The sequence below is a fragment of the Bradyrhizobium sp. 153 genome (assembly GCF_023073835.1).
Classification (GTDB): domain Bacteria; phylum Pseudomonadota; class Alphaproteobacteria; order Rhizobiales; family Xanthobacteraceae; genus Bradyrhizobium.
The window spans coordinates 1-111,323 of record NZ_JADPKH010000152.1 but is presented as its reverse complement, the minus strand read 5'-3'; the positions used below and the strand labels follow the sequence as shown (position 1 = coordinate 111,323).

The following is a 111,323-nucleotide window of genomic DNA, read 5'->3' as shown; positions in this document are numbered from 1 at the left end:
AATGTGCCGGCCACCGCACGGCTGCCGAGCAGGGTCGAGGCGAAACGTACCCCCTCTTCATCGGCAAAGCCGACGACCTCGATCGCGAACGGCAAGCGCCTGCCGCGGCGGTTGAGATCTGCGACACAGGCGATCGCGGTGACCACGCCGAGCGGCCCGTCCCATTTGCCGGCATCGCGCACGGTGTCGTAGTGAGAGCCGAGCATCAGGCAGGGCGCACCCGGCCGCACGCCTTCGTAGCGGCCACAGACATTGCCGATCGCATCGAGATGCGCGCTCATGCCGGCCTCGCGCATCCAGCCCAGGATGAGGTCCGCGGCTTCGCGCAACTCCTCGCTCAGATAGATGCGGGTGAGCTTGCCGGCCTCTTCCGAGATCGCACCGAGCACGTTGATGCGACGCACGATTTCTTCGCCGAGCGATGTCCTCTGAACGGCGTTCCCAGCAACCATCTCGGCGGGGCTTTCCATCTTTCGGGGCCGCAGCAGCGGCGGTCCTGATGACAATCGATACAAGTTGGATGCGAGCGAAAATCGCGCACTGGCGATGTCCCGATCCGGGTATCGTTAGCATGAACGCGAGCAGCTCGCCGACGGTCTCCCGGCATGCACACGCACGGACAGGTTAAAGCTGCTTAACTCCATTGCATACAATTGGAAGTTACTGCCCATAAATTAATCTGTCGATTTCCTGATCAGGATTCGGGCAGCATAGAGAATCCCATATTTTCAAGACCTTATCTCCAATTGAACGCTCCGCAGTCTGTGGCATGAAGCTTGCGACACTTGTCCCGAGCTCCGCCAGACCGGCGGCAGCCGCGAGATTGAGGCGGGGCATCCGCCAAGGGGAGCAGGCAATGGATTTTGGCAGGATTTCACGACGGCATTTGTTGCAAGGCGGTACGGCCCTGACCCTCGGCGCCGCGGCCGGCCTCCGCCCGGCCTTCGCAGCCGAGACGACCATCGGCTTCATCTATGTCGGCTCGCGTGACGACTACGGCTATAACCAGGCGCACGCGCAGGGGGCAGCGGCGCTGAAGAAGATTCCCGGACTCAAGGTCGTCGAGGAAGAGAAGGTGCCGGAGACCGATGCGGTCGAGAAGACGATCGAGTCCATGATCAATCTCGACGGCGCCAGCCTGCTCTTCCCGACCTCGTTCGGCTACTACAATCCGCACATGATCAAGATGGCCAACAAGTACCCGAAGCTCCGCTTCGAGCATTGCGGCGGCCTGTGGAGCGACAAGGATCCGAAGAACGCCGGCAGCTATTTCGGCTATATCGACGAAGCTCAATACATCTGCGGAATCGTCGCCGGCTACACCTCGAAGAGCGGAAAGCTCGGCTTCGTTGCGGCCAAGCCCATCCCGCAGGTGCTGCGCAATATCAACGCTTTCACGCTCGGGGCCAGGCTCGCCAATTCGAAGGCGACCACGCAGGTCATCTTCACCGGTGACTGGTCGATGCCGGTCAAGGAAGCCGAAGCCACCAACAGCCTGATCGACCAGGGCGTTGACGTGCTCACCTGCCATGTCGACGGTCCCAAGACCATGGTCGAAAACGCGGCACGACGCGGCGCCTTCGTCTGCGGCTATCACACCAACCAGTCGCCGCTCGCGCCGAAGGCGTATCTCACCGGCGCGGAGTGGAATTGGGAAGCGCTCTATCCGAAGTTCGTGAAGATGATTGCCGCCGGCGAGAGTATCCCGAACTTCTACCGCGGCGGCCTGAAGGAAGAGATTGTCAAGACATCGCCCTATGGCGAAGCGGTTTCCGCAGAGGCCCGCAAGCACGCCGACGACGTAAAAGCCAAATTCCTGTCGCCTGAAGGCTACGCCATCTTCAAGGCAGGGCTGGTCGACAACAGGGGCAAGACCGTGATCGCGGCCGGCACCGATCGCGGTCAAAAGGATCCCGAGCTCGAGAAGATGGACTATCTCGTCGAGGGTGTGATCGGAGCAACTTCGTGACAACGGAAGCTGCGGATCCCCTTGACGCGGCCGGGACGATTGCCCCGGCCGCCGATCCCGGCTTTCTCCAGCGCCACGGCGCAACAATTGAATACATCCTCATCCCGGGCGCGGCGCTCGTCGGCGCGCTCGCGGTCTTCGGCATCTTCGTCGCGATGTTCGGCAAGAATCCGCTCGACCTCTATTTCTACATGTACTACGGCGCGTTCGGCACCTGGTTTTCCTGGCAGAACACGCTCACGCGCGCTGCTCCCTTGATCCTAACAGCACTCTGCACGGCGCTGCCCGCGCAGCTCGGCATGGTTATCATCGGCGGCGAAGGCGCGCTCCTGATCGGCGCATTGTCGGCAACCAGCGCCGCATTGGCGCTCCAGGGCCTGCCGCCGCTTGTCGTCCAGATCGCCATGGTCATCGCCGGCGTGATCGGCGGAGGCTCGTGGATCATGCTGTCGGGCGGCTTGCGACAGTATCGCGGCGTCAACGAGACCATATCGAGCCTCTTGCTCGTCTACATCGCGCTCGCAATCCTCAACCATCTCGTCGAAGGCGCGATGCGCGATCCCGCAAGCCTCAACAAGCCCTCGACGCGCGAGATCGGCGCCGCCACCATGATCGGCACCATTCCCGGCACGGATGTGCATTGGGGCCTGGTGTTCGGCCTCATCGCCGCGATCGCCGCCTACATCCTGGTCTATCACACGGTGTTCGGCTTCGCCGCGCGGATTGCCGGCGGCAACATCCGCGCCGCGAAGATCGTCGGCCTCGGCGTCGACAAGCTGATACTGACCGTTTGCTTCCTTGCCGGCGGCGCCGCTGGCCTTGCCGGCATGGTCGAGGTGGCCGCCGTGCAGGGACGCACCAATGCCAACCTCGCGGCCGGCTACGGCTTCACCGGCATTCTCGTCGCCTTCCTAGCGCGGCAAAATCCGCTCGCCATCATCCCCGTGGCCGTCCTGCTCGGCGGCATCAGCGCCAGCGGCGGCCTGCTGCAACGGCGCCTGGGACTGCCGGATGCGTCCGTGCTGGTGCTCCAGGGCATCATCTTCGTCTTCGTGCTGGCCAGCGATGCGCTCTACGGCCGCATCGGGTTCCTGAGGGGAAAATCCTGAGATGGCAGACGGATCGATCGGACTCTGGACCGTCCCGCTCGCCGTGCTCGGCGGCGCCATTCGCGTCTCCACGCCGTTCCTGTTCGTGAGCTTAGGGGAATGCATCACCGAGCGCTCCGGCCGCATCAATCTCGGCCTCGAAGGCACGCTGGTGATGGGCGCGATGAGCGCCTATGGCATCTCCTATGTCACGGGCTCACCGTGGCTTGGCGTGCTTGCCGCCGGCATCACCGGCGCGCTTTTGGGCGCGCTGCACGCCGGCATGTGCTCGCTGCCGCGCGTCAACGACGTTGCGGTCGGCATTGCGCTGATGCTGTTCGGCACCGGGCTTGCCTTCTACCTTGGAAAGCCGCTCATCGAGCCCACCGCGCCGCGGCTGCCCGCGATCGATTTCGGCTGGTGGAGCGACGTCCCGCAGGTCCGCGCTGCGCTGCGGGTCAACGTCCTTTTCCTGATCGGCCTCGCGCTTGCGCCGATCCTGTACTGGGCCTTCCGCACCACGCGCTGGGGCTTGCTCATCCGCACCGCCGGCGAGAGTTCGGACGCCGCCCGCGCGATGGGCCACTCCGTGCAGCTGATCCGCCTGCGCGCCACCATGGTCGGCGGCTTCCTCGCCGGCATCGGCGGCTCGTTCCTCTCGCTGTTCTATCCCGGCAGCTGGAACGAGGGTCTCTCCTCGGGCCAGGGCATCACAGCGGTCGCGCTCGTGATCTTCGCACGCTGGGATCCCCTGCTGTGCCTATGGGCCTCGCTCGCCTTCGGCGGCGCCGCGGCGCTGGGACCGGCGCTGCAATCTGTCGGCGTCACCTCCGGCTATCACCTCTTCAATGCCGCGCCCTACATCCTGACGCTGGCGATCATGATCGTCACCTGCTCGCCCAAACGCACACTGACCGGCGCCCCGGCCGAATTGTCGATCACCCGCTAGAGAGCAAGATCATGCCCGATCGCCACATCAAATCCGAACCCTATGCCTGGCCCTACAACGGCGATCTTCGTCCCGAGAACACGGCGCTCATCATCATCGACATGCAGACCGATTTCTGCGGCGTCGGCGGCTATGTCGACAAGATGGGCTACGACCTCTCGCTGACGCGGGCACCGATCGAGCCGATCAGGAAGCTGCTCGCAGTGATGCGCAGCCAAGGCTTCCATATCATCCACACCCGTGAAGGCCACCGCCCCGATCTCTCCGATCTTCCCGCTAACAAGCGCTGGCGCTCGCGCCAGATCGGCGCCGGCATCGGCGATCCCGGCCCCTGCGGCCGCATCCTGGTGCGTGGCGAGCCCGGCTGGGACATTATCCCGGAGTTGGCACCGCTGCCGGGCGAGCCGATCATCGACAAGCCGGGCAAGGGCTCGTTCTGCGCCACCGACTTGGAGCTGATCCTGCGCGTGCGCGGCATCGATAATATCGTGCTGACCGGGATCACGACTGACGTCTGCGTTCACACTACGATGCGCGAGGCCAACGATCGCGGCTTCGAATGCGTGCTGCTGCACGATTGTTGCGGCGCGACCGACAAGAGCAACCATGACCACGCGCTGAAGATGATCAAGATGCAGGGCGGCGTGTTCGGCGCGGTCTCAACCTCCGACGCCGTCATCGGAGCGATTTCGTGATCATCGGCGAAACGCCACCGCCGTCAGGCGCCTTCGGCGTCGACGCCGTCGCCATGACGATGCGCTTCGGCGATTTCCTGGCGCTGGACAATGTCGAGCTGAAAGTGCGGCCGGGCTCCTTCCACGCGCTGCTCGGCGAGAACGGCGCTGGCAAGTCGACCCTGGTCAAATGCATCATGGGCTATTACCACGCGACCGAAGGCGACATCCTCGTCGGCGGGCGCGAGCAGGCGATCGGCAATCCGAAGGACGCCCACGCGCTCGGGCTCGGCATGGTCTATCAGCATTTTACACTGGTGCCCGCGATGACGGTCGCGGAAAACCTCGTGCTGGCCCGCGACGACGTGCCGGCCGTGGTGAACTGGCCGAAGGAGATGAAGGAGCTCGAAGCGTTCTTGAGCCGCATGCCCTTCAAGGTGCCGCTCGGCGCGAAAGTCGCGGACATCTCTGCCGGCGAACGGCAGAAGTGCGAGATCCTCAAGCAGCTCTGCCTCAAGCGTCGCTTCTTGATCCTGGACGAGCCGACCTCGGTGCTAACGCCGGCAGAAGCCGACGAGGTGCTCGGCATGCTCCGCGATATGGTCGTCAGGGGCGAGCTGACCATCCTGATGATCACGCACAAGTTCCGCGAGGTCATGGCCTTCGCCGATGACGTCACGATCCTGCGCCGCGGAAAGCTCGCCGGAGCCGGCAAGGTCGCCGAGCTCACGCCGGACGCGATGGCACGCACCATGATCGGCGCCGAGCAATTGACGGTGCAGCCGCCGCGCACCGGCGCGGCTGGCCAAGCCAGGCTCGAGCTGCAAAAGCTTCGCGCACTCGACGATGCCGGCGCAGTCGCCGTGCATGACGTCTCGCTCACCGTCCGCGCCGGCGAGATCGTCGGCATTGCAGGTGTTTCTGGCAACGGCCAACGCCAACTGGTCGAGGTGCTGGCGGGCCAGCGCGAGGCCGAAAGCGGCGAGATCCGTGTTGCCGGCGATCCCTACCGCGCCAGCCGTGAGGAAATGCGGCGGCACAAGATGTCGCTTCTGCCCGAGGAGCCGCTGAAGAACGCCTGCGTCGGCGGCATGAGCGTCGCCGACAACATCGCCTTCCGCGAATTCGACCGTGCGCCCTTCGCCCGTGGCGGCTGGTGGCTCAATCGCGGCGCCTTTCGCGACGACGCCAGGACGAAGATCGCGCAGTACAAGATCAAGACCCGCACGCCGGACACGCCGATCTCGGCCCTGTCGGGCGGCAACGTGCAACGCGCCGTGCTCGCCCGTGAGCTAGGCGGCGATGTCGAGGTTCTGATCGCGGCCAATCCCTGTTTCGGCCTCGACTTCGCCGCGGTGGCGCAGATCCACGCCGAGATCATGGCCGCGCGCAACCGCGGCGCCGCCGTGCTGCTCGCCAGCGAGGACCTTGATGAGCTGCTCGAACTGTCCGACCGGCTGGTGGTGATGTTCCACGGCGAATTCGTGTATGAAGCACGGACCAGCGAGGCCGATCTCACCGTGATCGGCCGGCACATGGCGGGACACTGACCAGGCAGTAGCGATGAGCGGCGCATCCGAGCGGGACGAGCACTTTCTGCGTCTAGCCTTCGCGGTCGCCCGCCGTTCCCTCACCCATGGCAATCATCCCTTCGGCTGCATCGTCGTCGATGCCGACGGCAACGTGCTGATCGAGGCCGAGAACGGCTACCTACCGGATCATGACGGCACCGCGCATGCCGAGCGCCTGGCGGCGACGCAGGCCTGCCGCACGCTCAGTCGCGAGGTGTTGGCGATGGCGACGCTCTATTCCTCCGCAGAACCCTGCGCGATGTGTTCAGGCGCGATCTACTGGGCCGGCATCGGCCGCGTGGTCTACGGTCTCAGCGAGCACCGCCTGCGCGGCCTTACCGGCAACCATCCGGAGAATCCGACGCTCGACCTGCCCTGCCGCGAGGTCTTTGCCAGCGGTCAGCGCCCGACCGAGGTGGTCGGGCCTTTGCTGGAGGATGAGGCCGAGGCGCTGCACGAGGGCGTGTGGACGAAGTAGCAGCACATCCAAAAGGGAATGACGCCGCGGAGGTTTGACGCGGCGCCATCGTTTTTCACCTGGAGAGCGTCAGATGACTAGAACTTTACGGTGATACCGGAGTAGAGCGAGGACTCGGTGCAGGAGCCGGTGCTCACCGTCCGGCCACCGACGGCCGTGGTACAGCCGACGGCAAGATTGTGATCGAGGCCGAATTTGTTCTGCCAATAGCGGTAGGCCACCCAGACATCCACGAAGTGGGAGTACTTGTCACCCCAGGCTGCCTTCGAGGCATCGAAGGTTAGACGGATCGGTTCCGAGTTAAGCTCAACAGCGGTGTTGTAGACGCCATTCGCTGGGCTGTAGGGCAGCGGCTCGGTGTCGGTGCCCTTCTTGCCGTACCAGCCGGCACGGCCGCTGATCGAGAAGTACTGCATGTTCGGCGGCAGGAAGCCGAGGTCCATGTAGTAATTGACTTCGACAGCCCAGGTTGGCTTGAACGACGTGTTGCCGTCCGCCAGACACGTGATTCCGGGAACGCCCGGGCCGAACAGGCCACACTGGCTGAAGGAATTGTGGTTGGCGAACTCCCAATAGACCAGCGGCGCGACGTTGATGTAGCCCTTGTAGGGCAGGTCGAACGCGAACTGCAGACCGCCGACGACGTCGCGCTTGGCAGCGCCGAAATACCTGTTCTCGGTATTGGCGTCCATGCCGACTTCGAACGAGATGTTGTGCAGCGGCCCCGCGCTGAAAGCCTTGGTGTCGAAGAGCTCGTTCCAGCCGAAGGTCGAACGGAACAGGCCATAGATTTCGGTCGCCCTGGCGCAGGATGCCGGCGTGCCGAAGATCGTGCCGGCATTGGTGCAGGGCCCCGCCGGGTCATTGTGATCCGACTTGTACATCGAGATGGTGAAGAAGTTCGTGCCGTACGCCCAGGCGTCGAAATGGGTGAACGAGTAGACCTGCTTTGTGGTCTTGCTGTTGATCGACCCATCCGGCCGGAACGACCACGCGCCCGGCTGCGAAGCGTTGAAGATGTACGAGAAGGTGACGCGGTTATCGATGACCAGGAAGAATGGAAGGTCCGGCGCCTTCTTGGCCGCCTTCACTGGCAGATCCGCCGCCTGAGCTAGGCCACCGGTGGCCAGCGTAGCAAGTGACAGCGCCGCTGCTGCCATTGCCGTGTAACGAAACGACATCCTGAATACCCCAAGTTTGGACGTTTAAAAATGAACGTCCCTGGGTGCGACACTTGCGCCGATCTCCCGGAGTGCGAAGCCTCAACTTTTCACATGACGTGCCGCTTGTTGCGGCAGCACGCGACGAATCAAGGAGGAGATTGCAGAGTGCCCGGACGCGGTGAGCACGAGAGGCGGGGATCGCTATTGCCGAACATTCCCGATTGTTCTTATTCGGTTTTCTGATCGCGCCCCGATGCGAAGCCGAGTTGAAGCAGCCGTCGCGACCGCTGCGCTCTGAGCGATGGATGGACGGCCCTGCGATTGCTCAACATGGCGTCAAGCCTGCCCACAGCGTTCCGATTTGGCTTGAACCGTCACAAATTTGCAACAGGCACCGCAGCGATCGTCACTCGAAACCATGGATCGGCACACCGGCACTGCCACCCCTGCCGCGGCGTTGAGCGAGGCATGACGCTTTTTCGCATCTTACGCGGCGGGTCAAACTAGCTCAGTATTGAGGCACTTCATCCATGCCGATGCATCAGCGAATGTTCGATCCGACGCCTCAAGGCCTGCACTCCAGCGAGCCCCCGCTGCTTCAAACGGTGGGGCTCACCAAACGCTATGGGGACTTCATCGCCAACGATTCCATCGATATCGAGATCCGGCCGAGGGAAATCCACGCGCTGCTCGGCGAGAACGGCGCCGGCAAGTCGACGCTGGTCAAGGCAATCTACGGATTGATCCAGCCCAGCGCGGGCGAGATCCGCTGGCACGGCGAACCAATCGTTCTCTCCGGTCCCTCCGACGCGCGCAGCCGCGGCATCGGCATGGTGTTCCAGCATTTCTCGCTGTTCGACAATCTCACCGTCGCCGAGAACGTCGCGCTCGGCCTCGATGGCAAGGAACCTTTCAAGGACATGTCGGCGCGGCTGGATCAGGTGTCGAAGACCTACGGACTGCCGCTCGATCCCCGGCGCGAGGTCTGGCAATTGTCCGTCGGCGAGCGCCAACGTATCGAGATCGTCCGCGCGCTGATGCAGGATCCGAAATTCCTGATCCTGGACGAGCCCACCGCGGTGCTGACGCCGCAGGAGGGCGACCAACTCTTCATCGTTCTGGAGCGGCTCAAGGCCGAAGGCCGCGCCATCCTCTACATCAGCCACAAGTTAGACGAAGTGAAGCGGCTGTGCGACACCGCAACGATCCTGCGCGGCGGCAGGAAGATCGAGACCTGCAATCCCCAGCGCGAGACCGCCGCCTCGCTCGCGCGCATGATGGTCGGCGGCGAGATCAAGCAAGTGAGGGCCGCATCCGGTCGCAAGACCACTGTGCGGCGGCTCGTCGTCAACGATCTCTCGCTGGCCCCTGCCGAGGCGCATGGCGTGCGGCTCGAGCACATTTCCTTCGAGTTGAAGGGCGGCGAGATCCTGGGCATCGCCGGCGTCGCCGGCAACGGCCAGGATGAGCTGTTCGCCGCACTCTCCGGCGAGCGCCTGTCGAAGCACTCCGGCACCGTCGTGATCGAGGGTATCGCCGCCGGCCACCTCTCGATCACGCAGCGGCGCAAGCTTGGCGCCGCTTTCGTTCCCGAGGAGCGGCTCGGTCACGGCACTGCACCGCGCATGAAGCTGTCCGAGAATGCGCTGCTCACCGGACATGCCGCCAGCGGCATGGTTCGTCACGGCTTCATCGATACCGCCGCCACCCTCAAGACCGTCGACCGCGCGACCGAAACGTTTGACGTGCGCAAGGCCAAGCGCGATCCGGAAGCAGCATCGCTTTCCGGCGGCAATCTGCAGAAATTCATCGTCGGACGCGAGATCCTGCGCAACCCCGCGGTGCTGGTGGTGAGCCAGCCGACCTGGGGCGTCGACGCCGGCGCCGCCGCGATCATCCGGCAGGCGCTGCTTGATCTCGCAACCGCAGGCGCCGCGGTGCTCGTAACCAGCCAGGACCTCGACGAGCTCGCGGAGATCGCCGACCGCATCGCCGTGATGTTTCACGGCCGGCTGACGGCTCCACTCGCCGCCAGCGAGGCGAGCCGCGAAAAGCTCGGCCTTTTGATGGGCGGCAGCAGCCTGGAGCCGAAGGAAGCCACGCATGCAGTTGGTGCTTGAGAAGCGCGCCGAGCGCTCCAACACGATCGCGCTGATCTCGCCGCTGATCGCGATCGGCCTGACGATCGTGACGATGGTCATCCTGTTCGCGATCCTCGGCAAGAATCCGCTGCTCGCTTTGCATGCCTATTTTATCGCGCCCCTGACCGACGGCTATTCGCTCCAGGAGATCGCCGTGAAGGCGACACCGTTGGTGATGATCGCGATCGGGCTCTCGCTCTGCTATCTCGCCAATGCCTGGAATATCGGCGCCGAGGGACAATTCCTGATCGGCGCCGTCGCCGGAAGCTGGATCGCGGTGAAGACGCAAGGTACTGACGTCGGCCCTTGGGTTTTGCCGGCCATGCTCGTGCTCGCCGCCGCCGCGGGCGCGCTCTATGCGCTGATTCCGGCGATCTGCAAGGTGAAGTTCGGCGCCAGCGAAATCCTGACCAGCCTGATGCTGGTCTATGTCGCCGACCTCTTCCTCGACTATCTCGTGCGCGGGCCCTGGCGCGATCCGCACGGCTTCAACTTCCCGACCACGGCCGAGTTCGATCCGGTAGCGACGGTGCCGCTGCTGATCGAAGGCGGCAGGCTGCATCTCGGCGCCATGATCGCCCTACTCGTCGTCGCAGCCGTTGCGATCCTGCTCGGGCGCACCATCAAGGGCTTTGAGATCCGCGTGGTTGGCGCAGCGCCGCGTGCCGCGCGGTTCGGCGGCTTCAATGCCGACCAGCTCGTCATCCTCACCTTTGCCATCTCCGGTGCGCTCGCGGGCCTCGCCGGCATCATCGAGGTCGCGGGCCCCGTCGGGCATCTTCAGCCCGGCATTTCGCCTGGTTACGGCTTTACTGCGATCATCGTGGCTTTCCTCGGCCGACTGAACCCGCTTGGAATATTAATTGCAGGCCTGTTCCTCGCATTGACCTTTATCGGTGGCGAGCAGGCGCAGATCGCGATGAAGATTCCGTTGGATGTCACCAAGGTTTTCCAGGGCATTCTGCTGTTCTACGTGCTCGCCTGCGATTCCCTCATTCTCTACCGTTTCAAGCTGGTCTTCCCAAACCGACAGGTGGCCCGTGGAGCTGGTTGAGGCCATCATCCTCGCGGTGCTCGCGGCGTCGACGCCGCTGCTGATTGCTGCGACCGGTGAGCTCGTGACCGAGCGCTCCGGCGTGCTCAATCTCGGTGTTGAGGGCATGATGATCGTCGGTGCGGCCTGCGGCTTTGCCGGCGCGTGGCTCACCGGGTCCACCTTCATTGGTGCGCTGTTCGGCATCGTCGCGGGCACGTTGATGTCACTGATCTTCGCGCTGATGACGCTCGGGCTCGCCGTCAACCAAGTTGCAACGGGTCTCGCGCTGACTATCCTCGGCATCGGGCTCTCCGGCCTGATCGGCGCCGGCTTCGTCGGAGAGCGCATCACGCCGGCAGTGCACCTCGCCATTCCCGGCGTCACCGAGATCCCGCTGGTCGGGCGCGTGCTGTTCGGCGAGGACGGTTTTGTCTACTTCTCGGTCGCACTGATCGTCGGCGTCTGGTGGTTCCTGCACCGCACGCGTGCGGGATTGGTCCTGCGCGCCTGTGGCGACAATCATGTCTCCGCGCATGCGCTCGGCTATCGCGTGCTGCGCATCCGCACCTTTGCTGTCATGTTCGGTGGCGCCTGCGCAGGGCTTGCGGGCGCTTATCTGCCGCTGGCCTATACTCCGTTCTTCATTCCCGGCATGACAGCAGGCCGCGGCTGGATCGCACTGGCGCTCGTCGTATTCTCGTCCTGGCGGCCGGGCCGGCTCGTCGTTGGTGCTTATCTCTTCGGCGCCGTGACGATCCTGCAATTGCACGCCCAAGGCTGGGGCGTCGGCATTCCCTCGCAGTTCATGTCCGCGCTGCCCTACCTCGCAACCGTTATCGTCCTCGTCCTGCTCTCCCGCGCGCGCACCGGCGGCTCGACCGCGCCGGCCGCGCTCGGCACCGTGTTCGTGCCTGACCGCTGAGTTTTCATTTCCGCAGCGTGCGCGATGGGGCGCGCGCGTTTCGGATCGTGGCTTTCCCCTGATGTTTGGAGACTGATGATGAGGAAATCACTTCTTGCGCTGGCTGCCGGGCTCTTGGTTGCCGGGAGCGTCGGTGCAGCCTCTGCCGACAAGCTGAAGGTAGGCTTCATTTATCTCGGTCCGATCGGAGACCTCGGCTGGACCTATCAGCATGATCTCGCCCGCCAGGCGCTGGTGAAGGAATTGGGCGACAAGATCGAGACCACCTATCTCGAGAACGTGCCCGAAGGCCCGGACGCCGAGCGCTCCATCGAGCAGCTCGTCCGCGCCGGCAACAAGCTGATCTTCACGACGTCGTTCGGCTACATGGACCCGACGCTGAAGGTCGCCAAGAAATACCCGAATGTGCATTTCGAGCACGCCACCGGCTACAAGCGCAACCCGAACATGTCGACCTATTCGGCCAAATGGTATCAGGGCCGCTACATTCAAGGCCTAATCGCGGCCAAGATGTCGAAGTCCGGCGTGCTGGGCTATATCGGCTCGTTCCCGATTCCGGAGGTCGTCTCCGGCATCAACGCGACGATGCTGGCGGCGCAGACCATCAACCCGAACATCAAGGTCAAGATCATCTGGGCCAACACCTGGTTCGATCCGGGCAAGGAGGCCGACGCCGCCAAGGCGTTGATCGATCAGGGCGCCGACGTCATCATGCAGCACACGGATTCCCCGGCCGCGATGCAGATCGCGAGCGAGCGCGGCAAGCTCGCCTTCGGCCAGGATTCCGAGATGATCAAGTTCGGACCCAAGACTCAGCTGACCTCAATCCTCGACACCTGGGGCCCCTACTACATCGAGCGTGTCAAGGCCGAGCTCGCCGGCACCTGGAAATCCGAGGACACCTGGGGCGGCCTCGACAGCCACATGTTCGCGATGGCGCCCTATACCAACATGCCTGATGACGTGAAGAAAATGGCCGAGGATGCCCAGGCCGCGATCACAGCCGGCAAGCTGCACCCGTTCAAATGCCCGATCGTGGGGCAGGACGGCAAGCCGGTCGAGTGCAAGGGCGGCGATCACCTCGATGACGGCCAGATTCTCGGCATGAATTTCTACGTGAAGGGCATCGACGACAAGCTTCCGGGCAAGTAGCACGCTTCTTGCTTTGACCAGATCACCTGCTCCTCCCGGAGGAGGTTCGGAGGGGGTGGCCAGAAGCACCCGGCACTTGTGGTCGCCCCCTCTTTTATCCCACCCGCATGCTCCGCGCCGCCGAACTGTGGCGGCGGATGAGGTCCGCCACATCGAAGCCCGGGATGGCGCCATCGACCACGGCCCATTGTCCCGCGACCATCACCCGATCGGCCCGGTACGCCCCGCACAGCACCAATGCCGCCAGCGGATCGCCATGGCCGGAGAATCGCAGCTCGTCGAGCTTGAACAGCGCTAGATCGGCGGCCTTGCCGACCGCGATCTCGCCGAGTTCCGGACGGCCCACGCAAGCCGCCGAGCCCCTGGTGGCCCAGCGCAGCGCGTCCTTGTGGCTGACCTTTGTCACGCCGTAGCGGGCCCGTTGCAGCAGGAATGCGGCGCGCACTTCCTGCATCAGGTTCGACCCGTCGTTGGAGGCTGAGCCGTCGACGCCGATGCCGATGCCGACGCCGGCCTCCTCCATCTCGCAGACGGGACAGCAGCCGGACGCCAGCAGTTGGTTGCTGCACGCGCAGTGGCTAATGGTCGTCCTGGCCTTACCGAGCCGCTTGATCTCGTCGGCGTTGAAGAAGATTCCGTGAGCGAGCCAGGTCCGCGCCTGCAGCCAGCCGCATTGTTCTAGATAGTCAAGCGGGCGGCAGCCATACATCTGCTCGCAGAACTTGTTCTCGTCCTCGGTCTCGGCGAGATGGGTGTGCAGGCGCACATCGAGCTTGTCGGCAAGCTCGGCAGTGGCACGCATCAAGGATGTCGTCACGGAGAATGGCGAGCACGGCGCGAGCGCGATCTGCACCATCGCATCCGCGCCGCGCTGGTGATGCTTGGCGACCACGCGCGCGCTGTCGGCGAGGATGGTGTCCTCGTCCTGCACGACGCTGTCGGGCGGCAGGCCGCCGTCGCGTTGCGACAGGTTCATCGAGCCGCGCGTGAGCGAGACGCGCACACCGAGCCGCTTCGCCACCGCCACCTCGATATCGACAGCGTCTTCGAGTCCTGCCGGGAATACGTAATGGTGATCGGTCGTCGTCGTGCAGCCCGACAACAGCAGTTCCGACATCGCGACGGTGACGCCGAGCTCCAGCGCCTCCGGCGTCAGCTTCGCCCACACGGGATAGAGCGCCTGGAGCCAGGGAAACAGCTCGCGATCCATCGCCGCCGGCAGCGCCCGCGTCAGCGTCTGGTAGAAATGGTGATGGGTGTTGATGAGACCGGGCAGCACGACGTGTTCACCGGCATCGAACACCGCGACATCCGCGGTCGCAGGCGTCCCGCCAGCCGGCACCAGTTCGACAATCCGGCCATCCTTCACGACGATCCCGCGCTCCGCCCCGTCGGCGAAGACGGCCAGGGGGTCCCTGATCCAGATCGCACTTGCGTCGGTCATGATTGCCGCTTCTCCTCACATCCGCTGATGGCAGGCCTGCAAGGCAGAGGCCAGCCCGATTGCGTTCCGGCTGCGACTTGTTGTTGCGACTTGGCTCCGGTCTTGCAAGACTTTCTCTTGTCCGATTCACCCGGCGGAAGCGTTGGCGCAACCATGGATTTGAATACCATCACAGCCGTCGTCCATCCGCAAACGCGGGCGCAGCTGCCCGTTTGGACGGCGGGCGACGCGTGGCTCGCAGGCGGCACCTGGCTGTTCTCGGAGCCGCAGGTCCACCTGACGCGGCTGATCGATCTCACCGACCTGAAATGGCCGGCGCTGACGATCACCGAGAGCCATCTCAGCATCGCCGCCACCTGCACCATCGCAGAGCTCGATGGTCTCGCCTGCCCGTCCGACTGGCTCGCGGCGCCGCTGATCGGCCAGTGCTGTCGGGCCTTTCTTGCTTCGTTCAAGATCTGGAAGACGGCAACGGTCGGCGGCAATCTCTGCATGTCGCTGCCTGCGGGACCGATGATCTCGCTCACATCAGCGCTCGAGGGCGTCTGCACCATCTGGAAGGCCGACGGCGGTGAACAGAGGATCTCCGTCGCCGACTTCGTCACCGGCAACCAGCGCAACCGCCTGACGTCAGGCGACCTGGTCCGGCAGATCGATATCCCGATTGCCGCGTTCAGGCGCCGTACCGCCTTTCGCCAGATCTCGCTGGCGCCTGTCGGCCGCTCGGCGGCGCTTCTGATCGGTAGCCTCGATCCGGATGGCACACTGACTTTGACGGTTACCGCATCGACGGTGCGGCCGATCCAGCTCACCTTTCGCAAGAGCCCGGACCCGAGTGCGCTTCGCGATGTGATCGCGCAGCAGATCACGGACGACATGTACCATACCGACATCCATGGCAAGCCGCTCTGGCGCAAGCACATGACGCTGCGGCTCGCAGAGGAGATCCGCGGCGAGCTCCTGGGGGGATCGCCATCATGAGCTTCGAAGTCAACGGCAAGGCGTTTGCGCAGGAGCCGCGCGCCGGCCAGTGCCTGCGCACGTTCCTGCGCGAGCTCGGCCATTTCGGCGTGAAAAAGGGCTGCGATGCCGGTGATTGCGGGGCCTGCACGGTGCTGCTGGATGGCGAGCCGGTACATAGCTGCTTGATCCCGGCGTTCCGCGTCCAGGGGCGCACCGTCACCACGATCGAAGGTCTTGGCGGGGACCACGGCGTCCATCCGATGCAGCAGGCGTTCCTCGATGCGCAAGGCTTTCAATGCGGCTTCTGCACCGCCGGCATGATCCTGACCTGCGCCTCGCTGAACCAGGCGCAGCGCACCGATCTCGGCATAGCGTTGAAGGGCAATATCTGCCGCTGCACCGGTTATCGTTCGATCGAGGATGCGATCCTCGGCAAGACCAATGTCGAGGCGAGCGTCGAGGCCGGCGCCGCATTCGGCCGCAGCCTGCCGGCCCCTGCAGGTCCCGACATCGTGCGCGGCAAGGCGCGCTACACCTTCGACACCGCCATCGACGGACTGCTGCACATCAAGCTGCTGCGTTCGCCTCATGCCCACGCCAGGATCGTTGCGATCGACAAGTCGGGCGCCCTTGGCGTCCCCGGGGTCCACGCCGTGCTAACGCATGAGGATGCGCCGCCTGTCCTGATTTCGACCGCGCGGCATGAGAAGGAGTGGATGGATCCCGAGGACACCCGCATCCTCGACGACGTCGTCCGCTTCGTCGGTCAGAAGGTTGCCGCCGTCGTTGCCGAGAGCGAAGCGGCCGCCGAGGAGGCGTGCCGTCGGCTGAAGGTCGATTACGAGATCCTGCCCGCGCTGATTGATCCGGAGCAGGCGATGGCGCCGGGCGCGCCCGTCGTTCATCCTGCCCGCACCATCGCGAACCGCGTCGCTGACGCCCAGCGCAATCTCGTCGCGGAGACGCATGGCGAATTCGGCGACGTCGCCGCTGCGCTCGCGACCTCCGCCGTCACCTTCGAGGGCACCTTTCACAGTCATCGTGTGCAGCACGCCGCATTGGAGACCCATGGCGGCCTGGCCTGGCTCGACGACGCGGGCGTGCTCAACGTCCGCACCTCGACGCAGGTCCCGTTCCTGACCCGGCGCGCGTTGTCCGATATCTTCAAGCTTCCCATGGACAACGTCCGCGTGTTTTGCGAGCGCGTCGGCGGCGGCTTTGGCGGCAAGCAGGAGATGTTCGTCGAGGACGTCCTGGCGCTCGCTACGCTCAAGACCGGGCGGCCGGTGAAACTCGAGCTGACCCGCGAGGAGCAGTTCATCGCGACCTCGACGCGCCACCCGATGCGGGTCCACATCAAGGCCGGCGCCGATGCCGCAGGCAAGCTCACCGCGCTCCAGCTCGACGTGCTCTCCAACACGGGCGCCTATGGCAATCACGCCGGCCCCGTGATGTTCCACGCGCTGGCGGAATCCATCAGCGTCTATAATTGTCCGAACAAGCGCGTCGACGGCGCCGCCGTCTACACCAACACGGTGCCGGCGGGTGCGTTTCGTGGCTACGGCCTGCCGCAGGCATTGATCGCGGTGGAGGCCGCGATCGACGAGCTGGCGAAGCAGCTCGGCATCAGTCCCTACGAAATGCGCCGGCGCAACATCGTCAGGCCCGGCGACCCCATGCTGTCGCCGCCGCCGTCCGAATATCACGACGTCGTCTATGGCTCCTACGGGCTCGACCAGTGCCTCGACCTCGTCGAGCGCGCGATGCAGGCCGATGGCCCGCAACCGGACCTGTTGCCGGAATGGCTGATCGGCGACGGCATCGCGCTGACCATGATCGACACGGTGCCGCCGGCAGGCCATATCGCCGACGCCATGATCGCGCTCAACGACGACGGCGCTTTCGACCTGACCGTCGGCACTGCTGAGTTCGGCAACGGCACCAGCACCGTGCACCGGCAGATCGCTGCAACGACGCTTGCGACCACCGTCGACAGGATCCGCCTGCGCCAATCCGACACCGCCCATGGCGGGCACGACACCGGCGCCTATGGCAGCGCGGGCATGTTCGTTGCCGGTAAGGCGACGCATGCGGCGGCCATACAGCTTGCGACCGAGCTGAAGGCGGCGGCCGCAGACGCCTGGCTGTGCGATGCCGGGAGCTGCGCGCTTGAAGCTGACGCCGTCGTTAGCGGCGTCCGGCGCATGCCTTTTACGGAGCTGGCGAAGCTCGCGCGCGAACGGGGACAGCCATTGGCAGGCATCGGCAATTCGGACGGCACGCCCCGCTCAGTCGGCTTCAACGTGCAGGGCTTTCGCGTTGCCGTGAACAAGGGCACCGGCGAGCTCAAGATTCTCAGGAGCGTGCACGCGGCCGACGCAGGCGTCGTCGCCAATCCCATGCAATGCCGCGGGCAGCTCGAAGGCGGTGTCGCGCAGGCGCTCGGCGCCGCGCTCTACGAGGAGATGGTGATCGACGCAGACGGCCGGGTCACCAACCCGAAGTTCCGCGACTACCACCTGCCCTCCTTCGCCGACGTGCCCCGAACCGAGGTGTTCTTCGCCGAGACGTCCGACACGATCGGACCGCTGGGCGCGAAATCGATGAGCGAGAGTCCGTACAATCCGGTCGCGGCCGCGCTCGGCAACGCGATTGCCGATGCCACCGGCATCCGCTTCACCGCGCCGCCCTTCAAGCCGGACCGGCTGTTTCCGGCGCTGCTCGAGAAGTTTGGCGGCTAGAGCGGGATGGTTCGCTTCACCTCTCCCGTAGGGAGAGGTCGGAACGCATCGAAGATGCGATCCGGGTGAGGGGTTTGGGTCTCACTGAGTCCCACCGCCCCTCACCCGGATTGCTGCGCAATCCGACCTCTCCCCGTCGGGGAGAGGTGAACCAACGACAGCCCATCGAACTTACATGCTTTAGCTGCCGCGATAGGTCGAATAGCTCCACGGCGTGACCAGGAGCGGCACGTGATAGTGCCCCTCCGGCTCGCTGACCGCAAAGCGCAGCGGAATCTCGTCGAGGAACGGCGGGTCGGACAACGGCACGTTACGCTCGGCGTAATATCTGGCAACGCTGAACCTGAGCTCGTAGCGGCCGATCGGCATGGGGCGACCGCCGATCAGCGGCTGATCCGTGCGGCCGTCCGAGTTGGTCACTGTGCGCGCAATGACACGGTTCTCGCCGAGATTCGCAAGCTCGACCAGCTCGACCGGGATGCCGGGCGCGGGCTTGCCCGTGTGATTGTCGAGCACATGCGTCGACATCCGGCCGTGCACCTTCAGCTTGTCGCCGGCGACGATGAGCTGATCCAGCCGCAGCGCGGAGATGCGGCCGATCTCCTCGATCGCACGCCTTGTCTCGGTCTTGACGATGTTGAGCAGCCTCGTCTCGAAGTCACGCAGGATGGAATCCCTGGTGTGACGGCGGACGCAGACGATATAGGGGAAGCCGAACTTGTCCCGATAGGCATTGTTGACGCGCTCGAACGCCGCGAATTCGGCGTCCGACAGCCGGTCGAGGCCGGCGCTGTTTTGCTCGTCCGTCGATTCCGCCGTGAGACCGGCGGCGCGCTGCGTCTTGTTGGCAAGATCGGGATGCGCACGGATCAATGCCAATTGCACGTCCGGTTCAGCGCTCTGGATCGCCGCCATCAGCGCGGCGTGCAACTGGTTGATGCCCGCGAACGGCCGCTTGCCGGCGAGCTGCTCGGCGATCCATGGCGAATATTCGACGACGTTGGCGAGTGCCGCGACGAAATCGGCTTTGCTTGCGGCGTTGAGGTCGGCCAGCGAGATCTGCGACATCATCCTCTCACTCGATCTCGAATGCGTCGGCCGCAAGGTGCGCGTGCTTGTCGTGCCAGTGCTGCGCGATCTGCAATCGCGTCGGCACCCAGACGCGCTCGTGCCTGCCGATATAATCCAGGAAGCGCATCAGCCCCGCAGCGCGGCCAGGCCGGCCGGCAAGGCGGCAGTGCAGGCCGACCGACATCATCTTCGGCGCGGTCAGCCCTTCCGCATAGAGCACGTCGAAGGCATCCTTCAGATAGGTGAAGAACTGCTCGCCGTCGGCAAACCCTTGCGGGTTGATGAAGCGCATGTCGTTGGCATCTAACGTGTAGGGAATGATGAGTTGCTTGCCGCCTGCGCCCCTGACCCAATACGGCAGATCGTCGGCATAGGAGTCGCAGAGATAGAGGAAGCCGCCCTCCTCCATCAGGAGACGGTTGGTATTGATGGAGGAGCGCCCGGTGTACCAGCCGAGCGGCCGCGATCCGGTCGCCTCGATGTGGAGGCGGATGGCTTCGGCGATCTCGGCGCGCTCCTGCGCCTCGGTCATGTCCTTGTGCTCGATCCACTTCAGGCTGTGGCTGGCGATGTCCCAGCCCGCCTCCTTCATGGCAGCTACGATTTCCGGATTGCGTTTCAGCGCGGTCGCGACTCCGAACACGGTGGCCGGCCAGTTGCGTTCGCCGAACATCCGCCACAGCCGCCAGAAGCCTGCGCGCGAGCCATATTCGAACATCGATTCGATGTTGGCGTGGCGCTGGCCCGGCCAGGGCTGCGCCCCGAGCACGTCGGACAGAAAGGCTTCCGAGGCGCGGTCGCCGTGCAGAATATTGTTCTCGCCGCCTTCCTCGAAATTGACGACGAACTGCACCGCAATCCGCGCGTTGCCGGGCCACTCGGGATGCGGCGGATTGCGGCCGTAACCGCGAAGATCGCGCGGGTAGCTTGCGTCGGTCACTCAGACTTCCTCGAAGCGGATCGGTAGAGCGCCCTTCCACAGCACGCTCTTGCCGAGCGTCGCCAGATTCTCCAGGCCCGAAGTCATCGTGATGAAATGGTTGCCGGCGAGCTGGCCCATCTTGCTCGCGAAATGCACGCCACCATAGGCGAGCAGGATCTCGGTCTCGCTGATGCCGCCGGGATAGAGGATGATCTGGCCGGGCGCGGGATAGCTCGTGTGGTTCTCGTAGCCGACGCCGAAATCGAAATCGCCGAGCGGCATCCACACCCCTTCGCCACTCCAGCGCACATGGATGATGTGACTTTCGAACGGCAGCGCCTTGCGGAAGGCGGCGACAGTCTTGGGTGCCAGCTGCTCCTCGAAGCGGGCATCGAAGGTGAAATCGCCGGCGCGGATAACGAGTTTGCTCATCTCATCTCTCTGGGTCGGGGGCGTAGCCCACCGTGGACTCCTCGGCAAAGAGCATTCCGTCGGGCTTCGCGCAAGGGGCGTAGCCGCATCCCCGGCGGTCGTAGGACCAGCCGAAAATGCCGCTCCGCCGGACCTCCGGCTCCGCGGCAGGCAGCGGCGCCTCCTTCAGTTCCGTGTGCGGCGACGGGGGCGGCGCCGGCAGGGTCTCGCATGTCATGGAGTAGACCAACTTGCCATCCGCCGTACGCCCGATCGGGGCACAGGGGTCCGGATGCGCCGCCGTGGTCTGCGGCTTCATCTTGACTTGCGCAGCCGCCGGCGAGGCGATCAGCAGCAGAACCAGCAGATATCTGGACATCGTTGTCGCTCTGAAAACTCAACGCGACCATTGAACCGGATTGCGGCGGGCAAGTCCACCGGCGCCGCGGGTGCGATTGCGGAATATTTAGCCGAATGCGCAGACACGCCTTCGCATCCTCGCGGCGGATTTCGCCCGAGCTTTGCTTCGTCGCTCCACCCTTAAAGCCGGGAGGGCGGAAGGCCGGGTGCTGACCTAGCACCCACGGTCCGCTGTGCGAAAGGCACACGCAGAAAACTGCACAGCGGCATACAGGTGCGCAAGAAGCCCCGCAACGTCATCCTCTCTGATCAGGAAGTCCGGGAATTCGTCGCGGCCGCATATGCCCTCGATGACAAGCTGGGCATACTAGTTGAAACGCTGGCAGTTACTGGTGCGCGGCCGAGCCAAACGACTTCGTCGGGATGGAATGAAACAGGACTTATGACTTAGCGGATTGCGGTGGTGGGCAGTCTGCTGATTACGCTTCCGCCTTCCGCCGTAATCCGCAACGGTCCATCGCGCATTTCAAAAGTGTATTCAAAGCTGCTTGAGCCGCTGCCTTGCGCATTCCGTGCAGGACTACGAACCATCCAATCCACTATGCCACTTGCTTTACACGAGCCGACCGCCTCGTTGCATTCTACAGTAAGTGAACCTTCACGCATCTTGTACAGGCGCTGAGGCCACCGATTTATCGATTTCATCTTATCCGCGACGACCTCGTTATCCGAGAGATCGCGACCGTAAAAGAGGACATGTGCGCCGTACAGACGCGGAAGAACTGCCGCGACTTTATCGTTAGGGCCGGACCATACAGTAAACAAGAGCCTTACGAATTCACTGACCTTCGCGCGGAGCGAGGAAGGTGAATGTGACGGGTCTGCCTGCGAGGGGGCTAGGGCTGAACTCGTTTTGGATGGTTCAAGGAGTTTCACCTCAATATCGTTCTTCTTGGCATCTTCTGCGCTCAACCAAGTCATCGATGCAGGCGATGCTTGCGTTATGTATATTACTGCGGAGTACGACAGGCCAAGTTTGTTGACGTAAGCTCCCAAGATGGCATTTCCCACGCCGGTCTCATTGCCCGATGAGCTATCATAGGCTGCATGAAACCCAACTTGAGCACTCGCCGCCATAAATCGTGGGGTCCCGCCAAGCCAAGCAAGAGCGCAAGCCGATGCACAACGGCTATTTGCAGGCACTAGCGTCGCGAAGCCCCTTGAGCGGATTGTTTCACCGATACTGATCCCGGCTAAAAGGCTTCCACCATCGCTTCGTAGCGCTACAATGGCTTTTGGTACATTCGCCGTCCTTTCCGCGAACAGACTAGCATCACCCTTCTCGAAGTCTCCTGACACGTCTATGAAGGTGAATTCGCCTAGCGGGTGGATGGCTAGTTCGGCGGCATGGCACGGAAGCCAACTTCCAACCACAATCGCGACAGCCGTCGAAATAAGACGAGCGCCTGCGAGCTTGGCAATTGACCTTCCAAGCTCAACCCAGTCCAGCGACGTCAGGTTACTGCGCATTCTGAACTACGACCGACAACACAAGCTCACGCGGGCCAAGGCTCAGCAAATCCGGAAACGCGCCCCGGTATGCCGATTGGTCCGCCAACAAGGTTCGCCGCGATGTTTGTATGAATGTTTATGATAGCTCCGTCGCCCCCACGCAGCGGCATCCGAAGCGGAAATCACTGAAATGGCAGGGGTTGAAAGCGCGATCAAAAGCGCGAGCACCATTGAAGTTAGTTTCAAAGTCGAGTTCCTTTTTCTTTTTTAGCGAGCAGCTTTGCGCCAACCCGCTGTTTCGGCCTCCGCTTCAGTGCAGAACCAGCGTTCACCGAGGCCCTTGTCCATGGCGATCTTTGAGTAGTTCAACTGACCGGGCGAGTGAAAGATGTGTTCTCCCTTACGGTTTACGTTTCCCTTAATGACGCAATTTGGATCGGGAGCGGCAGCAGCCGAAACTGCGCCCAGCAATATTGATTGAGCATTCACCGGGACCGATGCGGCGCCTAAGACCTCGGTTTTTTTGTTTCGATGCCGCCAGTCCCAAGGCGCGATGAACGCTCCTTGCCATAAGCCTAAGCGCGCCTCGCGAGCCGTCATCTCATTGGAGTCATAGGAATGTGAGTACTTCGTAAATGAGAGAGCCCAGCCTTGGCGCACCATCCAGCCAGCAACGTCCTCGCCTTCAATGAAGCACGTTGCAAGAGAGCGGCCGTAGCGGTCTTGGCCGTTCAGATCGCAGTCCCATTCTCGTCCTGCTGAGTAAGCAACGAGTAGATCACGAGCCACAATTCCACAGGCCCACGTCTTACCATGTGCGTCGAGACACAATTGATCTGTCTCGGGCGCGTCAATGCCTTGCAACCGCATTTTGCTCTGCTCAATCTGAACGGTATCGCCATCGACAATCAATGGCGCACCTGAGAGAGTTTTCGTGGCGAGCGCCTCTGGGCAGGACAGGATCGTCGTTGCGAGTCCTAATCCAAGCAGGAATGCGTGCATCTTGTGCATAGGCAACCGTACGCCTTCAGGCTCCAGCCGGTCCTTGCGCGATATCGATCACGTGCCGATCAGTGCCAACAGTAATGACGATGGTGTAAGTCTTCGGTCCTCCGCCCTCAGTGGCAACTGGGGGCGCGAGATGCAATTGCCCGCCGTACCACTCACCGGGCATGAGCGTGTTGTCCTTGATGACCGACTGCTCAAGGACGGCCATATTGCGTTGCCCGGCTTCGACTGTGGAAGCGATCATCGCCTCATTCTGCGCGCTCGCATTGCCCTGCGCGATTGCCGCTGCGGTCGGGCTGTAGAAAGTACCTGTCCTGCCGCTGGGGGTCGTGTAGTGGCCGTATCCGGCCTGCGAAGCGCTGTAGGCGTTCCCAGCGGCGGCTAACCCTGTGAAGATTGCCGCTGCGACCTGTCGGTTCTTTTCCTCTTGGAGCAGCATCTCGTAGGTTACGACCTGCATTCCGTAGTCGGACCCGCCCGCATGCTGAGTGGCTTCCACTTGGGATACCCGGAAATCTACGGGGCCCTTGCCCAAGTTGTTTATTGCAACAACGAAGACCGGCCGACCATTTGCGTGCACCTGTCGCGAGGCCGGACCGACTAGGACGAGAGAACTCTTCTGGCGCGACACAAGGGCCGCCTTCCCATCCCGCACGAGCGCCTGTTGCTGTGGATTTGATGGCCGAAACTGAACCGTCTCGGCGTTGGTGACGCAGCCACCTAGTACAGCGCACAGCGCCACAATGCCCGATTTACGCATGACTTGCCCCCAGACCCGAGCGCGATACAAACATCAACCACTGCGCGAAATCAATAGTTCGAAGGTGCTATTAAGACGCTCAGTCGCAAGCTGCATTCGGGCAATCCCGGGGTTTGCCAAAGTCGCATTGCCATATCGATGCAACTCAGGAAGAGATCGGATGTCAACTTCAGGGGAAGACTATGTTGAAAAATGTTGCGCTGCTTTCGTTTGTTCTCCTTTGCTCAATTTCCATTGCTCATGCCCGAGGTGGACACGGAGGCGGCGGGCGCGTCTCCTATGGTGGTGGCTATCATACATCGAGCCATGGGGGACACTATTCAGGGGGTCTCGGGTCGTCTCATAGAGGCGGCAGCTATCGTAACGTGAACACTGGCAACCGCTACGGCACGCACCAGTAAGAACACATTGGTGCTCAAAGAAAGACGGAACAAGCGCGGGGCGACCCGCGCGTGTCGTTAGTCGGAGACTTGTTCATGCAGACTTGGATCTTTCAAGACAATCCAGACGAGTACGATATTGAAGCCTATCTAGCATCACGACCTGCGCAAGTCATTTGGCTGGTCACCCGCTACGCAGCCGAGATTGCTGTTGGGGACCGCGTCTTCTTATGGCGCAACCAAGGTTCGCAGAATGCCATACCGGGCATTATCGCTGAGGCGATTGTCACATCCTCTCTAGAACTGCGAGAGGAAGACCCTGAAGGCGTGCAGTTCTGGCGAGAACAAGGTCCCCGCGCAAACGCCCCTCAGGTGCGCGCAGCCATGCGGCTGGTGAAAGTTGCCACTAAGAGGGAAGTCTTAAGGCGCGATTGGTGCCTGGAAGATCCTGTGCTTCGAGACCTTCCGAACCTGAAGATGCAGGCCGGTACGAATTATCGTATTACACCGGAGCAGGCTGCTCGATTAGACGCATTGTGGACCAGAACCGGGCGCGATTGGACTCGTAATGAGTCGCTTGCTGGCCTCTGGGCATATGCGCGAACATTTAGTCAGCCCGTATCGCGCCTTGCGGGCTCCCCAGTGGCTACGGTCGCCTTGACAATCGGTCGGGCAGTCAGCGGTGTTTATGCGAAGGTGATGAACTTTCGGTCGCTTGATCCCCGTGGAGCGGGCGAAGGAATGTCCGGTGCCGGCGAAGCCGACAGGACGGTATGGGACGAGTTCTATGATGCCGCCACGAAGTCAATCCGAACGGCCGAGTTGGAGAGCGAATTCGTCCGGGTATGGGGCACTATTCAAAACGAGGGGCACCGGCCGGCAGACGCAAGTGCGAGGGCGAGCATCACTGCGGACGAGGCGGACAGACTTGAGGAGCTGACGCTTGATCAGCTTCTCGCGAAGTATGAAGCCCAGAACTTGGTTGAACCGCGACGGCCCGCCACTCGCGTTCTCAGCTCCCGCACGTATGAACGCAATCCACTCGTTATTGCCATCGCCAGATTGCGTGCGTCTCACCGTTGCGAGATCGCGAATTGCTCGCATCCGACTTTCGAGACAGCTGAGCGAGTAAATTACACCGAGGTTCACCACGTCGTTCCATTGGCGGATGGTGGCCCAGACACTATCGACAACGTGGCTGTAACGAACCATCGCTGAAGCTACGAGGCAAGCGGCGAGTTACTCTATCCAACACCGGATCCGTGTCGTACTTGTCGCACGCCGCTAGCGTCCTATTGATCTTGGCGTCTTCCTTGGCGGAAAGGACTTGGTAGACGGCAAAACCGAGGAGACCAGCCGTAAGGCCACAATAAACGACGTTTGCCATCGCACCTATTGCCGTCCACGCCGTACCGTCCAATCCCCAAAAGGTAAGCTGACTGCCGGATGGCGATTGCGAATATATTATAGGCAGCGCCACGAAAATCCACAGCGCCAGCCCCACTAGACCGGCAATTGCGATTTTCTCATCCGAAAGTTTCATCCTGAGTCTTCGCTTCCGTCGTCAAAGTTGATGCCATCGCTCGCACCTATCTTGCCACTCCGCGAACGAATGCTCCAAACAATTGCATCATTTGTTGCTGGTTCACCTGATTGATGCGGTCCTGATTGGCTTTCTGTAGTTCGGTCTCGTACCCTCGTTGCGCTCCCGCATGCCCGAGTTCACCGGCGCGATGTAGCAACGCCAATTTTGTCTGCGCCGGATCGGGTGTTGGGAGCATTCCTTTATCGATCAAATCGACAAGGCTCACCATTGAGTCGGCATCGTCCAGTGCGCTGCCTCGTTTGAACAAGGAGATAGCCGTTGCGGCATCCTTGCGCTCCCACAGGTACATCCCACCAAGATTGTCGAAGGCCGCCGGGTAACTTGCTTGAACTAACCGGGAGAATATCTCGAAGGCTTGCCTCTTGTCTTTAAACTGAGCGGCGCGACCGAGCTGGTATTGATAGCGAAGCTCCGAAGGGAACGTCGCAACCGCCCGCGCGCAAGCGCCGTAAGCCTGATCGGCTTGGTGCTTCAAGAGATCGAACGAAACACCTTCTGCCGTCCTTCTGCGGTCGGTTGGGTTTGCTGCAAGCCGGTCGCATTCATTTCCGCTCTGCTGCTGTTCTCGCACGGCTTCGGCCGCAGCCTCGCGCGCTTGGCGCTCACGTTCAGCGGCTTCTCGCGCCTGTTGAGCCTCGCGTTCCGCGCGCTCGCGCGCCTCTTTTTCTCGCTGTTCCTGCTCCAGCTTTTTCCGCGTCGCAATGGCTTCCTGCTGTTGACGCCATTCGGAGATGATGTCCCGCGTAATGACCTTGAACTCATCACCGGATCGGGGGTGAAAGCCCGGACCATCATAAAACTCGTAGTCTCCATTCTCCCCGCGCCAGTACCAAACCTTTGCTGCTCCTGTCGTCGGATCGAAGAAGCCGAATTTCTCAGGATCATTGACGCGCACAGGGACGCGCCGAACGACTTTTGCGGACTGAGTCTTCCATGCTTCAACGACCTGACGTGTGATCGGGCTCAGTTCTTCTCCGGTTTTAGGATGAAAGCCCATCAGATCGAACAATTCGATCTGGTCGCTGCCGGTCTTGGAGTACCAAACGACCGGCTCACCAGTAGTTGGATCAAAGAACGTTGGATCGTTCGATGTGATCTGCTTTGGCCGATGGCCGTTTCTGTATTCCGTGATCTTTTCGGCAATCTGCGGTGTGAGAGGGCGACATTCGCGCCCGGTCTCTGGATCGATCCCAACGCGGTTCAGTGTTTTGATGCTGGTGCGAGTCATCACGTAGCATTTCTCGGCTACCCCGTTCTTCCGAAAGTTCGCATCGATACGTCCAAGCAGCAGCGAGTGTCCGATCACAAGCACGAGGAAACCCGTGTACCCCACCCTCCGCTTTTTCTTAGAGAGCGAGAAGCTGTAGCCCGCAAGGACCACGATAGCCGCAAAGCTAGCCCAGAGAATTGCCCGAGTCGTTCCGGCGTTTAAATCATACGCATCGGCAAGTTCCTCGGCATAGCTGCGCGCGACGAGGTAGTAGACCAGCTCATTGCAGACCCAAAAAACCAGACCGCCGACGAGAATACAGACGAGCGCAATGACGGCGATTTGTGCCGCTATATTGAGCCGCCCCAGCGTTTGCGTGACGACACCGCGCGCTTTTTCGATTGCTTTCACTTGACAGCCCCCGCACCGTATTTCTACGGGTGCAAATTCATGTTCAACCCAAGATTACGATAGGAGCCAAGCCACTGGATTGTCAAAATCCCGCTGATTTGTCTTCCTAAGATGAAAGGCTAATCTCTCGGAAAACGACGGGCCGAGACGAGAGAGCTTCGTTAATCTAACGGTCGAAGGGCTGCCATCCGGTTTAGTCCGGTCTCGCCCTCAGCCGCGTCCACGGAACGTCGCCTGCTCGAATTCTCATCCATGTTCGCGCACATCGGGATTACGCGGGCGCTGACCGAGCCAACGCAACGTTGGTCGTCCAGGCGCAAATGTGTGAGGACCGAAAAATTTATCAGGCGACGGGGCCCAAACGGATTGGGACACAAATGAGGACACGACGGCTAGACCTCATTGATTTATATGATTTTTTGTGACCGTCATCTCCCTGCGCAGTGGTTTGACGGCTTATGCCGCGCTCTCCTGGGAGCCGAATTCCTTCTGGCCTCCCTCGCCCTCGTGGAAGTCAGGGACACCGCGCCGGTTGACGCCAATGCCGCATCCGCAAGAGCTTGACCGTAGCAACGACGGCCAGGACCACACGGTTTTGCCGTACGCGCGGCTCGCCTGCGCCGCAGGGTTCGACGGCGTTGTGCACTTTGCCATCGACATGCTGGCGCGACGAACCTGACAGCGCCGTCCGTCTGCGCGAAGCTTAAGGGCTCACGGAGAGCAATCCGCCCTGCCCTTGGCCTCTCGCGCCCGACGCTGCCGCGTCCACCGCAAGCCCGGCTCCGCGATCATCACGACACATGATCGCCCCTCTCGGATGAGCCGGGATGGCCGATACATACGTCATTTCCGAATTTCGGTAAAGCGGAATATTTTCGCGCGAGGGGATTGACAGGCAGGCGACACATGAGACGGCCGGGAGAGCCGAAACTGGAAACAACAAAGGGGCGGTGCAAAGCACCGCCCCTTCTTCGCGCGTTCCAGAAGCTTGCCGCAGATTTGACCGATGACGTGCCGATCGCACCCGCGGCCTATGGCGAAAACGATCGCTTAATATGGCTGGGAATAGTAGCGCGGACCGTAATAAGGACCGCCGCCGTAATAGCCCGGGCCGCCGTAGTAAGGACCCGGGCCATAATAATAGCGGTTCTCATAGTATTCGCGGCGCTGGCTCTCGGCGATTGCTCCTCCGATCAGGCCTGCCGCCGCGCCCATGAAGGCGAGGCCCGCTGCGTTCGGGCCGCGCCGGTAATAGCGATGACGGCGAGCGGCGCTGAAATCGGTGGCGCCCGATACGGCCTGGCCAGCGACGTCTGCCCTGGCGGGCGGTGCCCCGGCCGAAGCGGCCACGGATGGCGAGGCGGAGACTGCGATCAGGGCGAGACTTGCGAACGCGGCGACGAGCGTACTGCGGCCGGCTGCGGGAATCATGGGTCTAATGCTCATTTTGACCTTCCTCTGTTCTCGCCCAAAGAGCCATAAGCAACGACACGTAACGCGCAAACCACTGAGATGGTTTCCTGATCGCGGCGATCTGCCACGCTTTGAACGATTGTAAACCGAACGACTACGTCCAGCTTGAACCATCAAACCTGAGCGGATAATGAACAGCCGCGCCGTTTTTCGGTCGCCGTAAGCGTTTGACGTGAACCAACGCATCAACCGACGCCGTCGGAATCGATGCCATTTAAGGGTTCAACGTGATCGACGCGTCCTTTTCCTCGAAAGAAATCAGATGATTGCGGTTCGCAAACTGCCGGCGCGCTATGCGCCGATCGTAGTGCCCTTTGTGCTGTCCGTCCTCATGACCGCGGTGGTGTCGGTCATTTCGACGCTGCGGAGCCTCGGCGCAACGCCGGCGTTCCTGGCAACCTGGCCCGGCGCCTGGGCGCTGTCATGGCTCGTCGCGTTTCCGACGCTGCTCGTGGTGCTGCCACTGGTCCGCCGGATCGTAGCCTGCCTCGTCGCCTCGCCACCTCGACAAGGCCAATAGACTACGACAGCGCCCCCAAAACCCCGCGCGTCGCCTTGTCGATTTCCTCGACATAGCGGCGGCGGGCAAAGGTCTCGGTGAGGAAGCCGACCACCTTGCGGCTGTCGGTGGAATCAACCACCGCCAGCATCTCGGCTTCCGCCTCGTCGAACACCGCCATCGCCGACTTCACGTTCATTTCCGGGATCAGCACGATATCAGTCAGGCGCGCCAGCTCGACCACCTGGATGTCGTCGGCGATGGTGTCGAGGTCGTTGGAGAACAGGTCGGGCAGCATGACGAGGCCGACATATTCGTCGGCATTGTTGACGACGACGATTCCGGGCCGTGACCCCAGCGCGAATTCGCGGCGCACGGCCGCGATCGTCGTGGTCGACGGAACCTTGCCGACGTCTGAACGCATCAAGCGCTCGACGGTGAGGTTGCGCAGCCAGCCGACGTCGTTGGCGCTGCGGATGGTCTCGCCACGCAGATGCAGGCGCCAGGTCGAGAAGGAATGGCCGAACATGAAGCGGACGCAGATTGAGGTGACGATGCAGCCGGCCAGCACCACGGCGGTGACGTCGACATTGCGGGTCATCTCCAGCACCAGGAACGACATCGTCAAGGGACCGCCGACGATGGCGACGCCGAGCGTCGCCATGCCGGTCAGCATCGCGACCAGCGGATCGATCACGAAGTTCGGGCTGATCAAGAGGAGCACCGCGGCAAAGAACTTGCCGATCAGGCTGCCGACGAACAGCGAGGCGAAGAACAGGCCGCCCCGGAAGCCCGAGGCGAGCGAGATCAGGCAGGCTGTCACCTTCAGGGCGATGATCAGTGCGATCAGGCCGATCGTCATGTCATGAAAGAGATCGAGCACCATGGCGCCGTGGCCGGCTGCGAGCACCTGCGGCGTGACAATCGCGAAGCCGCCGACGATGAGGCCGCCGATCACCGGACGCAGCCAGACCGGCATCCAGGCGAACAGGCGCTCGAACGTCGGCGAGGAGCGCATCACGGCGATGCCGACGCCGCTGGTGACGAGCGCAAGTCCGATCAGGGCGAGGTACTGCTCGACGCCGACGGCGCTGACCTTCGGTATTTCCAGCGAGTACGGCGCGCCGCCGAGCCATTGCGCGGTCAGGGCGCCGGCGAGCGAGGCCGCCAGGATCGGAGCAGCGCTACCGACCGAATAGACGCCGACGATGAGCTCGCAGGCGTAGAAGGCGCCGGTGATCGGCGCGCCGAACGCCGCCGCGATTGCAGCGGCAGCGCCGCAACCGACCATCAGGCGCAGATCGTTGCGGCGGAGATTGAAGAACTTGCCGAGCAGCGAGGCGATGCCGGAGCCGATCTGGGTATAGCCGGCTTCGAGGCCGACCGAGGCGCCGCAGCCGTTGGAGATCAGGGTCTGGCTCGACACCACCAAGCTGTCCCGCATCGACAGATTACCGCCGCGCAGTGCGTTTGCCTCGATCGGGTCGACCGCATTCGAGATCTTCATGCGCCGCCGCGACCATTCCATGATGCCGAGCGCGAGCCCGCCGAGTGCAGGCGCGATCAGCGCCGCCCAGGGACTGACGCTCGCATTGGACGAGAGGCGGACATCGACAGGGATGCCGTAGATCACGACGTGCGCGATCTGGGCGATCTCGGCCATCAGCGTCACGATCGCGCCCGCGAGCGTGCCGATCACCAGCGCGAGCGGGATCAGGTAGAACTCGTTGCTGCGCAGCAGGGCACGCAGCCGAACCATGGTACGGTTCGTCCCCTTGCGATCGACGAGATGTCTGATCCGCACGAACACTTTCTGCCCGCCCTACCCTTCCGACAGGCCGTAGCCTGCCATGCGCTGGCGGACCCGTTCGATCTCGGCGCTCGGCAGCAGCGGCGGTTGTCCGATCTGGAGACAGCCGTGATATTGCCGCGCCAGTGTCTCGACCTCGACGGCGAGCCACATCGCCTTGTCCAGCGTCTTGCCGATCGCGATCATTCCGTGATGGTCGAGCAGGCAGGCAAGCCGGCCCTCCAGCGCCCGCACCGCATGTTCGGACAGCTCCACGGTGCCGAAAGTGGCATAGGGCGCGCAGCGGATGCTGTCGCCACCGGCGGCCGCGATCATGTAGTGCACCGGCGGGATCTCCATGCCCATGATCGCCAGGATGGTGCAATAGGTCGGATGGGCGTGCACGACGGCGTTGACGTCGGGCCGGGACTTCAGGATGTCGCGATGGAAGCGCCACTCGCTGGACGGCTTTTGACCGGGGGCATGCGAGCCGTCCATCGCCATGAACACAATCTGGTCCGGCGTCATAGCGTCATAGGGCACGCTGGTCGGGGTGACCAGAAGCCCATCCACATGCCGGATGCTGATATTACCCGAGGTGCCCTGGTTGATACCGAGCGCATTCATGCGGCGGCAGGCGTCGATGATGGCCTGTCTCTTGGCGAGCTCGTCCGCTGTCATCGACATCTCGATTTCTTCTCGGCTTCTTGGCGGTTTGTCGGCGCTGGGCGTTTGCTAGACCGGAAGTACGTCAAAGCAATAAGGCAGCGCAAGAGAAAGCGACCCGGACCGGCCCATGTCTTGCCGGCACGGCCGCAACGTCTGGAAATACATCGCAAAATCAAAGAATTACCAGATTGTCGCAGCCTCGCCGAACGCCCGGCTGGGCTGCCGCAATCCCGTTGTCGCGAATGGAGCCGAGCGGCCTGCGAGCAGCATGCCGAGCATGCGCGAGCGCACGGCATCTCCGGTGCGCTCGAGGATGCTGGGTATCAGATGAGCGGAGGCGAAGCACAGCAGCAGAAGCAGGCCCGAGAGCACGACCACGATGATGATCGCGAGCTTCGCAGCATCACGAAGGCGGACAGGGAGATGTCAATCGCTGCCGTCTCTTCCGGCCTGGCTTCTTCAAGTGCAGCGCCATAACAAAAGTTAACCCGCGTGCTTTATAAAACGATCGGGCAGCTCGATCGGACAGCAACCATTCTGCACGATTGCCGTTTCACTCAGCATCGACACACGAATAGAAGCAGCCGCGACAATTGCACGAGCACCGTTCCACAATTGACCCGCACGATCCCGTTGCCTGCAGTCACTGGGCGCTTCGATTAGGGACAAACGTCAGAGAGCTCAAGGCTGCCATTCATCAATTCGGTAGCGCTGCGGATGCAGTGGCCTATGGTCTTCAGCAATGGAGGCACAGCGCATCGCGTGGCCAGTGGCAGGCCCGCAGCGGCGCGCCGCAGGTCGGTATTCTCTCCGATTCCATGGTCGCACGCGGCGAACAACTCGCCTCGGTCGCCTTGATCTGCGTCAACGCCGTCGGGCTCGTCGCGGGCGCGGTGCCACGGATCCTTCCGGCAGCGCCCGAAGCAGACATCGATGCTTACCTCGACGGCCTCGACGGCATTTTCATCGGCGGCGGACAAACCAACGTCCATCCCTCCCGGTATGGGCAAATGGCCGACGAGGCGCGCGACGGTCCGTTCGATGAATTCCGCGACGAGATTGCGCTTCGCCTGATCCCGCGTGCATTGGCGCGGGGCATCCCCGCTCTTTTCATCTGCCGCGGAATGCAGGAGCTGAACGTTGCTCTCGGCGGCACGCTGGCAAAGGAGCCGGACGATATGCCCGAGGACCAGCGTCATGGCACGCCCGAGGCGGACAATGAGGATGCGCGCTATCGGTTGCGGCAGAAGGTGACGCTGCGTAAGGGTGGCGTCCTGCAGCAGATCTGTAGCGCAGAGGCCATTCCGGTGAATTCGCTGCATAGTTTCTTGATCGCCGATCTGGCCCCGGGCCTCGTCGCGGAAGCGGTGGCCGAGGACGGCTCGATCGAGGCCGTCAGCGTCAAGGGCGCGAGCGCGTTTGCGCTCGGCACACTCTTTCATCCGGACTATTGGGCCAGCACGGATCATGCCTCGGCCCGCATCCTCTCGGCGTTCGGAGACGCGGTTCGCAAGCATGCCAAGCCGCAAGGGGCAGCGTAGGCCATGCACCGTTACCGCTTCGGCATCGAGGAAGAGTATTTTCTGGTCAATCGGCAATCGGCGGCGCCTAGATCCGAGCTGCCCAAGCCCTATATGGCGGCGGCCCAGAAGCGCCTCGGCGAACGGCTGACCACCGAAATCCTGCAATCGCAGATCGAGGTGGCGACGCCGCCGCTGGCGTCTTCGGCCGATGCGATCGCCGAGCTCACGCGCTACCGCTCGGTTCTCGCCGAGGTCGGCAAGGACCACGGGGTCGGCATCATTGCCGCGGGGACGCATCCACTGGCTCAACCGCAGCAGCAGCGCATGACGCGCAAGCGCCGCTACAGCAAGGTCATCAACGATCTCGGAATGGTCGGCCTCGGCAATCCTATCAGCGGCCTGCACGTTCACGTCGAGGTGCCTGAGCCGGACCAGCGCGTCGAGATCATGCACCGCCTGGTGCCGTTCCTGCCGCTGCTGCTGGCGCTCTCGACCTCGTCGCCGTTCTGGTGCGGCTGTCCAACGGGACTGCTGGGCTACCGCAATGCCGCAAACGACGCCCTGCCCCGGACCGGTTTCCCGGAGATGTTTCGCAACCTCGCCGAATACGAGACCTATGTGAAGACATTGGTCGACGCGGGCATCGTCCCCAATGCCACCTATGTCTGGTGGGCGCTGCGGCCGTCGCTTCAGCATCCGACCCTGGAGCTGCGCATCACCGACTGTTGCACGGCAATTGCAGACTCGGTAGCAATCGCAGCCCTGTTTCGCGCGCTGGTCCGGCGTGTCGTGCACCATCCCGATCTGAATGCCACCTATTCGCCTGTGCACCGCGCGCTGATCGAGGAAAACCGCTGGCGAGCCCAGCGCTATGGAACCGACGGCACATATATCGATCTGGCGTCCTTTGAGCCGATCTCATTCAGGAGCTGGCTCGAGGCGGTGATTGCCATGCTGGCGCCCGACATCGCGCATCTCGGCATCGAAGGCGATATCCAGCATTTGAAGATGATCCCGAAGCGCGGCACTTCGGCGCATCTTCAGCTCGAATATTTCCGTAGTTTGCGGAAATTCGGTCGCTCGCCGCGGGAGGCCATTGCCGACGTGACGAAATGGCTGCGGACTTCGACCGAGGCCGGCGACTTCACGGCGCGCGGCAGTGAGCCGAAGGGCACGCCGGTGCGGCAGCCTCTGGCGCATCTCGTCTGACATCCCCCGAGCGCGGCCGCATGGAACGACGTTTCGGCAGCCGACTTAGCTCAGCATAACCGCAATGGACATCGGTGGAGACTAACTATGAGCGACAGCGGAGTTAGCATGCTGCTGGGTCACGCCTCGGCCCAGATGCTTTGGCTCTGGTTCATCGGCGCGTTCGTGCTCGGCGGCGTCCTCGTCTACGGAGTGATGAAGGCCGGCCGCCTGCGCCGCAGCGAGCGTGCGCGGCTCGATCGCGCGACCGAAGAGCGACAGCGCCAGGAAGACCCCTATAAGCGCCCGACCTGAGCGATCGCCACGAACCCCGGTTGCCAGTTTGGAACTTTCGTTCTCGAAAGGGTTTTGATCGCCTGAGGATTGAGGAAGGCGACGCCTTCCCGTGTCACCTCAAGAGGAGGACGTATGGCTAAACGAGCGAAGAAACGCACAACCAAGAAGACCGCGGCGCGGCGACCGCGTCAGGCGCCGAAGATGCTCAGCGACCTGTTCCTGGAGACGCTGAAGGACATCTATTTCGCCGAGAACAAGATCATCAAGACGCTGCCCAAAATGGCAAAGGCCGCAAACTCGAAGGAGCTTGCGGCGGCGTTCAACAAGCATCTGCGCGAGACCCAGGGCCAGGTCAAACGTCTCGACCAAGTCTTCAAAATGCTGGGCAAGCCGGCGCGCGGCAAGCCCTGCGAGGCCATCAACGGCATCGCGGACGAGGGCGCCGAAATCATGAAAGAGTTCAAGAACGCCCCCGCCCTCGATGCGGGCCTGCTCGCCTCGGCACAGGCGGTCGAACATTACGAAATCTCCCGCTACGGCACGCTGCGGACCTGGGCCGAGGAGCTCGGCATGCAGGATGCGGCAAGGCTGCTTCAGGAGACCTTGGACGAGGAAGAGGCGACCGACCGCGCGCTGACCGAGCTCGCCACCTCCGTGATCAACCTCGAAGCGGAAGAGGAGTACCGCGCAGCGGCCTGACGCCGTGCGTGGCCGATAACGGAACGCCGCGGTGCGAGCCGCGGCGTTTTCCTTTTCTGGATCGCAGGATCCGCATGGCACGTCCGCGCCGGCGGGCTGGAATTCTGGGGAACCAGTCCCATATGCAGCCTTTCCCATCGCCGAGTCCGCATCATGCAACCCAAAAATCCCCTCGACTGGATGCTGTCCGAAGCCCTGGACTCGCTGACCCGCGCCGAACGGCTGCGGCAGCAGTTCGGCCGCCAGGAAGTTTGCTGGGAGCCACCGATCGACGTGCTCGAAACCGAGCATGAGCTCCTGATCCTGATCGCGCTTCCCGGCGTCAATCCGAGCAATGTCGAGACGGCGATCCATGACGGCGTGCTCGTGATCTCCGGCCAGCGCACCCTTCCCCCGGAGCTTCGCAACGCCCGCATCCACCGGCTCGAGCTGCCGCAGGGCCGCTTCGAGCGGCGCATCGCGCTTCCGCTTGGCCGCTATGCCATCAGCCGCTTCGTGATGGACGGCTGCGTCGCGCTGCGCCTCGCCAAATCCTGAGATTGATCATGGCTCCCGAACAGATGAATACCCAGCAAAACGGTTCCGACGTGAAGATTCCCGAGGACGCATTGATCATCATCCCCGTGCGCGAGATGGTGCTGTTTCCCGGTGCCATCGCGCCGATTTCGATCGGCCGCGCAAAGTCCATCGCCGCCGCGCAGCAGGCGCTGCGCGAGCAGCGGCCGGTCGGCATCGTCCTGCAACGCAGCCCCGAGATCGACGAGCCCGGCCCGGACGACCTCTACCGGGTCGCGACCATCGCCAATATCGTGCGCTACATCACCGCGCCCGACGGCAGCCACCACATCGTCTGCCAGGGCGTGCAGCGCGCCCGCATCCTCGACTTCCTGCCGGGCACACCTTTCCTGGCTGCGCGCATCCAGCAGATCCCCGAGCCGACCACGACCTCGCCTGAGATCGAGGCGCGCGCGCTCAACCTGCAGCGCCAGGCCATCGAGGCGATCGAGCTGCTGCCGCAGGCCCCGCCCGAGCTGGCCGCGATGTTCCAGGGCACCAGCGCGCCCGGCGCGCTGGCGGACCTCGCGACCTCGTTCATGGACATCAAGCCGCAGGACAAGCAGGAGGTGCTGGAGACCATTGACCTCGCCTTGCGGGTCGAGAAGGTGTCGAAGCACCTCGCCGAGCGGCTGGAGGTGCTGCGCATCAGCAACGAGATCGGCCAGAAGACCCGGGCCAGCTTCGACGAGCGGCAGCGCGAGGCGATCCTGCGCGAGCAGATGGCGACCATCCAGCGCCAGCTCGGCGAAGGCGACGGCAAGCAGGCTGAGGTCGCCGAGCTGACGGCTGCCATCGCCAAGGCTAACATGCCGCCCGAGGCGGACGCGCACGCCAAGAAGGAGCTGCGCCGCTACGAGCGCATGCCGGAGGCCGCCGGCGAAGCCGGCATGGTCCGCACCTATCTCGACTGGCTGATCGAGCTGCCCTGGGCCCTGCCCGCGGAGAAGCCGATCGACATCAAGGAGGCGCGCCGCATCCTCGATGCCGATCATTTCGGCCTGGAGAAGATCAAGAGCCGGATCATCGAATATCTGGCGGTGCGCAAGCTCGCCCCGCAGGGCAAGGCCCCGATCCTGTGCTTCGTCGGCCCGCCCGGCGTCGGCAAGACCTCGCTCGGCCAATCCATCGCACGCGCGATGGATCGCCCCTTCGTGCGCGTCAGCTTAGGCGGCGTGCATGACGAGGCGGAGATCCGCGGCCACCGGCGCACCTATATCGGCGCGCTGCCCGGCAACATCATCCAGGGCATCAAGAAGGCGGGCGCCCGCAACTGCGTGATGATGCTCGACGAGATCGACAAGATGGGCCGCGGTGTGCAGGGCGATCCTTCCGCCGCCATGCTGGAGGTGCTCGACCCCGAGCAGAACGGGACGTTCCGGGACAATTACCTGGGCGTGCCCTTCGACCTGTCGCGCGTGGTGTTCATCGCGACCGCCAACATGCTGGATCAGATCCCGGGTCCGCTCCTGGACCGCATGGAGTTGATCAGCCTCGCCGGCTACACCGAGGACGAGAAGCTGGAGATCGCGCGGCGCTACCTGGTGCGGCGACAGCTGGAGGCCAACGGCCTCTCGGCCGAACAGGCCGAGATCGAGCCGGAGGCGCTGAAGCTGATCGTCAAGGGCTACACCCGCGAGGCCGGCGTGCGTAACCTCGAGCGCGAGATCGGCAAGGTGTTCCGGCATGCCGCGGTGCAGGTCGCCGAGGGCACGGCCGCAAAGGTCGTGGTGGGCCCGAAGGACATCGCCATCGTACTCGGCCAGCCGCGCTTCGAAGGCGAGATCGCGCTGCGCACCAGCGTTCCGGGCGTCGCCACCGGCCTTGCGTGGACGCCGGTCGGCGGTGACATCCTGTTCATCGAGGCGACGCGCGTGCCCGGCAAGGGCGGCCTGATCCTGACCGGTCAGCTCGGCGACGTCATGCGCGAGAGCGTGCAGGCTGCGCTGACGCTGGTGAAGAGCAAAGCCACCCAGCTCGGCATCGATCCGCAGCTGTTCGAGAAGAGCGACATCCATGTTCACGTTCCCGCGGGCGCGACCCCGAAGGACGGACCGAGCGCGGGCGTTGCGATGTTCACGGCGCTAACGTCCCTGCTCACCAATCGCACGGTGCGCAGCGACACCGCGATGACCGGCGAGATCTCGCTGCGCGGCCTGGTGCTGCCTGTCGGCGGCATCAAGGAGAAGGTGGTGGCCGCCGCCGCTGCCGGATTGAAGCTGGTGATGCTACCGGCGCGCAACAAACGGGACTACGACGAGATCCCAAAGAGCGCGCGGGACAACCTCGAATTCATCTGGCTGGAGCGCGTGGACGAAGCCATCGCCGCGGCGCTCGAGCCGGCTGACGCCAAGGTCGAAGCTGCGGAGTAACGGTGATGAGCGGATTGCTGGAAAGAGCGAAGCGATCGCAGAAAACGCAGCGGCTGCGCCAGCTGCTCGATCGCGCCATCGACCGGGTGCGCGATGCGCTGGTGGCGCCAGGACCGCGGCTTGAGCCAGTCCCGGTACGGGTGAAGCGCCGCAAGGGTTGAGCCCTCCGTCTCAAGCCCTCGCGGCAGCCCCAAATAAAAGGCCCCCTCCGATCGAGGGGGCCTTTGCGTTGTCAGGCCACGGCGTCCTTGGCAGCCTTGACCGGGCGGGCGCGGACGATCTTTCGGGCCGGCTTGGCCTTGAACATCATCTCTTCACCCGTGAACGGGTTGGTACCCTTGCGCGCCTTGGTCGCGGGCTTCTTGATGACCACGAACTTGGCGAAGCCCGGCACCAGGAACAGGCCGTTCTTTTTGAGCTCCTTGTGACCGACGTCGGTCAGCGTCTCCATCACGCTCTTGACGTCACGCTTGGAAAGCTCGGTGGCGGTCGCAATCTTTTCGATCAGCTGCGATTTCGACATTTGGGTTGGCATCGTGTCTCCTCTGATTCGTTGCCGGTTGCATATTAGACCAACCGGCGAAGGCCTATAGCCTTCTGCACAGTTTTGTCGCGGTTTTTACGGGCTTTTTTGGCCCTCTGTGACAAAAAACCCTGCATTTTAGCTGCTTCCGGAGCGAAAGGAGCCTCAGGCAGCGCTTTTTGCCTTGTTTCAAAGGCCCGCAAGCCACCTTGCTAAAGCTGATTCGATGCTTTCGACAAGCGACGACCGGCCTCTTTGCCGGAGGCCGGTCGCGATTCACCCTGAAATATAAGGGCTAGACGCGCTCGATGATGACCGCGGGCGCCATGCCGCCGGCGGCGCACATGGTGACGAGACCGCGCTTCAGGTCGCGCCGTTCGAGCTCGTCGAGTACGGTGCCGATCAGGATGGAGCCCGTCGCGCCGATGGGATGGCCGAGCGCGATCGCGCCGCCATTGACGTTGACCTTGGCGCGATCGAGCCTGAGATCGCGGATGTATTTTTCCGCAACCACCGCAAAGGCCTCGTTGATCTCGAACAGGTCAATGTCATCAACGGTCAGCCCCGCCTTCGCCAGCACCTTGCGCGTCGCCGGGACCGGCGCGTTCAGCATCAGGGTCGGCGAGTCCCCCATGTTGGCCATCGCCACGACGCGGGCGCGCGGTTTGAGGCCATGTGCCTTGGCGTAGGCCGGCGAGGCCAGCAGGATTGCGGCGGCGCCGTCGACGACGCCAGACGAGTTGCCGGCGTGGTGCACGAAGTCGATCTCGAGGTCGGGATACTTTTGCAGGATCAAGCCGCGATAGGTCGTGCCCTTATCGTCGAGCGCATAGTCGGCGACGGCGGAGAACGCGGGCTTCAGGCTGCTCAGCCCCTCCATCGTGGTCTGCGGGCGCGGATATTCTTCATGGTCGAGCGCAAGGCTGCCGTCCTCGCGGTGGACGGGCACGAGGCTCTTCTTGAAGTGGCCGTTCGCGATCGCATGCGCTGCCCGTTTCTGGCTCTCCAGCCCGAGCGCGTCGACGTCCTGCCGCGTGATACCCTCCAGCGTCGCGATGGCATCGGCGCAGACGCCCTGGTGCGACTGCGGGTGCCGCGCGCGCAGGCGAAGATTGCCGCTGTCCATCATCATCGGACCAGAGCCGCGCCGCCCCTCCATCGACATCATCTCGCAGCCGCCGGCGATGACGAGGTCTTCGGCGCCCGCCATGATCGAACTGGCGGCCATGTTGACGCTGGTGATGCCGGAGCCGCAGAAGCGGTCGAGCGTCACCGCGCTCGCGCGCACGTCATAGCCGGCATCCAGCGCCGACATCCGCCCGAGATCGCCGCCTTGCGTCGCGACCTGCGCGCTGCAGCCCCAGACGATGTCGTCGACATCGGCGGTATCGATGCCGGTGCGGTCGGCAAGCGCGCGCAGCACGGTTGCACCCAGTTGCTGCGGATGAATGCCCGAGAGTGCTCCCTTGCCGGCCTTGCCGACGCCCCGCGGGGTGCGGCAGGCATCGATGATGAGCGCGTCAACCATTGGCGTTGTCCTCTTGTTTATGGGTGTTGAGAGGCGTTGTGAATTAGGGAGACAGGTGAGTCAATGCGTGGCGTGTGCACCCCTCACCCGGATTTTCCGCTACGCGTAAAATCGGGCTAGGGGCATGCGATCTGAGCGATCGGGCGCGAAAGCCTCAGCGACGTCATGGATCTACACGGGAAGAAGGCGCTCACACACCCGCCGCGTTGTTCGCGATCACGTTGCGGTAGAAGCTGGCGCTGAGCTTTGGGGTGCGGACCTGGGTGTCGAAATTGACGTGGTAGAGGCCGAAGCGCTTGTTCAGCCCGTACACCCATTCGAAATTATCCATCAGGCTCCAGAGGAAGTAGCCGCGCACCGGCACACCCTCAGTGGTGGCGCGCTGGAGCTGGGCGAGATAGTTGCGCAGATACATGATGCGATCGGTGTCGTAGATCTTGCCGTCGGCCGTGACGACGTCATCGCTGGAGGTGCCGTTCTCGCTGATATAGATCGCGTCGGTCTTCCAGATCTTCGCAGCCAGCTTCGGGACCCAGTAGATCGTCTCGGGACCGACGCGCAACCAGTCCGAGTTCATGTGCGGGAACGATTTCGGGATCGGCAGCGGCATGAAGCCGGCACCCTGGTCGGAAGCCACCACATAGTTCTGCGGCGCGTAGATGTTGAGGCCGAGGAAATCGACCGGCGAGGAGATGATCTTCAGCTCCGCATCGGTATATTTCGGCGCGTTGGGCCCGGCGAATTTCAGGAAGGCGTCGGTATACTTGCCCGTCATGATGACGTTGAGATAGCCGGCATTCATCTCGCGCAGCGCGATTCCCGCGGCGCGGACGTTCTCCGGCGTGTCGATCGCGGGCGCACAGGCGTCGATGTTCTCGGCCGGCCCTACGCGGGTGCCGCGGCGGCCATGGGCGCGCACCGCCTGCACGGCGAGCCCGTGCGCGAGCGCACTGTTGTGCCTGATCTGGTTGACCTCGGCCTGCGGCAGCGTCAAGCCCGGCGCGTCGATGCCGATGCCATAGCCAAAATAGACGAAGCGGCCGCTCTCGTTCAGCGTGAACACGTTCTTGACCCGGTCGGTCAGATGCTTGGCGACATAGGCCGCATAGTCGCCGAAGATCTTGCAAGTCTCGGTCGAGCGCCAGCCGCCAAAACGGTCCTGGAGCGATTGCGGCAGGTCCCAATGATACAGTGTCAGCCACGGCTCGATGCCGTTCTTGAGGAGCTCGTCGATCAGGCGGTTGTAGAAGTCGAGCCCCTTCAGATTGGGCTTGCCGTCGCCGTCCGGAAACACCCGCGGCCAGGCCACCGAGAAGCGATAGGCCTTGCAGCCGAGCTCCTTGATGAGCGCGACATCCTCCTTGTAGCGTTGATAATGCTCGTTGGCGCGGTCGCCATTGGTGCCGTCCTCAATCTTGCCGGGGATGCGGACAAACTTGTCCCAGATCGAGGCCCCTCGCCCATCCTCGTTGACCGCACCCTCGACCTGATAGGACGAGGTCGCCGTGCCCCAGAGGAAGCCTGCGGGGAAGCCGTTTCCGCTGCGCGGCGGCGATACCGGCTTGACCTCGAGGGCTTGAAGCGGACTCGCAACTCCGGCTGCGGACAATCCCGCCAGCTTGGCAAACTGGCGACGCGAGACGGGGTCCGACATTGATGCTGCTCCGCTTTCTTCATTTGGGCCCGGCACAATGAACAGTTCCGGGCCGTTTGAGAAGCGCATGCAGGAGGACCCAGATCCGGCAAGCGTTGGTGACGCAGCAGGCACGATGTCGTCCATTTTCCTGCGTCGGCTGAACACCTCTCGTGTTTTCAGGGCCGGCGATCTTAGGGCCGGGTTGTTCCGACTGAACCGACCACAACCTGCATCAGCCAGGCGATGCCGGCGTCTCTCATCGCTGCCTTGGTTGCGATGGCCCGGATCGTATCCGGTTTGCGGGCGAAAGGCAGCTCGACAAACACCAAGCCGAAGCGGCCGGCATGGTGCTCCACCAGTCGGCGCGGCAACGCTGCGATCAGATCAGACCCAGAAAGCTGGACAAGCGCCATCATGAAATTCGGGACCGTTAGGGCGATGCGGCGTTCGAGGCCACGCTTTGCCAACATCTCGTCGACGAAACCACGCGGTTCACCGCTGAGAGACACCAGCAGGTGCTGTGATTGCGAGAATGCAGCACGGGGTGGCGCTGTTGCCAAGGGATGTCCCCTGCGCATGGCCAGCACGAACTCCTCCTCATAGAGCCTGCGTGCCTCGAAACGCGATGATACCGCCGGCAGCGGCAGCATTGCGATATCGAGCTCGCGTGTTTCGAGCATGTCGAGACTTTGGTGCCAGGGCTCTCCGATCGCGCCGCCGCGCGGCGCAGGCATCAGATGGATCAGCCCGATGTCAATGTGAGGTGCCGCAGTCGCGATCGAACGCAAGAGCGGAACGGTTGTGGAGACCAGGACGGCGTCGGGGGCGCCAATCGTGAACCGACGGCTGCTTTTCACAGGGTCGAACGGCGCAGCCGACCCGATCAGCTGTTCGACACGCGCGATGATCTCGGCCACCGGCTCCCCAAGCTCCAACGCCCGCGCCGTTGGAACGACGCCCTTCGGTGTCCGCAGGAACAGCGGATCGTTCAGCAGAAGCCGGAGCCGGCCAAGCGCATGGCTGACAGCCGACGGCGTCAGGCTCAGCCGAGCGGCTGCGCGCGCGACATGACGTTCTTCCAGAACGACGCGGAAGAGCACGAGCAGATTCAGATCAATCCTGGATAGATCAATTTTCTTCAGCATATTGCTGAAATCATATCGCTGGATTCATCAAGATCAAGGCCGCATGGATCGGGCTCGCTCGCCGTTTGATCAGGAGTCCTGAAATGACCAAGAGACCGCCCGGGGTGAACAAATCGCCAGGCTCGCCGGAGGCGATGTCGCGGCGCTCGATGATTGCCGCTACGGCTGCGCTTCCTCTGTCCGCCCAGCTTTCGGCCGATGCGGCCGCCGGGAACGACGTGATAGCCAGCCTCATCGAACGCGCCCGCGAGAAGAATGCCGCCTTCATGCGTGGCGACATGGATCGCTGGTTCCAGCTTGTCCGCATTGCGCCGGATTTCACGCTGATGCAGCCCTTCGGCGGTCCTGCAAGTCGCGGATTCGACGCCAGCCCGAAGCGCTTGGCTGACCTATCGCGATATTTCAGGGAAGGCGAAACCGAACTCGAGGTTTTGCAAACCTATGCATCGAGCGAGCTCGTCGTTCTCGTTATGGTCGAACACCAGCGGGCCGAGGTGGGCGGGTTGGCGGCTCAAGACTGGTCGCTGCGCGTGACTGAAGTCTACCGCAAGGATGGCACGGATTGGCAACTCGTGCACCGTCATGCGGATCCGCTGGTCCGAAGCATCACCTTGCAACAAGCGGCGATACTCGCCCGGGGTTGGAGGGAGGAAAAATGATCTCCCTCGCCTCGCTGGAGCAGCCAACTGACTCAGAACGTCGCCGTATTCCGCGTGAAACGTCCCCCTGCTGGTTGGCGCGCGCGGGGGGATTCTGCGTCGCCATGCCTGAAGTTTGCAGGGCGTTAGGTGGCAAGGCTTCGACGAGCGGTTTCGTCGCGATGGCGCACGCGCTCAGCGCGAGCGCTTCGGCAACTTCGGCAGCTTGTCGGGATTGAACTCCGGCATCTGCCCGGCTCGTTCAGGTGCCGGTGGCTGCTGTTCAGTCAGGATGAGCGTGCCCTGGAGGATCATTCCCGGGACTTGTATCGCTGTCGCCGTGTAACTCGCGATCTTGCCGGGGCAGCTTCCTTCGATGTGCAGCGTGAGCTCATCGTCGTTGCCGAACACCGTTGCGCGGCCGTCGGTATGGCGCTTGGTCGATACCGTGGCGGTGAAGCGATCGCCATCGACGTGACAGGAGCCATGATACGTCATCAGGCTGTCGCGGCCCCAGATTTGTCCGTCTGCGACATGGACGATCCCGGTGCCCTGGTCGAGCGGCGTCTTGTACCAAGCCGCGTAGGTGCCGTCCTTCAGCATGGGAGCCATCTCCGCCTGGTACTCCTGAGCGGATAGTCCGCAGCATCAGTGCTAAGAAAGCGTTAATCGCGCGGCCCGTGCCAATCCGGTTGGTCCCTCCGCAGCTCGGCCTCGAGCTCCTCGATGATGCTGTGAAGCAGACATGCGGCGAGCGGATCTGTCACTTCCCGCTCCAGGCGCCGATAGCGTGCGATCTTGAATTCCTGCTCTCGCAACTGGTGCTCTGTCATCAGCCGGGCCCTCCGACAAACCGACGCAGAACCGGCCGGGGAGTTTCGTTAAAATTTTCGGATCATTCGCGATGGTTTCTGTTTGGTTAAAGACAATACGCGGCGAGGAATTCAGGGTGCCGATCTTGTTCAAGCCAGGTCGCTTGGGAAAAGCGGACATGGGAACCCCGACGCGCCGCCCGCTACGGACGAACAGGCGACATCAGAAGTTGCGAGTTAATTAGGAGAGTCAATTCGAGCGGCGCCTCGAGCTCGCCCGTCCCTTCGGCCTCGTTCCTCGCTACTTCTTTTTCACCGTCCCGAAATCCGGCTGCCAAGCGGCTTCCTTGCGGTTCGGCGCCGCAGCGATCACCTTGGCCTTTTCCTTCTTCGGCTTCTTGGCTTCGCGATTGCCGCGTTGCTGGCCCTTCGCCATGTCGCTCTCCTTTGGTGGTTTGAGTTCGTCGAGTTCGTTCGACTGCAGCACCCGTCCGCGCGGAGTGCAGACCCTAACGTCCATGTAGCCTTCGCGCAGCAGTCTTCGCGCAAGCCGCAGCGCGACCGTTGCACTGCCGCGGCCGAGATTGGAGCTGCCGTATTCGTTGGTTCCGCTGACCAGATATGGCACGCGGGTTGTCCTAGCCATTGAGGACGGGGGCTCCGCATACGAGAAGCAGCAAAAACAACGGAACGATCACCGGCGGCACGATCCATTCCGAGATGCGAACACGCGACATCGAATGCTCCTGCGAGGCCTTCGGCGGGAGCACACGTGACCCTCAGTCACCGGTCGAAGCCGTTGAGATGTGCGGTGATGGTGGCGAGGCTACGCCCGCGCCGAGCCAATAGCGAGCGTTAAATGCCGCGCGGGCGACGGCTCCGCCGCGACATCTTCATTTGCCGGCTAGTCACGATAATGCTGGCTATTGCCATGCGAAGGGCGCATGGTCGCGACAGCCTTCACTTGCGAAAGGCAGGCGTGCATGACCATCCGTTCGCGGCGAGAAACCGTCAAGTTCAAGCATCCGTTCCGCATCCGCGGCATCGAGCGAACCTTGCCGGCCGGCGCCTATGAGGTCGTCACAGACGAGGAGACGATCGAGGGCCTGACCTTCTCGGCCTATCGCCGCATTGCCACAATGATCACGGTGCCCGCCGAAGGCGCTTGCGGCGCCACGGAGATGCTGTCGATCGGCTCGATCGATCTTGCGAACGCACAAGCCGCGGACGCGAGCATCACCAATGACTGACCGGCCGGTCGATCTCGACAAGCGTCGCGGCATGGCCGCGCAGAAGGCAACCGACCTGCGCCGTGCGTTGGCTGACGTGGAGGCGCATCTCCGCGAGCTCCGCGAGCGTGAAGCCGATCTCGAAAACCGCATGATGACGGTGCCAGCCGCGTCCTGGCCGGAGGCGGCAGTGAAGGCGCGCCATCTGCTCAACCTCTATGCTGCGAGTCTGCCTTCCGAGGATACGCGCCATCGCGCGCTAGTGGCAGCACTGTTCGACGATTTCGCCCGGCTGTCGGGCGAGGTCTGAGGCGAACGACGGCCGCCCCGCATTCTCGACATGCCGCAATTAGGTTAACGGAGCAAGCCATGACATTGACCAGCGGCCGCTTTATCGGCCACGAATACGACCGAATGATCGTCCGGTTCTCGATGCATGACGGTGCCCGGGAGATTCCTTGCGCGATCTCGACCTCTGCGATGGACGACCTCGAGCGCGGCCCGCAAGTCAAACCCGAGCAGCGGGAGGCCCAGTTCAGCCGATTGCGGGATCGCATCGAAGCATGCGCTGCGAGCAAATATCGTGCGACGGAGTTCGAGGGCACGCCGCCAGGCATTGTGCTGCGAGGCATCGATTTCAGGTCATAAGCAACGACAGCACCGCGACCGGCCTTCTTGCGGCGTCACAAGTGACGCCACCATCATGTTATGAGACCGACATGCCGTTGCTGCGGAGTCTCCGGAACGAGGATTCTTTCTACTCCGCGCGCGCCTTGATCTCCGGCAGTGGCGCCTTGCGCTCGAAGGGCTTCTTCTTGGGCGGCGCGGGCAGCAAGCCCTCCCTGATCGCCTGCTTGCGAGCGAGCTTGCGGGCCCGGCGGATGGCCTCGGATTTCTCGCGGGTCTTTCGCTCCGACGGCTTTTCGTAGGAACGCCGCTGTTTCATTTCCCGGAAGACGCCCTCGCGTTGCATCTTCTTCTTGAGAACGCGGAGCGCCTGGTCGACGTTGTTGTCTCTGACAAGTACGTGCAATTGATCATCCTCGCTGGGGGCTGCGAATGCGACACGTCCTGCAGGGCAGCCAATTGCGCAGGCGCTTCATTGCGATTTTTGAGGATAGCGGCGGCGACATTCATCGCGGCTTCGGACGAGCCGATCTGCTTGTCACAGCGATGCAGCTTGGTGACACCAACGTGACCACTGTCGTGCTGTGCTGTCAATCGCTAACGTCTTGCTTGCAGGCCGGCAGACAGACGCGAAGTGCTGCGATCGGAACACCCGAGGAGCCTCGCAGAAACAAATTGGCTTGCGTCCTTGCGAAATCGCGAATGTGATGTATATTGACCTTGTTCGATTAGCCGCTGTGCCTTGTTGAATGCGCCCCGCGGGCTCCTTTTCCAAAGACATCGACGAAGTTGAAGATAACCGCGTGATTGTCGCGCGGAACGCGTTCGCGCGCTTTGGAGAAGAAAATGACGACAGGTACTGTGAAGTGGTTCAACGGCCAAAAGGGCTTCGGTTTCATTCAGCCGAACGATGGTAGCAACGATGTGTTCGTTCACATCAGCGCCGTCGAACGCGCCGGTCTGGCGGGCCTCGGAGAAGGCCAAAAGGTCAATTTCGAGGTCAAGACCGACAAGATGCGAGGCAAAGTCAGCGCTGAGAACCTCTCGCTGGCTTGATATCGTGGCGCCGTTTCACGGATGTACTGAAACGGCCCCCCTGCCCGCTCGATCTTCGGATTGAGCGGGTTTTGTCTGTTGCCAGGCCGGGTGAGCAATGAGCCCCAAGAAATCGGCAGACCTGTCACCCGAAGGCATCGCGCGTCTAAATCGTAAGCAGCTGGCCGCCGAAGAGGGAGCGCGCGCATTGGCGGATGCCGAAAGACAGGCTATCGAGATTCGCAAGAACATGGCGCGGCTCCGCGAGGTGCGCGAGGCCAAGGAAGCGGCCGATGAAGCTGTTCGAATAGCTTTGCCGGCACCCAAGAAGCGTTCGAGGAAGCCGGCGCGATAGTCGCCTTCAACGCCACCGCCGAAACTTAAAGGGGCCGATCACATGCCGGAAAGTGCAGGTCGTGCCTAGAATCCCGCCAGATCACGGAACCATCACTTTCTTTCTCGCTTCCGGCGCAAATCGGCAGATGTGCCGGCTCGCGACGACATTCAACACGCGGAAGCAGGCCATCAGCTATCTCCAGAAGCATCGAACGGAGTTCGAGCGCATGGCGCCGGACGCGACATCGTTCTGTCAGGGCTTCGAGGGCTTTTGATCCCACGGGCGCTTGCCGTCCGCGTCTCGATCCCAGGGCCGCGCTGTGGGTGCACTCTTTTCGGCCTCGGCCGCTTTCGCGCGGTCATGCTTAACCTGTTCGCGATCGGTAAAGGGCGGGTTTTGAGTGGAACTGACTTGAGCAAGGACCGGAACTGTGGTGACCAGCGCAATCATAATGAATTTTATCATCCCCGTGTCTAGCACCGATATCGGAACGCGTCCGATTTAGTTTGTCCGCTCGCCTTTTTCAGGCTGCAGAGCTTGGCCTCTCTCCTCTTGGCTGTCCGCACAGCGCCGGTACTCCTCCGCCAATTCCCGCAATGCAGGTGCGAGTCCGCCTCAGGCCGTAGCGGAAGGCAGTGCATCGAGCACGCCTAGAACGTCACCCGCATGCCCGCATAGAACGCCCGCGGCCTTGCCGGGCTGAGCGAGCGCGGGTCGGTGAATTCTGCGCCGCCATTGGTGAAATTGGGCACGGCCTCGCGGTCGAAGAACTGTCCGTAGGTCGCGTAACGCTTGTCGAACACGTTGTCGATGCGGCCGTAGAGCTGGACGTTCTTTGCGACCTGATAGGAGGTGTGGAGGTTAAAGACCGTATAGGACGGCAGCTTCGCGTATTGGTTGGACTCATCGCCGACCAGATACTGGCTGGAGACGAACAGCGCGTTGCCGCCGACCTTCCAGACGTCGGTCACGGCGTAATCGACGCCGACCTTGACGCGATGGCGCGGGACCGCGGGGATCTGGTTGCCGGGCAAAACCCGGATGGTCTCGGTGGCCGGATCGGCAAACGGGCTTTCCGAGCCGAGTTCGAGCGGGTCAAGGAAGCGCGCGTCGACGAAGGCGTAGCTCGCCTGGAACTGGAGCGCCGGAGACTTGATGTTGACTTCGGCTTCGAGCCCCTGCCGCCGCGTCCGGCCGACATTGGAAAAATAACCGAAGCCTGTGCGCCCGACGGCGGGTACCGCAAGGATGTCGTCGTGATTGGTGGCGCGGAAGCCGCCGATCTTCCATCCGAGCGTGCCGATGTTCAGCTCCTTGGTGCCGCGCAGGCCCGCTTCCACGGTCTTCGACACGACCTGCTTCAGCGGCGGATCGGAGACGAGAAACGCTGCGATCAGGCAGGGACGGGCTGGATCGGAGCAGCCGAGCTCGAGCGGCGTCGGCACGCGGTTGGCTTCGGAATAGCCGGCGTAGGCGGTCAGCTCGGGAGTGATCTTGTAGGTGCCGCCGATCACCGGGTTGAAGCGGGCGAAGGTGTGATCGCCGTTGAGCGCAGTGCCGAGCTGATCTTCCAGCGTGATGCGCGCCACGTTGAAGCGACCGCCGCCGGTGATGGCGAAGGCATCCGTGACGTTGAACGTGTCCATCGCGTAGAGGCCGTTATATTGGTTGACGGTCCGCAGCGAGACAGGACCGGCAACGGGATCTGGTAAGCCGGTCGGCCCCAGGAAGACACCGCTGCCGCTGACGACGTAGTTTTCTGCAATCGAGCCGATCTCGGCGGTGGCGTTGTAGCGCGTGACACCGGTGTCATAGGTTGCGCCCATCACGAAGCGGTTGTCGTGCCCGAACAGCTGATCGGTGTTGGTGGCCTGTCCCGAAACGCCGAAGGTGGTCGAACGGATCGTGCCCCGGTCGATCTCGCCGAGGATCGTTCCCGGCGCAAACGGATTGGCAAGCTGCACGCCGTTCACGCCGTTTGCGGGCGTGGTGTCATCGCCGAAGCACAGCAGCGTCGGATCTGCACCGCACGCCTGCGCATCGGTCGGGTTTCCGTCGACGATCTTCTGCTCGTAGCGGCGCACATGCGCGGTGCCTTCGAGCGTCCAGGTCGGCGTCGCATCGACCTTTCCGGTCAGGTTGAGATAGCCAACGCGGTTCGAGGTGATCTGCGGTGTGGTGTAGGTCGCGCCCCAATATTTTTCGAGCAGCTCGGCGGGAACGGTGGCGCTGGCGCCGAAATCGTTTTTGGCCACTCCCATGTTGGCGTGGAATTCGCTGTCGCCCGCCTTGTAGCCGACATCGCCGTAGAAGCGCCGCACGTCCGATCGGGAGAAGTTGCGAAAGCCGTTGTCGTGCAGCCCTTCGAGCGCGCCGTAGACGGCGTAATTCTTGTCGACCTGCTTGCCCCATTGCGCCGAGCCCTGGATGCGACCGAACGAGCCTCCCATGACATCGAGCTCCGCACCCTGATAGGTGAAGCCGTCCTTCATTTGCAGGTTGATGGCACCGCCCAGCGCATTGAGACCGAAGGCGGGATTGTTGGTCACCAGCGTCACCGACCTGATCGCGGCGGTGGGGATCAGGTCCCAATTGACGGCGTCGGAGAAGGCTTCGTTGATGCGGACGCCGTTCTGGTACACCGCAAGGCCTTGCGGCGTGCCGGTCACGGGCGAAGCGACGAAGCCGCGGAATTCGACGTCGGGCTGAAACGGATTGCCGGTGACTTCGCTGATGTTGACGCCGGCGATGTTGTCGCGCAGCGCGTCGGTGACGTTCAGGGAGCCGGTGCGCTTGATCTGGCTGGCATCAACGGCGTTGATCGCCGACGGGACCTTGTCAACATCAAGACCTCTGCCGGTGCCCGGCGCGGTCGGATAGACGTAAATGCGCGTCCTGGGGCTGGCGGACCCCGGCGTTCCGACGCGTGCGACCGGTCGCGACGGCGTCGTGCGCCTCGTCGCCGACGGTGGCGCGGTCACTTCGACCGGTGGCAGGTTCTGAACGTTGGTCTCCTCATCCTGCGCGGCCGCGGCAGGGTGCGCGAACAACCCGGACACCAGCCCCGTCGAGATCGAAGCCATCAATAAACGACGCTTGAACCAGAGACCCTTGCCCATCCCGCCTTCCCATCCGTGACGACCGGCTGTTGTGATTTTCCGCCGTTCGGTCGAGATGAGTGTATTCGGCCGCAATGAGCGCGCCAGCCACAAAAGATCGGGCGATATCCGCGCTCGTTTTCCCGATAAAATCGGGAATTTTTCCCGATCGTTTCGGGCACGATCAGGCCGCCGCCGTCGGAACCAGCGCTTCCACGGTCAAACCGTTCTCGCCAGAGACGACATTGAGGGTACCGCCCAGTGCCAGGATCCGCTCGCGCATGCCCACGAGACCGAAGCCGAGCTTCTGACCCGGCTCCATGCCGCGGCCATTATCGCTGACCCGTACCCGGGCGCAGACGCGGCCGTCGCGCCCGTGCTGCCCGGCCGGCTCGATGACAACGTTGACCGCGGTCGCGCCGGCATGGCGGAACACGTTGGTGAGCGCCTCTTGCACGATGCGGTAGATGGTGAGGTCGGCAGTCTCGCCGGTCGCGCCCAGCGCCGGCGAGATCGAGGTCTCGATGGTGACCTCGGGATGCGACTCCCGCCATAGCCGCGATAGCGATTCGAGCGCCTGGCGCAGGCCAAGCTCGGCGAGGCCGACGGGCCGGAGGCGCTCCAGCACGCGGCGGGTGAACTGCTGGAGCGCGTTGATCTGCTCCAGCAAGGCGCTGCCGTGCTTTCGCACCGCCTCCGCACTCGGCGCCCGTCCGTCCGCCAGCTTCGCCAGCGCGCTGGCATGAGCGCGCAGCGAGAACAGATACGGTCCGAACTCGTCATGCAGCTCGCGCGCGATCTCCTTGCGCTCGACGTCCTGGAGCGACACCGCACGCTCGGCAAGGCGCCGCTTGTCCTCGACCGCCTCGCCGAGCGCTGCTGCGAGATGATTGAGCTTGCCGCAGATGGCGCCGAGCTCGGGCGCACCGCCTGGGGTGACCCGCGCGTCATAATGCCCGCCCTCGATCTCGGACATCGTCTCGGCCAACGACTGGAGCGGCGCCAGAGCCCGGCCGACCACATTCATCATCACCAGGAACACCACCACCGCGATGACCGAGCCGACCTCGAGCTGGGTCACGATGCTGTCCCAGATCTCGGCAATTTCGTCGTTCGGATGCGAGGTGATCACGAGCGAGCCGGGCTTGCCATGGATCGAGACGGGCACGCTGACGGCGGTCTGCTCGGGATGAACCAGGCTGACGAACCAAGCCGGCGGCCCGCGCGTGTCGGCGTCGGCATCGGCCCGGGGCGGCGTCAGCGGATTTCCGCCGGCGTCATGGAGCGCGATGCTGACATGGCGCAGGCGACTGAGATCACGCGCAATCTGGTTCAGCCGGGCGTCCGGATCGGGCGCCTCGTTCAGGTCCGCCACGATCATCTCGATGAACTCGCGTGCGAGCCGGATCACGCTCTGGTCCTCGGCCTGCACGCGCGGCCCCGCCTCCGCGACCTGGCGGCCGATATTGACGGCCAGCCCCAGCGCCAGCAGCAGCGCCAGCAACAGGTTGATGCGCCCGCGCAAGGAAAGATTTTGCCACATTGGTATCGCTCGTGCCCCGCGAAGGTTCTGCCCCGCCTCTCCGATGACGTTGACAGAGGCGAAGCGGCGGATATCTAATCGGAAGCGTACAGCAATCCGGGCCGGGTTGCATGAGGCGACATGAGACGCGCGCGTCTAGCCTGGTCGGCCTCATGCGGCGCAGAACAGGCAGTTTCTATCAGGGAGAACGCGCTGTCGCGGGGAACGCCTATGCGCATTCTGATCGTCGACGATCATCCCATCGTCGCCTCCGGCTGCCGTGCCGTGCTGGCCGACGCGGGCGAGATCGAGATTTTGGAGGCTGCCGACGCCGAAGACGGCGAGTGCGTGTTCATCGTCGAACGCCCCGACCTCTGCATCATCGACATCAACCTGCCGACCGTCTCCGGCTTCGAGCTCGCGCGCCGCATCCTCGAGCGCGCGCCTGAGGCCCGCATCATCATGTTCAGCATGAACGACGATCCCGCCTTTGCGGCGCGCGCGATCGAATGCGGCGCCAAGGGCTACGTCTCCAAAACCGGCGACCCCGACGACCTCGTCGAGGCGATCCGCGCCGTCGGGAGCGGCGGCACGTACCTCCCGAGCGCGATCGCGCGCAGCATTGCCTTTGCGGGACCGGCGCTGGCGCAAAGCCCGCTGTCGAAGCTGAACGCACGCGAGATGGAGATCCTGCGGCTGCTCAGCGCCGGAAAAAGTCTGTCCGAGATCGCCTGGCTGGTGCAATCGTCCTACAAGACGGTGGCCAATACGTCCTCGATCATGCGCCAGAAGCTGGGCGTGAAGACCTCGGTCGAGCTGGTGCGGCTGGCGATCGACAGCGGCGTTGCCTGACATCGCCACAAATTTCGGTCACACAAGCGTTGCAATCTTGATGTGGCGAGATGCCACGGAGCTTTGGGCATGACGATTCAGACTGTCTCGACGAACAAATCCTATGGCGGCGTCCAGGGTGTCTATCGACACGCGAGCCAGACGACCGGAACGGACATGACGTTCTCGGTCTATATTCCACCGCACGCGGACGGCGCCAAGCTGCCCGTGGTCTGGTATCTCTCCGGGCTCACCTGCACGCATGCCAACGTCACCGAAAAGGGCGAATTCCGCAAAGCCTGCGCCGAGCTCGGCCTGATCTTCGTCGCGCCCGATACCAGTCCGCGCGGGACCGACGTGCCGGGTGATGCCAACAACGCCTACGATTTCGGCCTGGGCGCCGGCTTCTACGTCGACGCGACGCAAGAGCCGTTCTCCCGCAACTATCGCATGTGGAGCTACGTGACGGACGAGCTGCCGAAGCTGGTGGCGGCGAATTTTCCGGTCGACGCCAAGCGACAATCGGTGATGGGCCATTCGATGGGCGGCCACGGTGCGCTGACGGTGGCCCTGCGCAATCCGCACCGTTTTCGCGCGGCAAGCGCTTTCGCCCCGATCGTGGCGCCCTCGCTCGTGCCCTGGGGCATCAAGGCGTTGACCGGTTATCTCGGGCTGAACAAGGACGCCTGGCGCAGCCACGACACGGTTGCGCTGATCGAGGACGGCGCGAAGTTTTCGGGCTTTCTGGTCGATATCGGCGAGGCCGACAATTTCCTGAAAGAACAGCTCAAGCCGGAACTGCTCGAAGCCGCCTGCACCAAGGCGAGTATCCCGCTGACGCTGCGGCGTCAGGCAGGCTATGACCACAGCTATTATTTCATCTCGACCTTCATGAGCGATCATCTGCACTGGCACGCGGAAAGATTGACGGCGTGATCCTTCTTGCCCTCCCCTGGAGGGGAGGGTCGCCTCGCGTCGAGCGAAGCGAGAGGTGAAGCGGGGTGGGGTGATCTCTCCACTCGGGCACCGCCTCAAGGGAGAGACTGTCACCCCACCCCGCTCGCGCTCCGCGCGATCGACCCTCCCCTCCCAGGGGAGGGTAAGAGCCCCTACTCCGGCTTGCCGTAATTCGGTGCCAGCAACCGGTTGCGGATCAGATAGCTCATCGTGCGCGTCCAGGCTTCGTCGCTGTTGCCGCGCATGTCGGCGCTGGCGACCGTGATCACGTTGCCGGTCTTCACGTCGCGCAGATAGATGTTCAGATTGATGATCAGGTTCGAGACCTTCTGCACCATGCCGGTGATTTCTAAGTCGGCGCCGAGCTGCCCGGCGAGCTTAAGGTCGCAGCCGCCGCAGGCCTGCAGGTTGGCGTGACGGGCGGCATCCCTGATTGGCGCGATGTCGAGCACCTGGAACTTGCCTGAGTCAGCCAGTTCCTTGCGCAGCTGCTCGCTGATGCGCTCCAGCCGCGCCTCTTCAAGCTTCGAGCCGTAGAACTCGCCGGGCAGGCTGGTGTCGATCAGCTCGAAATCGAACACCGCGAGTTTCGGCGGATCGGCGAACGCGGCCGATCCCGTCAACAGTAGTGCGGCGAGACATATCAGCGCTCGCACGATCGTGATTCCAGTCCCCGCGCCTGCGAGGACGAAATGCGGGGTTGCATGCCCTGACAAATTGGTCATGCTTTAGCAGAGACAATTCTCCACCAGCGGTCAAGCCGGGGGGAACGCCTGGAGGAAACATGATCCGATGGTTGGTCGGCCTGATCGGCTTGGGTGCTGCCGCGGCGAGTGCGCTCGCGGCCGACCCTGTCATGATCGGCGTCGGCTATCTCGGCGTCGCCGGCACCAGATCGACGCTGTCGCTGGTCGAGCAGCCCGCGGAGAATGACGGCATCGCCGGCGCCCGCCTCGCCATCGAGGACAACAACACCACGGGGAAATTCCTCAACCAGCGTTTCACGCTGGAGGAGCGCCGCATCGGGGAAGGCGAGGACGTGGTGCAGGCTGCGACCGCGCTCGCCGAGAAGAACGGCTTCATCATCGCCGACCTGCCGGCCGATGCGCTGCTGAAAGTCTCGGACGCCCTGCGCGATCGCGGCACGCTGCTGTTCAATGCAGGCGCAATCGACGAGCGGCTGCGCGAGGCCGATTGCCGCGCCAACGTCATCCACACCGCACCGACGCGCGCGATGCTGGCGGATGCGCTCGGCCAATATCTGGTGTGGAAGCAGTGGAAGCGCTGGCTGCTCGTGGTCGGCTCGCATGAGGAGGACAAGCTGTTCGCCGATGCGCTCAGGCGCACCGCGACGCGGTTCGGCGCCAAGATCGTGCAGGAGCGCACGTTTGAAGACAAAGGCGGCGCGCGGCGCACCGACTCGGGCGTGACGCTGATCCAGCGCCAGATGCCGGTGTTCACGCAACAGGCGCCGGCCTATGACGTGCTCGTTGTCGCCGACGAGAGCGAGGTGTTCGGCGCGTACCTTCCCTATCGCACCTGGGATCCGCGGCCCGTCGCGGGCTCGGCCGGTCTCGTGCCGCGCAGCTGGGACGCGGCGCAGGATCAATGGGGCGCGATCCAGATGCAGAACCGCTTCGTCAAGCTGAACTCGCGGCGCATGACCGCGCTCGACATGCAGGCCTGGACCGCGGTGCGCATGATCGGCGAAGCCACCTCGCGCACCAATTCCGGCGAGGTCAAGAAAGTCGCCGATTTCATCAAGGGCCCGGATTTCTCGGTCGCCGCCTTCAAGGGGACGCGGCTCACCCTGCGCGACTGGAATCTCCAGCTTCGCCAGCCGATCCTGCTGGTCGACGGCCGCATGGTGGTGTCGGTCTCGCCGCAGGAGGGATTCCTGCACCAGGTCTCCGAGCTCGACACGCTCGGCTACGACCGTCCGGAGAGCAAATGCAAGCTGAAGTGAGCAATTTGAGATGAGTTCGAGCCGCCACCGCGACGACGCTGCGCCCCCTCCCCCGCTTGCGGGGGAGGGTTGGGAAGAGGGTGTCTCAGTAAGGAAGACTCCCCAAGAGGAGCGAGCCCTCTCCCGCATCGCATCTGTCGATGCGATACGACCTCCCCCGCAAGCGGGGGAGGTGAAGGCAGCCCGCGCACAACCTCAGCGCATCGAAGTGCAACGTCCCTTGCATACGCTGATGTTGCCCCTCTCGCTGTTTGCCGGACTAGCGCTTGCGAACGCGCCCGCGCATGCGTTCATCGCCTATGTCTCGAACGAGAAAAGCAACACGGTGTCTGTGATCGACACCGACAGCTGGACCGTGACCAAGACCATCAAGGTCGGCCAGCGTCCACGCGGCATCGATTTCACCCGTGACGGCAAGTTCGTGATGGTCGCGGTCGGCGACGACGACACCATCCAGGTGATCGACGCCAAGACGCAAAGCGTGGTGGACAGCTTGCCCTCCGGGCCCGACCCGGAATTGTTCGCTCAGGATGCCGCGGGGAAAATCCTCTACGTCGCCAACGAGAACGACAACACGGTGACTGTGATCGACCTCGAGAAGCGCGCCCGGCTCGGCGACATCCAGGTCGGCGTCGAGCCCGAGGGCATGACCATCAGCCCCGATGGCAAGACGCTGATCAACACGTCCGAGACGACCAACATGGCGCATTTCATCGACACATCGTCGCGCCAGATCGTCGCCAACGTGCTGGTCGATGCGCGGCCGCGCTTTGCCGAATTCAAGCATGACAGCTCGGAAGTGTGGGTCTCCTCCGAGATCGGCGGCACCGTCTCGATCATCGATCCCAACAAGCATGAGGTGATCGGTAAGGTCACCTTCGAGATCCCGGGCTTGCGGAAAGAGGCGATCCAGCCGGTCGGCATCGGCATGACCAAGGACGACAAGACCGCCTTCATCGCGCTCGGCCCCGCCAACCGCATCGCCGTGGTCGACGTCGCGACGCGCAAGGTGCTGAAATATTTGCTGGTGGGGCAGCGGGTCTGGCACATGGCGTTCACGCCGGATGAAAAATACCTGCTCACCACCAACGGCGTGTCGAATGACGTCTCCGTCATCGACGTCGCCGCGCAAAAGGTGATCAAGACCATTCAGGTGGGCGAACTGCCCTGGGGCATCACGATCGCGCCATGACCAGCCCTGCCCCCATCGCCGAACCGCGTGAGACGCCGAGGCTGGAATTGGCCGCAGTGCCGGCGCTATCGATCGACAGCGTCAGTCATTCTTACGGGCCGCGGCGGGCACTGACCGACGTCTCCTTCAACGTGCAGCCCGCGAGCTTCACCGCGCTGCTCGGCCTCAACGGTGCCGGCAAGAGCACGCTGTTCTCGCTGATCACGCGCCTGTTCGGCATCCAGGCTGGCCGTGTCGCCATCTTCGGTCACGACATCAGCAATACTCCGGGCGAGGCGCTGCGGCTGCTCGGTGTCGTGTTCCAGCCGCGTACGCTCGATCTCGACCTCTCGCTGACGCAGAACCTGCTCTATCACGCTGCGCTTCACGGCATCAGCCGGCGTGAGGCGGCTTCACGTAGCGCCGAGCTGCTCGGGCGCATCGGGCTCTCCGAGCGCGCCGGCAGCAAGGTGCGCGATCTCTCGGGCGGGCAGATGCGGCGACTGGAGATCGCACGGGCACTGCTGCACCGGCCGCGGCTGCTGTTGTTGGACGAGCCGACCGTCGGCCTCGATGTCAAGGCGCGCGCCGACATCATCGGCCATGTCCGCCAGCTCGTGACCGAGCAAGGCATCGGCGTGCTCTGGGCGACGCATCTGTTCGACGAGGTCATGCCCAATGACGATCTCGTGGTGCTCCACCAGGGCAAGGTGCTGGCGCAGGGGCCGATGAGCCGCGTCGTCACGGAAGTCGGTGCGCAGGACGTCAACACCGCCTTCATGCGCCTGACCGGCGCGCAAGCGATGCCGGGAGGCATCGCATGAGCAGCATCACGACCCGCGAGGCGCCGCGCGGCTTTTCGTCCGCGGAGTACATGACCTGCCTCACCGGCATCGTCTGGCGCGAAGGCCTGCGCTTCCTGCATCAGCGCGAGCGCTTCGTCTCGGCGCTGGTGCGGCCATTGGTGTGGCTGTTCATCTTCGCCGCCGGCTTCCGCCAGGTGCTCGGCATCTCCATCATCCCGCCCTACGAGACTTACATCCTCTACGAGGTCTATATCGCGCCCGGCTTGATGGCGATGATCCAGCTCTTCAACGGCATGCAGTCCTCGCTGTCGATGGTCTATGACCGCGAGATGGGCAACATGCGTACGCTGCTGGTCAGTCCGCTGCCGCGCGGCTTCCTCTTGTTCTGCAAGCTGCTGGCGGGCACCGCGGTGTCGCTGCTCCAGGTCTATGCGTTCCTCTTGATCGCCTGGTTTTGGGACATCACGCCGCCACCCTCGGGCTATCTCACCGTCCTGCCGGCGCTGATCCTGTCCGGCCTGATGCTGGGCTCACTCGGCATGCTGATCTCCTCCGGCATCAAGCAGCTGGAAAACTTCGCCGGCGTGATGAATTTTGTCATTTTCCCGATGTTCTTCGCCTCCTCCGCGCTCTACCCGCTCTGGCGGGTCCAGGAGGGCAGCCCTTATCTGTATTACCTCTGCGAGGCCAATCCGTTCACTCATGCGGTCGAGCTGATACGATTTGCGCTGTACGGACAGATCAACTGGGTCTCGCTGGCGGTGGTCGCAATCTGCACAATCGTGTTCATGATTGGTGCGATTTTCGCCTATGATCCGTCACGCGGGCTGGCGCGACGGGGGCCTGCAGGAGGCGAAGGATGAGGGTTCTGGTCCTGGCGGTCATGGCGATTGTGCTGTCGGGCACGGCCGCGCGCGCGGCCGATCCGCGCTATCCCGACTGGCCCTGCACCCAAGCCAAGGTGCCGGAGATTTCGCTCGCGGCCGTCTGGGCCGGCCCGCCGCTCGACGAAGTGCAGAGCAAATGGAAGGACGATGCCAAGATCAGCGCGCTGGTCGCAAAGCTGTCGGCGCGCAAGACGCCACTCGACGAGGCCGAGAAGTTGGTGAAGGAGTTTCTGGCCGCCTCCGCGTCGGACAAGACGGCGAACGCCAAGCTGCTGTTCGCCGGCCTGTTCGACACGCTTAACGCCCAGCGCTCCCAGGTGATAAACGGCCTCGAACGCGTCAGCCGCAAGCAGCGCGAGGCCGCCGACAAGATCCGCGAGGAAACGCTGGCGCTCCAGGCGCTCCAAGGCGTAACGCCCCGCGACGATGCCAAGATCGAGGCGCTCAGCAACGAACTGATCTGGAAGACCCGTATCTTCGAGGATCGTCACAAAGTGGTGCGATTCGTCTGCGAGGTTCCGACCACGATCGACCAGCGCCTGTTCGCGCTCGGGCGCGTGATCCAGCAGGAAATGGAATAGCGTCAGGCTGGCTGACAGCTCACCAAAGTTCCCGCGACATCACCGCGATCGTTAACCTTCCGCCGCGCTATCTGGCGGAACCAAATCGCTCTAGGATGTCTTGGTCAATCCAGGACATCCAATCCAGGACATCGGGAGGCCTCGATGGGAACAACGAAATTCATCTTCGCGAGCGTTGCGGTCATCACCATGTTCGCATCCAGCGCCTTTGCCGACGATCTGACCGGAATGATCACGCGGATCGATCGGCTCAACGGCACGATCTCGATCCAGCAGACGCAGAAGGGCACGGTCGGCGCCAGCTCAGGCAGCGCCGGCGCACTCCAGGAGTACAAAGCAAAGGACGCCGCGATGCTGGATGCCGTTCATGCCGGCGACCGCGTGACCTATACCGCCACCGAGACCAACGGCACGGGCACGCTGACGAAGTTGCAGAAGCAATAGGTGCGGTCTTCGCCTTCACTTCTCCAAGGTGCGACACAGCGTCATGGCCGGGCTTGTCCCGGCCATCCACGTCTAGCCACGCGGAACGAAGAACGTGGATGCCCCGGCCTTGCGCCGACGCGGCTTCGGGCGCGCAGGCAGGACAAGCCCCGGCATAATTGTGTGGCGTTACTGCTCCGGGCGCGGCTCCGGGTGCGCTTCCTCGGTGGGGAGTTTTGCGCCCTCCCAACCGTCGGTGCCGTCAGGGTACCAGGCGATGTTGGAGTAGCCATACGCCAGCGCGCGCTTGGCGGCGTTCCAGGACATCCAGCAATCGGCCAGGCAATAGATCACGAGCAGCGCGGCCTTGTCGCCGCGCGAGGCACGCGCGAGGCCGCGCTGCAGGTAATCGTCCACGGACGGCGGCAACGCGCCGTAGCCGGAGTCCGGCAGCCACAGGCTGCCCGGAATGTTCCTGCGCGGTGCATCTCGCCACACCGTGCCTGCGGGAAGATTCTTCGGCTTCGGCGGCCGCGGCATCACGTCGACGAAGGCACCGCTTTTCGTCCGCCAGATCGCCTCGGCTTCCGCCGTCGTCAGCACGCGGGCGCCGGCGAGCGTCGCGGGCACCGGCGCGCGGTAATTGTCGGTGCGGTAGCCTTCAGGCTCGAACGGCTCCTGCTGCTGCGCCAATGCCGGCCCTGTCAGAACAGTGGCGAGCAGCGCAACGGCAATATGCCGTTTCATGGCGTCTTCTTGGCCGTCTCCGCGCCGAGCGGCCGATTGTTCTCATCCAAAAGAGGTACGCCGAAGTCGAGCAGGATCTTGTTGATCTCGCCCTGGTTCTCCTGGATCAGCTTGTTGAGCTGCCGCTTCCAGTTCTGATCGGCCGGGCGCACGCCCATGCCGATGCGATAGACCAGCTTCGGCCCGGTGGTTTCTTTGACCAATGGCGTAACGTGAAGCGAAGCGCCGGCATTTTTCGCATAATAGCCGGCCATCGGGCCCCACAGCACGCCGGCGTCGATCTTGCCGGCGGCGAGGTCGTCGATCATGGCCTGCGCCGAATTGTCGAAGCGGGTGTCGATCATCAGCGGATAGGGCTTTGCATCGCCCATCAGACCGGCTATCGCCATGTTGGTCGCCGGCGGTGTGCCAGCGACGATGCCGACATGCTTGCCCTTCAGCCGCGCATCCTCCAGCGTATCGACGTCCTCGAGTCCGCTGCCGGCCTTGGCGACCAGCGCATAGGTCGTGCGGTAATAGGGATTGGTGCCCTGAACGAGGTCGTCGCCCTGCGGGAAACCCATGATGACGTCGCAGCGATGCGCACCCAGCGTCATGCGCACGAAGCCGGTGGCCTGCGGGAAGAAGACGTAGTCGAGCTTCTTCTGGAGCTTGTCCGCCAAGAACTCGGCGAGCTTGTTCTCGAACCCCTCACCCTTCTCGTTCGAGAACGGCAAATTGCGCGGGTCGGCGCAGACGCGCAGCACCTTCGGATCGACCAATTCGAAGGAGAGATCGCCGGCCTCGTTGGTCTGCGCGATCGCAGCATCGCCGAACGCGCAGGACGCCACCAGGATCCACAGTGAAAACAACCAGCGACGATGTCGTCCGGCCTCCGTCATCGCGCTTCCTCCTCGTTTTGTTTGAATGTTATCCATGCAACGCATGACGGGCCATGTTTGCCAGCTTTGTGTTGGTTTTGCTTTGTTGCAGCGCAATGCAGCAAACACTCTGAACTGAGGCGGAAAAGTGTCTCACATCGCTTCAACGATCGCAGTCCTGTTCCTGCTGGGGTTCGTCACGTTAGCACGCGCCGAGGCATCCGAATTGCCTGTGAGCGAAGTCGCGCCGGGAATCTTCGTACACTCCGGGACCATCGCCCTGATGACCCGCGAAAACGAGGGCGACATCGCCAACGTCGGCTTCATCGTGGGCGGTGATGCGGTGGCTGTGATCGATACCGGCGGGAGCTACCGCGAAGGCAAGGCGCTGCTGGCGGCCGTGCGGGCGAAGACGCCCAAGCCGATCCGCTACGTCATCAACACCCACGGCCATCCCGATCATGTTTTCGGCAATGCGGCCTTCGCCGATGGAAACACCATCTTCGTCGGGCACCAAAAGCTTCCCCAGGCGCTCGCGACGCGCGGGCCTTTCTATCTCGACAATTTCCGCCGCATCATGGGCAATGAGCTGATCGATCCCGTGAAGATCATTGCCCCTACCCTGCTCGTTTCGGACACGACGACGCTCGATCTCGGGTCGCGCCGGCTGACCCTGCGGGCCTGGCCGGCCGGGCACAGCGACAATGATCTGACTGTGTTCGATGAGACGACTAAAACCTTGTTGGCAGGCGATCTCGTCTTTCTCCGCCACATTCCGGTCATGGACGGCAGCATCCGCGTCTGGCTAGACACGTTGAAGGAATTGCAAGCCATTCCGGCGCTGCGCGTCGTTCCTGGTCACGGCCCCGTGAGCGACTGGCCTGCCGCACTGACCGATGAGCGGCGCTACCTGTCAACGCTGCTGTCCGACGTCCGCGCCCTGAACAAGAAGGGCGAGCCGATCCGAACCGCCGCCGACAAGGCCGCCGGGTCGGAACGGCCGCGCTGGGCGTTGTTCGAGGACTACAACGCCCGCAACGCAACCGCAGCATTTTCAGAAATTGAATGGGAGTAGCGGGCGCGCTACGATGGGCGAAACGCCCGCAGGACCATGACCATGTTGGGATGCACACGCCGCCTGGCCTTGACCGCCGTACTGCTTGGCATCGCGTTCGCGATGCCGGTGCAGGCGGAAGAGGCCGACGACCCCTGGCCGGGCCTGGTGCAGGACATCTTCAGCAACCGTCCGATGAACGACGGCAGCACCGTCATCGGCATCGAAATGCCCTATCGCGCCGAGGATGCGGCCATCGTGCCGGTCACGCTGCGCAGCAAGCTGTCGCTCGGCGATGGGCGCCGCATCCGTTCGATCACGCTGGTGATCGACCGCAATCCCGCTCCGATGGCGGCGAAGTTCGAACTCGGACCGGATGCCAATGTGACGGAAATCTCGACGCGCGTGCGCGTCAACAATTACACCGACGTGCATGCGGTCGCCGAGCTCAGCGACGGCCAGCTCTATGTCTCCAAGGTCTATGTCAAGGCCTCTGGCGGTTGCTCTGCGCCGACGGCAAAGAACGTCGAGGAGGCCAAGAACCGTCTCGGCCAGATGCGCTACCGGCAATTCGCGCGCGAGGACGCGCCGGCGAGCCGCGTCCGCGAGGCGCAGATCATGATCGGCCATCCCAACAATTCGGGCCTGCAGATGGACCAGGTCACGCAGCTCTATATCCCGGCCTTCTTCATCAACCAGCTCAAGCTGACGCAGGACGACAGCCCGGTGCTGTCGATGGAAGGCGGTATCTCCATCTCGGAAGATCCCAATCTGCGCTTCACCTACGTCTCCAACGGCGCCAAGCGCTTTCGCGCGGAGGCGAAGGACACGGATGGGCACGTGTTCCGCAATGAGTGGGACGTGGAGAAGCCGGGGACGTAACGCGAGCGCCCTCCCCTGGAGGGGTCCGGGACGAGCGTAGCTCGCCCGTGGGTCGGCTCACATGGAGCGCAGCGGAATGTGAGACGGGGTGGGGTGCCGGTTTCTCCACACCCAACAATGCCCGAGTGGAGAGATCACCCCACCCCCCTCGCGCGGCGCGCGATCGACCCTGCCCTCCAGGGGAGCGTGATCGCCGCACAACTCAAAAACACCTCACCTCGGCTTCGGCCTGCGCGCGCCGGAGATCATTCACCGCCGAGTTCGCCTGCTCCGAGGTGCGGAACTGGACGCCGAGATTGCCGCGGACCTGGGACATGCTGAGCGCGGTCTCCGCGGTGACGTAGCGCTCATAGGGCACGATCGAGGCGACTACGTCGATCGAGCACGAACATTGCTCGATCGCAGACCGCGTCTCGCCATTGGCCTTCATGCAACCATAGACGTACTCCGCGCGCGCCGATGTCGGATAATCATTGGCGTCCTCGGCCTGCGCCGCGCACGCGGTTACTGCCAATACGGCCAATGCGGCGACAATCGGTCGTACCTGTCCCGCCAGTTTCATACGCATCCTCCCGCTGGTTGCGACCAAAGCTATGCTATGCGTATTGTCCTGAAAAGCACTCCGTCAGAGGAAACGGCTCACAAGGTGATGAGAGCACGTGGTGTGATAAGAGCACTCGGTCGAACATTGGTGCTCGCAGTGACGCTGGTCTCGACGCTGGCCGTACCCGGCCGCGCCGCCGAGACCATCCGCCTTGCGGTGCAGAAAACCGGAACATTCTCCTGGGAGGTGGCCGCGATCCGCGCGAACGGTCTGGACAAGGAGGCCGACCTCTCGCTCGAGGTCACCGAGCTCGCGAGCACGGAAGCGGGCAAGATCGCGATGCGCGCAGGCGGCGCCGATATCATCCTGTCGGACTGGCTGTGGGTGTCGCGCGAGCGCGCGCTCGGCGCCAAGCTCACTTTCTATCCCTATTCCAGCGCGCTCGGCGCGGTGATGGTGCCGGCGGCTTCTCCGATCAAGACGCTCGCCGACCTCAGGGGACGCAAGCTCGCGATCGCCGGCGGAGCGATCGACAAGAGCTGGCTACTGCTCCAGGCCCGCATGAAGCAGGACGGCATCGACCTGAAATCTGCGGCGACCATCGTCTATGGCGCACCGCCCCTGATCGCTGCCAAGGCGCTCGACGGCGAGATGGATGCGAGCCTCAATTTCTGGAATTTCTGCGCACAGCTCGAAGCCAAGGGCTTTCGCCGCCTCGCCGGCATCGAGGACATCCTGCCAAAACTCGGCGCCAAGGGCCCGGTCGCCGCGGTCGGCTATGTCTTCGACGAGAGCTGGGCGGCAAGCCATCGTGACGCCATCGCGCGTTTCATCGCAATGACGCGAAAGGCCAAAGAGCTGCTGGTGACCTCGGCCCCGGCCTGGGACAAGATAGCGCCGCTCACCGGCACCGCCGATCCGGTCCTGCTCAAGACCTATCGCGACCGCTATCGCGACGGCATCCCGCGCCGGAGCATTGCCGACGAGGAGGCGGATGCACGCGTGCTCTACCGCGTGCTCGCCGAGATCGGTGGCCGCGATCTCGTCGGGCCAGCGGCCGAGCTCGATCCCGGCACGTTCTATCACGCAGTCCCCGGAGACTGAGGTGCTGCGTCTTGTCTCGTCTGTCCTGTTCCTTGCAATCTGGTGGATCGCCGCGCTGTTCGTCGGCGGCGCAAAGCTGCCCTCCCCGCCTGCCGTGCTCGAGGTGATGATCGCGGAAGCCGCGAGCGGCGCGTTGTTCCTGCATCTCGGCGTCACGCTGGCCCGCGTCACACTCGCCTTCGTGCTGGCAATGTCGCTCGGCAGCGCCATCGGCTATCTGATGGGACGAGTGAAGCTTGCCGACCGGCTCGGCGATCCCTGGCTGATCCTGCTGCTCAATTTGCCGGCTTTGGTCGTGATTGTGCTGGCCTATATCTGGGCTGGCCTGACTGAAGCCGCCGCGATCGCAGCGATCGCCATCAACAAGCTGCCGACCGCCATCGTCACCTTGCGCGAGGGCACCCGCGCGCTCGACCGCTCGCTCGACGAGATGGCGAGCGTGTTCGCGATGCCGCGCTGGCGCGCCTTCCGCCACGTCGTGCTGCCGCAACTTGCGCCCTATATCGCAGCCTCCGCGCGCTCCGGATTGTCTCTGGTATGGAAGATCGTGCTGGTCGCCGAGCTTTTGGGCCGCCCGAACGGCGTCGGCTTCGAGATCGGCGTCGCTTTCCAGCTATTCGACACGCCGCGGCTGCTCGCCTATTCGCTGACCTTCGCCGCCGTTGTGCTCGTCATCGAAACCTTGCTGGTGCAGCCGTTCGAAGCCCGCGCAACACGGTGGCGGCCCCGTGCGGCTTGAGGTCGAGATCACAGGCAAGACGTTCAGGAGTGCCGCGGGCGGAACGCACGAGGTGCTGGCGCCAGTCAAATTCGCGCTTCAATCCGGCGAGGTCGGCGTGCTGATCGGCCCCTCCGGCTGCGGCAAGAGCACGATGCTGCGCATCATCCTCGGGCTCGATCATGAATTTCAGGGTCGCATCGCGCGGCCGCCGAAGGCGCGGATCGGCATGGTGTTCCAGGAGCCGCGGCTGCTGCCGTGGCGCTCGGTCGAGCAGAACGTGCGCTTGGCTGCGCCCGGTGTGACCGAGGCCAAACTATCCGAGCTTTTCAGGATCCTGGAGCTTCAGGCGCATCGCGACCATTTCCCCGGCGAGTTGTCGCTGGGCCTTGCCCGGCGCGTGGCGCTGGCCCGCGCCTTCGCGGTCGAGCCCGATCTGCTGGTGCTCGACGAGCCCCTCGCCTCGCTTGACGACGCGCTCGCCGGCCGCCTGCGCGACGAGATCGCAACGCTGGTGGCGAGCCGTCCGGTGATGACGCTGCTCGTCACCCATAGCATCGACGATGCGATCCGGCTCGGCGACCGACTGCTCTTCCTGTCGCCAAGGCCGGCGCGCATCGTGCAGGAGGTGCCGATCGCGATCCCGCGAGCGGAGCGCAGCGAAACCGATCTCGGCAGGATAAAGGCCGAGCTCGCGGCGCTGCAGCTTGAATCGAAATGAACACTCGTGGTCAACTGGGGCCAAACAAGACCGTCGAGGGAGGGTTCACGATGCGACGTCAGCTGATTGCGATCTGCATCCTGTTGGTCGCGATGCCGGGCGCGGCGCTCGCGCAGACCAAAGGCAAGGGCATCCGGCTCTGGAATCTCACAACGGAGACGATCTCCGGCTTCCAGCTCGCTCCCGCCGGCAGGACCGACTGGGGTCCGAACCAATGCTTGAACGACAAGGACAAGGAGGTCGACCACGACGAGCGGCTGCGCATTACCGGCGTCGAGCCGGGCCGCTATGATGCCAAGGTCAGCTATGCCAATTCACGGCAGTGCATCGTCCGCGACATCGAGATCAGGGCGGATGCGGTGTTCTCGATCGTCGACAAGGATCTGAAGGACTGCACCAAATAGCGAGGCCGGCTTACGCCTTGTCGTTCGGGTGCGGATATTCGCAGCGCCATCGCACCGCATGCCACTTCGGGTGCTCGCCGACCCATTGCGCGATATAGGGCGGCGCGGCCATCGCGCATTGCCGTGGCGACCCGGAATAGTTGAACACCAGATGCTGCTCCTCGCAGGTCGCGGGCGAGAGCACCGCACAGACAGTCACCACCAGGTCAATCGGGTTCATGCCGGGATCCTCTCGCAAAGGGGCGATGGAGACTAGCACGAAAGGTTACGTGCCAAGGAGCGGGAAGTTTCAATCCGGCGTGAGAGAAAATGGGGCTCTTTCCCGTCTCCGCCCGGGCAGACAGAGGGGAACATGGGCGCGTTAAAAGTTAACCCCGAAGACAACCCTCGCCTGGTGACGCTCGAAATTGACGAGGTCGAGATTGGCGGATGATCCGGCCGGACGTCCCCAGGCCTGCATGCTCCAGCTCAAGGTCAGCCGCGAGCGCTCGGAGAGCTGAAGATAGGCGGTGGGGCCGACGAACAGGGCGTGGCCCGAAAACTCGCCGAGGCCGATGCCGTCGTATTGCCGGAAATAGCGCATCTCCCCGCCGAGCAGCACATTGGGCCGCACGCGCACCATGCCGGCAACCGCCGCCCCGATCGTCGAGCTCTTCTCGGACAGTCCCGCCATCTCGAAGCGCGCCCATTCCGGCTGATAGATCAGATTGAGCGCGGCGATGGCGAAGTTCGGAACGAGCTCGCGGTCGAACGCAAGCGTGAAGTCGGTGCCGTACATCCGTCCCTTCGCGCCGCTGGTCTCGTCGATGCGGTCGCGATGGAGCTCGGCGGCGACAGTCAGGCCGAACGGCGCGTGCGCGCGGTCGAGCAGACGATAACGCAGATCGAGCGAGGCGCCCTGGAAGTTGAACTGGCGGCGATCGTCGATGTCGGGGACGCCGGTGATGTCGTGCAAGCTGGCGGTACCGCCGACCTCGACACGGAAGTTCGGCAGCGGCACCACCTCGATCTCGACCTCCTGCGTGAGCGCGCGATAGGTCCCACCGCCCTTACCAAATCGTCCCGTCGTCTCGCTCTGGAATTCGCGCTCGCCGACGCTGCCGACATCGGTGCCGATCATGAAGCCGAAGATGTGCTCGGTATCAAAGCCTTCTTCGGCGCTGACGCATACAGGTAGAAGCGCGACTGTGCAGGCAGCTATGGTCCAGAAGGGATTGGCTCTCGCGCGCATTCCTGACACTACCACGGCTTCGACGGCGTTTGCCATCGAAGCCGCGGCAGGTCGTCAGTCTTACTTGCGCGAAGCGCAGGCGTACATGTTGATTTCCATGCCGACCGGCACTTCCACGATCTTCGGAGCTTTCCAAGCCATTCGGGGTCTCCCAAGGTATTGAGCGCGACATCGCGCGGGGCAAAACCTAGGGCTGGGTCCCCTGTAGTTCAAGCGCCGAATCGGTGTTCGGATGCGTCTGGGTCGATTCTTCGCGGCGGCATTTCTCTCTCGGGCAAAGCCAGTTCTCTCTTGGTCAATTACAGATCTTGGGGACATCGCCCTGCGCGACACACCGCGCCTCGAATCGACACCAACAGTGCCGCGTCGTCAGCAGTCCTTACCTGCCGTTTGCGTGTTGGGCTTAGCACCTTCCGCCCGCTCCGCCGCAGTTGGCTGGCTCTGCATCTGCCGCTGCGCATCTTCGGACGAGGCAGCTGCGCCGCCGCTGGCACGATTCATCGTGCTGGTCGGCGGATGCTGACCCGTTTCGCTGGACGAACTCTGCGACTGCGCCGAGCCCACGGTGACTGGACCGGAACCGGCATCCTTGTCAGTGCTGGCACTGCCGGTGTTGCACGGGCCGGCCATAGCGACGCCCGCGCTCAACGTCAGGATCGCGCAGGCAGCAAGAACGGAATGTTTCATGGTCATCTGCTTCTCCTCTTCTCCCGCCGCGCTGCCCCGGCGCGGAGCAGGACATCGCGAAGAGAACAGGCCGAATAGCCCGATGTTCCGGGCTTCCGATCGGAATTAAGCTCCTGCCGGGGCGGACCTCAGCGCAGCAGCCGCAGCAGCGCGCGGCCGGCCCGCGCCTTCAGCTCTTTTGCATCGAGCGTCCCGTCCTTGTCCGGGTTGGCCGCATTGAAGCGCTGCTCCACCACGGACAGGTATTCGTCGAGCGTAAGCGTCCCATCGCGATCAGGATCGGCGGCGGCGAGCTCTTTCGCCGACAACCGTCCCCGCAACTCGCGGGCGTCGAGCGTGCCGTCGTGGTCGGGGTCGAGCTTGGCGAACAATGCGCTGGCCGCCTTCTTCACCTCGGCGAGATCGAGCGTTCCGTCATTGTCGGTATCGAACATCTTGACCGCGTTGCCGGATGCCGCGAGGGCCGGACCGGACAGCAATGCAATCGTGAGCGCAAGCGCGACTGAGTGACGTGACATCATCGAAACCTCCTGAGAACCTCAATTCGAGCGGGATCGAAATGAGATAAGGCCACAAATGTGACCCGGTTCAACGGAAATTACAACCTGCGCGCGCCACGACTCGCGGAAGCGAGCCGCGCCGACCCGGCCCGCTTCCGGCCCAGCGCTTCGCGTCGCGGAATTTTTCCAGCGCCTGCGCACAAGTGAGTGCTGGGCTGTCAGGTCTCCGTCAGGTCACCGGCATCCGGCGCCAGCATATCGGCGCCGGACTTGCGACTTTCGTATTGACGCGTTTTGTATTCGGGCGGAGTGTTGCACCTGCAGCGTCAAAAGGCGCGCACATTGGGAGGAACGGATGAAACGCTTTGCGATGGCCGCGAGCCTCGTCATGCTTGCATCGACTTGTGCAAGCGCACAGACCACCGAGCAACTGGTCAAGGGCGCGACCGATACATCGAATGTTCTCAATTACGGAATGGGCTACAATCTGCAGCGTTTCTCCACGCTGAACCAGATCAATAAGGACACCGTCAAGAACCTCGTCCCGGTCTGGAACTACTCTTTCAACGATGATCGCAGCGAGGAATCGCAACCGCTGGTGTACCAGGGCGTGATCTACGTGACCTCGCACAATGCGACCATGGCGGTGGATGCCAAGACCGGCAAGCAGATCTGGAAAACCAAGGTCGAGTATCCCGCCGAGACGCCGCGCATCGTCTGCTGCGGCATCATCAATCGCGGCGCCGCGCTCTACGACGGCAAGGTATACCGCACCACCCTCGACGCCAACGTGATCGCGCTGGACGCCAAGACCGGCAAGGAGTTGTGGCGGCAGAAGGCTGCCGACATCAAAGAAGGCTATTCGATGACGGTGGCTCCGCTGGTCGCCGACGGCGTCGTCATCACCGGCATCTCGGGCGCCGAATTCGGCACGCGCGGCTTCATCGACGGCTGGGATCCGGCGACGGGCAAGCATCTCTGGCGCACCCATTCGATCCCTTCCCCTGACGAGCCCGGCGGCGACACTTGGAAGGGCGACACCTGGAAGCTCGGCGGCGGCTCGACCTGGATCACCGGGTCCTACGATCCCGAGCTGAACACCGTCTATTGGGGCATCGGCAATCCCGGCCCGTTCAATTCGGCGGTCCGCCCCGGCGACAATCTCTACACCTGCTCCGTGCTGGCGATGGATCCGAAGACCGGCAAGATCAAGTGGCACTACCAGTTCTCGCCGAATAATCCGTTCGACTATGACAGCGTGGCCGAGATGGTGCTCGCCGACATGAACGTCGAGGGCAAGCCGACCAAGGTGCTGATGGACGCCAACCGCAACGGCTTCTTCTACGTGCTCGACCGCACCAACGGCAAGCTGCTCGCGGCCAACCCCTACGTGAAGGTCAACTGGGCCACCGGCATCGATATGAAGACCGGACGTCCGATCGAGACCGACGTTTCGAAGGACGCGCGCGAGGGCAAGAAGGTCACCGTCTATCCGTCGATCCTCGGCGGCAAGAACTGGGAGCCGATGTCGTTCAATCCGCAGACCGGCCTGGCCTATGCCAACACGCTCGCCTTCGGCGGCAGGTATAAGACCGAGCCCGTCACCTTCAAGCAGGGTGAATGGTATCTCGGCATGGATCTGACCGATCTCTGGGAGTACGGAGACGGCCCGCGCGGCCATCTCAAGGCGATCGATCCCCTGACCGGCAAGGCGAAATGGGAGGCCCCTGTCGACATCCCGCGCTTCTCCGGCGTGCTGTCGACCGCAGGCGGCGTCGTGTTCACCGGCGCGCTGACCGGCGAGTTCGAGGCCTTCGATGCCGACACCGGCAAGAAGCTCTGGCAGTTCCAGACCGGCTCCGGCATCGAGGGGCAGCCGGTGACCTGGCAGCAGGACGGCGTGCAGTACGTCGCAGTGACAAGCGGCTATGGCGGCGTCTACTCGCTGTTTTCCGGCGACGAACGACTGGCGCAGATTCCGCCCGGCGGCTCGCTGTGGGTTTTTGCGGTCAAGCAATAACCACGACACGATGCTGAAGCAGATATCTCACAAGACGGCGGCGATGTTCGCCGCCGTCGCGGTGTTGACGGTCGCGCTTGCGGCGACCGTTCGCGCCGCGGACGATGCACCCGGCAAGCCGCTGCAGGTGCAGATCGACCACGGCAAGTCGACCTATGCCGAAAAATGCTCGCACTGCCACGGCCCGAACTTGATGAACTCCGGCACCATTACGCCGGACCTGCGCGCCATTCCCGACGACAAGACGCGCTTCGTCACCACGGTGAAGAATGGCAAGAACAACAAGATGCCGCCCTGGGGCGACATCCTCAGCGACGACCAGATTGGAGACCTCTGGGCCTTCATCTCGAGCCGGAGGAAGCCATGAGGGGTCGGCTCGCCGCGTGGAGCGTTGCCGCGATCCTCGCGGCGGTGCCTACGGTCGCGCACGCGGCGGAGGATCCGCTGAAGGTCTGTCTCGACGAGGACCGGCCGCCGCTCTCGGTGCATCAAAAGGGCAAGCCCGGTGCGGGCTTCGACGTACTGCTGGCGCAGGCGATCGCGGAACGGCTGGGACGGCCGCTGACGATCCAATGGTTCGAGAGCAAGCTCGATGAGGATTCCAGCCCACAGCTCGAGGCGAATGCGCTGCTCTCGGACGGGCGCTGCGCACTGGTCGGCGGCTACGCACTGACGCAGGACTCGCTCGTCAAGCCCGGTATGAAGACGGCGCGCCTGCCGGATTTCGCCGGCGCCACGCGCGACGACCGGCGCCGCCGCGTCGCGCTCGGCGTGCTCGCGCCGAGCCGGCCTTACCTCTATTCGCCGATGACGGTGGTGCTCGGGCCGAAGGCGAAGGGCCGCAAGGTCGGCGACATCGGCGATCTCGCCGGGCTTCGCCTGGTCATCGAAAGCGGCTCGCTCGGCGATGCCATCCTGATGACCTTCGACAAGGGGCGCCTGATCGACAACATCACCCATCTCGTGCCCGGCCGCGACGACCTGCTCGGCGCGCTCCAGCGCGGTGATCATGACGCGACGCTGATCGACCTTGCGCGCTTCGACGCCCATCGCGCCGCGCACCCCGATACGGGGCTCACCGCATCCGGCTACTATTATCCGATCGGCGTCAATCGCGGCTATGTCGGGCTTGCCGGCAATCCCGCGCTGATCGAGGCCGTCAACACCGCGCTTGGCCAGCTTGCTGCCGAAGGCAAGATCGCCGAATTCGGCAAGCAGGCCGGCCTCACCTATCTGCCGCCGCGCGAGCCGGCGATCCTCGGCGATGTCTGGATGAAGATCATTCAGCGGTGATTGCCCGGTATTCCGGCGCCCGAAGGCAAGCCCGCAATCCATTTCTCGGCAGCGCAGCCCGATGGATTCCAGGCCGGCGAGCCGCGCTCGCATCCAGGAGTGATTGGCGATGCGACCAATGCGCCAATCTGTCTCGGCTGTCGCCGATGGCAGAGACGATGCGATGCAGTACCCTCGATGAAAATGCTGGAGGGAATCATGTCCGCAAAGCTCGATCGCCGCCACTTCGTCGCCGCCGGTGCCAGCGCATTCGCGATGCCTTTCCTCTCGCGCGGCGCCTCGGCGCAAGCTGCATGGCCGTCGCGGCAGATTCGCATGATTTGCAGCTATCCCGCCGGCGGACAGACCGACCTGCTGGCGCGCGCCTATGGCGAATTCATCGCCAGGCAGATCGGCAAGACCGTCGTCATCGAAAACAAGCCCGGCGCCTCCGGCGCAATCGGCACGGCGGAGGTCGCCCGCGCCGAGCCCGACGGCCACACCGTGCTATGCTCGATCTCGACCACCTACATCATGAACCGGGTGGTGATGAAGAATCCCGGCTACGACATGGACAGGGATCTGACCCTCGTCAGCGTGATTCCCGGCGCCGGCCTGTTGCTGGTCGCGAACCCCAAAATCGGCGTCAAGAGGCTGGAGGATTTCGTCGCCTTCGCGCGCAAGAGCGGCAAGGTGAATTTCGGCACCTACAGCGCGGGATCGGCCCCGCACATGACGATCAACGAGCTCAACAAGCAATACGGTCTCTCCATCGAGCCGGTGCACTACCGCGGCGAAGCCCCGATGTGGACCGGCATGCTGGAAGGCACGCTCGATGCCGCGATGGGCAGCTATACGGCGGCGCAATCGGTCCTGCAAAGCGACCGCGGCACTGTGTTCGCCGTGCATTCGAAGAAGGTCGACGCGATCCCGACCGTAAAGACGCTCCCCGAGCAGGGCGCGACGTCGAAATTCTTCACCGTGAGCGGCTTCACCGGCTGGGCGGTGCCGAAGGCGACACCGCAGCCGGTCGTCGACCGGCTGGCCGAGCTCTGCGTCGCGGCTAACAACGATCCGAAGGTGAAGGAGGTTCTCGCGACCTTCGTGCTCGAACCGGCCCTCGGATTCAAGGAAACCAATGCGCTGTATCAGCGCGAATTGCCGGTCTGGATCGAGAGCGCAAAGTCGCTCGGCCTCGAGCCCGCCTGAATCGGAGGCAAGGCGCGGTCGCGCTCACGGCGCGCTGGCGTCCGACCAAAGCCTAGTGTCGGAAATACACTTTCGCGCTATGATTGTGCGGCGCCAGCTCGCCGGCGCGAACGAGAAGGGCCGATCCCATGACACCGGATGGCGTCGCCGTAGCCGTCATGATCATCCTGCTCTTTCCGATGGGCTATTTCACGTTGGCTTCGCCCGCCTTCCTGCTGGTGAAGCTGGATATTGCGCCCGTCGCGCAGCTGCTGCGCGGAATGTTCAATGCCCACTTTCTGGTGATGCGTGTTGCCGGAATCATCGGAACGATAGCCTTCCTGCTCGATGGTCGCCTGATCGCCGCGGCGGGCGTTGGTCTGCTTGCAGCCTTGGCGATCTGGGGACGCCGCAGGTTCCTGCAACGCATGGACGACCAGCTCAGCGCGACGGAAGCCGGCGATACCGAGGCCCCGCGTCGGCTGCGCCGGCTGCATTGGAGCGGAATGCTGGCGAACGCGGTGCTGCTTGCCGTTCTCTTGGCCAGCATTCCCTATATCGCCGTGTCGGCTTGATAGACGTCGCCACGCGGCCTGCCGACGACGGGGCCGCAGCGCGCCTAATGCTCGCCCGAGCTCGCGGTGCCCTGCTGCGCCTTGTGGATCGAGGACGGCACCACGCCAAAGTATTTCCGGAACACGCGGCTGAAATGCGATGAGCTGGAGAAGCCCCATGAGAACGCAACGTCCGTGATGGTCTTGCCGGCGTGGGCCTCGAGCTCCTGACGGCAGTTCTGCAGGCGGGCCTGCCAGATGTAGTCGCTCACCGTGGTGCCGCGCTCGGAGAACAGCATGTGCAGATAGCGCTTGGAGCAGCCGAGCTCGGCCGAGATCTGGTCGATGCACAGATCCGGATCGCGCAGATGCTCGCGGATGAAGAACTGAGCCCGCACATACATCGCCTCGGGCCCGACACGGTCCAACATCGTGTCGGCCTCGCGCAGCGGTAGCAGCAGGAGGTCGATCAGTGAATCTGCAACGCCGACCGCGCTGTTCGCCGACAGCTTTGCCGCCTCGTCGAAAGTCGCGTGAACGAAATCATGGGCGATCCGCCCCGTCCCGGTCTTCGCCGATAATTTGCACGCCGGCATCCGCTGCGAGGGAAAGCCGCGGTCGCGCAGCAGTGCCTTGGGCACAATCACCACGTCGTGACGCGTGAAGGCGGGGCTGATGATCGAATGCGGGCAGGAGACGTCGTAGGCGATGATGTCGCCAGGGTTGATTTCGATGTGGCGGCCTTCTTGCTCGAAATACGACACGCCGTAGGTCTGGAAGTGGATCTTGATGTAGGGGTGTTCATTGGCCTTGGCACGCGCCAGCGTGTGCGCGATGCGATGCTGGCTCACCTCGATCTGGCAGAGCTTCAGGCGCGAGACGGTGGTGTAGTCGATGCGACCTTCAAGCGATGACGCCTCCAGCGGATCGACGTCGAAATGGCCGCACAGGCTCGTCAGACCATCGATCCAGCTCTGGATCTGCCGCTTCGGCGTCAGCCCGGTCGTCGAGAGCGTGTGAATTGTGTCGGACATTAATCCAGCCACTGGTTTGATCCGGAGATTCGACGCGAATCGCGACCAGCGCTGCGGAGCCCTCAGCCGTGATTGCGTGACGTTTACCTCAAACTTGGGCGGTCTTTTGGAACTGCGCCTCCGTTCCATTGCCACCTTTGAAACTTAATCCTCCGCCTTAGTTGCAGCGCCGTCAAGGGGAACCTCGGCGCTGACGGCGGCGCGGGCCCGCGCGGAAACCGCTGAATTCGCTACTGCAAAATCAAAATCTTCGCGCCCGTGCGCTGTCGAGCAAACCGGCTTCTCTCTTGGGCAAGTTTCCCGTTGACGAAGTCGTTAGGGATTGCGGCAGGAACAACAAGAACGGGCCGCTCCTGCACGCGGACCCGTGGCTCTCATCAGGAGGAGGAAACAGCACAGCATCGTTTCTGGTCTCGATCGTGACCGCCCTGCACGAGCAGACGCCGGACGAAAAGCCCGGTGATTGAGCAATGCTTCGGAAACAATAAACGACCAACGGAGGAATTAACTATGCGCAAGGTGCTACTGGCGACCTATCTTGGCTCCGCGGCGGCTCTCGCCGTCGGCAGCGCCTCAGCCAATGACGAGCTGATCAAGATGTCGCAGAACCCGAAAGACTGGGTGATGCCCGCGGGCGATTATGCCAATACCCGCTATTCCAAGCTGAACCAGATCAACGCACAGAACGTCGGCAAGCTCCAGGTGGCCTGGACCTTCTCGACGGGCGTGCTGCGTGGCCATGAAGGCGGGCCGCTGATCATCGGCAACATGATGTACGTCCACACCCCGTTCCCGAACAAGGTCTACGCTATTGACCTTTCGAACGAGAACAAGATCGTGTGGAAGTACGAGCCGAAGCAGGATCCGAACGTCATCCCCGTGATGTGCTGCGACACCGTCAATCGCGGCCTATCTTACGGCGACGGCAAGATCATCCTGCATCAGGCCGACACCAATCTCGTCGCGCTCGACGCCAAGACCGGCCAGGTGGCTTGGTCGGCGACCAACGGCAATCCTGCGAAGGGCGAGACCGGCACATCGGCTGCGCTGGTGGTCAAGGACAAGGTCCTGGTCGGCATCTCCGGCGGCGAGTTCGGCGTGCAGTGCCACGTCACCGCTTACGATCTCAAGAGCGGCAAGCAGGTCTGGCGCGCTTATAGCGAAGGTCCGGATGACCAGATCAAGTTCGATCCGGCCAAGACGACGTCGCTGGGCAAACCGGTCGGAGCTGACTCCAGCTTGAAGACCTGGCAAGGCGATCAGTGGAAGATCGGCGGCGGCTGCACCTGGGGCTGGATCTCCTACGATCCCGCTCTGAACATGGTCTATTACGGGTCGGGCAACCCCTCGACCTGGAATCCGAAGCAGCGTCCGGGCGACAACAAATGGTCCATGACCATTTTCGCGCGCGACGCGGACACCGGTATGGCCAAGTGGGTCTATCAGATGACGCCCCACGACGAGTGGGACTATGACGGCGTCAACGAGATGATCCTCACGGATCAGCAGATCAATGGGCAGCCTCGCAAGCTCCTGACCCATTTCGACCGCAACGGTCTCGCCTACACCATGGACCGAGAGAACGGCGAACTGCTGGTCGCCGAAAAGTACGATCCGAAGGTGAACTGGACCTCCGGCGTCGACATGAACAAGAGCTCGCCGACCTATGGCCGCCCGAAGGTGCTCGACGCAGCTTCGACCGACAAGGCGGGCGAGGACGTCAACGTGAAGGGCATCTGCCCGGCCGCGCTCGGCACCAAGGACGAGCAGCCGGCAGCTTACTCGCCCGACACGCAGCTGTTCTACGTTCCGACGAACCACGTCTGCATGGACTACGAACCGTTCAAGGTGAGCTACACCGCGGGCCAGCCCTATGTGGGTGCGACGCTCTCGATGTATCCGCCGCAGGGTGAAAGCCACATGGGCAACTTCATCGCCTGGGACGGCAAGACCGGCAAGATCGTCTGGTCGAACAAGGAGCAGTTCTCGGTCTGGTCGGGCGCACTCGCAACCGCCGGCGGCGTGGTGTTCTACGGCACGCTCGAAGGCTACCTGAAGGCGGTCGATGCCAAGACCGGCAAGGAGCTCTACAAGTTCAAAACTCCCTCCGGCATCATCGGCAACGTCACCACCTATGAGAACAATGGCAAGCAGTACGTTGCCGTGCTCTCCGGCGTGGGTGGCTGGGCCGGCATCGGCCTGGCGGCAGGTCTGACCGATCCGACCGCCGGTCTCGGCGCCGTGGGTGGCTACGCGGCTCTCAGCAACTACACGGCGCTCGGCGGCACGCTGACCGTGTTCTCGCTGCCGAACTAGGCCCACTCAGCATCGCTCCGGCGCGTGGATCAACTCCACGCGCCGGCTCGTCTCCACCGAACGCCTTCGAGGACAATCTCTTGCGTAAAATCTGCTCTGTCATTGCTGTGACGATCTTCGTTGCGTCCGGAGGAGCTGCGGTCGCGGAAGGTCCGGGCGACCCGACCGCGGTGAAGAAGGAAGACGACGGGAAGTGGCTCGATAAAGAAGGAAACCCGACTTACAAGATTTCAGCCGACGGCACCGTGGACTGGTTCACCTATTCTGGATACCGCCGCTATCATTCAGACTGCCACGTGTGCCACGGACCGGACGGGATGGGATCCACCTACGCACCGGCGCTGAAGGATTCCGTCAAGTCGATGAGCTATGGCGACTTTCTCGGCGTGATCGCCTCCGGCCGCAAGAACATCTCGACGGCGCAGGAGAACGTCATGCCGGCCTTCGGCGACAACCCGAACGTCGCTTGCTACATGGACGATCTCTACGTCTATCTGCGCGCCCGCTCCACCGAAGCATGGGGCCGCCAGCGTCCCGCCAAGAAGGAAGAGAAAACGGACGCCTACACCAAGGCGGAAGATGCCTGCATGGGCAAGAAATGAACGTTGCCAGGATTGCCAAGACGACTTCCTGGCGTCCTACGAGGATTTGAGGAGTTTACGATGAAGACACGTGCCGCCGTCGCTTTCGAAGCCAAGAAGCCGCTCGAGATCGTCGAAGTCGACCTGGAGGGACCAAAGGCCGGCGAAGTCCTGGTCGAGATCAAGGCTACCGGCATCTGCCATACAGACGCCTACACGCTCGACGGCTTCGACAGCGAAGGAATCTTCCCGTCGATCCTGGGCCATGAGGGCGCCGGCATCATACGCGAGATCGGTCCCGGCGTGACCTCGGTGAAGCCGGGCGACCACGTCATCCCGCTCTACACGCCGGAATGCCGGCAGTGCAAAAGCTGCCTCAGCCAGAAGACCAATCTCTGCACCGCGATCCGCGCGACCCAGGGCAAGGGCGTGATGCCCGATGGCACCAGCCGCTTCTCCTACAAGGGCAAGCCGATCTACCATTACATGGGCTGCTCGACCTTCTCGAACTTCACCGTGCTGCCCGAGATCGCCGTCGCCAAGATTCGCGAGGACGCGCCGTTCGACAAGAGCTGCTACATCGGCTGCGGTGTGACCACCGGCGTCGGTGCCGTCGTCAACACTGCGAAAGTCGAGCCGGGCGCCAACGTGGTCGTGTTCGGCCTCGGTGGTATCGGCCTCAACGTGATTCAGGGTGCCAAGATGGCCGGCGCCGACAAGATCATCGGTGTCGACATCAACGACTCCAAGGAAGATTGGGGCCGCCGCTTCGGCATGACCCACTTCGTCAACCCGAAGAAGGTCACCGGCGACATCGTCCAGCACCTCGTCGGTCTCACCGACGGCGGCGCCGACTACACCTTCGACTGCACCGGCAACACCACGGTGATGCGCCAGGCACTGGAAGCCTGCCATCGCGGCTGGGGTACCTCGATCATCATCGGCGTCGCCGAAGCGGGCAAGGAGATTGCCACCCGCCCGTTCCAGCTCGTCACCGGGCGCAACTGGCGCGGCACCGCTTTCGGCGGCGCGCGCGGCCGCACCGACGTGCCGAAGATCGTCGACTGGTACATGAACGGAAAAATCCAGATCGACCCGATGATCACCCACACGCTCAAGCTCGAAGAGATCAACAAAGGTTTTGACCTCATGCATGAGGGCAAATCCATCCGTTCCGTCGTCGTGTTCTAGCTCACAGCCATCACCCCAGGAGGATCGACCCATGACTGTTGCACTCCATCCATTGATTGACAACGGCATCAAGCAAGGCAGCGGCAACTTCGCCGGCGGCACGCTGGTCTGCAAATGCAAGGACCAGCCGGTGAAGGTCGGCATCAAGGGCGACGTCGCGCACAACCACGCCTGTGGCTGCACCAAATGCTGGAAGCCGCAGGGCGCGACCTTCTCGGTCGTCGCCGTGGTGCCGCGCCAGAACGTCACCGTGCTCGAGAACGGCGACAAGCTCCAGATCGTCGATCCCTCCGCGGTGATCCAGCGCTATGCCTGCAAGGCCTGCGGCACCCACATGTACGGCCGGATCGAGAACAAGGGCCATCCGTTCTACGGCCTGGACTTCATCCATCCCGAGCTGTTCCAGGAGGAGGGCTCACAGGCGCCGCAATTCGCCGCCTTCGTCTCCTCGGTGATCGAATCGGGCGTGAAGCCGGAGCAGATGGCGGGCATCCGTTCGCGGCTGAAGGAGATCGGACTGGAGCCCTATGACTGCCTGTCGCCGGCACTGATGGACGCGATCGCGACCCACGTGGCGAAAGCCAAAGCCGCCTAAGCAAGGCGCCTGAGCAGGCCGCCGCGCCTTCGCCCAGACTTCTGTCGGTTCGCTGGCGTCCACCAACGCCAGCGGGCCGGCCGGTCCCGTTCCGGCACCATCACGGCGATCCCGCCGCTTCTGCACCACGCGTATGTGAGGGCCATCAGCTCCTCAGTCCTGGTCTCTGAATGACTGCGCAGGGCCGCCGGCTTCCTGTTTGAAGTTCGCGGTACTTGCGTTTCTCCCTCCCTCGACTGAGGCACCCTGCTTCGTCCGTACAGTCTTCTGGCGGACGAAGCTTTTTTTGGTTGCGCCGCGTTCGAGCGCGCGGCATCAAGCCGCGCCCTGCTTTTGACAAACCATCGATGCAATCTTTTCCCGGTGAGAACACTCGGCTGTGAACGCCGGGCCGGCGCGACCTCTGCTACGATCGCGTCGTCACGATGCCGCGCGAAATGCAATCAATTAAGAACAAAACGGGAGGTATCGAGCACATCCGGACATTGCGATTCGTATTCCTGCCGCCCGCTGGGATCTGCCCGTGCGGGATGACGGGCCGGGATGCGGCGGCACGACGCAACCGGCATTGCGCTCCGGCGGCGTCAATGGGTTTTGAATTGAACATGCTTATGAAGAGCGAGGGACGATCATGATCAAGGTGAAGATCAACGGCCAGGAACAGAGCTGGGACGGCGACCCGGATCTCCCGCTACTCTGGTTCCTGCGTGACGAAGCCGGACTGACCGGCACCAAATACGGCTGCGGCCAGGCCCTATGCGGCGCGTGCACCGTCATCGTCGACAAGGAGGCCGTCCGCGCCTGCATCACGTCGGTCAACGACGTCGCCGGACGCGAGGTCACGACGATCGAGGGACTGCACACCAACGGCGATCACCCGGTGCAGAAGGCCTGGCGCCAGCTCAACGTGCCCCAATGCGGCTTCTGCCAGGCCGGCCAGATTATGCAGGCCGCGGCACTGTTGATGGACAACCCAAAGCCCTCGCACGACCAGATCCGCGAGGCGATGTCCGGCAACATCTGCCGCTGCGGCTGCTACCAGCGCATCGAGAACGCCGTCCATCTCGCATCGACGGGAGTGTGACATGAATTTCATCGACAATTCCCGCAAGCTTCGCGGCTTCGAAAAGCACGTCAGGGTCGAGAAGGTCTCGCGCCGCAGCATTCTGAAGGGCCTCGGCGTCACCGGCGGCTTCGTGCTTGCCGCCCCCGTGATGTCGCGCCAGGCCTTCGCCTATGAAACCGGTGCCGGAAAGATGCCGCATGGCGTCGTGGTCGATCCGCGCGTGTTCGTTTCGGTCGCGCCGGACGGCATCGTCACCATCGTCGGGCACCGTGCGGAAATGGGCACTGGCGTGCGCACCAGCCTCCCGTTGATCGTGGCCGAGGAGATGGAAGCCGATTGGACCAGGGTCAAGGTGCAGCAGGCTCATGGCGACGAGGTCAAGTACGGCAACCAGGACACCGACGGCTCGCGCAGCACGCGGCATTATTTGGTCCCGATGCGTCAGATCGGCGCCTCCGCTCGCACCATGCTGGAGCAGGCCGCGGCGAAGCGCTGGGGCGTACCGGCAACCGAGGTGAAGGCCGTCAATCACGAGATCGTCCACAGCGCCAGCGGCCGCAAGCTCGGCTTCGGGGAGCTCGCCGCCGATGCCGCCAAGGAGTCGGTGCCGAGCATCGAAGGTCTCAAGCTGAAGGACCCCAAGGATTTCCGCTATCTCGGCAAGGGTCAGATCGGCATCGTCGATCTCCACGACATCACCACCGGCAAGGCAGTTTATGGTGCCGACGTGCGGCTGCCCGGCATGAAATATGCTGTGATCGCCCGCCCGCCGGTGACCGGCGGCAAGCTGGTCTCGTTCGATCCCGACGCGGCGCTGAAGGTCCCCGGCGTCGAAAAGGTGATGCAGGTGCGCGGCTGGCCGTGGCCGTCGAAGTTCCAGCCGCTCGGCGGCGTCGCCGTGATCGCGCGCAACACCGGCGCCGCGATCAAGGGCCGCGACGCGCTCAAGCTCGTGTGGGACGACGGTCCCAACGGCAAATACGACTCCGTCGCCTACCGCAAGGAGCTCGAGGAGGCGTCGCGCAAGCCCGGCCTCGTCCTGCGCAAGGAGGGCGATGCGGACGCCGCCTTGAAGAGCGCTGACAAGGTCATTGTCGGCGAGTACTACATCCCCCATCTCGCTCATGTCGCCATGGAGCCGCCGGTGGCGGTCGCCGACGTCAAGGGCGACAAGGCGGAGATCTGGGCGCCGGTGCAGAGCCCCGGCGGCACCCGCGAGGACGTCGCCAAGACGCTCGACATTCCCGAGCAGAACGTGACGGTCAATGTCACGCTGCTCGGCGGCGGGTTCGGACGCAAATCGAAATGCGACTTTGCGCTCGAGGCCGCGCTGCTCTCCAAGGAGCTCGGTGCACCGGTCAAGGTGCAGTGGACGCGCGAGGATGACATCCATAACGGCTTCCTGCACACCGTCTCGGTCGAGCGGATCGAGGCCGGCCTCGACAAGAGCGGCAAGGTGATCGCCTGGCGCCACCGCAGCGTGGCACCCAGCATCGCCTCGACCTTTGCCGCCGGCACCGTGCACCAGGCGCCGTTCGAAATCGGCATGGGCCTAGTCGACATGCCATTCGAGATCGCCAACATCTCCTGCGAAAACCCGGAGGCGGCCGCGCATACCCGCATCGGCTGGTTCCGCTCGGTCTCGAACATCCCGCGTGCCTTCGCGGTGCAATCGATGGTCGGCGAGATCGCGCAGGCGACCGGCCGCGACCAGAAGGAGACCCTGCTCGCGCTGATTGGCAGCCCGCGCATCGTCAAGCCCGAGGTGAAAGACCTTTGGAACTACGGCGAGCCTCAGGACAGCTACCCGATCGACACCGCGCGCCTGCGCAAGGTGGTCGAGCTGGTCGCCGAGAAGGGCGAATGGGGCCGTCAGGTCCCGAAGGGCCACGGCCTGGGCATCGCCGCGCACCGCAGCTTCGTCAGCTACATCGCGACGATCGTCGAGGTCGCGGTCGACGACAAGGGCAAACTGACGGTGCCAAGGGTGGACACGGCGATTGATTGTGGCACCTATGTCAACCCCGAGCGCATCGCCTCGCAGATCGAGGGCGCAGCGATCATGGGGCTGAGCCTTGCCAAATATGGCGAGATCACCTTCAAGGACGGCAAGGTCCAGCAGAAGAACTTTGACGACTTCCAACTCGTCAGGATCGACGAAGCTCCCGCAGTGACCAACGTCCACATCGTGCCGCCCGGACCCGACACGCCGCCCAGCGGCGTCGGCGAACCCGGCGTTCCGCCGTTCGCGCCGGCGCTGATCAATGCGATTTTCGCCGCGACGGGAAAACGTATCCGCTCGCTTCCGATCGGCAAGCAATTGGAGGCCTAGCGGGGAACGCAATACGGCTCACACCGTTGCCATCGATCTGACAGGAGCAGATCGATGACCAATATCTCAAAGGCGCTCGCAGTCTCGCTGTCGGGCGCCTTTCTTTTGACGAGCGCCGGCGCATTCGCCCAGAGCAGCACCAGCCCGCCGACAACAGCGACGCGCCCCACCACGCCGGACCAGAACTCGCTTCCCAACGCCAACGCCCCGCCCGCCTCGACCACCCAGACCACCGGGCAACACAATCCTGATCCGAAGGTTCGGGAGATGAACCAGAAGGAGAAGGACAAGGTCGAGCGCGAGGGGAAGTAGTCTTATCTGACGGCTGCGCATGGACCCCTTGCGGAGGGCAGCGACGCTGGCCATCACGATCTCGCTTGGGTGAGGGGTTTGTCTCCACGCCAATCTCGCGATGAGTGCGCGTGAATAGAACCCCTCATGCCGGCGCGCGCAATGCGCGCGCCACCTTCTCCCACAAGGGGAGAAGGAAGATACAAAAATGCGGCGGACGTTGCCGTCCGCCGCATTCGCCACCCCCCTGCTGCCTCCGCTTTTTCGATCCGCCCGCGGAGCTATTTCTTGAGCGCGAACACCCAGATCACGCCGCCCTGCGGCACGTTGGCTTCGATTCCGATGTTATTGGTCGCAAGCGCATCCTGGATGCGCTGAGCGTCCACACCCCATCCGGACTGGATCGCGATGTACTGTGTGCCGTCGATCTCATAGGAGACCGGCATGCCCATGATGCCGGAGTTGGTCTTCTGCTCCCACAACAATTCGCCGGTCTTGGCGTGGAAGGCGCGGAAGTTACGGTCGTTGGTGCCGCCGACGAAGACGAGATCGCCTGCGGTCGCCGTCACCGAGCCGAACAGCTGCGACTTCGGGAAGTTGTGCTGCCACACCTTCTTGCCCGTCGCAGGATCCCAGGCCTGGAGCTCGCCGAAATGATCCGCGCCGGGCTTCGTCTTGAGGCCGATATCCTCCGGCTTGGTGCCGAGCCAGAGCTCGCCAGGCTTCAGCGCGACCTTCTCGCCGGTGAAGCCGCCGCAGAAATTCTCGTTGGCAGGCACGTAGACGAGGCCAGTCTTCTGGCTATAGGCCGCCGACGGCCAATCCTTGCCGCCCCACAGTGAGGGGCAGAACTCCACGCGCTTGCCGATCACCGGCTTGTGCGCGGGATCTACGATCGGCTTGCCGCTCTCCGGTTCGATGCCCTTCCAGACATCGGTGGAGACGAACGGCCAGCCGGCGACGTAGTTGATCTTGGTCGGCGTGCGCTCGAGCACCCAGAAGATCGCGTCGCGTCCCGGATGGACCAGGCTCTTGATGTTGCGGCCATCACGCTGCAGGTCGATCAGCATTGGCGCCTCGACCTCGTCCCAATCCCAGGAATCATTCTGGTGGTACTGGTGATAGGTCTTGATCTTGCCGGTGTTGGGATCGAGCGCGAGCACCGAGGAGGTGTAGAGATTGTCGCCGGGATGGGTTTCGCCAGGCCATGGCGCGGCATTGCCCACACCCCAGTAGATCGTCTTGGTCTCCTTGTCGTAATTGCCGGTCATCCAGGCCGAGCCGCCGCCGTTTTTCCAGTCGTCCCCCTGCCAAGTGTCGTGACCAGGCTCGCCTTCCCCGGGAATGGTGTAGGTCCGCCACAGCTCCTTGCCGTCCTTGGCATCGTAGGCGGCGACATAGCCGCGCACACCGAACTCGCCGCCGGAGCCGCCGACGATGACCTTGCCTTCGACGATCAGCGGCATCAGGGTCATGTACTGGCCCTTCTTGTAATCCTGCACCTTGGTGTCCCACACCACCTTGCCGGTCTTGGCGTCGAGCGCGACGACGTGGTCGTCGGTGGTAGCGAGATAGAGCTTGTCCTCCCATAGGCCGACGCCGCGGCTGGTCGGATGCAGCTGGAACAAATCGTCGGGGAGTTGCCGCTTGTAGCGCCAGTATTCGTCGCCGGTCTTCGCGTTCAGCGCGATCACCTGGCCCATCGGGGTCGCCACGAACATCACGCCGTTGTTGACGATCGGCGGCGCCTCGTGGCCTTCGACCACGCCCGTAGCGAAGGTCCAGACCGGCGTGAGGTTTTTCACATTCGAGGCGTTGATCTGGTCGAGCGGACTGTAGCCGTGCCCGTCATAGGTGCGCCGGTAGAGCATCCAGTTGCCGGGTTCAGGATTTTCCAGCCGTTGCGCGGTGACCGGAGAATAATTCTCGATCGGGCCTGATACAGCGGCGGTCGAGGCAAGACACGTGAAGGCGACGAATCCGGACAGTAACCATTGCTTCCTGGTCATGGACGTTCCCCTTTTCAGCCATTTGAATTCTTGTTGTGAATTCTTGTCGTTCGTCCCGTCGTCCGCCCATCGGCGGATGCGGCCTCTCCTGACGCGGGCACGGCCCGCACTGTCCGTCATCCCGGCTGCGCGCCTCCTACCTTTCCGATGAAATTGCCGGCGACGCTGAGCGAACCGTCAACGAGCGCCAGCGGCAGCGCCGCAAGCCGTCGCGGCGCCGGTCCGAACACGACCTGCGCGCCCTCGCGGGGATCGAATTCGGAGTTGTGACACATGCACTTGAACACCTCCTTGTCGCCGGCATCGCTCTTCACCCAGGCGGTGACGGGACAGCCCGCATGCGAGCAGATCGCCGAATAGGCGATGATGCCGTCGACGGCACGCGCACGAGTCTTCTCGTCGAGCTCGGCGGGATCGAGTTTGATGATCAGGATTTCGTTGAGGCGCGAGGCGCTCCGCACCACCGACGTGTTGGGATCCTTCGGCCAGGCATGGACCGGAGGCCCGCCGGCCGGCACATCGGCCGCAGTAATGAGTTTTCCCTCCTTGTCGCCTTCGGAGAAAACGAGCACATCGCCCTTCTGGGGCCGCTCGTCCGAACCAGGTGGATCTTCACCTGCGCGCGCCGGTCGGGAACAGCCGAGACACGCGGTGGTCGCGAGCGCGCCAAGCAGCAGCGTTCGCCGCGTTTGCTCGATGCCCGCGTCGGCTTTAGGTTCCGCAATGGGTTCGGAGGGTGAGGAACAGGCGGTGGACGGTGCGCGCGACATGTTTACTAGCAGGCGCTGGAACTCAGCCAAAAACAAGGCGAAGAATTGGCACCGCAGTGCATCAATATGGCTTTGCTCGCTTTGATTGCGCGATCATCAGCCCATTCAAAGGGATTTTCGCGATTTCAACGTCACACCGCGCGATCTGTATGATGATTTTGCAGATCAGACCGATGATGCTGGCATTGGTGCGCTGCGCTCTTCGTTGCGGAGCGCAAACGCGGAGCAGATCGCTCTAGGACCGGAGCACGTGGCGGGGCGATGCGATACGCCCTGCGACCGTCGCCGACGCCATTTCGAAACTGTCGGCGATGCGCCGTGCCTTGTCTATGAAGAGCGCGGCCGCCGCCGGCGGGCAGATCTCGCGCGCAGTCTGTTCGAACAGGTCGAGCCAACGGTCGAAGTGGTCGCCACTCAGGCTCAGCGGCAGATGCGCCCGCATCGGCGAACCACGATAGCGGCCGCTCATCAGAACGACCGATGACCAGAAATCGGTGAGCTTGGCGAGATGCTCGTCCCAGTTCTGGACGATCGCAAAAACCGGACCGAGCAGTGCGTCCTCGCGCACCCGTCCATAGAAACGGGTGACGAGTTCCCCGATCATCTCCTCGGTGATCCCGGTGCGCTCGATCGCATCCTCGGTCAGCAGGTTCCGCCGCGCAGCCGCCGCGTCGCGCTCGGCCTTCAGTCGATCCGACATGTCCTTCGTTATCCGTGCCGTTGTGCCCGCGAGCCGCCCGTTCGACATTGTCGGGCCAATTGCGCGCGGCGTCTTTGTCGCAGCGCAAATTGCGGGATCCGGCGGCGGACGCTGAAGGTCCGCCGCTGATGCCTTCATCAGGCGCTATAGGTGTAGAATCCCTGCCCGGTCTTGCGGCCGAGATGACCGGCATCGACCATCTCTTTCAGCAGCGGGGCTGGCCGATATTTAGGGTCGTTGAAGCCTTTGTAAAAGACCTCCATCACCGAAAGCATGGTGTCGAGGCCGACGAGATCGGCCAGCGCGAGCGGCCCGATCGGATGGTTGCAGCCAAGCTTCATGCCAGCGTCGATCTCTTCCGCCGTCGCGATCCCTTCCTGAAGCGCGAAGATCGCCTCGTTGATCATCGGACAGAGGATGCGGTTGACGGCGAAGCCCGGGCTGTTCTTCGCCGTGATCGCCACCTTGCCGACGCGCTTGGCGAAATCGAGCGCCTTGGCGTGGGTGTCGTCGGAGGTCTGCAAGCCCCGGATCAGCTCCAGCAGGGCCATCACCGGCACCGGGTTGAAGAAGTGCATGCCGATGAATCGGTCGGGGCGGTCGGTCGCCGCGGCGAGCTTGGTGATCGAGATCGAGGAGGTGTTGGTCGCGACCAGCGTGCGCGACGACAGCGTCGCGCAGAGATCCTTCAGGATCTTGACCTTGAGCTCCTCGTTCTCGGTCGCCGCCTCGATGACGAGGTCGCAATCCGACAGCTTCGACCGGTCCGTGGTGCCGGTGATGCGCTTGAGCGTCGCCTCGCGATCGGCCGCCGACATCTTCTCCTTCTTGACCAGCCGCTCAAGGCTGCCGCCGACGGTCGAAAGTCCGCGGTTCACCGCAGCATCAGAAATATCGACCATCACGACCGAGAGCCCGGCCGCCGCGCAGACCTGCGCGATGCCGTTCCCCATGGTCCCTGCCCCGATGATGCCAACGGTTTGGATCATTGCGTTGTGTCCTTCATGCTTGGGGCCTACCAGCATCGCTCCGGCCCGATCTGTTCCTGCACGAGGGTCTAGCACTGCCGAGCGGCGTGTGCGACCCGACTCTACCCCTCCTTACAGCATCCACGGGCGGAATAAAGCCGTCCACGGCCGCCGGGGGTTTGGGCTTTTCCTGCCCGAAGTGCCGGATTCCGCGCCCTGCGGCCCTGACGGGTTTAGTGAAGGCATATTTATCCAGAGCTTACCCCCACCCCTGGATTGCGACCTCTTGATTGTGGCAAGTGCAGCGTGCGATTGCCATCCGAGCATGTGCGTGGAGGACCCGGCCCGCCGCCGACGCGGGCCGAAGGCAGGCTGCTGAGGACGAAGGGGTTCGCGATGGACGTGATCGGGATCAGCGGCACCAGGCCGGCGCAACAGCGTCCGGCCGGATGAACGATTTCGCGCAATCCATCGCTGCCGCCTTCACGCTGATCGGCGAAATCGACGCCGAACTGCTCGGCATCGTCGCCTTGTCGGTTCGTGTCAGCCTGACCGCCAGCATCGTCGCGTTGCTGATCGGTGCCCCATTCGGGGCCCTGCTTGCGATCACACGCTTCCGCGGACGTCAGGTCATCATCATTCTGACCAATGCCCTGCTCGGTCTTCCGCCGGTCGTGGTCGGGCTCGCGCTCTACCTCCTGCTGTCGCGGTCCGGCCCGCTTGGGGCCGCCGGCTTGCTGTTCACGCCAACTGCCATGGTGATTGCGCAGACGCTGCTCGCGACGCCGATCGTGGTGGCACTGGTGCACCGGCCGGCCAGCCTGCTGTGGGCGGAGTATGGCGATCTGGCGCGGATCGACGGACTGTCGGCCCTGCGCAGCATGGCACTCCTGTTCGCGCTGGGACGGACCTCGCTACTCACCGCCTTTCTCGCGGCCTTCGGCCGCGCCATCGCGGAAGTCGGCGCCATCATCATCGTCGGCGGCAATATCCGGGGCTTCACCCGCACGATGACAACGGCGATCGCGCTGGAGACCAGCAAGGGCGACCTGCCGCTGGCACTGGGGCTCGGACTGATCCTGCTTGCGCTCAGCGTCGCCGTGTCGACCATTGCGTTCCTGCTAGTGGGACGCGTTGGGGAAAAATAGCTGCTCGCCGCCCACCTTGTAGCCTGCGATCGCGTCCTGCCCCTTCGATGAGATGAGCCAGTCGATGAAGGCCTGCCCATCCTTCACCTTGACGTTTGGATGCAAGGCCGGATTCACCAGCATGACGCCATACTGGTTGAATAGCCGCTTGTCGCCCTCGGTCAGGATGGCGAGCTCACCCCGGTTCTTGAACGAGAGCCAGGTGCCGCGGTCCGACACAAGGTAGGCATTCGACGACGACGCCATGTTCAGCGCCGGTCCCATGCCTTGGCCGATCTCCCGATACCAGCCGTCCTTGGCCGCACTGAGATCGACGCCTGCCTCCTTCCATAGCCTCAGCTCGGCCGCGTGCGTGCCGGACTTGTCACCGCGCGAGATGAACGGCGCCTTCGCCGCCGCGATCTTGCGCAGTGCATCAGTGACGTCCTTGCTGCCGGCGATCTGCGCCGGATCGCTCTTGGGACCGACGATGACGAAGTCGTTGTACATGACGTCGAAGCGCTTCACGCCCTGCCCCTCGGACATGAACTTGTCTTCGGCAACCCTGTCATGAACGAACACCACATCGGCGTCGCCGCGCCGCCCGATGTCCAGCGCCTGGCCGGTGCCGACGGCAACGACCTTCACGTCGATCCCGGAAGCCTTCGAGAACAGTGGCAGCAAATAGCCGAACAGCCCCGACTGTTCCGTCGACGTCGTCGAGGCCACGGTGATGGTGCGATCCTGCGCGGATGCGATGGTGGACCAGAGCAGAAGCGCTCCGATGGCGGCGATCTTCCTCATACGTATCCTCAACAAGCAACGGGGTTCCTGAATAGCCACGAACTGACGAGACGGGAACCGTAAAATTTGGGTGCAACGCGAATTGAATTGATCCGAGGCGGACGCCAACAAGCCATCGTCCAGGAACGTCGTCAGCACCGGCATGTTGTCTTCGAGGTGAAAGGCAAGGAGACTGCGATGAAGAAGATCATTTTGACATCCGCGTGCGTCATGGCGCTGGCGACCGGGGGCGCATTCGCGCAGACACAACCCGCTCCAGGCGCATCCGGCCAGGGCGACGTCGGTCCCTCGTCGCGGGGGCCTGCGACCAAGGGCATGACGACGGGCCGTTCGTCGAACATGCAGAACGAGGCCACCGACAGCAAGGGCACACAACAGCCATCCGCAGGTGGCACCAATACGAATAACATGGGCAGCCAGGCCGGTGGCGGCGCTGGCTCCGGCGGCGGTGCAGGCTCCGGCTCCGGGCGATAGCCAAGAGAGGACGTTGCAACTTCGCCTAGCCTGAAGATTCCCCCGGGAGTTCACTGCTACGCCGCGCCCCGGCTGGTGCCGATTGCTACAGCTATGCCAATGACTGCTCGCGCTGTTCAGTGAAATCAGCAATAGCGCGAGCTTTGAGATCACAATTACAAAGAAAGGCACTGGCGGTTTCCGCCTCCTGTGCTGGTGCGCCGATGTTCTGCAATTGGTCCCGCCTCGATTGACATCGGTGCGAGGGCCGGGGCAGTTTTTTACATTGCTGGCGAATCAGCGATAGCCTCACGCCGGGTACCTCTTGGACAACTCCAGTGCTTTCGAGACTGATATCGTTGCTGCGCCGCATCCCTGCGGTGAATTGGGCGTTCACCCGGCTTCGGCCCTCGCCGCACAGCGGCAGCGTTGACGTTGCACCGGGGACCGCAGATAGCCCAGCCGCCATCATCGACATTGCGGAAGCCGCTCCGGCTCGCGTCACCGACGTCAGCGCGGTCAGCGCGGAGCCTTTGCATGACATTTCTGACCTCGCGGTCACGGCTCCGGTAGCCCAGAATGAGACGGCTGTCTCTGTCGATGCGGAGAGCCCGTCGACCGGAATCGGTGTGGAAGACGCTTCATCTCCGGAGACGCTGACAGGAGCCGAGGCGGTCTCGACATTCCCGGCCGTCGAGGACGCTTCTGCTTCATCGGCCGACGTGGAGCACGATCCGGTTTTGGTTCCTGATCTCGTCATCGTCAGCGAGTCGTGCTCTGAAGTCCCGGCCGCGGTTGAACCCGTCGTCGCAGCGAAGGTTTCGCTTTCGTCTGCCGAGGTCGAGACCCCTCTCACCAGCGACAAATCCTCGCCCAGCGCTTCCGCGGCCGTCGCCGATCAAATTGCCGCCGTTGTCGTCGATACCATCAGCGTTGCTGCGGACGTGCCTGAAACCAGCTCCGACAGCGCCCCACATGGCAGCGTCGAGATCGCGCCGGCCGCCGCAAACGATCCGCCGCTCGCCACAGCCGTCGCTACGGAGGTTCCCTCTGCCTATTCGCTCGGCGCCATCACGAATATCGAGCCGGCTCCCGCTGTCGTGTCTGCTTCTCCGGAGATTCGCAGCGCACGGAAAGTTCGCGCTAGACCCGCAGAGCCCACCGATCGTGCCGCGCTGATCCGGCAGCGCTGGGCCGAGACCGGGATCAGGATGTGGAATCCGCGCCTGCACGGCACCGGCGATGCCACGCTCAACATCCAGGGCAGTGTCGGACTGCTGCCACCCGCGACCGGCGAGACGATGCCGCGCTACGACAAGCTGGAATTCAAGGTGCTCGGCGGACAAATCGTCTGCGAGGGCGTCATCGTCGAGGCGCCTGCGCATGCGAGCCAGCGCAGCTTCACCCGGCTCGCAGAGCCTGGGAAACACGATCGGGCCCGCGAGCCGGTGCGGGAGCGCCAGGCCGCTCTCGCCTGATCCTTTCTTCTGCGGCCGCCGGCGATGTGCTAGGTTGATGTCCCGACATGGGAGATCGCATATGCGCGCAAGGTCATTGTCTGTGGTCCTGCTCGCCGCCTTCTGCATCTCGCAGCCCGCTCTCGCGGCCGGGAAATGGCCGCGTCATACCGCTGCTCCCGCCGCCGGTCCAGCCACACCCTACAAGGCCGATCGGCTCTCGTCCTCGCGCAGCGAGACGATCCTCAACACGCCCGGCCAGACCACCGTGCTGACGCGGCAGGTCCTCGACGACATGAACGCGACGAGCCTCCGGGGCGCCATGCGCGCGACCGCCGGCGTGACGATCGGGCGCTAGGCTCTTGTGTAGCTTTCGGCCGGCCTGGCGCTGTTGCCGCGCGGCACATCAAACTTTCCAGACACGAAGCAGTTGCCCGCGACACCGGTCACGACGTAACTTGCGCACCGGTCGAGCCACACGATTTCCGCGCTCGATCAAGACGACAAGAACACTAATGGGAGGCAGACTATGAAGAGGCTCGCGGCCGCGCTGTGCGCGCTGGCATTGTTCGCAACTGACGCGCAGGCGCAGACCATCAAGGATTTCCTGGCCGCGGTCATGCAGAAGTGGACAGCGCCATTCGAGCCGTTTCAGCTCATCGGCAACATCTACTATGTCGGGACCGAAGGCATCGCCGTCTACGTCATCAAGACCCCGCAGGGCCTGATCCTGATGGACACGGCGATGCCCCAGTCAACCGGCATGATCAAGGACAACATCGCCAAACTCGGCTTCAAGGTTTCAGACATCAAATACATCCTCAACACGCATGCGCATCTCGACCACACCGGGGGTTTTGCCGAGATCAAGAAGGAAACCGGCGCGCAGCTCGTGGCCGGTGAGCGCGACAAGCCGCTGCTCGAAGGCGGCTACTATCCCGGCGACGAGAAGAACCAGGACCTCGCCTTCCCCGCGGTGAAGGTTGACCGCACGGTGAAGGAAGGCGACAAGGTCACACTGGGCGACGTCACGCTGACGGCGCATGCAACGTCCGGCCATTCGCCGGGCTGCACGAGCTGGGAGATGAGTGTCAAGGACGGCAAGGAGGACCGCGAGGTGCTGTTCTTCTGTAGCGGGACGGTCGCGCTGAACAGGCTGGTCGGTCAACCGACTTATCCCGGGATCGTCGATGATTATCGCGCGACATTCGCCAAGGCCAAGGCGATGAAGATCGACGTGCTGCTCGGGCCGCATCCGGAGGTCTACGGCATGCAGGCCAAGCGCGCGCAGATGAAGGACGGTGCGCCGAACCCGTTCGTCAGGCCGGGGGAGCTGGCGACCTACATCACCGGCCTTTCCGAGGATTTCGACAAGCAGCTGGCCAAACAGACCGCGGCACTGGAGAAGAAATAGCGGCCGTCTAGCATTGCCTTTGCCTCATCCTGCACAGCGATCGGCGAAGCAGAGACTGCGCCGCGACGGAGCCGCAGCCAAGGTCGCGATCTGACCGCAGCTAGGCCAGGCTCGGCAGATCGAGGCCGTTGGCGTGGGCGCACTCGATCGCGGTCTCATAGCCTGCATCGGCATGGCGCATCACGCCGCTGGCGGGATCGTTCCAGAGCACGCGCTCGATCCGCTTCGCGGCTTCCGGCGTGCCGTCGGCCACGATCACCATGCCGGCATGTTGCGAATAGCCGATGCCGACGCCGCCGCCGTGATGCAACGAGACCCAGGTCGCACCGCTGGCGCAATTGAGCAGCGCGTTGAGCAAGGGCCAATCCGACACCGCGTCCGACCCGTCCTTCATCGCCTCGGTTTCGCGGTTCGGGCTTGCCACCGAGCCGCTGTCGAGGTGATCGCGGCCGATCACGATCGGCGCTTTCAATTCCCCGCGCGCCACCATCTCGTTGAAGGCAAGGCCCAGACGATGGCGATCGCCAAGGCCGACCCAGCAGATCCGCGCCGGCAGGCCCTGGAACTTGATGCGCGCCTTGGCCATGTCAAGCCAATTGTGCAGATGCTTGTCGTCAGGCATCAGCGCCTTGACCTTGGCATCCGTCTTGAAGATGTCCTCGGGATCGCCCGAGAGTGCGGCCCAGCGGAACGGCCCGACGCCGCGGCAGAACAGGGGACGGATATAGGCGGGAACGAAGCCCGGGAAATCGAAGGCATTCTTCAGGCCCATGTCCTGCGCCATCTGGCGGATGTTGTTGCCGTAGTCGAGCGTCGGAATGCCCTGTGCGTGGAAATCCAGCATGGCCTTGACGTGCTCGACCATCGACGTCTTCGAGGCACGCTCGACCGACTTGGGATCGGACGCGCGCTTCGCCTCCCACTCTGCCAGCGTCCAGCCTTTCGGCAAGTATCCATTGACGGGGTCGTGCGCGCTGGTCTGGTCGGTGACGATGTCGGGCTTGACACCGCGGCGCACCAGCTCCGGGAAGATCTCGGCGGCATTACCGAGCAGGCCGACCGAGACCGCCTTCTTGGTCTTTCCCGCCTCTTCGATGATCGCAAGCGCTTCGTCGAGCGTTGCGGCCTGCCGATCGAGATAGCCGGTGCGCAGCCGCATGTCGATGCGGCTCGGCTGACATTCGACCGCGAGCATCGAGGCGCCGGCCATGGTTGCGGCCAGCGGCTGCGCGCCGCCCATGCCGCCAAGGCCGGCGGTGAGAATCCATTTGCCGGCGAGGCTGCCGCCATAGTGGCGACGGCCGACCTCGACAAAGGTTTCGTAGGTGCCCTGCACGATGCCCTGGCTGCCGATATAAATCCAGGAGCCCGCGGTCATCTGGCCGTACATCATCAAGCCCTTCCGATCGAGCTCGTTAAAATGATCGAGCGTCGCCCAGTGCGGCACGATATTGGAGTTCGCGATCAGCACGCGCGGTGCGTCGGCATGGGTACGGAAGACACCGACCGGTTTTCCGGACTGGATTAGCAAGGTCTGGTCGTTTTCAAGCTTGCGCAAGGCTGCCGTGATCCGATCAAAACTCTCCCAGTCGCGCGCGGCCCTGCCAATGCCGCCATAGACGACGAGCTCGCTCGGCCGCTCCGCCACATCGGGATCGAGATTGTTCATCAGCATGCGCAAGGGCGCTTCCGTCAGCCAGCTCTTGGCGCTGATGTCGCTGCCGCGGGGCGCGCGGATGGTGCGGTCATTGTCCAGTCGGCGGTTCATGCGGACCTCTTAACCAAGTCTCGGAAACGGATCGGATGGAAGTGCGGTAATCGCGATGGCCGGCAATGCGCCGGCCTCGATCAGTGCAGCTGCCTTGGCGAGATCGCCGGCCATGTAGCGGTCGGCACCGAGTGCGGGCACTTGCTCACGAAGCGCGGCAATGACGGCAGTGAGCGGCGCGCTGGTCGCATGCGGCGCACGAAGCGTGATGCCTTGGGCGGCGACCAGAAGCTCGATGCCGAGAATGGCGGCCAGATTGTCGGCCATGTCGGACAGGCGCCGCGCGGCATGCGCGGCCATCGAGACATGGTCCTCCTGGTTGGCACTGGTCGGGGTCGAGTCGATCGAGCAGGCGAGCGCCCGCTGCTTGTTTTCGGCATAGAGCGCGGCCGCCGTGACCTCGGCGATCATGAAGCCGGAATTGATGCCGGGGTCGGGCGTCAGGAACGGCGGCAGGCCGAAATTGAGTGCAGGATCGACCAGCGTCGCGATGCGCCGCTCGCTGATCGCGCCGATCTCCGACAGCGCGAGCGCAATCGCATCGGCGGCAAAGGCCACCGGCTCGGCGTGAAAATTTCCGCCGGAGACGATCTCGCGCGTCTCGACCAGTACCAGCGGATTATCGGTGACGGCGTTGGCCTCGATGACCAGCGTGCGCGCCGCCTGCGTGATCAGGTCGAGCACTGCGCCCGCGACCTGCGGCTGACACCGCAGGCAATAGGGGTCCTGCACGCGCTCGTCACCTTCGAGATGCGACAGGCGGATGTCGCTGCCGTCGAGCAGCGCTGTCAGCGTCGCCGCCGCGGCGATCTGCCCGACGTGGCCGCGCAGCGCCTGGATTTCGGGGCGGAACGGCGCCGTCGAGGCCATCGCCGCATCGACGGACAGCGCCCCCGTGACGAGCGCGGCGCGGGCGAGGCGAAATGCGCGCAGCACGCCCGAGATGGCGTAGGCGGTCGAGAACTGCGTCCCGTTGATCAGCGCGAGCCCTTCCTTAGGCCCGAGCGTCAGCGGCGCGAGTTCGGCGGCCTTTAGCGCTTCGGCGCCAGATACAATTTTCCCGTCAACGATCGCCTGCCCTTCGCCGATCATCACGGCCGTCATATGCGCAAGTGGTGCAAGATCGCCGGATGCGCCCACGGAGCCCTGCTGCGGCACCAGCGGATAGACACCCAGCGCCAACATGTCCTGCAGCTGCTCGATCAGCTCGCGGCGGACGCCGGAGGCGCCGCGGCCGAGCGAGACGATCTTCAGCGCCATCATCAGCCGCACGATCGATTCGGGTGTCGCCGGGCCGACGCCGCAGCAATGCGAGACGATCAGGTTGCGCTGGAGCAGCGCGGTCTGATCCGGCGGAATGCGCTTCGACGCAAGCTTCCCGAAGCCGGTGTTGATGCCGTAGACGGGGACATCCGCGCGCGCGGCTCTTGCGACGATCTCCGCCGCTGCTTCGACGCGCGCCCAAAACGAGGGATCGAGCACGACGGGCGCACCGTCGAGCACACGCCCGAGATCGTCGAGACTGACCGTCCCCGGTCTGACGACGATCGCTGTGTCTCGCTCCGTCACTGCCCCCTCCATACCCGCCCGTGCAGCGGATTGAAGCCGATCCGGTAGACAAGCTCGGCCGGCCGCTCGATGTCCCAGATCGCGAGGTCGCACCATTTACCGGCCTCTAACGTACCGCTCTCATCCAGCACGCCCAGCGCCCGCGCCCCCTCGCGCGTCACGCCGGCAAGGCATTCGGCCACTGTCATCCGGAACAGAGTCGCCCCCATGTTCATCGCGAGCAGCAGCGAGGTCAGCGGTGAGCTGCCGGGATTGCAGTCGGTCGCCAGCGCCATGTGGACGCCTAGCTTGCGAAACGTCTCGACCGGCGGCTTTTGCGTCTCGCGGATGAAGTAGAAGGCGCCGGGCAGCAGCACCGCTACCGTTCCGGCCTTGGCCATCGCGACGGCGCCGGCTTCATCAGTGTGCTCGAGATGATCGGCCGAGAGCGCGGAGAATTTCGCGGCAAGCGCAGCACCGCCGAGATTCGAGAGCTGGTCGGCATGGAGCTTGACCGGCAGTCCAAGTCCCCTCGCTGTCTCGAACACCCGCGCGGTCTGCCCGGCGGAGAACGCGATGCCTTCCATGAAGGCATCGACGGCATCGGCAAGGCCCGCCTTTGCGATCGCGGGCAGCATCTCTTGGCACACGAGATCGATGTAACCGTCCTTGTTGCCCTCCGCCTCCGGCGGCAGTGCATGCGCGCCGAGGAAGGAGGTGCGGATCGCAACCGGCCGCCGACCACAGAGGCTGCGCGCGGCGGCAAGCTGACGCATCTCGGTCTCGGTATCGAGACCATAGCCGGACTTGATCTCGACCGTGGTTGCGCCCTCGGCGATCAAGGCATCGAGCCGCGGCAGCGCGCCTGCGGCGAGCTCGACCTCGCTCGCCTGCCGCGTCGCAGCCACCGTCGAGACGATGCCGCCGCCGGCGCGCGCGATCTCCTCGTAACTCGCACCCTTCAGGCGCAGCTCGAACTCGTGCGCGCGGTTACCCCCATAGACCAGATGGGTGTGGCAATCGACGAGACCGGGCGTGATCCAGCGTCCCGCGCAATCGATCTTTTCCACCGCATCGGCATCCGCCGGAAAATCGGTCTGCGCGCCCGCATAGACGATACGGCCGCCGCGCGTGGCGATGACGCCCCGCTCGATCTCGCCAAGATCAGGACGGTCAGCTCGCATCGTGGCGAGCCGGGCGTTGTGCCAGATCCGGTCGAAGCGCTCTGCCATGCAACGGCCCCTTCGTGCGATGCTTGACTTATATGTCTAGACATATGATCGTGGGGCGGTTCTGTCCAGCCGGCGTGTAATCATGACCCGACTGCATTTCGCCTCCGCGCTCCTGCCCTCGGGCTGGGCCAATGACGTGCAGGTGGTCGTCACCGCCGGCGCGATCGCGGCGGTGACGCCGGGCGTGGCCCCGGTAGCCGGCGACGAGCGCCACGCAATCGCGCTTCCGGGATTGGCGAGCCTGCACAGCCACGCGTTCCAGCGCGGCATGGCGGGTCTCGCCGAGCTGCGCGGCGATAGCACCGACACCTTCTGGACCTGGCGCGAGACGATGTATCGCTTCGCGCTGGCGATGACGCCGGACGACGTCGTGGCGGTTGCAACGCTGCTCTATATCGAGATGCTGGAGCAGGGTTTCACTCGCGTCGGCGAATTTCACTATCTCCATCATGATCGCGACGGCTCGCCCTACGCCGACGTCGGCGAGATGGCCGCGCGCATCGCACAGGCTGCCGAAGCTTCAAGCATTGCGCTGACGCTGTTGCCGAGCTTTTATGCGCACGGCTCATTTGGAGGCGCACCGCCGCATGCAGGCCAACGCCGCTTCATTTGCTCGGTCAATCAGTTCGCCGCCCTTATGGCCGCCTCGCGCAAGGCGATCAGCGGGTTGCCGGGCGCCAATATCGGCATCGCGCCGCATAGTCTGCGCGCGGTGACGCCTGACGAGCTCAAGTCGATCATTCCGCTTGCCGATGGCGGGCCGGTGCACATTCACGCCGCCGAGCAGGTGAAGGAAGTCGAGGATTGCCTGGCATGGTCGGGACGGCGACCTGTGCAATGGTTGCTGGAGCACGCGCCGGTCGATCAAAGCTGGTGCCTCATCCACGCCACCCACACGACGAATGAGGAAGTCATCGCATTCGCCAAGACCGGCGCGGTCGCGGGTCTCTGCCCGATCACCGAAGCAAGCCTCGGCGACGGCATCTTTTCGGCACGCGAATTCCTCGATGCCGGCGGCACGTTCGGTGTGGGCACCGATTCCAACGTGCTGATCGGCGTCGCCGACGAGTTACGCCAGCTCGAATATGGCCAGCGCCTCGAGCATCGCCAGCGTAACGTGCTCTCCAGCGGCGCCGGGCGCTCGACCGGACGCACGCTGTTTGATCATGCGCTCGCGGGCGGTGCACAAGCGCTGGCGCAGACGACCGTCGGCCTCGCGCCGGGAGCGCACGCTGACATCGTCACGCTCGACACGGCACATCCATCGCTGGCGGGACGCGCACGCGACGCCGTCATCGACGGCTGGATCTTCGCGGCCGGCGGCGGCGCGGTCGATTGCGTCTGGGCCGGCGGCGACAAAGTGGTTGAGGGTGGCCGGCACAAGCTGCGCCAAGCCGCACGCGAGCGCTTCAAGGCCTCGGTCCGGAGGCTCGCCGCATGAGCCTCGCAACCGATGCGGCCGACAAGCCGACGCTCTACAAGCGAATCCGCGCCGATATTGAAAAGCGCATTTTGACCGGCGAATGGCCGCCCGGGCATCGCATCCCCTTCGAGCACGAGCTGGTCGCGCGGTACGGCTGCTCGCGCATGACGGTCAACAAGGCGCTGTCGGAGCTGGCGCAAGCCGACCTGATCGAACGGCGGCGGCGCGCCGGCTCCTTCGTGCGCCGGCCGCAGCATCAGTCTGCCGTGCTCAAGATCGCCGACATCCGTGCCGAGATCATCTCGCTCGGCCGCAGCTACGGCTACGAGCTGATCGGCCGCAAGCTGCGCACAGCGACCGCCGCTGACCGCGCCCGCCTCGGCGTCAAGAAGTCCGGCAAGGTGGTCGCGATCGCCTGCCGGCATAGCGCCGACAACGTGCCGTTCGCCGTCGAGGACAGGCTGATCGACCTTGCGTCCGTGCCGAACGCTGCGACCGCGGATTTCTCGCGCGAGCCGCCAGGCTCGTGGCTGCTCCACCATGTCCCGTGGACCGAGGCCGAGCATACCATCAGCGCCATTGTTGCGGATCATCGCGCGGCGAAGGCACTTGACATCGCGGTCGGCGCGCCCTGCCTCGTGATCGACCGCTATACCTGGCGCAGCGCGCGCACGATCACCGCGGTGCGCCTGCTCTATCCCGGTGATTCTCACCGCCTTGTCGCACGATTCAAGGGAGGCTGAGAGAATAATGGCGGCACAATTCCTGCAATGCTTCGGGCAACGGTCCAAATGGACCGACAAGGATCAACACGACGTCAATCCATCGATCGGCAAGAGGACGACAATCATGCGTAGTTCGAAAGTATTTGTGACAATCATTGCCCTCGCGGCCTCCACTCCGGTGCTCGCCGACATCAAGGTCGGCATCGGCATCTCCGGATGGACGGGCTTTGCGCCGCTGACGCTGGCGAAGGAAGCCGGCATCTTCAAGAAGAACGGCCTCGACGTCACCATCAAGAAAATCCCGCAGAAGGACCGTCACCTCGCGATCGCCTCCGGCGACGTCCAGTGCGCGGCAACGACCGTCGAGACCTGGATCTCCTGGAACGCCAACGGGGTTGCCACCAAGCAGATCTTCCAGCTCGACAAGAGCTACGGCGCCGACGGCATGGCCGTCCGCAACGACCTGGCCTCGATCAAGGACCTGAAGGGCAAGACCGTCGCGGCCTCCGCGCCTGGCACCTCGCCTTATTTCGCGCTGGCCTGGATGCTCAAGAAAAATGGCCTGTCGGTGAAAGACGTCACCGTCGTCAACCTCGAGCCGGCTGCGGCTGCGCAGGCCTTCGTCTCCGGCCAGAACGATGCCGCGATGACCTATGAACCCTATCTTTCGACCGTGCGCGCCGCGCCGGACAAGGGCAAGATCATCGCGACCACGCTCGACTACCCGATGGTCATGGACACTTTTGGCTGCACGCCGAAGTTCCTGACGGAGAATCCCAAGGCCGCCAAGGCGCTCGCCGACAGCTATTTCGAGGCGCTCGACATGATCGCCAAGGATCAGGCCAAGGCCTACGAGATCATGGGCGCCGATGTGAAGCAGACCGGCGAGCAGTTCGGCAATTCGGCGAAATATCTGCGCTGGCAGGACAAGGCCGCGAACCAGAAGTTCTTCGCCGGCGATTTCCTGACTTTCAACAAGGAGGCCGCCGACCTCCTGCTCGAAATCGGCATCATCAAGGCCGCGCCGAAGGTCGAGGACCTCTTCGACGCCAGCTTCATCAAGTAAACTTCTGCAAGTTGCCGGTTCCGCTGAAGCGCGGGACCGGCGCATGATCGGCTATTCGGATAGACAGTTTGATGCGTCCCCTGGATCCCGTGACATCGAAGCAACGCATGGCGTACGGCCTTGCATTCTTCGTGCTGTTCGTTGCCCTCTGGTCATGGGCAACGCTCGGCGGCCATGTTTCGAAGACCTTCCTCGCCAACCCGCTGACCATGGTGCAGGAAGGGTATGACCTGCTGGCCAAGCAGGGCTTCGTCTACGATATCGGCATGACGATCTGGCGCGTCGTCGGCGGCTTCGCCCTCGCCGCGATCATCGCGGTGCCGCTTGGCGTGCTCATGGGCGCCTACAAGCCGGTCGAAGCGTTCCTCGAACCGTTCGTCTCCTTTGCGCGCTACTTGCCTGCCTCCGCATTCATTCCGCTCCTGATCCTGTGGGCCGGCATCGGCGAGTTGCAGAAGCTGCTCGTCATCTTTATCGGCTCGGTGTTCCAGGTCATTCTGATGGTCGCCGTGACCGTCGGCGCGACGCGCCGTGACCTGGTCGAGGCGGCGTATACGCTCGGGGCCAGCGACCGCGGCATCATCCGCCGCGTGCTGCTGCCTTCCTCCGCGCCCGAGATCGCGGAGATCCTGCGGCTGGTGCTGGGCTGGGCCTGGACGTACGTCATCGTCGCCGAACTGATCGGCTCGTCCTCCGGCATCGGCCACATGATCACCGACAGTCAGGCGCTGCTCAACACCGGCCAGATCATCTTCGGCATCATCGTGATCGGATTGATTGGCTTGATCTCGGACTTCCTGTTCAAGGCGTTCAACGCCTGGCTGTTTCCGTGGAAGCTCGCATGACGACGCTCAAGATCGAACAGGTTTCGCGCACCTTCCCGGCACGGCACGGCAACGCGCCGACCAAGGCGCTGGAGCCGACCAATCTCATCATCGGCAACAACGATTTCGTTACGATTCTCGGCCCATCGGGCTGCGGCAAGTCCACCCTGCTCCGCATCGTCGCGCGCCTCGATCGCCCGACCAGCGGGCGCGTCACGCTTGACGGGCGCGAGGTGACCGGCCCCGGCGCAGATCGCGGCATGGTGTTCCAGTCCTACACGCTGTTCCCCTGGCTGACCGTGCGCGAGAACATCGCCTTCGGCCTGCGCGAGCGCGGCGTGCCCGAGGCGGAGCGCAACAGGATCGCCGATGCCTTCATCCGCCAGGTCGGACTGTCCGGCTTCGAGAACCACTGGCCGAAGCAACTCTCCGGCGGCATGCAGCAGCGCACCGCGATCGCCCGCGCGCTCGCCAACGATCCGAAAATCCTGTTGCTCGACGAGCCGTTCGGCGCGCTGGACAACCAGACCCGCGCCTTGATGCAGGAGATGCTGCTGGGAATCTGGGAGCGCGACCAGAAGACGGTGCTGTTCGTGACACACGACATCGAGGAGGCGATCTTCCTCGGTAGCCGCGTCGTCGTCATGAGCGCGCGCCCGGGCCGGATCAAGGCCGAGATCTACGTGGACCTGCCGCATCCGCGCTCCTACAAGATCAAGACCACGCCGGAATTCGTCCAACTCAAGGAGCGGCTGGTCGAGGAGATTCGCACAGAGGCGCTGAAGGTTGCCGAACATGCCTGACACCCGGCCCCGCGCCGACGGGAAGCGCGTCCTCGCCGACCTTAACGCGCTACGCGCCATCGGCGCCTACAAGACCGGCGTGCACAAGCCGACCTTCTCCGAGCCACACAAGCTTTCGCTGGACTGGCTGATCCGGAAGCTGCTCGACGCCGGCCTCTACGCTGCCATCGACGGTATCGGCAACGTCTTCGGCACCAGCGCGAAGCCGGGACCGAAGCTGCTGGCGGGATCGCATCTGGAGAGCCAGAACTACGCCGGCTGGCTCGACGGTCCGCTCGGCGTCGTCTATGCGCTCGAGGCGGCACGCGTCCTGAACGCCGATCCCTCGTTCGAAGGCGCGGTCGAGGTCGCCGCCTGGTGCGACGAGGAAGGACATTTTGGGCATTTCCTCGGCTCACGCTCCTATGTCGGTCAGGTGACCGAGGCCGACATCGATGCTGCCCGCGACCGCACCAGCGGCCGCACCATGCGCGACGCACTCGCCGACATGGGGCTCGCAGGACGTCCGCGCATCACCGCCCCGCCCGGCCGGCACGTCGGATATCTGGAGGCGCATATCGAGCAGGGCGACACGCTCGAAAGTGGCCGCCTCGCGATCGGCGTCGTGACCTCCATCGTCGGCATCTGGCAATACCGGATCAAGTTCGTCGGCGAGCAGAACCACGCCGGCACCACGCGCATGGCCGTGCGAAAGGATGCGGGCCTGGCGCTGGCCAAATTCTGCGTCGCGATCGACGAGCGTTTCCCTGATGCCTGCGGCCCGCGCACGGTGTGGACCACCGGTCGCATCACGCTCGATCCCGGCGCACCCAGCATCATTCCTGGCGGCGCGGAAATACTGTTCCAGATCCGCGACGACGACCCGGCGGTCATCGCGCGGCTGGAGCAGTTGCTGCGGACTATGGCGAACGAGGTCAATGCGAAGGGCCCCTGCACTGTCACGGTGGAGAAACTGCGCACCGGCGCGCCGGCCATGATGAACGCCGGCTTTCAGGATGCGATCGAAGCCGCAAGCAAGGCCCTGGCCGGCGGGCGATCGGTCCGCATGCCCAGCGGCGCCGGGCACGATGCGCAGATGCTGGCAACGATCATGCCCGCGGGGATGCTGTTCGTACCATCGATCGGCGGCATCAGCCACCACTGGACCGAGAATACCGCCGATGCCGACATCGTCACCGGCGCGCAGGTGTTCGTCGATGCCTGTCGGCGCATCCTCGGCGGTTAGAACGAGTTTCTCCCCGCGAAAGCGGGGAATTTAGTACGCCACAGCCTGTCGATTGATCCACAAGGGTCTCGGAGTACTGGATCGCCCGTTCAAGGCTGGGCGAAGACAGCGCGTGTGGTCGCAGACACGTCTTCGCATTCTCGCGGCACGTTTCGCCCGAGCTTTGCTTCGTCGCTCCACCCTCAAAGCCGGGAGGGCGCAGGGAAGGCCGGGTGCTGACCTGGCACCCACGGTCCGCTGTGCGAAAGGCACACGCAGAAAACTGCACAGCGGCATACAGGTGAAGCCCAACACACGGCCTTCCCTGCGCAGTGGTTTGACGGCTTATGCCGCGCTCTCCTGGGAGCCGAATTCCTTCTGGCCTCCCTCGCCCTCGTAGAAGTCACGGACACCGCGCCGGTTGACGCCAATGCCGCATCCGCAAGAGCTTGACCGTAGCAACGACGGCCAGGACCACACGTCTATATTTTGGCCTTCGGTGAAACACGCCGAAACTACAAAAACCCTTTGAAATAAGCCTTTTTCGACTAGCCTGTTTCGGGGCGCTTCGGCGGGTTTCGTCAAAACTAGGGCCCGGCCCTAAGCCTTTCAGCGTCCGCACGACAAACTGGAAGTCCCAAAGCCGAGCCCTTTGGTCCCAAGCCTTAGGAGCCGAAACCGAAATGGATACTACCATCACCCCTGCCCCCGCTGGCAAGCGCGCCCGCAACGGCAGCATGATCCTGACCGATCGCCTCTGCCAGAAGCGCGTCGCCAAGCGGATCAAATTCTACGATCGCAAATGCCCCGGCCTCTATGTCAGCATCACCACGGCTGGCGTGGCGACCTTTTCCTTCAAGTTCACCGATCGGGCGACCGGCAAGCAGCGAACCGGCTGGCTCGGCCTCTATAACCCCGAGACCTTCACCGTCGAGGACGCCCGGAGCAAGGTCTACGGCCTCAAGGGCATGGGCGGCGACGCGATGGCCGAGACCTTCCGCGACCGGAAAGAGCGGCAGGCGAAGCGGGGCAAGACGGTCGACGAGATCATCGAGGAGCGGATCGCGTGGATGCAGACGCCGGTTCGCAAGGCGGACGGCGACATGCGGCCCCGGCTGGAAAGCTGGGAAAACACCGCGAGCCATCTGCGCCGCTTCATCGGCTCGAAGCTGGGCCGGAAGATCGCAGCCGACGTCACCCGAGGCGACATTCAGGCGTTGTCGGACGACATCGTGGCGGGTCGGCACGGCGGCAAGCCGTCGGTCAGCAACGCGCGTCACATGCGCAAGGCAGCATCGGGCATGTTCCGGTGGGCGTTGCGGCGCGAGTACATCACCGCCAACCCGTGCAGTGATCTGGAGCCGCTCGATCCGGAGCATCCGCGCACCCGCGTCCTGAGCGAGGACGAGATCAGGATTTTCTGGCACGGCCTCGACCGCGAGGACCTGATGACGCCATGGGACCGGAGGACCCGGCTCGCGCTCAAGTTGGAGCTAGCCACCATGCTGCGCTCCGCCGAACTGCTCGGCGCGCATCGCAACGAAGTGATCGACCTCGACGGCGAGCAGCCGCGTCTCGACGTGCCACTCAAGCGGGTCAAGAAACGGCGGGTGATCCAACAGCCGCTGTCTAGCCTCGCGGTGGAGATCATCAACGAGGCCTTGAAGGGCAACAACAAGGATTTCGTATTCGCCAGCCCGCTCGACAACAAGCCGATGCACCGCAAGGCGATGGCCGACGCGCTGCGTGGCGACAAGCGCAAGGGCAAGGTGAGAACGCCCGGCATCTGCCAGTTGCTAGGGTTGAAGCCGTTCACGCCGCACTATCTGCGGCGGACAGCGGCGAGTTGGGCACGCCGGATCGGTCAGCCAATGGCGAAGATTGCGCTTTGCTTGGATCATCGCGTTACGATGGAGGACGGCATCAAGCTGCCACCCGTCACCGGCAAGCACTACGTCCACGCCGAGGAGAGCGAGGTGAAAGAGAAGCGAGAAGTCCTGCAGGCGTGGGCCGCAGAACTACGGCGGATCATCGCCGAGCCTGCGCCTGCGATGTCCGCGAAAGCCGACTTGCGCCTCGTCGCCTGACCGCTCAGTGCATCACCGATAGGTCAGAGAAAACGAAATGGCCGCAGATTGCTCAGCGGCAGTTAGGTCATGCTGATCGCCGCGAGCGCCATGCAAACGAAGTATATACCCGCCATTCAGAAAGCGACGATCCGGGCCGTGCTCCTACCGTCCATGGTCTCCCTCCACATGGGCTGGCCCCGACACCAAGGGCAATGGGCGAAGCTGGGTCGGAGCCAGTCTTGCCGTCCATTGTTCAAAATGGACGGAAAGCCAACAAACTTGCCGGTAGCCACGTTGCATGTAGGGCGCGATCCGCCTGTCGGACGGAATTAGTCGCAGCGGCGCTCCCTGCGCGTAACCATGCGGCCATCACGTTCGACCGTGACGGTCTCCGTGCGGCAGCGCTGTCTTGGGCCGACGGTAACGCCTCCCGGACCGACGCCAACTGTCGTGTCGCGGTCGTAGCGGTCGCGGGCCCTGTAGTCACGGTCCCTGTAGTAGCGGTCCTCGCGGTCCCGCCCGATCTGAACATCAACGCCTTGGGCCATCTTGGCGTCTCGGGCGTTGGCCGGAATGGCGAACGGGGTAGTTGTCAGCGCCGCTGCGGTCGCGGCCAAAACAAGAGCGATCTTCAACATGTGCGAGTGCTCCGTTGGGGTTGAACGGGTGTAACGGGAGCGAACTCCGACCGTTCCTGCCGTAGGCGACGGCCCTTCCTTACGGGGCTCCAAATCTGCCCTCACCAAGCGGTTGGCGATCGTCCGCGGCCGTTACTACCGCTTTTTGCGTCCCCCAAAGGTCACCGGCCCGATGTCCAGCGGCTTGCCATTTGTTCTCATTTCGTTCACGGTGGGATGGGATCGGACGCGGCAGGGCCACCCGGTGACCGCTGTCCTCCGGGGGATCGAAAAGGCCCTTGGCAGAGGGGGAAAGCCATGCAGCTTGATGACTTGCGGCGCGAGATCGAGCACATGCGAGCGCGAGTGCAGCGGCAGCGAGTAGAAATCCGACAGCTTCAACGCGCGGGAATTCCGAGCGCATCGGCGGAAGCTCTGTTGGATCGAATGCTAGACAAGATCGACGAACTGTGCGCCGAGCGGGACCGGCTCAAGAAAGAGCAGCCGCCGCCTGCCAAGGGCCGTGTCTTAGGTGGACGGTCGTGGTGACCGAGCGTCCCAATGCTACGACGAACGGACGACCATTCACCGTGGATAAAGGCCCTCAAGAGCATTTTCACGGCACGAAAAACTATATTCGCTGAACTAATGTGCCTTACTCCGAGACGCGAACAGGATCGGGCACATGGAATTGAACGAATTACTTTTGGGTAAGGGCATTGATCCGCGCGGCGTTATCGTGTTTCGCCACCGTCCCAAGGAGCCGGAGTTAAACAAAGTATTTCCGCTGTTGGCAGCGGATCGGCCAGACTTGTTCAACGCCTATCAACAAACCCACGGCGAAAAGATCGAGAAGGCCATTTTGTCAGCGAAACATGTGGCTGCATTCATTCGACACGGGTCCGGGAAGGCGTTGTTCGTCGGCCTGTACGAGATCGGGAGATCACGCCCTCTTACGCAAGCACAATACTGGCAGGTCCCGGCTCTTGCCGAATTAAAGAAATTGGGAATGCATGGATACATGACTGGCGGCCGACCGACTTGTCTGTGGTTCGACCTGAAATGGATGGATTTCTATTCGGACTGGAAGGGCAAGTTAATTGTGGATTGGCCGCCGCCTGAGCGATCTTGGTGGCGGCGCGCCGATCGCAATAGAATATCCGTTCACGCCGTCCTAGAAGACAGTGCGCTCGATGCGGCAATGCAGAAATGGAACGAACTGGATCTCACGTGGGACCAACTCAGTATCTTGCCAAAGCGTTGGCAGGCGAAGCTCGCGGAGTGGCGGGGCATCTACTACATTTTCGACAGATCGGATGCGAAGGGCTACGTCGGCTCGGCCTATGGCTCGGAAAACCTGTTGGGTAGGTGGCGGCAATATGGGGCTTCCGGACACGGCGGGAACAAGTTGTTGCGGCAGCGCGACCCCAAAAATTTTCGTTTCACCATCCTAGAACTCGTTTCCCCCACGATGCCGCCCGAAGAAGTTCAATTGCTCGAAGGTAATTGGAAAGAGCGGCTGCACACGCGCCAACCCTATGGCCTGAATGACAACTAGACATGTGCAATCTCTACAGCGTCACCACGAACCAAGAGGCGATCCGCGCTCTATTTCGCGTAGTCAATCGGTACGTCGGCAATCTCGCCCCGATGCCCGGCGTGTTTCCGGACTATCCGGCTCCGGTGATCCGTAACAGCGATGCTGGCCGCGAGAGCATCTACGCGGCTGGCCCAAGCACGAGACCGGCATTACTTGCGGAGCACGCGCCGGAGCCAGCCCGAAGGCATGGCATGTGGTAAGTCGCTTCGGCTGACCATTGTTGCTAAGCTCACCGGCCTTGAACGGGCGAGGGAACAGAGCAATGGAACACCGCAAGCGCGCTTTGCTTTGCATGGCATGTTTCTCTTTTTGGTCGGTCTTTTAACGGGCTTGGTCGAAACCAATCTGAACAACCCCCGAATGGGCCTAGCGGCACATCTCGAAGGCGTCATGAATGGAACGTTTCTTGTTGCGCTTGGTGCGATTTGGTCCGAAGTAATACTAGGGCCGCCGCAGAAAACCGTCGCATATTGGACAGTGTTGTATGGCACGTACGCCAATTGGGCTGTGACAACCTTGGCCGCGATATGGGGTACGGCCGCGATGTCCCCCATCACGGCGACCGGTCACAGCGCACAGCCGTGGCAAGAAGCCGTCGTAACCGTGGGCTTTGTTTCAGTTGGGCTGTCGATACTTACAGCCACCATCCTGGTATTGTGGGGTCTACGAAACGCAGCGCTCAGGGAACCTAGCAGCGAGAATGTCTAGAGCGGCAGCTTTCCTTGGACTGCTGCCCTAGGACCGCAAGGGAATGCGCGCGGGGATGAGCCGAAGATGTTGCAGCGACCATTGTCGGATGATGCGCTTAGGATCGTAATGCGCGGCGCGGACAAGGAAGATAAGGCGGCGGCGTAGGCCGCGCCCTGCATCATTTTCTCTTGCTTGCCGAAGCCTTCCGAGTGGCGTCGATTACGATGATTTCTGAGGCCCGCTCGCCATTCTTGAGACGTTCATCTCGAATGCGTTTGACCTCATTCAGCTTATTGCCAAGATCACCGTAGTCGATGATCACAAACAGACCAAATTCGGTTTGTGAGGCAGCCTTATAGAATTCCAACTGCCTCTCATAGCCGTGAACGACGGTGCCGCCTGATCGTTTCATCTCGACCAACACGCGGGCCTGATAACCACTTGAGAATTTGAAATCGATCGGTCCTCCACCCATGTTGGCTTCGGGCGAAATATCCAAATCGTTCGCTTTGCAAAATGCGTCTGCGATCGCATAGTAGATAAGCTGTGAGGCGCGCTCTTTCTTCGGTTTGCTTCCGACCCAAAGCTCCTCCCATAAATTGCCTGCTTCCACGTGCCGCTTGAATTGGGTGATGGTATCTTTCACTACGCGCGGAAGCTTCAAATCGTAGGAGGTTGCCTGCTTGAGATCAGCAAATCCGTTCCCGATGATCGCTTTGAGGCGATAGTAACCGAGTGCGTCCAAGTTCGGATCATAGTTGCCGACATTCGCTTTGACAGCCGCCAAGAAGAAGTCGAAATCGGCTTGCGATCCCATCGCCGCGTAACGAAGCGCATCTTTTCGATCCGCTACCGTGGGCCTGGCAATGCTGCCCAAAAACCGGTTTACGCGGTCACGGATGCGCGCGTTTTCCATCGCGGCGCGCTCCCAATCATTGGCAATGGGTAGCTCGCGCACAATGTCCATAGGAATAAGGACAATGGGCACCTCGCGACCATTCCTGCTAACGAACTTCGGCAGCATGTGACCCATGCCGATCTCGAACGAAAACAGCGGCACTCCATTCGCCGTGCAGAAGTCCTCCGTAATCGCCGCTAAGTCCTCAAGTATGACCGTCGTGGTCATATCGCTGATCGTATCGGGGCCTACGTCCTCTTCGAAAAATCCCATTAACGAGATCATCTCGGGATCGCTTGCGCCTAGTGTAATGATCTCCTTACTCGTGCGGAGGAGCGCTTCGCGAATGCCCTCAGGCCGGGAGCCACCAGATCGGCTGCTTCCGCCATAGCCCAACCCATTCTCAGAGCCTGACCGAAAAAGGGTGAGCGGTTTTGGCCGGCTTGTGATTCCTTCGGATTTGCAAAGATTCGAGGGAGGACACCATGCCGTGGACCAAAACCG

The 111,323-nt window shown here is 63.3% G+C and carries 113 protein-coding genes and 2 pseudogenes (1 of these 115 running past the window's edge); 70 read left to right on the top strand and 45 right to left on the bottom strand.

Annotated elements, in window-relative coordinates; all coding sequences use genetic code 11:
* On the bottom strand, window positions 1–452 hold the start of the coding sequence (locus tag IVA91_RS34300) for an allantoate amidohydrolase (RefSeq protein ID WP_247460553.1). It extends 832 nt beyond the left edge of the window; only the first 452 of its 1,284 coding nucleotides appear in the window; its start codon is at window positions 450–452; its stop codon lies beyond the left edge, outside the window.
* Window positions 453–856: 404 nt separating this feature from the next.
* Between IVA91_RS34300 and IVA91_RS34295 the strand changes: the two genes are divergently transcribed.
* From IVA91_RS34295 to IVA91_RS34270, 6 genes are read left to right on the top strand one after another with little or no spacing between them, the layout of a single operon-like run.
* Window positions 857–1,969: a BMP family ABC transporter substrate-binding protein gene (locus IVA91_RS34295; protein WP_247460550.1), complete on the top strand. Its 1,113-nt coding sequence runs from the start codon at window positions 857–859 to the stop codon at window positions 1,967–1,969.
* The gene (locus IVA91_RS34290) at window positions 1,966–3,078 is read left to right on the top strand and encodes an ABC transporter permease (protein WP_247460547.1); all 1,113 of its coding nucleotides are present in this window, start codon (window positions 1,966–1,968) and stop codon (window positions 3,076–3,078) included. The genes IVA91_RS34295 and IVA91_RS34290 overlap by 4 nt, the downstream gene beginning before the upstream one ends.
* Window position 3,079: 1 nt before the next feature.
* Window positions 3,080–4,006: an ABC transporter permease gene (locus IVA91_RS34285; RefSeq protein ID WP_247460546.1), complete on the top strand. Its 927-nt coding sequence runs from the start codon at window positions 3,080–3,082 to the stop codon at window positions 4,004–4,006.
* A gap of 11 nt (window positions 4,007–4,017) precedes the next feature.
* Window positions 4,018–4,701: an isochorismatase family cysteine hydrolase gene (locus IVA91_RS34280; protein ID WP_247460544.1), complete on the top strand. Its 684-nt coding sequence runs from the start codon at window positions 4,018–4,020 to the stop codon at window positions 4,699–4,701.
* On the top strand, window positions 4,698–6,230 hold the full coding sequence (locus IVA91_RS34275) for an ABC transporter ATP-binding protein (RefSeq protein ID WP_247460543.1): 1,533 nt from the start codon (window positions 4,698–4,700) through the stop codon (window positions 6,228–6,230). Before IVA91_RS34280 ends, IVA91_RS34275 begins: the two co-directional genes overlap by 4 nt.
* 13 nt (window positions 6,231–6,243) lie before the next feature.
* Entirely contained in the window at window positions 6,244–6,729 is a 486-nt protein-coding gene (locus tag IVA91_RS34270; protein ID WP_247460541.1) for a nucleoside deaminase, read from the top strand.
* Window positions 6,730–6,806: 77 nt separating this feature from the next.
* Here the strand turns inward: IVA91_RS34270 and IVA91_RS34265 are convergent, their stop codons facing one another.
* Window positions 6,807–7,910, bottom strand: a complete 1,104-nt coding sequence (locus IVA91_RS34265) for a hypothetical protein (protein WP_247460538.1) — start codon at window positions 7,908–7,910, stop codon at window positions 6,807–6,809.
* Window positions 7,911–8,422: 512 nt separating this feature from the next.
* On the opposite strand from IVA91_RS34265, the gene IVA91_RS34260 reads away from it, so the two are divergent.
* The 4 genes from IVA91_RS34260 (at window position 8,423) to IVA91_RS34245 (ending at window position 13,143) form a co-directional block, all read left to right on the top strand.
* A complete protein-coding gene (locus IVA91_RS34260) occupies window positions 8,423–10,012 on the top strand; it encodes an ABC transporter ATP-binding protein (protein WP_247460536.1) in 1,590 nt (529 codons plus the stop codon).
* Complete coding sequence (locus tag IVA91_RS34255) at window positions 9,996–11,087, top strand: ABC transporter permease (RefSeq protein ID WP_247460534.1); 1,092 nt, start codon at window positions 9,996–9,998, stop codon at window positions 11,085–11,087. Before IVA91_RS34260 ends, IVA91_RS34255 begins: the two co-directional genes overlap by 17 nt.
* Window positions 11,074–11,991: an ABC transporter permease gene (locus IVA91_RS34250; RefSeq protein ID WP_247460532.1), complete on the top strand. Its 918-nt coding sequence runs from the start codon at window positions 11,074–11,076 to the stop codon at window positions 11,989–11,991. Before IVA91_RS34255 ends, IVA91_RS34250 begins: the two co-directional genes overlap by 14 nt.
* Before the next feature lie 78 nt (window positions 11,992–12,069).
* Entirely contained in the window at window positions 12,070–13,143 is a 1,074-nt protein-coding gene (locus IVA91_RS34245) for a BMP family ABC transporter substrate-binding protein (RefSeq protein WP_247460682.1), read from the top strand.
* 94 nt (window positions 13,144–13,237) lie between these two features.
* Here IVA91_RS34245 and IVA91_RS34240 read toward each other — a convergent pair whose 3' ends face one another.
* Complete coding sequence (locus tag IVA91_RS34240) at window positions 13,238–14,587, bottom strand: 8-oxoguanine deaminase (protein WP_247460530.1); 1,350 nt, start codon at window positions 14,585–14,587, stop codon at window positions 13,238–13,240.
* A 153-nt stretch (window positions 14,588–14,740) separates the two neighbouring features.
* Between IVA91_RS34240 and IVA91_RS34235 the strand changes: the two genes are divergently transcribed.
* Both IVA91_RS34235 and IVA91_RS34230 read left to right on the top strand, forming a co-directional pair.
* Window positions 14,741–15,568, top strand: coding sequence for an FAD binding domain-containing protein (locus IVA91_RS34235; RefSeq protein WP_247460529.1), 828 nt, complete (start codon window positions 14,741–14,743; stop codon window positions 15,566–15,568).
* Window positions 15,565–18,291 carry a molybdopterin cofactor-binding domain-containing protein gene (locus IVA91_RS34230; RefSeq protein ID WP_247460527.1) on the top strand — a complete coding sequence of 909 codons (2,727 nt, stop codon included), beginning with the start codon at window positions 15,565–15,567 and terminating at the stop codon, window positions 18,289–18,291. The genes IVA91_RS34235 and IVA91_RS34230 overlap by 4 nt, the downstream gene beginning before the upstream one ends.
* Before the next feature lie 180 nt (window positions 18,292–18,471).
* Here IVA91_RS34230 and uraD read toward each other — a convergent pair whose 3' ends face one another.
* The 7 genes and pseudogenes from uraD to IVA91_RS34195 form a co-directional block, all read right to left on the bottom strand.
* Window positions 18,472–19,359, bottom strand: coding sequence for a 2-oxo-4-hydroxy-4-carboxy-5-ureidoimidazoline decarboxylase (gene uraD / locus IVA91_RS34225; protein WP_247460680.1), 888 nt, complete (start codon window positions 19,357–19,359; stop codon window positions 18,472–18,474).
* A 7-nt stretch (window positions 19,360–19,366) separates the two neighbouring features.
* The gene (gene puuE / locus IVA91_RS34220; protein ID WP_247460525.1) at window positions 19,367–20,302 is read right to left on the bottom strand and encodes an allantoinase PuuE; all 936 of its coding nucleotides are present in this window, start codon (window positions 20,300–20,302) and stop codon (window positions 19,367–19,369) included.
* Entirely contained in the window at window positions 20,303–20,716 is a 414-nt protein-coding gene (locus tag IVA91_RS34215) for a DUF3830 family protein (RefSeq protein WP_247301922.1), read from the bottom strand.
* Between the two features lie 91 nt (window positions 20,717–20,807).
* Window positions 20,808–21,074 (bottom strand): annotated as a pseudogene (locus IVA91_RS34210) (hypothetical protein); the annotation flags it as partial.
* Between the two features lie 428 nt (window positions 21,075–21,502).
* Window positions 21,503–22,585: a hypothetical protein gene (locus tag IVA91_RS34205; RefSeq protein ID WP_247460523.1), complete on the bottom strand. Its 1,083-nt coding sequence runs from the start codon at window positions 22,583–22,585 to the stop codon at window positions 21,503–21,505.
* 249 nt (window positions 22,586–22,834) lie between these two features.
* Entirely contained in the window at window positions 22,835–23,578 is a 744-nt protein-coding gene (locus IVA91_RS34200; RefSeq protein ID WP_247460521.1) for a thermonuclease family protein, read from the bottom strand.
* A gap of 16 nt (window positions 23,579–23,594) precedes the next feature.
* Window positions 23,595–24,335: a hypothetical protein gene (locus IVA91_RS34195; protein WP_247460519.1), complete on the bottom strand. Its 741-nt coding sequence runs from the start codon at window positions 24,333–24,335 to the stop codon at window positions 23,595–23,597.
* A 476-nt stretch (window positions 24,336–24,811) separates the two neighbouring features.
* Here IVA91_RS34195 and IVA91_RS34190 point away from each other — a divergent pair, with 476 nt between their 5' ends.
* Window positions 24,812–25,933: an EVE domain-containing protein gene (locus IVA91_RS34190; RefSeq protein ID WP_247460517.1), complete on the top strand. Its 1,122-nt coding sequence runs from the start codon at window positions 24,812–24,814 to the stop codon at window positions 25,931–25,933.
* A gap of 371 nt (window positions 25,934–26,304) precedes the next feature.
* Here the strand turns inward: IVA91_RS34190 and IVA91_RS34185 are convergent, their stop codons facing one another.
* The gene (locus IVA91_RS34185) at window positions 26,305–27,942 is read right to left on the bottom strand and encodes a hypothetical protein (protein ID WP_247460515.1); all 1,638 of its coding nucleotides are present in this window, start codon (window positions 27,940–27,942) and stop codon (window positions 26,305–26,307) included.
* Between the two features lie 421 nt (window positions 27,943–28,363).
* Between IVA91_RS34185 and IVA91_RS34180 the strand changes: the two genes are divergently transcribed.
* Window positions 28,364–28,621: a hypothetical protein gene (locus IVA91_RS34180; RefSeq protein WP_247460513.1), complete on the top strand. Its 258-nt coding sequence runs from the start codon at window positions 28,364–28,366 to the stop codon at window positions 28,619–28,621.
* Between the two features lie 371 nt (window positions 28,622–28,992).
* On the opposite strand, the gene IVA91_RS34175 is transcribed toward IVA91_RS34180, so the two are convergent.
* Window positions 28,993–29,388 (bottom strand): hypothetical protein, encoded by a 396-nt coding sequence (locus IVA91_RS34175; protein WP_247460512.1) that lies wholly within the window; start codon window positions 29,386–29,388, stop codon window positions 28,993–28,995.
* 289 nt (window positions 29,389–29,677) lie between these two features.
* On the opposite strand from IVA91_RS34175, the gene IVA91_RS34170 reads away from it, so the two are divergent.
* Entirely contained in the window at window positions 29,678–29,935 is a 258-nt protein-coding gene (locus IVA91_RS34170; protein ID WP_247460510.1) for a DUF2798 domain-containing protein, read from the top strand.
* A gap of 1 nt (window position 29,936) precedes the next feature.
* Here the strand turns inward: IVA91_RS34170 and IVA91_RS34165 are convergent, their stop codons facing one another.
* The 3 genes from IVA91_RS34165 to IVA91_RS34155 all read right to left on the bottom strand — a co-directional run bounded on the left by IVA91_RS34165 (window position 29,937) and on the right by IVA91_RS34155 (window position 32,750).
* On the bottom strand, window positions 29,937–31,724 hold the full coding sequence (locus IVA91_RS34165) for a chloride channel protein (protein ID WP_247337156.1): 1,788 nt from the start codon (window positions 31,722–31,724) through the stop codon (window positions 29,937–29,939).
* Window positions 31,725–31,736: 12 nt separating this feature from the next.
* On the bottom strand, window positions 31,737–32,390 hold the full coding sequence (locus IVA91_RS34160; RefSeq protein ID WP_247280532.1) for an L-fuculose-phosphate aldolase: 654 nt from the start codon (window positions 32,388–32,390) through the stop codon (window positions 31,737–31,739).
* A gap of 162 nt (window positions 32,391–32,552) precedes the next feature.
* Window positions 32,553–32,750, bottom strand: a complete 198-nt coding sequence (locus IVA91_RS34155) for a hypothetical protein (protein WP_346015551.1) — start codon at window positions 32,748–32,750, stop codon at window positions 32,553–32,555.
* Window positions 32,751–33,094: 344 nt separating this feature from the next.
* Between IVA91_RS34155 and IVA91_RS34150 the strand changes: the two genes are divergently transcribed.
* The 7 genes from IVA91_RS34150 to IVA91_RS34120 all read left to right on the top strand — a co-directional run bounded on the left by IVA91_RS34150 (window position 33,095) and on the right by IVA91_RS34120 (window position 39,167).
* A complete protein-coding gene (locus IVA91_RS34150; RefSeq protein WP_247460507.1) occupies window positions 33,095–33,913 on the top strand; it encodes a gamma-glutamyl-gamma-aminobutyrate hydrolase family protein in 819 nt (272 codons plus the stop codon).
* A gap of 3 nt (window positions 33,914–33,916) precedes the next feature.
* Complete coding sequence (locus tag IVA91_RS34145) at window positions 33,917–35,104, top strand: carboxylate-amine ligase (RefSeq protein ID WP_247460505.1); 1,188 nt, start codon at window positions 33,917–33,919, stop codon at window positions 35,102–35,104.
* An 87-nt stretch (window positions 35,105–35,191) separates the two neighbouring features.
* Entirely contained in the window at window positions 35,192–35,398 is a 207-nt protein-coding gene (locus IVA91_RS34140; protein ID WP_247280529.1) for a hypothetical protein, read from the top strand.
* Window positions 35,399–35,512: 114 nt separating this feature from the next.
* On the top strand, window positions 35,513–36,079 hold the full coding sequence (locus IVA91_RS34135; RefSeq protein ID WP_247280528.1) for a ferritin-like domain-containing protein: 567 nt from the start codon (window positions 35,513–35,515) through the stop codon (window positions 36,077–36,079).
* A 153-nt stretch (window positions 36,080–36,232) separates the two neighbouring features.
* Complete coding sequence (locus IVA91_RS34130) at window positions 36,233–36,616, top strand: Hsp20/alpha crystallin family protein (RefSeq protein WP_247280527.1); 384 nt, start codon at window positions 36,233–36,235, stop codon at window positions 36,614–36,616.
* A gap of 8 nt (window positions 36,617–36,624) precedes the next feature.
* Entirely contained in the window at window positions 36,625–39,006 is a 2,382-nt protein-coding gene (lon, locus tag IVA91_RS34125) for an endopeptidase La (protein ID WP_247280526.1), read from the top strand.
* A gap of 5 nt (window positions 39,007–39,011) precedes the next feature.
* Window positions 39,012–39,167, top strand: a complete 156-nt coding sequence (locus tag IVA91_RS34120; RefSeq protein WP_247280525.1) for a hypothetical protein — start codon at window positions 39,012–39,014, stop codon at window positions 39,165–39,167.
* A 71-nt stretch (window positions 39,168–39,238) separates the two neighbouring features.
* Here IVA91_RS34120 and IVA91_RS34115 read toward each other — a convergent pair whose 3' ends face one another.
* The 4 genes from IVA91_RS34115 to IVA91_RS34100 form a co-directional block, all read right to left on the bottom strand.
* Window positions 39,239–39,541: an HU family DNA-binding protein gene (locus IVA91_RS34115; RefSeq protein ID WP_084805933.1), complete on the bottom strand. Its 303-nt coding sequence runs from the start codon at window positions 39,539–39,541 to the stop codon at window positions 39,239–39,241.
* A gap of 283 nt (window positions 39,542–39,824) precedes the next feature.
* A complete protein-coding gene (locus tag IVA91_RS34110) occupies window positions 39,825–41,057 on the bottom strand; it encodes an acetyl-CoA C-acetyltransferase (RefSeq protein ID WP_247460503.1) in 1,233 nt (410 codons plus the stop codon).
* A 190-nt stretch (window positions 41,058–41,247) separates the two neighbouring features.
* Window positions 41,248–42,711 (bottom strand): GH1 family beta-glucosidase, encoded by a 1,464-nt coding sequence (locus IVA91_RS34105; RefSeq protein ID WP_247280523.1) that lies wholly within the window; start codon window positions 42,709–42,711, stop codon window positions 41,248–41,250.
* Between the two features lie 173 nt (window positions 42,712–42,884).
* Window positions 42,885–43,838 (bottom strand): LysR family transcriptional regulator, encoded by a 954-nt coding sequence (locus IVA91_RS34100; protein WP_247280522.1) that lies wholly within the window; start codon window positions 43,836–43,838, stop codon window positions 42,885–42,887.
* Window positions 43,839–43,921: 83 nt separating this feature from the next.
* Here IVA91_RS34100 and IVA91_RS34095 point away from each other — a divergent pair, with 83 nt between their 5' ends.
* A complete protein-coding gene (locus IVA91_RS34095; protein WP_247280521.1) occupies window positions 43,922–44,497 on the top strand; it encodes a nuclear transport factor 2 family protein in 576 nt (191 codons plus the stop codon).
* Between the two features lie 174 nt (window positions 44,498–44,671).
* Here the strand turns inward: IVA91_RS34095 and IVA91_RS34090 are convergent, their stop codons facing one another.
* Both IVA91_RS34090 and IVA91_RS34085 read right to left on the bottom strand, forming a co-directional pair.
* On the bottom strand, window positions 44,672–45,079 hold the full coding sequence (locus IVA91_RS34090; RefSeq protein ID WP_247280629.1) for a hypothetical protein: 408 nt from the start codon (window positions 45,077–45,079) through the stop codon (window positions 44,672–44,674).
* A gap of 510 nt (window positions 45,080–45,589) precedes the next feature.
* Window positions 45,590–45,934: a hypothetical protein gene (locus tag IVA91_RS34085; protein ID WP_247280520.1), complete on the bottom strand. Its 345-nt coding sequence runs from the start codon at window positions 45,932–45,934 to the stop codon at window positions 45,590–45,592.
* A gap of 337 nt (window positions 45,935–46,271) precedes the next feature.
* Here IVA91_RS34085 and IVA91_RS34080 point away from each other — a divergent pair, with 337 nt between their 5' ends.
* From IVA91_RS34080 to IVA91_RS34070, 3 genes are read left to right on the top strand one after another with little or no spacing between them, the layout of a single operon-like run.
* A complete protein-coding gene (locus tag IVA91_RS34080; protein WP_247280519.1) occupies window positions 46,272–46,538 on the top strand; it encodes a hypothetical protein in 267 nt (88 codons plus the stop codon).
* Window positions 46,531–46,827 (top strand): hypothetical protein, encoded by a 297-nt coding sequence (locus IVA91_RS34075; protein WP_247280518.1) that lies wholly within the window; start codon window positions 46,531–46,533, stop codon window positions 46,825–46,827. Before IVA91_RS34080 ends, IVA91_RS34075 begins: the two co-directional genes overlap by 8 nt.
* Window positions 46,828–46,886: 59 nt before the next feature.
* Complete coding sequence (locus IVA91_RS34070; RefSeq protein WP_247280517.1) at window positions 46,887–47,165, top strand: DUF1488 domain-containing protein; 279 nt, start codon at window positions 46,887–46,889, stop codon at window positions 47,163–47,165.
* A gap of 109 nt (window positions 47,166–47,274) precedes the next feature.
* Here IVA91_RS34070 and rpsU read toward each other — a convergent pair whose 3' ends face one another.
* The gene (gene rpsU, locus IVA91_RS34065) at window positions 47,275–47,550 is read right to left on the bottom strand and encodes a 30S ribosomal protein S21 (RefSeq protein WP_247280516.1); all 276 of its coding nucleotides are present in this window, start codon (window positions 47,548–47,550) and stop codon (window positions 47,275–47,277) included.
* A 440-nt stretch (window positions 47,551–47,990) separates the two neighbouring features.
* On the opposite strand from rpsU, the gene IVA91_RS34060 reads away from it, so the two are divergent.
* The 3 genes from IVA91_RS34060 to IVA91_RS37250 all read left to right on the top strand — a co-directional run bounded on the left by IVA91_RS34060 (window position 47,991) and on the right by IVA91_RS37250 (window position 48,790).
* The gene (locus tag IVA91_RS34060; RefSeq protein ID WP_247280515.1) at window positions 47,991–48,200 is read left to right on the top strand and encodes a cold-shock protein; all 210 of its coding nucleotides are present in this window, start codon (window positions 47,991–47,993) and stop codon (window positions 48,198–48,200) included.
* Window positions 48,201–48,297: 97 nt separating this feature from the next.
* Window positions 48,298–48,534 carry a transcriptional regulator gene (locus IVA91_RS34055; protein ID WP_247280514.1) on the top strand — a complete coding sequence of 79 codons (237 nt, stop codon included), beginning with the start codon at window positions 48,298–48,300 and terminating at the stop codon, window positions 48,532–48,534.
* A 52-nt stretch (window positions 48,535–48,586) separates the two neighbouring features.
* On the top strand, window positions 48,587–48,790 hold the full coding sequence (locus IVA91_RS37250) for a hypothetical protein (RefSeq protein WP_247280513.1): 204 nt from the start codon (window positions 48,587–48,589) through the stop codon (window positions 48,788–48,790).
* Here IVA91_RS37250 and IVA91_RS34045 read toward each other — a convergent pair.
* The 3 genes from IVA91_RS34045 to IVA91_RS34035 form a co-directional block, all read right to left on the bottom strand.
* Window positions 48,769–48,981 (bottom strand): hypothetical protein, encoded by a 213-nt coding sequence (locus IVA91_RS34045; protein ID WP_247280512.1) that lies wholly within the window; start codon window positions 48,979–48,981, stop codon window positions 48,769–48,771. The two genes, IVA91_RS37250 and IVA91_RS34045, sit on opposite strands and share 22 nt — an antisense overlap.
* A 185-nt stretch (window positions 48,982–49,166) precedes the next feature.
* Window positions 49,167–51,635: a TonB-dependent receptor gene (locus IVA91_RS34040; protein ID WP_247460501.1), complete on the bottom strand. Its 2,469-nt coding sequence runs from the start codon at window positions 51,633–51,635 to the stop codon at window positions 49,167–49,169.
* A gap of 163 nt (window positions 51,636–51,798) precedes the next feature.
* Window positions 51,799–53,157, bottom strand: coding sequence for a histidine kinase (locus IVA91_RS34035; protein WP_247280510.1), 1,359 nt, complete (start codon window positions 53,155–53,157; stop codon window positions 51,799–51,801).
* A 210-nt stretch (window positions 53,158–53,367) separates the two neighbouring features.
* Here IVA91_RS34035 and IVA91_RS34030 point away from each other — a divergent pair, with 210 nt between their 5' ends.
* On the top strand, window positions 53,368–53,988 hold the full coding sequence (locus IVA91_RS34030) for a response regulator transcription factor (protein ID WP_247280509.1): 621 nt from the start codon (window positions 53,368–53,370) through the stop codon (window positions 53,986–53,988).
* Window positions 53,989–54,057: 69 nt separating this feature from the next.
* Window positions 54,058–54,903 (top strand): S-formylglutathione hydrolase, encoded by an 846-nt coding sequence (gene fghA, locus IVA91_RS34025; RefSeq protein ID WP_247280508.1) that lies wholly within the window; start codon window positions 54,058–54,060, stop codon window positions 54,901–54,903.
* 173 nt (window positions 54,904–55,076) lie between these two features.
* Here fghA and IVA91_RS34020 read toward each other — a convergent pair whose 3' ends face one another.
* Window positions 55,077–55,649, bottom strand: coding sequence for a DUF3280 domain-containing protein (locus tag IVA91_RS34020; protein ID WP_247280507.1), 573 nt, complete (start codon window positions 55,647–55,649; stop codon window positions 55,077–55,079).
* 59 nt (window positions 55,650–55,708) lie between these two features.
* Here IVA91_RS34020 and IVA91_RS34015 point away from each other — a divergent pair, with 59 nt between their 5' ends.
* The 6 genes from IVA91_RS34015 to IVA91_RS33990 all read left to right on the top strand — a co-directional run bounded on the left by IVA91_RS34015 (window position 55,709) and on the right by IVA91_RS33990 (window position 60,779).
* Complete coding sequence (locus IVA91_RS34015; RefSeq protein WP_247280506.1) at window positions 55,709–56,890, top strand: ABC transporter substrate-binding protein; 1,182 nt, start codon at window positions 55,709–55,711, stop codon at window positions 56,888–56,890.
* Between the two features lie 232 nt (window positions 56,891–57,122).
* Window positions 57,123–58,082: a YVTN family beta-propeller repeat protein gene (locus tag IVA91_RS34010; RefSeq protein WP_247280505.1), complete on the top strand. Its 960-nt coding sequence runs from the start codon at window positions 57,123–57,125 to the stop codon at window positions 58,080–58,082.
* Complete coding sequence (locus IVA91_RS34005) at window positions 58,079–58,885, top strand: ABC transporter ATP-binding protein (RefSeq protein ID WP_247280504.1); 807 nt, start codon at window positions 58,079–58,081, stop codon at window positions 58,883–58,885. Before IVA91_RS34010 ends, IVA91_RS34005 begins: the two co-directional genes overlap by 4 nt.
* Entirely contained in the window at window positions 58,882–59,730 is an 849-nt protein-coding gene (locus tag IVA91_RS34000) for an ABC transporter permease (RefSeq protein ID WP_247280503.1), read from the top strand. Before IVA91_RS34005 ends, IVA91_RS34000 begins: the two co-directional genes overlap by 4 nt.
* Window positions 59,727–60,335, top strand: coding sequence for a hypothetical protein (locus IVA91_RS33995; protein ID WP_247280502.1), 609 nt, complete (start codon window positions 59,727–59,729; stop codon window positions 60,333–60,335). The genes IVA91_RS34000 and IVA91_RS33995 overlap by 4 nt, the downstream gene beginning before the upstream one ends.
* Before the next feature lie 144 nt (window positions 60,336–60,479).
* Window positions 60,480–60,779, top strand: coding sequence for a copper-binding protein (locus IVA91_RS33990; RefSeq protein ID WP_247280501.1), 300 nt, complete (start codon window positions 60,480–60,482; stop codon window positions 60,777–60,779).
* 168 nt (window positions 60,780–60,947) lie between these two features.
* Here the strand turns inward: IVA91_RS33990 and IVA91_RS33985 are convergent, their stop codons facing one another.
* Together IVA91_RS33985 and IVA91_RS33980 are read right to left on the bottom strand one after the other, a co-directional pair.
* Window positions 60,948–61,505 (bottom strand): PQQ-dependent catabolism-associated CXXCW motif protein, encoded by a 558-nt coding sequence (locus IVA91_RS33985; RefSeq protein ID WP_247280500.1) that lies wholly within the window; start codon window positions 61,503–61,505, stop codon window positions 60,948–60,950.
* Window positions 61,502–62,386: a substrate-binding domain-containing protein gene (locus IVA91_RS33980; protein ID WP_247280499.1), complete on the bottom strand. Its 885-nt coding sequence runs from the start codon at window positions 62,384–62,386 to the stop codon at window positions 61,502–61,504. The genes IVA91_RS33985 and IVA91_RS33980 overlap by 4 nt, the downstream gene beginning before the upstream one ends.
* A 127-nt stretch (window positions 62,387–62,513) precedes the next feature.
* Here IVA91_RS33980 and IVA91_RS33975 point away from each other — a divergent pair, with 127 nt between their 5' ends.
* Entirely contained in the window at window positions 62,514–63,440 is a 927-nt protein-coding gene (locus tag IVA91_RS33975) for a quinoprotein relay system zinc metallohydrolase 2 (RefSeq protein WP_247280498.1), read from the top strand.
* A gap of 42 nt (window positions 63,441–63,482) precedes the next feature.
* On the top strand, window positions 63,483–64,301 hold the full coding sequence (locus IVA91_RS33970) for a quinoprotein dehydrogenase-associated SoxYZ-like carrier (RefSeq protein ID WP_247460497.1): 819 nt from the start codon (window positions 63,483–63,485) through the stop codon (window positions 64,299–64,301).
* 202 nt (window positions 64,302–64,503) lie between these two features.
* On the opposite strand, the gene IVA91_RS33965 is transcribed toward IVA91_RS33970, so the two are convergent.
* Window positions 64,504–64,863: a hypothetical protein gene (locus IVA91_RS33965; protein ID WP_247280496.1), complete on the bottom strand. Its 360-nt coding sequence runs from the start codon at window positions 64,861–64,863 to the stop codon at window positions 64,504–64,506.
* A gap of 87 nt (window positions 64,864–64,950) precedes the next feature.
* On the opposite strand from IVA91_RS33965, the gene IVA91_RS33960 reads away from it, so the two are divergent.
* The 4 genes from IVA91_RS33960 to IVA91_RS33945 are packed head-to-tail and all read left to right on the top strand — an operon-like array spanning window position 64,951 to window position 67,792.
* The gene (locus IVA91_RS33960) at window positions 64,951–65,949 is read left to right on the top strand and encodes an ABC transporter substrate-binding protein (protein WP_247460677.1); all 999 of its coding nucleotides are present in this window, start codon (window positions 64,951–64,953) and stop codon (window positions 65,947–65,949) included.
* 1 nt (window position 65,950) lies between these two features.
* Window positions 65,951–66,688 (top strand): ABC transporter permease subunit, encoded by a 738-nt coding sequence (locus tag IVA91_RS33955; RefSeq protein ID WP_247280494.1) that lies wholly within the window; start codon window positions 65,951–65,953, stop codon window positions 66,686–66,688.
* A complete protein-coding gene (locus tag IVA91_RS33950) occupies window positions 66,678–67,388 on the top strand; it encodes an ABC transporter ATP-binding protein (protein WP_247280493.1) in 711 nt (236 codons plus the stop codon). The genes IVA91_RS33955 and IVA91_RS33950 overlap by 11 nt, the downstream gene beginning before the upstream one ends.
* A gap of 50 nt (window positions 67,389–67,438) precedes the next feature.
* Window positions 67,439–67,792: a hypothetical protein gene (locus tag IVA91_RS33945; RefSeq protein WP_247280492.1), complete on the top strand. Its 354-nt coding sequence runs from the start codon at window positions 67,439–67,441 to the stop codon at window positions 67,790–67,792.
* Window positions 67,793–67,802: 10 nt separating this feature from the next.
* On the opposite strand, the gene IVA91_RS33940 is transcribed toward IVA91_RS33945, so the two are convergent.
* The 5 genes from IVA91_RS33940 to IVA91_RS33920 form a co-directional block, all read right to left on the bottom strand.
* On the bottom strand, window positions 67,803–68,012 hold the full coding sequence (locus IVA91_RS33940) for a hypothetical protein (RefSeq protein ID WP_130211758.1): 210 nt from the start codon (window positions 68,010–68,012) through the stop codon (window positions 67,803–67,805).
* A 141-nt stretch (window positions 68,013–68,153) separates the two neighbouring features.
* Entirely contained in the window at window positions 68,154–69,059 is a 906-nt protein-coding gene (locus IVA91_RS33935) for a hypothetical protein (protein WP_247280491.1), read from the bottom strand.
* A 24-nt stretch (window positions 69,060–69,083) separates the two neighbouring features.
* Window positions 69,084–69,164, bottom strand: a complete 81-nt coding sequence (gene pqqA / locus IVA91_RS33930) for a pyrroloquinoline quinone precursor peptide PqqA (protein ID WP_008562446.1) — start codon at window positions 69,162–69,164, stop codon at window positions 69,084–69,086.
* 228 nt (window positions 69,165–69,392) lie between these two features.
* Window positions 69,393–69,716 carry a hypothetical protein gene (locus IVA91_RS33925; protein ID WP_247280490.1) on the bottom strand — a complete coding sequence of 108 codons (324 nt, stop codon included), beginning with the start codon at window positions 69,714–69,716 and terminating at the stop codon, window positions 69,393–69,395.
* A gap of 122 nt (window positions 69,717–69,838) precedes the next feature.
* On the bottom strand, window positions 69,839–70,231 hold the full coding sequence (locus IVA91_RS33920) for a calcium-binding protein (RefSeq protein ID WP_247280489.1): 393 nt from the start codon (window positions 70,229–70,231) through the stop codon (window positions 69,839–69,841).
* Window positions 70,232–70,565: 334 nt separating this feature from the next.
* Here IVA91_RS33920 and IVA91_RS33915 point away from each other — a divergent pair, with 334 nt between their 5' ends.
* The 5 genes from IVA91_RS33915 (at window position 70,566) to IVA91_RS33895 (ending at window position 75,265) form a co-directional block, all read left to right on the top strand.
* Entirely contained in the window at window positions 70,566–72,230 is a 1,665-nt protein-coding gene (locus tag IVA91_RS33915) for a methanol/ethanol family PQQ-dependent dehydrogenase (RefSeq protein WP_247280488.1), read from the top strand.
* 10 nt (window positions 72,231–72,240) lie between these two features.
* On the top strand, window positions 72,241–72,597 hold the full coding sequence (locus IVA91_RS33910) for a c-type cytochrome (RefSeq protein WP_247280487.1): 357 nt from the start codon (window positions 72,241–72,243) through the stop codon (window positions 72,595–72,597).
* Window positions 72,594–73,523: a transporter substrate-binding domain-containing protein gene (locus IVA91_RS33905; RefSeq protein WP_247280486.1), complete on the top strand. Its 930-nt coding sequence runs from the start codon at window positions 72,594–72,596 to the stop codon at window positions 73,521–73,523. Before IVA91_RS33910 ends, IVA91_RS33905 begins: the two co-directional genes overlap by 4 nt.
* Before the next feature lie 198 nt (window positions 73,524–73,721).
* On the top strand, window positions 73,722–74,711 hold the full coding sequence (locus tag IVA91_RS33900) for a tripartite tricarboxylate transporter substrate binding protein (protein WP_247280485.1): 990 nt from the start codon (window positions 73,722–73,724) through the stop codon (window positions 74,709–74,711).
* A gap of 128 nt (window positions 74,712–74,839) precedes the next feature.
* The gene (locus IVA91_RS33895) at window positions 74,840–75,265 is read left to right on the top strand and encodes a hypothetical protein (protein ID WP_247280484.1); all 426 of its coding nucleotides are present in this window, start codon (window positions 74,840–74,842) and stop codon (window positions 75,263–75,265) included.
* Window positions 75,266–75,309: 44 nt separating this feature from the next.
* Here IVA91_RS33895 and IVA91_RS33890 read toward each other — a convergent pair whose 3' ends face one another.
* Window positions 75,310–76,278 carry a helix-turn-helix domain-containing protein gene (locus IVA91_RS33890; RefSeq protein ID WP_247280483.1) on the bottom strand — a complete coding sequence of 323 codons (969 nt, stop codon included), beginning with the start codon at window positions 76,276–76,278 and terminating at the stop codon, window positions 75,310–75,312.
* A 510-nt stretch (window positions 76,279–76,788) separates the two neighbouring features.
* On the opposite strand from IVA91_RS33890, the gene xoxF5 reads away from it, so the two are divergent.
* From xoxF5 to IVA91_RS33855, 7 genes are all read left to right on the top strand, one after another.
* Window positions 76,789–78,594 carry a lanthanide-dependent methanol dehydrogenase XoxF5 gene (xoxF5, locus tag IVA91_RS33885; protein ID WP_247280482.1) on the top strand — a complete coding sequence of 602 codons (1,806 nt, stop codon included), beginning with the start codon at window positions 76,789–76,791 and terminating at the stop codon, window positions 78,592–78,594.
* Between the two features lie 89 nt (window positions 78,595–78,683).
* Entirely contained in the window at window positions 78,684–79,196 is a 513-nt protein-coding gene (locus IVA91_RS33880) for a c-type cytochrome, methanol metabolism-related (RefSeq protein WP_346015556.1), read from the top strand.
* A 60-nt stretch (window positions 79,197–79,256) separates the two neighbouring features.
* A complete protein-coding gene (locus IVA91_RS33875) occupies window positions 79,257–80,366 on the top strand; it encodes an S-(hydroxymethyl)glutathione dehydrogenase/class III alcohol dehydrogenase (protein ID WP_247280481.1) in 1,110 nt (369 codons plus the stop codon).
* A gap of 31 nt (window positions 80,367–80,397) precedes the next feature.
* Window positions 80,398–80,961: an S-(hydroxymethyl)glutathione synthase gene (gene gfa / locus IVA91_RS33870; RefSeq protein ID WP_247280480.1), complete on the top strand. Its 564-nt coding sequence runs from the start codon at window positions 80,398–80,400 to the stop codon at window positions 80,959–80,961.
* Window positions 80,962–81,592: 631 nt separating this feature from the next.
* Entirely contained in the window at window positions 81,593–82,045 is a 453-nt protein-coding gene (locus IVA91_RS33865) for a (2Fe-2S)-binding protein (RefSeq protein WP_247280479.1), read from the top strand.
* 1 nt (window position 82,046) lies between these two features.
* On the top strand, window positions 82,047–84,359 hold the full coding sequence (locus IVA91_RS33860; protein ID WP_247280478.1) for a molybdopterin cofactor-binding domain-containing protein: 2,313 nt from the start codon (window positions 82,047–82,049) through the stop codon (window positions 84,357–84,359).
* Between the two features lie 54 nt (window positions 84,360–84,413).
* Window positions 84,414–84,671, top strand: coding sequence for a hypothetical protein (locus tag IVA91_RS33855; RefSeq protein ID WP_247280477.1), 258 nt, complete (start codon window positions 84,414–84,416; stop codon window positions 84,669–84,671).
* A 260-nt stretch (window positions 84,672–84,931) separates the two neighbouring features.
* On the opposite strand, the gene IVA91_RS33850 is transcribed toward IVA91_RS33855, so the two are convergent.
* The 4 genes from IVA91_RS33850 to IVA91_RS33835 form a co-directional block, all read right to left on the bottom strand.
* The gene (locus IVA91_RS33850; RefSeq protein WP_247280476.1) at window positions 84,932–86,659 is read right to left on the bottom strand and encodes a methanol/ethanol family PQQ-dependent dehydrogenase; all 1,728 of its coding nucleotides are present in this window, start codon (window positions 86,657–86,659) and stop codon (window positions 84,932–84,934) included.
* Between the two features lie 116 nt (window positions 86,660–86,775).
* On the bottom strand, window positions 86,776–87,429 hold the full coding sequence (locus IVA91_RS33845) for a Rieske (2Fe-2S) protein (RefSeq protein WP_247280475.1): 654 nt from the start codon (window positions 87,427–87,429) through the stop codon (window positions 86,776–86,778).
* Window positions 87,430–87,664: 235 nt separating this feature from the next.
* Complete coding sequence (locus IVA91_RS33840) at window positions 87,665–88,129, bottom strand: group III truncated hemoglobin (protein WP_247280627.1); 465 nt, start codon at window positions 88,127–88,129, stop codon at window positions 87,665–87,667.
* Between the two features lie 137 nt (window positions 88,130–88,266).
* A complete protein-coding gene (locus IVA91_RS33835) occupies window positions 88,267–89,118 on the bottom strand; it encodes a 3-hydroxybutyryl-CoA dehydrogenase (protein ID WP_247280474.1) in 852 nt (283 codons plus the stop codon).
* Between the two features lie 428 nt (window positions 89,119–89,546).
* Here IVA91_RS33835 and IVA91_RS33830 point away from each other — a divergent pair, with 428 nt between their 5' ends.
* The gene (locus IVA91_RS33830; RefSeq protein ID WP_247280473.1) at window positions 89,547–90,245 is read left to right on the top strand and encodes an ABC transporter permease; all 699 of its coding nucleotides are present in this window, start codon (window positions 89,547–89,549) and stop codon (window positions 90,243–90,245) included.
* Here IVA91_RS33830 and IVA91_RS33825 read toward each other — a convergent pair.
* On the bottom strand, window positions 90,219–91,028 hold the full coding sequence (locus IVA91_RS33825; protein WP_247280472.1) for a substrate-binding domain-containing protein: 810 nt from the start codon (window positions 91,026–91,028) through the stop codon (window positions 90,219–90,221). The two genes, IVA91_RS33830 and IVA91_RS33825, sit on opposite strands and share 27 nt — an antisense overlap.
* Before the next feature lie 177 nt (window positions 91,029–91,205).
* On the opposite strand from IVA91_RS33825, the gene IVA91_RS33820 reads away from it, so the two are divergent.
* The 4 genes from IVA91_RS33820 to blaBJP all read left to right on the top strand — a co-directional run bounded on the left by IVA91_RS33820 (window position 91,206) and on the right by blaBJP (window position 94,352).
* A complete protein-coding gene (locus IVA91_RS33820) occupies window positions 91,206–91,502 on the top strand; it encodes a hypothetical protein (RefSeq protein WP_247280471.1) in 297 nt (98 codons plus the stop codon).
* Between the two features lie 317 nt (window positions 91,503–91,819).
* Window positions 91,820–92,959, top strand: coding sequence for a hypothetical protein (locus tag IVA91_RS33815; RefSeq protein ID WP_247460484.1), 1,140 nt, complete (start codon window positions 91,820–91,822; stop codon window positions 92,957–92,959).
* 61 nt (window positions 92,960–93,020) lie between these two features.
* The gene (locus IVA91_RS33810) at window positions 93,021–93,296 is read left to right on the top strand and encodes a Plug domain-containing protein (protein WP_247280469.1); all 276 of its coding nucleotides are present in this window, start codon (window positions 93,021–93,023) and stop codon (window positions 93,294–93,296) included.
* A 171-nt stretch (window positions 93,297–93,467) separates the two neighbouring features.
* The gene (blaBJP, locus tag IVA91_RS33805) at window positions 93,468–94,352 is read left to right on the top strand and encodes a BJP family subclass B3 metallo-beta-lactamase (protein WP_247280468.1); all 885 of its coding nucleotides are present in this window, start codon (window positions 93,468–93,470) and stop codon (window positions 94,350–94,352) included.
* A 100-nt stretch (window positions 94,353–94,452) separates the two neighbouring features.
* Here blaBJP and hutU read toward each other — a convergent pair whose 3' ends face one another.
* From hutU to hutI, 3 genes are read right to left on the bottom strand one after another with little or no spacing between them, the layout of a single operon-like run.
* Window positions 94,453–96,120 (bottom strand): urocanate hydratase, encoded by a 1,668-nt coding sequence (gene hutU, locus IVA91_RS33800; protein WP_247280467.1) that lies wholly within the window; start codon window positions 96,118–96,120, stop codon window positions 94,453–94,455.
* Window positions 96,121–96,129: 9 nt separating this feature from the next.
* Window positions 96,130–97,689, bottom strand: a complete 1,560-nt coding sequence (gene hutH, locus IVA91_RS33795) for a histidine ammonia-lyase (protein WP_247460483.1) — start codon at window positions 97,687–97,689, stop codon at window positions 96,130–96,132.
* Window positions 97,686–98,900, bottom strand: coding sequence for an imidazolonepropionase (hutI, locus tag IVA91_RS33790; protein ID WP_247460480.1), 1,215 nt, complete (start codon window positions 98,898–98,900; stop codon window positions 97,686–97,688). The genes hutH and hutI overlap by 4 nt, the downstream gene beginning before the upstream one ends.
* An 82-nt stretch (window positions 98,901–98,982) precedes the next feature.
* On the opposite strand from hutI, the gene IVA91_RS33785 reads away from it, so the two are divergent.
* The 7 genes from IVA91_RS33785 to IVA91_RS33755 all read left to right on the top strand — a co-directional run bounded on the left by IVA91_RS33785 (window position 98,983) and on the right by IVA91_RS33755 (window position 107,032).
* Window positions 98,983–100,341: a formimidoylglutamate deiminase gene (locus IVA91_RS33785; protein ID WP_247460478.1), complete on the top strand. Its 1,359-nt coding sequence runs from the start codon at window positions 98,983–98,985 to the stop codon at window positions 100,339–100,341.
* Window positions 100,338–101,066: a histidine utilization repressor gene (gene hutC, locus IVA91_RS33780; protein ID WP_247460476.1), complete on the top strand. Its 729-nt coding sequence runs from the start codon at window positions 100,338–100,340 to the stop codon at window positions 101,064–101,066. The genes IVA91_RS33785 and hutC overlap by 4 nt, the downstream gene beginning before the upstream one ends.
* Before the next feature lie 106 nt (window positions 101,067–101,172).
* On the top strand, window positions 101,173–102,114 hold the full coding sequence (locus tag IVA91_RS33775) for an ABC transporter substrate-binding protein (protein ID WP_247460474.1): 942 nt from the start codon (window positions 101,173–101,175) through the stop codon (window positions 102,112–102,114).
* Between the two features lie 71 nt (window positions 102,115–102,185).
* Entirely contained in the window at window positions 102,186–102,959 is a 774-nt protein-coding gene (locus tag IVA91_RS33770; RefSeq protein WP_247280626.1) for an ABC transporter permease, read from the top strand.
* A complete protein-coding gene (locus tag IVA91_RS33765) occupies window positions 102,956–103,741 on the top strand; it encodes an ABC transporter ATP-binding protein (RefSeq protein WP_247460472.1) in 786 nt (261 codons plus the stop codon). Before IVA91_RS33770 ends, IVA91_RS33765 begins: the two co-directional genes overlap by 4 nt.
* Window positions 103,734–104,966 (top strand): Zn-dependent hydrolase, encoded by a 1,233-nt coding sequence (locus IVA91_RS33760; protein ID WP_247460470.1) that lies wholly within the window; start codon window positions 103,734–103,736, stop codon window positions 104,964–104,966. The genes IVA91_RS33765 and IVA91_RS33760 overlap by 8 nt, the downstream gene beginning before the upstream one ends.
* A gap of 662 nt (window positions 104,967–105,628) precedes the next feature.
* Window positions 105,629–107,032 (top strand): integrase family protein, encoded by a 1,404-nt coding sequence (locus IVA91_RS33755; RefSeq protein WP_247460468.1) that lies wholly within the window; start codon window positions 105,629–105,631, stop codon window positions 107,030–107,032.
* 311 nt (window positions 107,033–107,343) lie between these two features.
* On the opposite strand, the gene IVA91_RS33750 is transcribed toward IVA91_RS33755, so the two are convergent.
* A complete protein-coding gene (locus tag IVA91_RS33750) occupies window positions 107,344–107,652 on the bottom strand; it encodes a hypothetical protein (RefSeq protein WP_247460466.1) in 309 nt (102 codons plus the stop codon).
* A 297-nt stretch (window positions 107,653–107,949) separates the two neighbouring features.
* On the opposite strand from IVA91_RS33750, the gene IVA91_RS33745 reads away from it, so the two are divergent.
* The 3 genes and pseudogenes from IVA91_RS33745 to IVA91_RS33735 all read left to right on the top strand — a co-directional run.
* Window positions 107,950–108,180: a hypothetical protein gene (locus tag IVA91_RS33745; protein ID WP_247460464.1), complete on the top strand. Its 231-nt coding sequence runs from the start codon at window positions 107,950–107,952 to the stop codon at window positions 108,178–108,180.
* Window positions 108,181–108,316: 136 nt separating this feature from the next.
* Window positions 108,317–109,189 (top strand): GIY-YIG nuclease family protein, encoded by an 873-nt coding sequence (locus IVA91_RS33740; RefSeq protein ID WP_247460462.1) that lies wholly within the window; start codon window positions 108,317–108,319, stop codon window positions 109,187–109,189.
* A 2-nt stretch (window positions 109,190–109,191) separates the two neighbouring features.
* A pseudogene (locus IVA91_RS33735) lies at window positions 109,192–109,402 on the top strand (SOS response-associated peptidase); the annotation flags it as partial.
* Between the two features lie 697 nt (window positions 109,403–110,099).
* On the opposite strand, the gene IVA91_RS33730 reads toward IVA91_RS33735, so the two are convergent.
* Window positions 110,100–111,323: hypothetical protein (locus tag IVA91_RS33730; protein ID WP_247460460.1), on the bottom strand; the 1,224-nt coding region annotated here is incomplete at its 5' end.

Bases quoted from the DNA above. Each gene is read 5' to 3' on its own strand.
- IVA91_RS34295 (WP_247460550.1), top strand. From the start codon at position 857: ATGGATTTTGGCAGGATTTCACGACGGCATTTGTTGCAAGGCGGTACG.
- IVA91_RS34285 (WP_247460546.1), top strand. From the start codon at position 3,080: ATGGCAGACGGATCGATCGGACTCTGGACCGTCCCGCTCGCCGTGCTC.
- IVA91_RS34280 (WP_247460544.1), top strand. From the start codon at position 4,018: ATGCCCGATCGCCACATCAAATCCGAACCCTATGCCTGGCCCTACAAC.
- IVA91_RS34270 (WP_247460541.1), top strand. From the start codon at position 6,244: ATGAGCGGCGCATCCGAGCGGGACGAGCACTTTCTGCGTCTAGCCTTC.
- IVA91_RS34265 (WP_247460538.1), bottom strand. From the start codon at position 7,910: ATGTCGTTTCGTTACACGGCAATGGCAGCAGCGGCGCTGTCACTTGCT.
- IVA91_RS34260 (WP_247460536.1), top strand. From the start codon at position 8,423: ATGCCGATGCATCAGCGAATGTTCGATCCGACGCCTCAAGGCCTGCAC.
- IVA91_RS34255 (WP_247460534.1), top strand. From the start codon at position 9,996: ATGCAGTTGGTGCTTGAGAAGCGCGCCGAGCGCTCCAACACGATCGCG.
- IVA91_RS34245 (WP_247460682.1), top strand. From the start codon at position 12,070: ATGAGGAAATCACTTCTTGCGCTGGCTGCCGGGCTCTTGGTTGCCGGG.
- IVA91_RS34240 (WP_247460530.1), bottom strand. From the start codon at position 14,587: ATGACCGACGCAAGTGCGATCTGGATCAGGGACCCCCTGGCCGTCTTC.
- IVA91_RS34235 (WP_247460529.1), top strand. From the start codon at position 14,741: ATGGATTTGAATACCATCACAGCCGTCGTCCATCCGCAAACGCGGGCG.
- IVA91_RS34230 (WP_247460527.1), top strand. From the start codon at position 15,565: ATGAGCTTCGAAGTCAACGGCAAGGCGTTTGCGCAGGAGCCGCGCGCC.
- uraD (WP_247460680.1), bottom strand. From the start codon at position 19,359: ATGTCGCAGATCTCGCTGGCCGACCTCAACGCCGCAAGCAAAGCCGAT.
- IVA91_RS34215 (WP_247301922.1), bottom strand. From the start codon at position 20,716: ATGAGCAAACTCGTTATCCGCGCCGGCGATTTCACCTTCGATGCCCGC.
- IVA91_RS34205 (WP_247460523.1), bottom strand. From the start codon at position 22,585: ATGCGCAGTAACCTGACGTCGCTGGACTGGGTTGAGCTTGGAAGGTCA.
- IVA91_RS34200 (WP_247460521.1), bottom strand. From the start codon at position 23,578: ATGCACAAGATGCACGCATTCCTGCTTGGATTAGGACTCGCAACGACG.
- IVA91_RS34195 (WP_247460519.1), bottom strand. From the start codon at position 24,335: ATGCGTAAATCGGGCATTGTGGCGCTGTGCGCTGTACTAGGTGGCTGC.
- IVA91_RS34190 (WP_247460517.1), top strand. From the start codon at position 24,812: ATGCAGACTTGGATCTTTCAAGACAATCCAGACGAGTACGATATTGAA.
- IVA91_RS34175 (WP_247460512.1), bottom strand. From the start codon at position 29,388: ATGAGCATTAGACCCATGATTCCCGCAGCCGGCCGCAGTACGCTCGTC.
- IVA91_RS34170 (WP_247460510.1), top strand. From the start codon at position 29,678: ATGATTGCGGTTCGCAAACTGCCGGCGCGCTATGCGCCGATCGTAGTG.
- IVA91_RS34160 (WP_247280532.1), bottom strand. From the start codon at position 32,390: ATGTCGATGACAGCGGACGAGCTCGCCAAGAGACAGGCCATCATCGAC.
- IVA91_RS34145 (WP_247460505.1), top strand. From the start codon at position 33,917: ATGCACCGTTACCGCTTCGGCATCGAGGAAGAGTATTTTCTGGTCAAT.
- IVA91_RS34140 (WP_247280529.1), top strand. From the start codon at position 35,192: ATGAGCGACAGCGGAGTTAGCATGCTGCTGGGTCACGCCTCGGCCCAG.
- IVA91_RS34135 (WP_247280528.1), top strand. From the start codon at position 35,513: ATGGCTAAACGAGCGAAGAAACGCACAACCAAGAAGACCGCGGCGCGG.
- IVA91_RS34130 (WP_247280527.1), top strand. From the start codon at position 36,233: ATGCAACCCAAAAATCCCCTCGACTGGATGCTGTCCGAAGCCCTGGAC.
- lon (WP_247280526.1), top strand. From the start codon at position 36,625: ATGGCTCCCGAACAGATGAATACCCAGCAAAACGGTTCCGACGTGAAG.
- IVA91_RS34120 (WP_247280525.1), top strand. From the start codon at position 39,012: ATGAGCGGATTGCTGGAAAGAGCGAAGCGATCGCAGAAAACGCAGCGG.
- IVA91_RS34115 (WP_084805933.1), bottom strand. From the start codon at position 39,541: ATGCCAACCCAAATGTCGAAATCGCAGCTGATCGAAAAGATTGCGACC.
- IVA91_RS34110 (WP_247460503.1), bottom strand. From the start codon at position 41,057: ATGGTTGACGCGCTCATCATCGATGCCTGCCGCACCCCGCGGGGCGTC.
- IVA91_RS34105 (WP_247280523.1), bottom strand. From the start codon at position 42,711: ATGTCGGACCCCGTCTCGCGTCGCCAGTTTGCCAAGCTGGCGGGATTG.
- IVA91_RS34100 (WP_247280522.1), bottom strand. From the start codon at position 43,838: ATGCTGAAGAAAATTGATCTATCCAGGATTGATCTGAATCTGCTCGTG.
- IVA91_RS34095 (WP_247280521.1), top strand. From the start codon at position 43,922: ATGACCAAGAGACCGCCCGGGGTGAACAAATCGCCAGGCTCGCCGGAG.
- IVA91_RS34090 (WP_247280629.1), bottom strand. From the start codon at position 45,079: ATGCTGAAGGACGGCACCTACGCGGCTTGGTACAAGACGCCGCTCGAC.
- IVA91_RS34085 (WP_247280520.1), bottom strand. From the start codon at position 45,934: ATGGCTAGGACAACCCGCGTGCCATATCTGGTCAGCGGAACCAACGAA.
- IVA91_RS34080 (WP_247280519.1), top strand. From the start codon at position 46,272: ATGACCATCCGTTCGCGGCGAGAAACCGTCAAGTTCAAGCATCCGTTC.
- IVA91_RS34075 (WP_247280518.1), top strand. From the start codon at position 46,531: ATGACTGACCGGCCGGTCGATCTCGACAAGCGTCGCGGCATGGCCGCG.
- IVA91_RS34070 (WP_247280517.1), top strand. From the start codon at position 46,887: ATGACATTGACCAGCGGCCGCTTTATCGGCCACGAATACGACCGAATG.
- IVA91_RS34060 (WP_247280515.1), top strand. From the start codon at position 47,991: ATGACGACAGGTACTGTGAAGTGGTTCAACGGCCAAAAGGGCTTCGGT.
- IVA91_RS34055 (WP_247280514.1), top strand. From the start codon at position 48,298: ATGAGCCCCAAGAAATCGGCAGACCTGTCACCCGAAGGCATCGCGCGT.
- IVA91_RS34045 (WP_247280512.1), bottom strand. From the start codon at position 48,981: ATGATAAAATTCATTATGATTGCGCTGGTCACCACAGTTCCGGTCCTT.
- IVA91_RS34040 (WP_247460501.1), bottom strand. From the start codon at position 51,635: ATGGGCAAGGGTCTCTGGTTCAAGCGTCGTTTATTGATGGCTTCGATC.
- IVA91_RS34035 (WP_247280510.1), bottom strand. From the start codon at position 53,157: ATGTGGCAAAATCTTTCCTTGCGCGGGCGCATCAACCTGTTGCTGGCG.
- IVA91_RS34030 (WP_247280509.1), top strand. From the start codon at position 53,368: ATGCGCATTCTGATCGTCGACGATCATCCCATCGTCGCCTCCGGCTGC.
- fghA (WP_247280508.1), top strand. From the start codon at position 54,058: ATGACGATTCAGACTGTCTCGACGAACAAATCCTATGGCGGCGTCCAG.
- IVA91_RS34020 (WP_247280507.1), bottom strand. From the start codon at position 55,649: ATGACCAATTTGTCAGGGCATGCAACCCCGCATTTCGTCCTCGCAGGC.
- IVA91_RS34015 (WP_247280506.1), top strand. From the start codon at position 55,709: ATGATCCGATGGTTGGTCGGCCTGATCGGCTTGGGTGCTGCCGCGGCG.
- IVA91_RS34010 (WP_247280505.1), top strand. From the start codon at position 57,123: ATGTTGCCCCTCTCGCTGTTTGCCGGACTAGCGCTTGCGAACGCGCCC.
- IVA91_RS34005 (WP_247280504.1), top strand. From the start codon at position 58,079: ATGACCAGCCCTGCCCCCATCGCCGAACCGCGTGAGACGCCGAGGCTG.
- IVA91_RS34000 (WP_247280503.1), top strand. From the start codon at position 58,882: ATGAGCAGCATCACGACCCGCGAGGCGCCGCGCGGCTTTTCGTCCGCG.
- IVA91_RS33995 (WP_247280502.1), top strand. From the start codon at position 59,727: ATGAGGGTTCTGGTCCTGGCGGTCATGGCGATTGTGCTGTCGGGCACG.
- IVA91_RS33990 (WP_247280501.1), top strand. From the start codon at position 60,480: ATGGGAACAACGAAATTCATCTTCGCGAGCGTTGCGGTCATCACCATG.
- IVA91_RS33985 (WP_247280500.1), bottom strand. From the start codon at position 61,505: ATGAAACGGCATATTGCCGTTGCGCTGCTCGCCACTGTTCTGACAGGG.
- IVA91_RS33980 (WP_247280499.1), bottom strand. From the start codon at position 62,386: ATGACGGAGGCCGGACGACATCGTCGCTGGTTGTTTTCACTGTGGATC.
- IVA91_RS33970 (WP_247460497.1), top strand. From the start codon at position 63,483: ATGTTGGGATGCACACGCCGCCTGGCCTTGACCGCCGTACTGCTTGGC.
- IVA91_RS33965 (WP_247280496.1), bottom strand. From the start codon at position 64,863: ATGAAACTGGCGGGACAGGTACGACCGATTGTCGCCGCATTGGCCGTA.
- IVA91_RS33960 (WP_247460677.1), top strand. From the start codon at position 64,951: ATGAGAGCACGTGGTGTGATAAGAGCACTCGGTCGAACATTGGTGCTC.
- IVA91_RS33945 (WP_247280492.1), top strand. From the start codon at position 67,439: ATGCGACGTCAGCTGATTGCGATCTGCATCCTGTTGGTCGCGATGCCG.
- IVA91_RS33940 (WP_130211758.1), bottom strand. From the start codon at position 68,012: ATGAACCCGATTGACCTGGTGGTGACTGTCTGTGCGGTGCTCTCGCCC.
- IVA91_RS33935 (WP_247280491.1), bottom strand. From the start codon at position 69,059: ATGGCAAACGCCGTCGAAGCCGTGGTAGTGTCAGGAATGCGCGCGAGA.
- pqqA (WP_008562446.1), bottom strand. From the start codon at position 69,164: ATGGCTTGGAAAGCTCCGAAGATCGTGGAAGTGCCGGTCGGCATGGAA.
- IVA91_RS33925 (WP_247280490.1), bottom strand. From the start codon at position 69,716: ATGACCATGAAACATTCCGTTCTTGCTGCCTGCGCGATCCTGACGTTG.
- IVA91_RS33920 (WP_247280489.1), bottom strand. From the start codon at position 70,231: ATGATGTCACGTCACTCAGTCGCGCTTGCGCTCACGATTGCATTGCTG.
- IVA91_RS33915 (WP_247280488.1), top strand. From the start codon at position 70,566: ATGAAACGCTTTGCGATGGCCGCGAGCCTCGTCATGCTTGCATCGACT.
- IVA91_RS33910 (WP_247280487.1), top strand. From the start codon at position 72,241: ATGCTGAAGCAGATATCTCACAAGACGGCGGCGATGTTCGCCGCCGTC.
- IVA91_RS33905 (WP_247280486.1), top strand. From the start codon at position 72,594: ATGAGGGGTCGGCTCGCCGCGTGGAGCGTTGCCGCGATCCTCGCGGCG.
- IVA91_RS33900 (WP_247280485.1), top strand. From the start codon at position 73,722: ATGTCCGCAAAGCTCGATCGCCGCCACTTCGTCGCCGCCGGTGCCAGC.
- IVA91_RS33895 (WP_247280484.1), top strand. From the start codon at position 74,840: ATGACACCGGATGGCGTCGCCGTAGCCGTCATGATCATCCTGCTCTTT.
- IVA91_RS33890 (WP_247280483.1), bottom strand. From the start codon at position 76,278: ATGTCCGACACAATTCACACGCTCTCGACGACCGGGCTGACGCCGAAG.
- xoxF5 (WP_247280482.1), top strand. From the start codon at position 76,789: ATGCGCAAGGTGCTACTGGCGACCTATCTTGGCTCCGCGGCGGCTCTC.
- IVA91_RS33875 (WP_247280481.1), top strand. From the start codon at position 79,257: ATGAAGACACGTGCCGCCGTCGCTTTCGAAGCCAAGAAGCCGCTCGAG.
- gfa (WP_247280480.1), top strand. From the start codon at position 80,398: ATGACTGTTGCACTCCATCCATTGATTGACAACGGCATCAAGCAAGGC.
- IVA91_RS33865 (WP_247280479.1), top strand. From the start codon at position 81,593: ATGATCAAGGTGAAGATCAACGGCCAGGAACAGAGCTGGGACGGCGAC.
- IVA91_RS33860 (WP_247280478.1), top strand. From the start codon at position 82,047: ATGAATTTCATCGACAATTCCCGCAAGCTTCGCGGCTTCGAAAAGCAC.
- IVA91_RS33855 (WP_247280477.1), top strand. From the start codon at position 84,414: ATGACCAATATCTCAAAGGCGCTCGCAGTCTCGCTGTCGGGCGCCTTT.
- IVA91_RS33850 (WP_247280476.1), bottom strand. From the start codon at position 86,659: ATGACCAGGAAGCAATGGTTACTGTCCGGATTCGTCGCCTTCACGTGT.
- IVA91_RS33845 (WP_247280475.1), bottom strand. From the start codon at position 87,429: ATGTCGCGCGCACCGTCCACCGCCTGTTCCTCACCCTCCGAACCCATT.
- IVA91_RS33840 (WP_247280627.1), bottom strand. From the start codon at position 88,129: ATGTCGGATCGACTGAAGGCCGAGCGCGACGCGGCGGCTGCGCGGCGG.
- IVA91_RS33835 (WP_247280474.1), bottom strand. From the start codon at position 89,118: ATGATCCAAACCGTTGGCATCATCGGGGCAGGGACCATGGGGAACGGC.
- IVA91_RS33830 (WP_247280473.1), top strand. From the start codon at position 89,547: ATGAACGATTTCGCGCAATCCATCGCTGCCGCCTTCACGCTGATCGGC.
- IVA91_RS33825 (WP_247280472.1), bottom strand. From the start codon at position 91,028: ATGAGGAAGATCGCCGCCATCGGAGCGCTTCTGCTCTGGTCCACCATC.
- IVA91_RS33820 (WP_247280471.1), top strand. From the start codon at position 91,206: ATGAAGAAGATCATTTTGACATCCGCGTGCGTCATGGCGCTGGCGACC.
- IVA91_RS33810 (WP_247280469.1), top strand. From the start codon at position 93,021: ATGCGCGCAAGGTCATTGTCTGTGGTCCTGCTCGCCGCCTTCTGCATC.
- blaBJP (WP_247280468.1), top strand. From the start codon at position 93,468: ATGAAGAGGCTCGCGGCCGCGCTGTGCGCGCTGGCATTGTTCGCAACT.
- hutU (WP_247280467.1), bottom strand. From the start codon at position 96,120: ATGAACCGCCGACTGGACAATGACCGCACCATCCGCGCGCCCCGCGGC.
- hutI (WP_247460480.1), bottom strand. From the start codon at position 98,900: ATGGCAGAGCGCTTCGACCGGATCTGGCACAACGCCCGGCTCGCCACG.
- IVA91_RS33785 (WP_247460478.1), top strand. From the start codon at position 98,983: ATGACCCGACTGCATTTCGCCTCCGCGCTCCTGCCCTCGGGCTGGGCC.
- hutC (WP_247460476.1), top strand. From the start codon at position 100,338: ATGAGCCTCGCAACCGATGCGGCCGACAAGCCGACGCTCTACAAGCGA.
- IVA91_RS33775 (WP_247460474.1), top strand. From the start codon at position 101,173: ATGCGTAGTTCGAAAGTATTTGTGACAATCATTGCCCTCGCGGCCTCC.
- IVA91_RS33770 (WP_247280626.1), top strand. From the start codon at position 102,186: ATGCGTCCCCTGGATCCCGTGACATCGAAGCAACGCATGGCGTACGGC.
- IVA91_RS33765 (WP_247460472.1), top strand. From the start codon at position 102,956: ATGACGACGCTCAAGATCGAACAGGTTTCGCGCACCTTCCCGGCACGG.
- IVA91_RS33760 (WP_247460470.1), top strand. From the start codon at position 103,734: ATGCCTGACACCCGGCCCCGCGCCGACGGGAAGCGCGTCCTCGCCGAC.
- IVA91_RS33755 (WP_247460468.1), top strand. From the start codon at position 105,629: ATGGATACTACCATCACCCCTGCCCCCGCTGGCAAGCGCGCCCGCAAC.
- IVA91_RS33750 (WP_247460466.1), bottom strand. From the start codon at position 107,652: ATGTTGAAGATCGCTCTTGTTTTGGCCGCGACCGCAGCGGCGCTGACA.
- IVA91_RS33745 (WP_247460464.1), top strand. From the start codon at position 107,950: ATGCAGCTTGATGACTTGCGGCGCGAGATCGAGCACATGCGAGCGCGA.
- IVA91_RS33740 (WP_247460462.1), top strand. From the start codon at position 108,317: ATGGAATTGAACGAATTACTTTTGGGTAAGGGCATTGATCCGCGCGGC.